Genomic DNA, 111,165 nt, shown 5'->3' with positions numbered 1-111,165 from the left:
TCTACGCGCGCCCGCTCGATTTCCGGCGTCGCCTTCCACATCGAACGAATCCGAACCTTCTCATCGCCCACCACGGGCGAAGGAGCCATCACCATGACGCAAGCAACGCAGCCAACGCCGAGCAGCGCCGCGCGCACGCCGTATCACGTTACGCTGAACCAGATTGAATGTTGCAACTGCAACCACGGCTGCAACTGCCAATTCGGTGGATTTCCCGACCACGGCAACTGCGAGTTCGTGCTCGGCTTCGAGATCACCGGGGGTCAGTTCGGCGCGGTGCCGCTCGCGGGCGTGCGGATGGCGGCGGTGTGCCTGTACCCGAAGGCGATCCACGAAGGCAACGGGCGGGTCGTCCTCTTCGTCGACGAGCGGGCGCGCCCCGAGCAGGTGGAGGCCGTCGCCAAGATCATGTCGGGCCAGCACGGGGGCATGCCGTGGGAGGCTCTCGCGGCGACGATAACTTCGTTCACCGGCCCCGTCGTCCGGCCGATCGAGATGAAGGTGGACGGCACCCGGTCGAGCTTCCGCGTGCCCGGCGCGGTCGAGGTGGTGCAGACGCCGATCCGGGACTCGGTGTCGGGCCAGGAAAAGGAGGTCCACATCGTGTACCCCAAGGGCGGCTTCATGTGGAATGACGGCAGTATCTGCACGACCAGCACGATGTCGGTCGACTACGACGGGATCCGGTTCCACCACGAGGGCCGCTACGCCTGCTTCGCGCCGACGAAGTGGGCCAACCAGTGACGTGGAGCGGACGGCAGGCAGCCTTGACGCGCTGATCCGCCGCGACCGGGCGCTCGCGCTCGGCGGGGTCGCGGCGCTGGCGGCGCTCGCGTGGCTCGCGCTCGCGCGCATGGCGGGCATGACATCCGGCGGCGCGACGGCAATGCCCGGCGCGATGGCGATGCCGAGCACGGCGCCGTGGGGCGGGGCGGAGCTCGCGAGCCTCATCGTCATGTGGGCGATCATGATGGTGGCGATGATGGCGCCCGCTGCGGCTCCGCTGGTGCTGCTCTACGCCGGCACGATGCGGCGGCGCGCCACCCGCGGCGAGCCCGCAGTGGCGGCGTGGGTCCTCCTCGCCGGCTATCTCCTCGTCTGGATCGGCTTCAGCGCGCTCGCCGGCACCGCCGAGTGGGCGCTGCACGGCGCGGCGCTCGTCTCGCCGGCCACGCTCCGTGCCGCGCCCGCGCTCGCGGGCGGGATTCTGATCGCGGCCGGTCTCTTCCAGTTCACGCCGCTAAAGTCGGCGTGCCTGACCCATTGCCGGTCTCCGCTGCACTTCCTCACGACCGAGTGGCGCGAGGGCGCCTTCGGCGCGCTCGCGATGGGCGCGCGGCACGGAGTCTGGTGCCTCGGCTGCTGCTGGCTCCTGATGGCGCTGCTCTTCGTGGCGGGGGTAATGAACCTCGCGTGGGTGGCGGCGATCGCGGCATTCGTGCTGCTCGAGCGGACGGTGCCGGGCGGGGCGGTCGCCGGGCGCGTGGTGGGGGCGCTGCTCGTCGGGTGGGGCGCGTGGCTCGTCGCAGGAGCCTGACATGGCGCGCGGAGGCGCTATTGCCGGCGGAGCCGGATGGCGCCTTTGAAGGTGCGCACAGTCACGTGCCCTCCATTCCCTCCGAGCTCGAGATGGAGCGAACGGGCCGGGCCCGTCCCCTGAATCGCGGGCCGGACCGAGGCGTAGTCGTTCACGATCTCTCCGGTGATGGTTGAGAGATTAAAATCCCCACCGGCGCCGCGTGGCAGGAGCAGATCGACGGCGCCGCTGTGATCGGAAAACTCGAAGACCCCGCCGGTCCGTGGCGCGCCGGCGTAATGGATGTCGCCGGTCACCGACGCGAACCGGCCGCGGAAGATGGCCGCACTGGCGATCTCCAGCACCCCCGCGATCGTCGCGGCGTCGGCATCCTCGGGGGCTCCGCGCAGCAGGAGAGGGCCATCGCCGGTCCGCGCACGCACCCACGGCGCGACGACGTCCAGATCGATGCTACCACCCATCGTCTCTGCTTCGATCGAACTGGCGGATCCCGATAGATGCACGGCCCCCGAAACCGAGTAGAACCAGCCCGAAACGTCGCTGCCCGTGATGGCGGCGCTCGCGGTCTTCACTGAGACATGGCTACGGCGCGGCAAATAAATCACCAGGGCGCACGGCGGCGAGTCCTGCACGCCGGCGCGGTCCTCAAGTCCGAGCTTGACGCCTTCGGCGGACCCTCCGAAGAAGAACCGCTGGCCGGGCGGGACGCGGCCCCGGACCACGATCGAGTCGCGGTCCCAGCCCACGATGCGGACCGATCCCGCAGGATCGAAAACCTTGACCGACGCCGTTGGGTTGAGCGCGCGGGCGCGCAGCACCGGCTCTTGCGCGCCCGCGAGCGCGGCCGCCGACAGCGCGAGTATGGTGAGGCTGGCGGTGTCTCGGCATACCGCCGCTATGCATCTGTCATGACGCATTGTCCACCCGCCGGAGCAAGTCACGTTTCTGCCGGTACGACGCTGCCAGCAGTTGATGCAACGCAGGGTTGTCCGGGTCGTGCGCGAGCGCTTCGTGCAGTTCGGCGATGGCGCCGTCGACCACCCGCAGGTCATGATCAAGGGCAGCGGCCGTGGCCGGGCGAAGCGTCGATCGGCGCAACTCGAGCTCCTCCAGTAACGCCGTAACCTGCTGCTCGTATGTGCGCGCCGAGTCCAGGACCTCCCTCACGGCAGGGTCGCCCGCTCGCGCGATCGTCGCGGGAGCCAGCGGAGGCCGTACGCCGGGACGCGAGAGCGCAACGGCGAGCCATGCCGCCGCTGCGGCCGCGCCCACCCACCACCAACGCCGGTCGATCGCCCATCGCGCCCGCGGCCCCGGTTCGGAGGTCGGCACAGAATTGCCGCGCTCGATGCGGGCGCGGATGGCGGGCCAGAGGGCGTCGAGTGCCGCTGCCGGCGCCTGCCGGTCCCGATCGATCCGGGCCATGAATGCTGTCAATCGCGCGACGTCATCCGCGCACGCGTCGCATCCCGAGAGATGGGCGGTGACAGCCGCTCGGTTGCGCTCCGGGAGCGAGTCGTCGGCGATGCCGTGGCGCTCTGCCTCGGTGAGATGGCGCCGAGTCGCCGGGACAGAATCGATCATGGTTCGAGGAGCCTCATGAGGTGCCGGCGCGCCCGCCACAGCTGGGCGCGCGCGGTGCCCGGCGCGCACCCTGTGATGCGCGCGATCTCGTCATGCGAGTAGCCCTCGAGATCGTGAAGGACGAACGCGGTCCGGGCTCCCGGCGGCAATCGCGCCAGCGCGGCTTCGAGGTCCATCCGCGCATCGAGCTTCCCGGCGGCGGACGCGGGGTTCGGGAAGTCATCGACCGCGACGAAGCGGCCGGCGTCGCGACTCGAGGACCGACACCGTTCCAGGATGAGGTTGACCGCAAGGCGGTGCAGCCACGTTCCGATCGCGCTTTGGCCGCGAAACGACGCCAGGCGTTCCCACGCCCGCACGAAGACATCCTGGACCATGTCCCGGGCGTCGCGCTCGTCGCCGAGCATCCGGCGCGCCAGCATGTGGATCGCGCCGGCGTGCGCTCGATAGAGCGACTCGAACGCATCGACGTCGCCCTGCTGCGCGCGGCGAACGACGTCGTCGAGCGGCGCGACGTCGTTCACCGTTACGGTCGAACCAGGCAGGTCGTAGATCGGGGCGGTCACGCCGGGCGCGCTGCCGTCATTGCGTTCGCGCGACTATGGCCAGCGCCGAGTCGATCTCCGCCGCGGCCACCGCTCGCGGCAACACCACTCCGGTGCTCCGGCGCGTCGGCACCCGCGCTGCTACCACGTCGCCCGACGGTCCCAGCGTGACGAGCGCCGTGGTGTGGCCCAGCAGCGTGATGCGAAGCAGCCAGGTTCCGTCTAACGGCCACTGGCGCCGCACGGCGTACACGCCTGAGTGCGCCGTCGTGTCGAACCGCAGCGGTACGCTCCGGCGGGTGCCGCCCACGAGTCCCTCGGCGCTCCCCGAGAGGTCGGCGACCGTCGTGTGACCGTCGCGGACCGTCGTATGCACCAGCAGCACCGCATCGCGCGTGGCGGGATCGTACGGATTGACTGGTGATTCGATCGACAGCCAGGGGGGCCACCTGAGCGCGCTGGGGCCCGCGAACGCCGAACCCGAGAGGATCAGGACCAGAATGGCGGCTGGAGCGAGGACGCGGCGGAGCATGGTGGCCTCCAGTGCAGGGGGATGAAGGCCCGGCTGCGGCGCGAGGGCCGCGAGCTCGGGTGCACTGATTGGACGGACCAACGCTCCACAACGCTTACCCGCACGGCCCTCGACCTCGGCCGGCCATCCGCCGCGGGTGCCCAGCCGCTACGCCAGCGTCCGCTCCTTGAGCCGCCCCGCCACCACCGTCACGTTGTCGCTCCCGCCGCGGGCAAGCGCCAGTTCGATCAGGTTGCGGCAGATCTGCTCGGCCGAGCGGGTTTCCCTGAGCTGCGTCGCGATCTCGTCATCGGCCACGTGCTTGGTGAGGCCGTCGGTGCAGAGCATCACGACATCCTCCCAGCGGCAATCGAAGCTGGTAATGGCCGGCCGCATCTCCTGGGCGCCGAGCGCGCTCGAGAGTACGTTGGCCCAGCGCGATTCGCTCACCTGGTCGGGCGGCAGGACGCCCGCGTCGACCAGCGCCTGCGCCATCGTCTGATCCTTCGTCATCTGCTCGAGCTTTCCCTCGCGGAGCCGGTAGCACCGGCTGTCGCCCACGTGGACCAGATAGGCGCGGGGCCACCGGACCAGGATCATGGTGAGCGTCGTCGCCGTGCCGGCTGCCTCGGCCAGCACGGCGGCGTGGCCCTCGGATACGGCGGCCTCGAGGTCCGAGAGAAAGGGGCCTTCGGGGGCGGGATCGTGCTGGTAGTAGAGCCGGAGCGTGTTGGTTGCGTAGGCGGCGATCGCCTGGAGCGCGGTGCCGCTCGCGTGCTCGCCGCCCGGACGGCCGCCCACGCCGTCGGCCACCACGAAGAGATGCCCGCGCGATTCACTGGTGAGCCCGCTCAGCCGGTCGACGGGAACACTCGTCGAATGAACCCGCATCGTCTTGTGCAGGCTCGCGATGAGGAATTGATCCTCGTTGTTCGGCCGGACGAGCCCCGGGTGGGTGAGGCCGAACACGTCGATGTCGGCATTCAGGGGTCGCACCCCGGGCGGCGTGCCGCCGGCCACCGACGTCATGGGTCGCCTCGATTCGTGCGGAATTGCTGAGGTACTAAGATGCGAGCGGCGGCGAGGGGCGCAAGGCGGCCGGCCCCGCGCGAACACATGGCCGCCTAGGCATGGGGCCGGCGCACGGTTCGGGCGGCCGGCTCGTGCGGGGCAGCAAAGTCTTCCGGGCTCGGAGGGCGACAGAGGATGTCGAACGCCAGGAAGAGGGTATGGGAAAACGGGTAGATCAGGAAGGGGGAAGTGCCCATCGCCACGAGTGAGGCGATCTGGAGCCCTTGCCAGGGCGGCGTGGGCCAGGTGACCAGGAGGACGCCCACGAAGAGCACGGCGAAGACCGTCTCCACTGCCATCAAATTCACGAAATAGGCGCCGAGCCAGTAGCCCCGCTCGCCGCGGGTAAAACGAAAACCGCAGCTCGGACAGCTGGGGAGTATGCGGAGCCAGCGGACGAACACCGGGCCGCCGCCGCACGCGGGGCAGCGGAGCCGGAGCGCATGCACAAACGGCAGCGCGACGGCGCGGATGCCGTGCGGCGCGGCGCGCCGCGAAGCCGCCGGATCGCTCATGCCCTATGCATATCGTCCGGTGCGCGAAATGTCCACGGTGCGGATCACAGGCGCGACCGCCGCTGCGGCGCCGATCATTCGTGGGCGCGCATCCAGCGCTCGATGTCGCCGAACACCCGCGCGCGGTCCTGGTCGGCGAGCAGCGCGTGGTACCCCTCGGGATATTCGAGGTACTCGGCGGCCGCGGGTGCCAGGCTCGCGGCGAGCGCGCGGGTGCCTTCGGGCAGCACCATGCGGTCCGCGGCGCCGTGCACGAGCAGGAGGGGCACGGCAAACCGCGGCGCGCCCGCGTGCACCCGCGCGGCCGCCGCCGCGATTTCGGTCGAGAGCCGTGCACTTGCCCGGCGGTGAAAGAGCGGATCGGAAACGACCGCCGCCACGACGTCCGGATCGTGCGCGAGGGCCGAGATGTTCATGCCGGTGTTGAGGCTGAACGACGGCCACACGCGCGAGACGAGCCGGCCGAGCGCGAGCAGGGCGCGGGGGACGCCGACGCGCCCGAGCGGCGGCGCCACCGCGACCACGCCGGCGAGCCCGTCGCGACCGGCCAGCGCGTAGTCCAGCACGATGAGCCCGCCCAGGCTGTTGCCAAGCAGGTGGAGCGGGCTGTCGGGCTCCTCGCCCCGCACGAGGGCGACGAACCGCCCGAGGTCGCCGCGGTAGTCGGACCATCGGTGCACATGGCCGCGGCGTCCGGGCGAGCGTCCGTTGCCGCGCAGATCGAATGCATGCACCGCCCGGCCGTGGCTGACGAGAGACTCGACCAGCGGCTCATAGAGCCCGCTGTGGTCGCCCAGACCGTGGACGAGGATGACGCCGCCGCGCACGGGACCAGGCGAGGGCGCGCCCGCGGCGCCGCCCGGCGTGTCCGGCTGCCAGCTCTGGCGATACAGCTCCAGGTCTCCGGCGCCGAGAAAGCTCGATTCGCGGTGGATCATGGGGCCGCAAGCTCCGCCGGCTCGCGCGGAGTGACCAGCACCGGGCGGCCTTCGACGAGCCACGTATCGGGATGGGCGCGCACCTGCGCGGCCGACATGACGACGGGACCGGCCGGCGTGGTGGTGGTGGGCGCGGTGCCGAAGCGAAGCTGATACAGCGTGGGCCCCGCGTTTCGTGCGTGCTCCACGACGAACGCCGCGAGCGCGGCGCGGTGTGCCCGGAGTGTCCGCGCCCCGCCGCGCCGGTGCGGCTCGAGCGCCGCGATCACCTGGTCGCGCGAGAGCCCCGCCCGAAACCATCGCGCCCTGAGCTCGCGCTCGTCGGAGCGGGTTTCGGATTGGCGCGCGCGCACGAGATCGCACGAGCAGCCGCCCGCGAACAGCCGGACCACGGTCTGCGCTGCGGGATGCAGCCGGCGCAGATCGGCGTGCTCGGCGGGAGAGGCGAGGTCGGCGGTGACGTCAGGCGGGAGCATCGAGCGCACCTCGCTCAGCGTGAGCGGGGTCGCCATGTAGAGGATGTAACAGGCCGGGGTCTGCACGCCGGCACCCGCCCGCGCTAGGGCTCCTCGGCGCGGCCCTCGAGCAGCATGGCGGCGGCGGCACCCGCGGCACCGCCGCGCGCCGCGATCTCCCGGAGGCGCGAACTGTCCTGCTTGGCCAGCTCGGCCGTGAGCAGAACGACCATTTGATGCCATGCGGCGTGCTCGCGGGCGGCCAGCGCCTGGCGCTGGCCGCGGAAGCCGAACCAGCCGGCGAGCACGATGCAGACGAGAAAGACCGCGATGGCGAAGAGCCCGATCGGCCAAGGCAGCTGCCCGCGCGCGCCGGCGACCGCTCCGGCCAGGGCGAGCGCACCGAATGCCGCCGAGCCCCACATGAGGGCGCGGTACTCGCGGGGGGCTGCATGCTCGGGCGCGGGCACGATGTGGGCCGCTCGGTCTCGGTGGCTAGATCTCGATGTCCTGCCGCACCAGCACCAGGATGGCCGCCTGCGGCACGACCAGATACCGCTTGTCCTCGAACGTGATCTCCACCGCGGCTTTGCGGAAGAAGATCGCGTGATCGCCGACCCTGGCCTGCATGGTGCGCGAGCGGCGCTCGCCGCCGCCGATCTTCCACGGCTCGTCGTCGAGGCTCGACACGTCGGCGATGGGATCGCCGGGGCCGGTGGCGACAATGAGTCCGCTCTGCACCTGCTGGCTATCGACCGCGGTGGGCGGCAGGTACAATCCCACCCGCGTCCGCTGCTCCTCGCCCTCTTCGGGTGTCAGCAGCACGCGGTCGCCGACGACGAGCAGTTGCTTGGGCGGGAAGTCCGTCACCGCTTGCCGTTGACCTCCTCGACCTGGTGCACGGTCACCAGCTCGGTGATCCGGAGCATGCGGGTTGTGGTCGGGAGGCGGAGGCTGATCTCGTCGCCTACGCGCCCATCCTTGAGGGCGCGGCCCAGGGGCGAGGCGAGCGAGATGTGCCCGGCGTCGATGTCCATCATCTCGGCGAGCACCACCATGTACGTATCGGTTTCCCGGGTCTCGAGATCGAGCACGGTGACCCGCGAGCCCAGGCCGACCCGGTCGGATGGCGCCTCCTGGTTCGCGAGCTGGCTCAACTGATTCAGGCGATGGTGCAACTGACCGAGGCGGGCCTGCACGAACTGCTGGCGCTCGAGCGCAGACTTGTACTCCGAGTTTTCCCGCAGGTCGCCGAGCTCGACGGCCTGCGCGATCGCCTGGGGAAGCAGGACGTTGAGCTCGTGGCTGAGCTGGTCGATTTCGCGGCTCAGCTTCTCCCGCATTTCACGTATCATGATTTCGAACCAAGTCGTAATGAACATCACGCCCGGAAAGGGGGACTCTCCGGGTCGGGCAGTCACGACCCAAGATACCACAACCCCTTGCCATCCCGATAGATGCTTTCGATAACTCTTGCGCGAGCATGGGCTTATCAGGAAGCACGCCGGCTGCTGCCCCAGCGGCGGCCTCGACGGGCCAATCGCTCCCAGTTGCTTGACCGCACAGGATTTAGTGGGTAAAGTCTGCGCTGATTGAATAATTGTGCGGTTTGGCGCGCTTCCTAGCCCACAGGTCTTCAACGACATGCACTCAGGCTTTCGGCCCTCTCGGCGTCTGAGCCGGCTCCTGCTCGTCCTGGCATCGGTCCCGCTGCTCGGCGTGGCGGCATGCTCGCAGGCCGACTACCCGCAGAGCGCGATCCATCCGCTCGGCGAATTCGCCCGGCTCACGGACCACCTGTTCAGGACGACGGTCGAGTGGTCGGCGCTCGTGTTCGTGCTGGTGGAAGGGGCGCTGCTCTACGCGATGTTCCGCTTCCGCGGCAGGCCGAACGACGCCGAGCCGCCGCAGATCCACGGCAACACGACGGTCGAGATCCTGTGGACCGTCATCCCGGCGCTCATCCTCGCCACGATCGCGGTGCCGACGGTGCAGGCCATCTTCACGACCAATGCCACCCCGGGCAAGGGCGCGCTCACGGTCGAGGTAGTGGGCCATCAGTGGTGGTGGGAGTTCCGCTACCCCGAGTATCACATTACGACCGCCAACGAGTTGCACGTACCGCTCAACCGCACGGTTTCGCTCCGGATGGGCTCGGGCGACGTGGTGCACAGCTTCTGGATTCCGCAATTTGCCGGCAAGCGCGACGTGTTCCCGAACCGGGAAACCCGGCTCTGGTTCATCGCCGAGCAGGCGGGCGAGTATCCGGGGCAGTGCGCGGAGTTCTGCGGCATCGAGCACGCGCGGATGGCTTATCGGGTGGTGGCGTCGCCGCCGGCCGAGTTCGAGAAATGGATCGCTCATATGGAGACGCTGAAGCAGCAACCGGCGCCCGCCCCGGCGCCCGCCGCCGCGCCCGCCGACTCGGCCACGCGGACGACGAGCGCCGGGGCCACGGCGGCGCAGCTTGCGTCGGCGCACGGGAGTGCCGCGGGCTCGGGCGCCGCGGGCCCGGGTGTCGCCGCAGCGGGCGCGGCGCAGGACAGCAGCGCGGCGCAGGGCGATCCGCTCGTGGCGCAGGGCCAGAAGCTGTTCCTGCAGAAGGGCTGCGTCGGCTGCCACTCGCTCGTGGCCGTGAACGCGCCGAAGGGGCTCATCGGGCCGAACCTCGCGAACGTCGGCGCCCGGAGCTGGATCGGGGCCGGGACGCTGCAGAACACCGATGAGAATCTCGCGCGCTGGATCATGAATCCGCAGGCGATCAAGCCGGGGGTGCTGATGCCGATCCTCGGCATCAAGCCCGATGAGGCGAAGGCGTTGGTCGCGTTCCTCCGCACCCACCGGTAACCACTCTCAGGATACGTATGGCAACCACGGTTGTTGGCCAGGAGACCCACGCGGCGGGCGCCGCCTACGGTGAAAAGACCGGGCTCTGGAGCTGGCTCACGACGGTCGATCACAAACGGATCGGCATCCTCTACGGCACCACCGCGTTCTGCTTCTTCCTGCTGGGGGGGCTCGAGGCGCTGCTCATCCGCTTCCAGCTGGTGAAGGCCAACAACACGCTGGTCTCGCCCGACTTCTACAACCAGTTGTTCACGATGCATGGCACGACCATGATCTTCCTCGCGATCATGCCGCTCAGCGCCATGTTCTTCAATTTCATGATCCCGCTCATGATCGGCGCGCGGGACGTGGCCTTTCCCCGGTTGAACGCGTTCAGCTACTGGGTCTTCCTTCTGGGCGGCCTTTTCCTCAACGTGAGCTTCCTGTTCGGCGCCGCCCCGAACCAGGGCTGGTTCGGCTACGCCAACCTCACGTCGCGGCAGTACTCGCCGGGGCCCAATGTGGACTTCTGGCTCATGGGTCTCCAGATCCTGGGTGTGGCGTCGCTCGCGGCGGCGGTCAACTTCTTCGTCACGATCATGAACCTCAGGGCGCCCGGCATGAAGCTCATGCGGATGCCGATGTTCTGCTGGATGAGCTTCATCACGCAGGTGCTGTTGCTGCTCGCCTTCCCGGTGATCACGGTCGCGCTCATCATGCTCATGTTCGACCGCTTCTTCGGCACCCACTTCTTCGTGCCGTCGGGCGGCGGCGATCCGATCCTGTGGCAGCACCTCTTCTGGATCTTCGGGCACCCGGAGGTGTACATCCTGATCATGCCGGCCTTCGGCATCATCTCGGAGATCCTGCCGGTCTTCTCGCGGAAGCCGCTCTTCGGCTACGCGGCGATGGTGTTCTCCGGGGTGTTCATCGCGTTCATCGGTTTCGGCGTGTGGAGCCACCACATGTTCTCGACCGGCATGGGGCCGATCGCGGACACGTTCTTCGCGCTGGCCACGATGCTCATCGCGATCCCGACGGGGGTGAAGATCTTCAACTGGATCGGGACGATCTGGGGCGGCTCGATCCAGTACAAGACGCCGATGTACTTCGCGCTCGCCTTCATCGCGATGTTCATCATGGGCGGGCTCTCCGGCGTGATGCACGCGGTGGCGCCGCACGACCTGCAGCAGACCGACACCTACTTCGTCGTGGCGCACTTCCACTACGTGATGTTCGGCGGCAGCATCTTCGCGCTCACGGCGGGCGCCTATTACTGGTGGCCCAAAATGTTCGGGCGGATGCTGGACGAGCGGCTGGGCAAGATCCACTTCTGGCTCATGTTCATCGGGTTTAACGTCACGTTCTTCCCGATGCACTTCCTGGGACTCCTGGGCCAGCCTCGGCGCACCTACACCTATCAGGCGGGGCTCGGGTTCGACTGGCTCAACCAGCTCGAGACGGTGGGCGCGGTGATTCTCTTTTTCGCGTTCCTCACGTTCCTGATCAACGTCATCAAGACGTGGCGGCGTCCGGCCACCGCGCCGGCCGATCCGTGGAACGGCGCCACGCTGGAGTGGTCGCTCCCCTCGCCGCCGCAGGAGTGGAACTTCGCCGAGGTGCCGGTGGTGCACAGCCGCGATCCGCTCTGGGAGAGGAAGCGGGAGCGGGGCGGCCCGCTGCCCGAGCCGCTGCGAGTGAGCGGCCAGGGCATCCACCTGCCGGCGCCGTCGTTCTGGCCCGCCGTGGCCGCGGTGGGCGTGATGGGTCTCTTCCTCGGGATCATGCTCTCGCCCAAGGTGGGGCCGTGGGCGATCTTCGTCGGCGTGTCGGTCCTCTTCTTCGGGGTCTTCAACTGGATCTTCGAGCCGAGCTATACCTCGATCCCGGGCGTCGGCGGACGTCCGCGGGCCGGGCATCACTAACCAACTCACGCAACCAAGTCACGCGCGCCGGGAGATCACGTTGTCCGATCACGCTCACGCCCTCGAGACGTCCACCGGGCTCGACAGCCGCAAGCTCGCGATCTGGACCTTCATCGGGTCGGAGTGCATGTTCTTCGCCTCGCTCATCTCGACCTACGTCGTGTACCGGAACAAGAGCCTGGTGGGGCCGTTCCCGCACGAAGCGTGGGTGAGCCCGGCGGGCCAGCACTTCGAGCCCATCATCGAGATCCCGCTCGTCACCGCCGGCACCGCGGTGCTCCTCTTCAGCTCGTTCTTCGTCGTGCTCGCGCTCTACGGCGCCCAGAGGGGCAACCGCAAGATGATGATCGGCTGGCTGGGTGCCACGATCCTCTGCGGGTTCTTCTTCATCGGGATGCAGGTGTACGAGTTCACCCACTTCGTGCACAAGGGGCTCACGCTCCAGACCAACCTGTTCGGGGCGAGCTTCTTCACGCTGACGGGCTTCCACGGGACCCACGTCACGATCGGGGTCATCTGGCTCATCACGATGTTCATCCTGGCGCTCCGGGGCCAGTTACCACCGGAAAATTCGATCAACCTCGAGATGGCGGCCCTCTACTGGCACTTCGTGGACGTCGTCTGGGTGGTGATCTTCCCCGTCGTCTATCTCATGAAGTGAGACCCACTCCATGACCGCACACGCCACGACCCCCGAGCACCTCGCGCACCCGGAAGAGCATGCGCACCCGACGCCCGGCATGTACGTCCGGGTGGCGATCGTGCTATTTATCCTGACCGCGCTCGAGGTTGCGCTCTACGAGATCACCTACGGCGAACACGCCGGCGCGTTCGGAAACATCCAGCCGGTGTTCGTGCCGGTGCTGCTCATGCTCTCGGCCGGCAAGTTTGCCCTGGTGGCGATGTTCTACATGCATCTGAAGCAGGACAGCAAGCTGTTTACGGGGGTGTTCGTCTTTCCGCTGATCATTGCGGCGGTGGTGATCGTGGCGCTCTCGGTGCTGATCGCGTATCACCACGCCTTTGCCGGGGGAGTAATTACGTAGCCCTTACCGTCTTTCTCTGCGCCTCGCGCTCTCGATCCAGGCATGGACCTGCGCCAGCGTCGGCGTGGGTGCGACGAAGCGCTGCTTGGCGTTCATGGTAATCATACGCGCATGCAGGTTCAGCGTGTTGCGACGGGCGAGATCGGCCACGGTGCCGACGCCCGCTGCCTCGAGCAGATCCGCCACTCCACCCGCTATACCGGCGTCGCCGATACCTTCGATCTCGGCAAATTCGTTCATATGGCACTCCGAAAGAACCGCCGCAGAGGGCCGGGCGGCCTTCGGTACGAACTAAGACGCTTGCACGGCGGGGTCAATGCCCGGTCCGGCAATCGGAAGGTGGTACGACGCACCCGGCTACGCGCCGCGCGCCGCGGCAAGTGCGAGACAGAGCCAGCCCGCCAGAAACGCGAGCCCCCCGAGCGGCGTGACGGCGCCGAGCCAGCGGGTGCCGGTGAGCGCTAGGAGATAGAGGCTTCCGGAGAAGAGCACCGTCCCCGTCACGAAGAGCCACCCGGCCCACAGCACGAGCGATCCCGGCCACCGCGTGGCGGCCCAGGAGACGGCGAGGAGCGCCAGGGCGTGGTACATCTGGTAGCGGGCGCCGGTTTCGAAGACGGCAAGGAGGTCGGCGGAAAGCCTGCCCCTGAGGCCGTGCGCACCGAAGGCGCCGGCAGCAACGGAAATGAATGCGGAAAGGGCGCCGAGGACGAAGAAGGTGGGCATGGCGGATGGACGGTAGGGGGAGACAGGGCGCCTAGTAGTACGAAAACGCCGGCGGCGGCATGCCGTGCTTCCGGAAATTCGCCACCACCTGCCCCAACGTCCACAGCGTGTGCTGATTCAGCTCGTCCCATACGAGCCAGCGCGGGATCTTCTGACCGAAGTACCAGATCAATTTCGACCGGTCGGCGTCGGACTGGTCCTTGAGAGCGCGGGTGCTGTAGTCGTACGCCGCGTTGATGAAGCGCTCGAGGCCGGAGCGGCTGTTGAATGTGGCCGCGGTGTCCTGGATGAACGGCGTCTCCTCGGATTTCACGTAGTGGGAGACGATGTAGAGGTCGGCGGCGGCAGCGTGGTGGACCTGCTGGGCAAAGTCGCGTTGGCCCTCGGCCGCTGCGTCGCGATACCAGCGCTCGGGCATCGAGTCGGCCATGGCGAGGAGGAGCGTCCGCTGGGTTTCCTGCGCGCGAAGCTGAACCTCGCGATAACCGGGCGGCATGGTCCAGTCATAGCGGGCGGCGATCTGCTGGGCCCGCGTGGGCGCGGGGGTAATGCTGACGCCGGCGGCCGAGCTCGCGAGCGCGGCAAGAAACCGGACGCGGGCGCGGCGCCGGCAATTCTCAATCAAGGGGCAGCCTGTGCCGGCGCGGCCATGCCCATCGCGTGATAGCCGTTGTCCACGTACACCACGCTGCCCGTGATGCCACGCGCGAGCGGGCTCAGAAGAAATGCGGCGGTGTGCCCCACGTCGCTCGCATCGATGGGGCGGGGGAGCGGCGAATTGGCCGACGTGTAGGCGATCATCGTGTCGATGAACCCGATCGCGGTCGCGGCGCGCGACGCCCAGGGCCCGGCGGAGATCGCGTTCACCCGCACGCCCCAGCGGCGCCCCGCCTCGTAGGCGAGCGTGCGGGTGTCGGCCTCGAGCGCGGCCTTGGCGCTCGACATCCCGCCACCGTAGCCGGGAATAACGCGCTCGCCCGCCATGTAGGTGAGCGAGAGGAACGCGCCGCCGGGCCGCATGAGCGGCGCCAGGCGGCGCACGAGCGACACGTTGCTGTACGCGCTCACGCTCACCGCGGCGAGGTAGCCGGCCCGGCTCGTCTCGAGCAGCGGGTTCTTCACCTCGGGGCCGTTGGCGAGGCTGTGGACCACGAGGTCGAGCCCCTGGTCTCCGAAATCTTCGCGCACGCGCGCCGCCATGCCCTCGATGCTGAAGTCCCCTTCGTCCCGGTAGCGCTTGTTCTCGCGCACGTCGGCGGCCGCGTCGGCCAGGCTGTCGTAGGCGGCGTCGAGCGGATAGATCCGCTCGAACTCGAGCGTGCGGCCGCCGGAGAGCGCGAGCGAGTCGGCCATCTTGCCGCGCTCGAGCAGCTTGCGGAAAATGCCGAGGGCCGGGGGCCAGCTTCCGACGAGGATCGACGCGCCGGCCTCGGCCAGCGCCCTGGCGATGGCGAAGCCGAACCCGCCGTCGTCCGACACCCCGGCGACGAGCGCGCGCTTTCCGGCGAGATCGATGGCGAGCATGCGGGTCCTCGTGGGGAGTCGATTCGCAGCGTTGGACGGGCGAAAAGTATACGGCGGGCCGGAGGGCGGGGGAAGCGCGGCGCGGCAGCGCTACCCGTCGCCCGCCTCGAGCACGGCGCGCGCCTCCTCGGCATCCTCGGCGCGCACGGCGAGGCGAATCTCGGAGATGATCTGCAGTGACGGCAACATTCCGCCGGCGTTGTCGCGCAGGAGATAGGCGCCGATCCCGTTGGCCTCGAGGATGGCGCGGGCCAGCTCGGCGTCGGCCTCGATCATGAAGCTGCGGATGACGGCGAGCGCGTCAGGCATCGGAACGGCCACCCGGTACCGGAAGCTGCGCCGCGCGCATGGCCGCGACCGCCGCCTCCCAGGCGCCCTCGCAGCAGAGGCCGCTCATCGCGGCGCGCTCGTAGCCGTCGAGCGCCGCCCGAATGAGTGCCGAGCGAATCGCCTCGGGCTCGGCCCGATCGGGTCTGGCCGAGGCGTCCCCGTGCGAATCGTCCGCTCCGCTCCCCGGCGCGCTCACCCCGCGGCCTTCTCGGCGTCCTCGCCGTGCTCCACGATGTCGCCGCTCTTGAAGAGGATCTTCTTGAGCTCGGCGCGCCACGTCGGGTGCTTGCGCAGCAGGAACTCCAGGTCCATGCCGAAGTGCTTGAACTCCTCTTTCTGCGCGTCGCGCATGATGGCGCGCGCCTCGGCGTCGGGCTCGACCGCGAGCCGCTGCTGGTACCAGCCGATGGCGTCGGCCTCTTCGGTGAGCGATGCCAGCATGCGGGCGAACGTGCGGGTTTCTGCCGGCAGCTCGTCCGGCGGCTCGTGATATTGATCGAACGACATCGAAGCAATCTCCCGGGTCCTTCACGTGCCGGGCGCCCCATGCGGCCGGCTGTCCCCGGTAAGTGATACCGGCCCGGCCTCCGCGGCAAGGCGGACTGCTGCGGTGAAGGGTGGCCCGGATGCGGTTATCTTCCAGCGCTTCACGAACCAGGGCCCGAGTGGCGGGTGGGGCGCGCGCGGCGGAGGTGCGCCGACGCCAGTCAGTGATCGAGAATGGGATCAATACTTGTGGTGGACGACGAGCGGACCGTCCGGCGGCTGGCGGCGCGGATGCTGGAGGCCGAGGGGTTTGCGACGGTCGAGGCGTGCGACGGCGCCCAGGCTTGGGAGATCATCCGTCATGGCACGCCCGCGATCGAGCTCGTGCTCTCGGACATCGTGATGCCGCGCGTGAACGGCATCGAGCTCATGGAGCGACTCTCGGACGCGCATCCCGAGCTGCCGGTCATCCTGATGTCGGGCTACGCGGCGGCGGAGTTGGCGGCGCGGGGCATCGCGGCGCCGTGCAGCCTGCTCGCGAAGCCGTTCACGCCGGAGCGGCTGCTGGACGAAGTCCGGCGGTGTCTCACGGCGCGGCGGTGAGCGCTCCGCGCCGCGGCCGTAGCGCACGGGGCGATTTGGGCGCGCCCTGACCATGTCGGACATACCGCCCGCCTCCGCTCCATCCTCAACGCAAAGCCTGGCCCAACTCCGCACCGCGCTCGCCGGCATCAACTGGCGCGCCGCCGTCGTGCTGGTCGCCGTGCTGGTTGCGGCAGCCATCCTGGTGTGGGCCCTTCGGCTCCTCGCGCGGCCGCTCGCGCTGCTCCTGTTAGCGATCACGCTGGCGCAGGCGCTCGCGCCCGTCGTGACATGGCTCGAGCGGTGGATGTCGAGGGCGGCCGCGGCGGCGCTCGTCTATGTCGCGCTTCTCGTCATCGCTGGGCTCATCGGCTGGCTGCTGATTCCGCGTCTCGTGAACCAGGGGCAGCAGCTCGTGCACGACGTGCCCTCGTGGTTCGATCAGGCACGCGCCTGGCTCGAGCGATGGCAGGCCGGAGCGGGGGAGCAGGTGAGGACGACGCTCCGGTCCGAGGGCGGCAAGCTCGCCGGGCTCATCCTGAGCGTGCCGCAACGCGTGCTGTCGGGCCTCGCCGAGCTGCTGCTGCTCGCGTTTCTTTCGTTCTACTGGTTGGTGTCGCAGCCCTCGCTCACCGAGTTCGCGCTCTCGCTGGTGCCGGCGGAGCGCCGGCCGGGCACCGGGCGCGTGCTCCGCGACATGGGCCGGGCGATGGGCGGCTACGTGCGCGGCGTGGTGATCGACGCCGCGATCATGGGCACGCTCGCGGGCGTGGGGCTGCTCATCATCAACTTCGAGTATCCGATCGTGGCCGCGCTGCTCACGATGCTGGGCGAGCTGCTCCCGGTGATCGGCCCGGTGGTGGCGGGGGCGATCGTCGTCGTGCTCGCGCTCTTCCACGGGATCCACCAGGCACTGCTGGCGCTCGCGATCTACGTCGGACTGGAGCTGCTGGAGGGTCACCTGCTGACGCCGAACATCATGCGGAGTCAGACGCAGGTGCCGCAGGTGCTGGTGCTCTTTGCGCTCTTCGCGGGGGCGTCGCTCGGGGGGATCGTGGGCGCGCTGGCCGCGATTCCGCTGGCGGCCGCGCTGCACGTGCTGGCGAACGAGGCCGCGGCGCCGGCGGTGCGGCGGAGGACGGGGGCGGCGGGGTGATCGAGCAGGCAGCCCGTCCGCGCCGGTGGCTTCCCACTCGCTCCGATCCTCAGCCGCAGCGCCGGCCCCGGCGCGACCCTCTACCGCTTTGGCCGGCTCCGCGACCCGCCGCTCGACTTGCGCCGCGACGACGACCCGGACCGCGATTTCGATCCGCTCTTCCTCCCGCCGGACCGCGACCCGCCGGACCGCGACCGGCTCGACGAGCCACCCGACTTGGACCGGCTGGCCGCGCGCCGCGTGGGTGAGCTCTTCCGCGAGGTGTGTCCGGAGGACTGGCTGGACGAGCGCCGCGACGCGTGCCGCGACGCGTGCGACTTGCCCGCCGCCCGTTTCTTTGCCGTCTCCCGCCCGATCAGCTTGTTGAAGTTGCTCTGCTCGCCCTCGGCCGTCGTGTCCTGATACACGAGCGCCAGGTTGTTGTCGTCGAACTGCTCGAACCACTCATCCCAGGAAATGTGGTCGAGCTCGTCGCGGCCGGTGTACCCCGGGAAATCGAGCCGGATCATACCGGGATCGCCGCCGCCCGTCCCCTTCACGCAGGCGGGCTGCGCATCGCGCTGCTCGGCCCAGCGCCTGATCTCCTGGTGGTCCGTGGTCGTCTTGCTGCTGTGCTTCGACATTGTTCCTCCATTCGGGTCGTCGGGTCGGTTCCGTCACATGCCAGTATGGGTCCGGTCCCGGTAACGGCTGTGAGCCACCGCACGAGCGCGGCTCCGGACGAGCCTCGTTCCCGCTCCCGCGTGAGGCGCGCCGGCTGTGACAACTGTCACTGGGAGACCACGGCCCGGCGGATACACTCGGCGGAAGTAGCCATCCGGCATTCGCCCGTACCGACCGATCCGACGGGGCGAAGCAGGAGGGTCAATGTGTCAGCAGCAGGAGCGGCGGTATGCGAACGAGAATCGAGTCGCCCTCGATTGGACCGACGTCATCCCGATCGAATCTGATCGCGGGGGCCGCCCTGGGCGCGGCGGCGATGTACATGCTGGACCCCGAGCGCGGGAGGAGGCGGCGCTCGCTCTTCCGCGACAAGGCCGTGCGCTCCTTCAACAAGGCCGGCGATGCCGCCGGCGCGACCGGACGCGACCTGCGCAACCGGACGCGCGGGCTCGTGGCCGAAGCACGGTCGAAATTACGGAGCGACGAGCCGACCGATGCGCAACTGGCCGAGCGCGTGAGAGCCGAGCTCGGGCGCGCGGCCTCCCATCCCGGCGCAATCGCCGTATCCGCTGTCGACGGCCGCGTGACGCTGAGCGGCGAGGTGCTGGCGAGCGAAGCGGAGCGGGTGGAGACCGCCGTGCGGAAGGTGCGGGGCGTCACCGAGGTGAATGACGAGCTGCAGGTCTACGACCGCGCCGGCGACGTCCCGAGCCTGCAAGGCAGCGTCCCGACGCGAGGCGACCGCCCGGACTTTCTCCGGACCAACTGGTCCCCGACGACGCGCCTCGTCGCCGGCCTCGCCGGGGCCGCAATGGCAATCTCGGGCCTCCGCCGGCGCGGCGTGCTGGCGCCAGTGTTCGAAGCGGGCGGCCTGGCGCTACTGGCGCGCGCATTCTCGAACACCGGATTGAAGCGCCTCGTGGGCGCGGGCGGCAACGGCGACCGCACGGCGCGCCCCGAATGACGATCTGGCGCGGGTGAAGGCCGCGGGGGCTACTTCTCCAGGTCCGACGCCCGCTCGATGATCCGCCCCACCAGGCCGTACTTGATCGCCGCCTCGGCGCCGAGCCAGAAGTTGCGGTGGGTGTCCTCCTCGATCCGCTCGAGCGGCTGGCCCGTCTCCCGCGCAAAGATGCGGTTGAGCCGGTCGCGCATGCGGATGATCTCGCGCGCCTCGATGTCGATATCGCTGGCACTGCCGCCGGCCCCGCCCGCGGGCTGGTGCAGGAGGAAGCGGGTGTTGGGCAGACAGTAGCGCTGCTCCCGCGGCACGGAGACGTAGATGAGCGCGCCCGCGCTCGCCACCCAGCCGGTGCCGATAATGCGGATGTGCGGACGCACGAACCTGATCAGGTCGTGGATGGTGTCGCCCGCCTCGACATGGCCGCCCTGCGAGTTGAGGAACACGGTGATGTCGGCATCCGACTCGGCCGAGAGCGCCAGCAGGTGGCTCGAAACGGTCGCCGCCACCTTCTGATTGATCTCACCGCTGATGATGATCGTCCGCGCGCGCAGCAGGCGCTCGCCCACCAGATCGTACGCGACGACGGGAGGACTCTCGGCGGGCTCGGAGTCGTACAGCATGAAAGCTCCAGGTTGAATTCGCTAGGTGAAGAGTAACGGGAGCTAGCTCTCGTCGCGTAGTGCCGCGAGCGGCGTCTGCCGGAGCGCGCTCCGGCTGCTCCAGAGTCCCATCGCGACGGTGAGCGCCACGATGGCCGCGACCAGCCCGGCGAGCGCCGGCAGCGGCAACCGGAACCCGCCGTCGAAGAACCAGCGGGCGAGCCCCCACGCCGCGCCTGCCGAAAGCGCGACCGCGGTGACTGAGGCGAGCAGCCCGAGCGCCAGGTACTCGGCGAGCGCGATGCGCAGCACCTGCCGGCGGGTGGCGCCCAGGGTGCGGAGGAGCACCGCCTCGCGCACGCGGTGCAGGCGCCCGGTCGCGATGGCACCTGCGAGCACCAGGGCGCCGGTCGCGAGGCTGAAAAGCGCCATAAAGCGGATGGCGAGGGTCACGCGGTTCACCAGCCGCTCGATCGTCTGCTGCACGAGCGAAAGGTCGATGACCGTGACGTTGGCGAACCGCTCCGCCACGGCGCGCTGCACCCGGCCGCGCGCAACGGCGTCGGCGGCGCGGGTGAGCAGGACGAAGCTCTGCGGGGCCGCCTCCAGCGCGCCCGGCGCGAACACGACGAAGAAGTTGGGCTCGAAGCGCGCCCAGTTCACCTCGCGCAGGCTCGCCACGCGGGAGCGGATCGGCACGCCCTGGACGTCCCACACGATCTCGTCCCCCACGCCGACACCGAGCTCGCCGGCAAGCTCGCGCTCGACGGAAATGGCGACGGCGGTGTCGGGGAGTGCAGCGGATACCGGGGCCGCCGCCGGAAGGGCCGCGGTGCTCCCGGCATTCGACCACCAATGGCCCGCCACGATCCGCTCGGAAGCGACCAGCGTGTCGCGGTAGGTCGAGCGGTACTCGCGGCGGCGCGCCCAGCCGTCGTCACGCGGCGCCTCGCCCCGGGCATCGCGCGTGTCGCCTCGCGGACGCCGGGTCCGGGCGGCGTCACCCGTTTCGCTGCCCCTCACCGAAAGGATGCGCATCGGCACGATCGGCACCGGCGGCGCCGCGTCGAGCCCCCGCGCGCGGAGCTCCTGCTTGACGGCGGGGAGTTGGTCGCGCTGGATATCGATGAGGACGAGGTTGGGGCGCGCCGGACCGCCGGTGAGCGCGAGCCCCCGCAGCAGGTTGTGCTGCACCAGGAAAAGCGTGCTCAGGAGAAACGCGCCGAAGCCGAGTGCCAGCACCACCGCCACCGTCTGATTGGCGGGGCGGTGGAGGTTGGCGAGCCCCTGGCGCCAGACATACGGCCAGCTCGCCGGAAACCAGCGGCGGACGGCGCGGGTCAAGAGCCACGCCGCAAGCCAGAGCACGCCGAGCGCCACGCCCACCGCCGCGGCAAAGATGGCTCCCGTGCGCCAGCTCCCGACCTCGAGTGCTGCGAGGGCCACGACACTGGCGGCGAGCGCCAGCGCTGCGGGCCAGCGCCAGAGGTCGGGCGGCACCGGCGCGCCGTCGTATGGACGGCGGAGTGCTGCGAGCGGCGAAACGAGCCGCACCGGAAGCAGCGGAAGCAGCGCGAACACCACCGCGGTCCACACCCCCGCACCCACGCCGAGCAGCATCGCGCCGGGCACCGGTTCGGCGCGCACGTCGACCGGGAGGAGCCCGCGGAGCACGCCGGGGAGGGCCTGCTGCGCGGCGACACCGAGCAGTGCGCCCACAAGGCTTCCCACGAGGCCGAGCACGACGGCCTGCGTGAGATAGGCGGCAAACACCTGACGCGAGGTGGCGCCGAGGCAGCGGAGCACCGCGATGGCTTCGAGCTTTCGCCGCACGAATGCGACTACCGCGCTCGCGACACCCACGCCGCCCAGCAGGAGCGCGATCACGGCGACGAGACCCAGGTATCGCGCGAGGCGCGTGAGCGTGTCGTTGAGGTCGGCGCGGTCGTCGGCCACGGTGCGGACGCGCGCGCGGTCGGGCCGGAGCACGGGACGCCAGCGGGCCGCCACCGCCTGCGCCGGAAGCCCCGGTGACAGCTTCACGAAAATCGAGTGCTCGGCACGCGAGCCGGTGCCGAGCACGCGCATCCGGTCCAGGTAGCGAGCGGGAATGAACACGCGGGGCCCGAACGCCGCGCTCACGCCGACGTCGCCCGCGAGATTCACGACCGTGCCGGTCACGATGAAGCGCCCGTCGCCCAGGGCGAGGGTATCGCCCACGCGCGCGCCGAGCGAGGTGAGCAGCGCCGGGTCCACCACCGCGTGCTGGCCATCTTGCAGCGTGCGCCATGCCGACGCAGGTTCGGTCTTGATCTCGCCGTAGAATGGATATGCGCCCTCGATCGCCGAGACCTGCACCAGGCGGCTGCCGGTGGTGCGCGGCACGTATCCCATGGCGGGGAAGTCGGTGACGCGCGCGGTGGCGCCACAGGGCGAAGCGATCGAGCAGCCGGTGCGTCGCGCGGCGACGGAATCGATCAGCGCCTCGACCCTGGGCGAGAAGGGCGTGCGGCTCGTCACGACGAGATCGGCGCCGAGCAGCGCCCGCGCCTGGCGGGCGACCGAGTCCTGCAGGTTCACGGTGAACGAGTTGATGGCGACGAGCGCCGCGACGCCGGCCGTGACCGACGCCGTGAGCAGCGCGAGCTTGCGCGGCTCGGCCCGGAGCTCGCGGCCCACGAGCCGGGCGACAAATGCGAGGGCACTCACGCGACCGTGCTCACGCGATTGGGTAATGCGGCGACCTTCACGCAACTGCATCCACGCGGTCCTCTGCCACCAGCCGTCCATCGGCCAGGCGCAGCACATGCCCCGCGCGCGCCGCCAGCTCCTGGTCGTGGGTCACGAGGACGAGCGTGGTGCCGAGGTCGCGATTCAACTCCACCATGAGCTCGATGATCGCGGCCCCGGTGCCGGCGTCGAGATTGCCCGTGGGCTCGTCGGCAAAGAGGATGCGCGGCCGGTTGGCGAAGGCGCGCGCGAGCGCCACGCGCTGCTGCTCGCCGCCGGAGAGCTGCGCCGGATAGTGGTGCCCCCGGTCGGCAAGGCCCACGCGGCCGAGCAGCTCGTCCGCGCGGGCCCGCGCGCCGGCGCCGCCATCGCCTCGGAGCTCGAGCGGCACCTGCACGTTCTCGCGCGCGGTAAGCGTGGGGATGAGCTGGAAGGACTGGAACACGAACCCGACCCGCTCGCCGCGGAGCCGGGCCCGCGCGTCCTCGTCGAGCGCGCCGAGCTCGATGCCGTCGAGCCAGGCGGCACCGGCCGCCGGGCGGTCGAGCCCGGCGAGGAGGCCGAGTAGCGTCGTCTTGCCGCTACCCGAGGGTCCCACGATGGCGACGAACGCGCCCGGCTCGACCGTGAAGCTGATATCCTTCAGGACCGTGAGCTCCCGGCCCCCGGACCGATACGTCTGGGTCAGCGATTCGCATTTGAGCATGCCGAATGATAGCCAGGTACTTCCTTCCGATTTCCGCGCTGCTCCTCGCGGCCTGCGGCTCGGGCGCGGCCGGCGCCGCCGCTGATCGCGCTGCGGACGAGCGGGTGACCGAGCACGATACGTCGCCGCCGCCCGACACCAGCGCCTCGCGACCCACGGTGCTCTTCGTGGGCACGAGCCTCACGGCGGGGCTCGGGCTCGATCCGTCACAGGCATACCCCGCGATCATCCAGGAGAAGATCGACTCCGCCGGCCTCGACTACCGTGTGGTCAACGCCGGCGTGAGCGGCGAGACGTCGGCCGGCGCGCGGCGGCGTGTGGAGTGGCTCTTCCGAAATCCGCCCGCCGTGCTGGTGATCGAGACCGGCGCCAACGACGGGCTCCGCGGGCTCACCCCCGATTCGCTCGCCGCCAACATCCAGGCGATCATCGATCGGGCGCGCGCGCTCGACCCCGCGCCCCGCATGGTGCTGATCGGCATGGAGGCGCTCCCCAACATGGGGGCGGCGTACGTGCGCCGCTTCCGGGCCGTGTACCCCGCACTCGCGCGGAAGAACGGGATTCCGCTCGTGCCGTTCCTGCTCGCGGGTGTGGCCGGCGTGGACTCGCTCAACCAAGCCGACGGCCTGCATCCTACGGCGGCCGGCCAGCGGCGCGTGGCCGCGACGGTATGGAAGGTGCTGGAACCCGTGCTGCGCGAGCGCCAACGGGCCGCCGCGTAGCCGCTGGAAGTCACTGCCGTCCGACTTCGTCCCGGAGAAGAGATGCCGCTCACGACTTCCGCGCCTCGCGCGGGCGCCCTCACCGTCGCGATCGTGGCCCTCCTGTTCGCTCCATCGCCGCTCGCGCCGCGCCTCGCCGCGCAGAATGAGGCCGCGCTCCGCTCCTACTTCGAGGGGCACGCCGTGGCGCTCCGGATCGACCTCCCGGCCACCGACGACGGCGTCGACGTCTATCCCGGCACTGCCCAGCCGCTCGATTACCCCGAGTACGCCAAGCGCATCAAGAAACATGGCACCGCGATCCGCGCGGGCGAGCTGGCCACGGTCACCAAGCTCAAGGTGAAGGGAAAGCTGATCGAGTTTCAGCTTGGCGGCGGCGGGTACGGCACCTTCGGCGACCCGACCGACCCGAGCGTCTCGGTGTCGGCCATGCCCAAGAGCCAGCGCGAGAAGGACCTCGAGCGCGACATCCCGAAGCAGACCGATCCGGTGCTCCGCCGCCGAGCGCAGGAAGAGCTGGACGCACTTCGCGCCGAACGGGAGCGGCAGGATCGGCGGAACCAGGCGCTCACCGCGGGCGCAACCGAACGAAAACGCGAGTTCCTGGAGCAGAAGCGGCTCGCCGCGGGCTCGCGCTTCAACCTGCGCTATCGCGACGGCGTGCCGGCGGAGGCGCTGACGTCGGAGGCAGTGATGGCGGCGCTCGCCGCGTACGTGGACTTCGATCCTTCGATGGCGTCCGCGCCGCCGCCCCCGGACCCGGCCGCAGGATTGGCCGCCATCTGGAAAGGCATGAGCGTCGAGCAGGCGGACTCGCTGCTCGGCGCCCCGACCGGCCGCGCCGAGCGGATGGAAGGCACGCTCCGGGTGAACACGCGGACTTACGAACGAAGCGACGGCCGGGTCGTCGCCGATTTCGTGGAGGGCGTGCTGGTCCGCTACGCGATCAGCTCGCCTTGAGCTTCGGCGCGTCGTCGGCGGCGCGGCGGATGAGTGCCACGACCGCGGTCTCGGTGACCGAGAGCCGGCCGGTGCCCGTCGCTGCCTTGAGCTCCTCAGGCAGCCGCCCGGCGAGGAACAGCTCCATCACCGCGGGGTGGATGTAGTACTTCCGGCAGACCGCACGGGTGTTGTTGAGCCGCTCGGCTACGTGGTCGACGGTCTCGAGCAGCCTGGTCTTCGCGTCTTTCTCCGACTCGAATGCTCCGGCCGCGCTCAGCTCCTCCGCCGCGAGCATCGTCCCCGTCCAGGTGCGAAAGTCCTTCGCGGTGAAATCCTGCCCGGAGATCTGCCGGATGTAGTCGTTCACGTCGCCCGAGTCCACCGTCTGGCGCTTGCCGTCTTCATCGAGGTACTGGAACAACTCGGCGCCGGGGATCGCCTGACAGCGCGCCACGATGCGGGCGAGCCGGCGGTCGGTGAGGTCCACCGTCTGCGTCTTGCCGCTCTTGCCGCGGAACTCGAACCGGAGCCGAGAGCCCGAGATCTCGACGTGGCGGTCGCGCAGGGTGGTGAGGCCGAAGGAGCGGTTGGCGCGGGCGTACTCGTCGTTGCCGACCCGGATGGCGGTGCATTCGAGCAGCTGCACGATCGCGGCGAGCACCTTCTCGCGGGGGAGGTCGGGCAGCGCCAGATCCTCCTTCACCCGTTCACGGATGCCTGGCAGCGCTTCGCTGAACGCGACCATCCGCTCGAACTTGGTTTCGTCCCGCACCTCGCGCCATTTCGGGTGATAGCGGTACTGCTTGCGGCCGCGGGCATCGCGGCCCGTGGCCTGGAGGTGGCCCCGCGGCGTGGGGCAGATCCAGACGTCGGTGTAGGCCGGGGGAATGGCGAGATGCCTGATGCGCTCGAGCGTGGCGCGGTCGCGCACCCGGTGGCCGGCGGCGTCGACGTAGGCGAAGCCCTTGCCGTTCCGCTCGCGACGGATGCCCGGCATCGTATCGCTCACGTACCGGAGTCCCGCCGCTTCGGCCGATTCCGCCGGGTCCGCGACGGGTTCGGGCTCGGTGTGCCGCTCAGACGATCGCTTTGCCACGCCGGCAGAATATCCGACGCTGAAACGCGGTGAGGTGAGGCGGGTCACGCGCGTTCGGGGCGTGTTATGCTTGGGCATGAAACTCCTCGCCTTTGCCGCCTCGCTTCGGCGCGATTCGCTCAACAAGCGGCTGATCGCGTGCGCCGTGCAGCTCGCGTGCGCCGGCGGGGTCCAGGTGGACCTCGCCGACTTCGCCGACTTCGACATGCCGCTCTACAATGGAGATGTGCAGAAGGAATCGGGATTTCCACCGGGAGCGCAGGCGATGGCGCAGCGGGTGGCGGCGGCGGACGGCATGATGATCTCGTCGCCGGAATACAACTTCTCGCTGCCGGGGACGCTCAAGAACGCGATCGACTGGGTGTCGCGCATGCAGCCGATGCCGTTCCGTGGGAAGCACGGATTTCTGCTTTCCGCCTCGACCAGCCTCGTGGGCGGGATACGCGGGCTCTGGCAGCTGCGGATCCCGCTCGAGGGTCTCGGTGTCACGCTCCTGCCCGACATGTTCGCGCTGGCCCAGGCGCAGAACGCATTTGACGACTCGGGCGCGCTCAAGGATCCGGCCGCGCAGCAGCGGCTCGAAAAGAACGTGTCGGCCTATCTCACGATGGGGCGCAAGCTCTCGGGCTGAGCCGCGCCACACGGGCCGCGCCAAGCGAGCCGCGCTACTCCAGCCGGGCGTCGAGCTGGAACTCGACGTTCCCTTTGAGCGCTTGCGACACCGGACAGCCGTCCTTGGCCGCCTCGGCCGCCTTCTGGAACGCCTTCTGATCGATGCCGGGCACCTGCCCGCGCACCTCGAGCTGCATGCTTTTGATCCGGAAGCCGCCCGGCACCGAATCGATGGTGCATGCCGCCGTCGTCGCGATCCGGGTGGCGGGCGTGCCCGCCTGCTCCAGCACCAACGAAAGCGCCATGCTGAGACATGCGGCGTGCGCCGCCGCGATCAACTCTTCGGGGTTGGTGCCCTTGGCGCCCTCGAACCGCGTCGGAAACGAGTAGTCGCCCTGGAAGGCACCGGACTTCGCCTCGAAGTGACCCTTGCCCCCCTTCAACGTGCCCATCCAGACCGCGCTTGCCCTGCTCGTCGTTGCCATCGTCGGTGTCTCCCGTTGAGGTGTTCGTCCCGAATCTAAACCGCCCTCGCGGCGAATCCGGGCGGCAGTTAGGTTCTACCGCCATGCGCACACCTCCCCTTCGCGGCGCACTCGCCGCCCTGCTGCTCGCCGTTCGGTTCGCGCCGTCGCCGGCGATTGCTCAAGTCACCGCACCCGCACCCGCGCCGCCCAAGGTTGAGGCGCCGCCCCCGGTTCCCGCCGGCTACGTGAAAGAGTTCGGCACCATGTGGACCTTCGACGCGCCGCCGCTCGAGTACTGGAAGGCGCGCTACGGGTTCACGCCCGACCAGGCGTGGCTCGATCACGTCAGGCTCGCATCGGTGCGGCTGCCCAACTGCTCGGCGTCGTTCATCTCGTCGGACGGCCTCGTGATGACGAACCACCACTGCGGCCGGAGCTGCATCACCGCCGTCTCGCCGCCGGACACCGACTACCAGAGCACAGGCTACGTGGCGCGCACGGCGTCCGAAGAGAAGAAGTGCCCGGGGCTCTACGTGGATCAGCTGCAATCGATCGAGGACGTGACCTCACAGGTGCGCGGCGCGGCAACGGCCTCGACGCCGGGCAAGCAGGTGGCCCAGCGTGACGCGGCCATCGCCCGCATCGAAAAGGAGTGCCAGGCCGCGGGCACCGATAACTGCCAGGTGGTGACTTTCTACCAGGGCGGCAAGTATTCGCTCTACCGCTACAAGCGCTTCTCCGACCTCCGGCTCGTCATGGCGCCCGAGGCGGAGATCAGCTTCTTCGGCGGCGACCCGGACAACTTCACCTACCCGCGCTTCGATCTCGACCTCTGCCTGCTCCGGGTGTACGACGGCGATCAGCCGTACCACCCGAAGGATTTCCTCAAGTGGAGCGCGGGCGGTGCGAAGGAGGGCGAGCTGGTGCTCGTGACCGGCAACCCCGGTTCGACCGGCCGGCTGCTCACGGTGGCGCAGCTCGACTGGCTGCGCGACGTGCAGTACCCGGCGCAGCTCGCGGCCTATCGCCGGAACATCGAGATCCTGAAGGGACTCTCGGGCGAGAGCGAAGAAGCGCGCCGGGCGCACGAGAACCAGATTTTCGGGCTGGAGAACTCGTTCAAGGCGGTGACCGGTTACCGCGCCGGCCTGCTCGACTCGACGATCATGGCCAGGAAGCGGGCGTTCGAGCGCGACTTCCGCGCCCGGGTCAACGCAAACCCCAAGCTCAGGGCGCGCTACGGCGGCGCATGGGACGCCATTGCGGCGGCGCTCAAGCAGGAGCGGACGTTCGCGCCGCAGCTTCACTGGTACGGTTTTGCCGGCTCGCAGCTCCTCGGGCTCGCCGGTGCGATCGTGCGGTTGCCGGAGCAGGCGGCGCTCCCCGACTCGCTTCGCCTCCCGCAATACCAGGGCGACGGGCTCGAGCAGATCAGGAGCATCGTGCTGAGCGATCTGCCGATCGACAAAGAGACCGAGAAGCTCACCCTCGCGGCCCAGCTCGACGCAGCGCGGAGGGAGCTGCCCGCGAACGATCCGTTCCTCTCGGCCGTCCTGCAGGGCCGGAGCCCCGAGGTGGCGGCCGAGGCGCTGGTGGAAGGGACGAAGCTGGGCGACTTGAGCGTTCGGCACTCGCTGCTCGAGGGCGGCAACGCCACGGTGCGCGCGTCGGACGATCCGATGATCGCGCTGGCGCGGCGAGTGGCACCGCTCTCGCGCGCGGTGGCCACGCGCGCCGCCAAGCTCGAGGCGGTGATCTCGGCCAACGCCGAGCGGATCGGGCAGGCGATCTTCGCGGCGTACGGCACCACGCTGCCGCCGGATGCGACTTTCACGCTCCGGATCACCGACGGCGTGGCGCTGGGATTTCCGTACAACGGCACCAAGGCGCCGTACAAGACGAGCTTCTACGGGCTCTATGGACGGAGCGCCGCGTTCGACGACTCGGTGCCGTACCACATCCCCGACCGGTGGGTGCGGATGCGGGACAGCCTCGATCTCACCACCGCGCTCGATCTCGTCACGACGAACGACATCATCGGCGGCAACTCCGGCAGTCCGATGATCAACCGCAACGCCGAGGTCATCGGGCTCATTTTCGACGGCAACATCGAGTCGCTGCCGAACCGCTTCATCTTTACCGACGATGTGGCGCGCGCGGTGGGGGTGGACAGCCGGGCGCTCACCGAGGCGCTCAGGAAGGTGTACGGGGCGGGGCGGATTGCGGATGAGATGGAGGGGAAGGCGGGCCCGAGCTAGCGCGCGGCAGCGCAGTTGGCGTCGTGCGGCGGGTCGGGCGCACCATAATGTGCGTACACCAGGTGCGCCGGCCCGCCGTCCTGGCGCTCCAGCAGGTACAGGTTCGAAAACTCCATGTCACATATTGCCGGCACGGCGGGGCCGCCCAGCGCCCGCATGATGAGCGGCAGGGTGTTCGAGTGATCGACGACGAGCACTACGCCGCCGGCCCCGAGCACGGCCGCCGCGACCGAGGCGGCATGCTGCTCGGCACCCGCGCCGCCGCGCACAACGATGGGCGTGAGATGGCGCCGCTCGGCGAGTGGCGCGGCTGTCTCTTGCGTTCGCGGGCGGTCCGACGTGACGATCGCGGTGATGCCCGCGTCGCGGACCGCATCGGCGAGCGCTGCGGCGCGGGCGCGTCCAGCGGAGGAGAGTGGGGGATCGTCCGGGGGCGTCGTGGCCTTTTCGGCGTGGCGGACCAGGATGACCAGCGCGGGGCCGGGCGCGGGCGCTCGCGGCGCGGGCGTCGGGCCCGCGCTTGCGGTGAGCGTGGCGGCAAGCGCCACTGACAAGGTCCGCGCGGTTCGCCTCGAGTGCATGCGCCGGTTAGGCGTCAGCTTGCTCGGAATCCGACCGGTCTTGCCAATGCTTCGGGGACTGCCGGGCGTGAACGCACGCGATCACCCGCGTTGTCGTTGGTGTGGTCACGTAGAACCGGGGGTACGGGAACTTCCGCAAGAGCGCGCGTCGCGTCTCGCGATATACTACCGGAAACATCAGAGGTGAGCGGCGGATCAGGGCCAGACCGGCCTCGACGGCGTTCAAGAACTCCGAGCCGAGTCCCTCGCGCTGGAGCTCGTACCACTCGAAGGCCGTCGCGATCTCCAGCTCCGCAGCCGACCGCACGATGAAGCGCGGCACGGCAATTAGGAGTCGCGCCTTACGATGCGCGCTTTAACCTCTTCCCAGCTTGAGCCCGCGTCTGGATTCCGCTCGAGGTCGGCCAGCCGCTCATCTAAGAGCGCGTTCTCCTCGTCGGTAAGCGGCTAGGGTCTCGGCGTTCGCGTCTTGAGCGATGCTATCCCAGAGATCCTCTACGAGCTGGTGGCGCTCGGCGATGCTCAAGTGCTTAAACTCGAAGTAAGGGGTGCTTGCCATATCCCGAAAAGTCCGCCCCGCTACACGCGCCCGCAAGGGGTAGTCGGGCTGGGGCCTGACCATCGTTCCGGAGCTGACACATCGTTCGCCTCGACCGCCGTGCTCGCCAACGCGCCCGCCGACCTCTTGCGGATGTTAGGCCGCAGTCCGTTCCAGCTCGATGACCAAGCGCTCCAATTCGGCCAGCAAGGGTCCCTTGAACCCGGCGCTCTTGTACGCGTCCAATGCACCGCGGTAATACCACAGCTGCTCCGGCTTAGGAGCATTGAATCGGGTCCAGAGTGCGTCCCCAAGGCGCGTCAGGTCGGCGAGCAGAGCGCGGACGTTGTCTACCTTATCGGCAACTGTGACGCGGAGGAGGTCCGGGGAGGAGTGCCGAACGTGCTCCAGGTACTTCGCCTTGCGTTCCTTCCAGGGCGCCTTGCGGCCACCGCGGTACTCTTCCGGGGTATCCGACGAGATCTGAACGATCTGGCGTACGCGCGAACCGAACCGGCGCTCGATCTCCTCGGCCGTCGCGATCTCGGGCTCATCCTCGAGCGCGTCGTGCAACAGGCCCGCGATGGCCTCCTCCTCGGCACCGCCATCGAGTTGCACCAGGGCGCAGACCGCGAGAAGATGCGCCAGCACGGGCACAGGGCTTTGTTTACGAGCGTCCCTTCCGTGCAGTTCGATGGCCCAATCAAGGGCCTCTTGGAGGCGAGGAGAGATCGTATCAGGCATGGTCTCCGTCTTCGGTCAGGCGGCGGTCTTAGCGATCGGTTGTCGAGCCGGCGACACAGATTCAGGAACGCCGACGGATGCCGCGGCGGTGGTGCTCGATCGTTACTTCTTGGCACCGAGGCGCCCCGTGCCGGTGTGCGCGGGACACAGCGTTCCACACGCGAGTGCCTCGAGGAGAGCACGTGTGCGGTCATTCTTAACCACGATATACTGATAAGTGGCCGGACGGAGGGCGGCCGGGTTACCACCGTAATACGCCTGGGCGAAACTCAACTTCCCGCGAAGATGGGCGGTCAGACGCCCCGCAAGACCGTGTGCGTTGCGCGTGGTGCGACCGACATGGAGCACGCGGCCGTGCGCGCTGCGAATGATATAGACGCCTTGCTCCGTCGGGGTTTTCACAGGCCCTTCCGGCCTGATAGGTCGGCCCATCGGCCGCGCAGCTGGGCAGCTCCGGCGCCTCGGCGATGACCGCCTGATCCTCGGCACTCCAGTAAAGGGCAATCTCGTAACGGTGCTTACTCGACTGCGTCGCCATTACCGCTGCCCCCGAGTTTGTACTTGAGGACGGCCGGAATCTAGCTCCCACACGGCAGCCCGCACGCCCCTGGATCGCCGGCCCGCGGTCGCGTTAATTGACGGATGCGCAGGTTGCGGCAACGATGGGCGGTGCGGATCCGGGCAGTCGGGCCGGGCGCGCTTGCCGCGCTGGCGCTCGCCGGCTCCGCCGCCGCGCAGTTCCCGAACCAGCAGATCCCGAACCAGCCGCTCCCCAACCAGTCGTTCGAAATCGTCCCCGCCGTCACCCACGCCACCGTCGGCGACCTGGTCACGCTCCGCTTTCGCGTGCGACTCTCCCCGGGCGATCTCCTCTACGACACCATCCCCCAACCGGTCGGCGATCTGCCGAACGGGGTGCGCATCCTCTCGATCCAGAAGCTGCACCGCGATCCCGACCGGATCTATCGCGGCGAGGGCCGGGTGACGTTCTACCGCACCGGGCGCCAGGCGGTGCCGGTGTTCGGGCTTCCGTTCATGCGAAGCGTGAAGGGCCTCACGCGCGGGATGCTGCTCAGCGACTCGGCGTTCGTGCAGATCGACCCCGTCGCACCGGCCGGCAACCCGCCACTCAAGGACGTGAAGGACATCGCGCGCGTGTCGGGGCGCAACTGGAGGTTGATCGGAGCGGGTGTCGCCGCGCTGCTGGCGGCGTTGGTGGTGCTCATCATCCGGTGGCGCGGTCGGCGAAGGCATCGCGCCGAGCCGCACGCGCCGGGAGAGATACCGGTGCCGCAAACGCCGGCTCTGGCCCCCTACGACGCCGCGCTCGCCCGCCTCGAAGAGATCGACCGCGACGGCTGGGCCGCCCGCGGCGACGCCGCCCGCCACTACGCCATGGTCACCGACGCGCTCCGGCAATACCTCGCGGACGCGCATGGCGTGCCCGCGCTCGAGCGCACCACGCGCGAGTTGCTCGCGACCCTGCCGCACGAGGTCGCTCGGCCGCTGCTCGCGGAGCGCTGCGCTGCGCTACTCACCGAAGCCGATCTGGTGAAGTTCGGACGCGCGGGCCGCAGGCTCGAGAACGCGGAGGAGTTCTCCCGCGACGCCCGCGTCCTGCTCGACGCGTGGCACCACGCCGCCCGCAGCGATAACGGCCGGCCCGCTACAACTTCCCCACCACCGTGCTGATCCCCGCCACCAGCCGGAACGGGCTGGTCCCGTTCACGAAGGTCCAGCGGAACTCGGCGAACGGCTTGCTGCGCGCCGTGGGCCGCGCGAACTCGAGCCCGAAGAAGAGATTGTATCCCGTCTTCACCTTGTCGATCGGCCGCACCCGGGTGAACGCCGCGCCGCCGCCGCCATACACGGTGCCGCCCGGCCCGAACCGGAAAATGCCGTCCGCGTTGAGCTGCCAGCGGAACGGCGTCGCGTCGCCGAAGTAGTAGTCGCCGCTCGGGCGGAGCTCGATCCGGTTGACGAGTGGCAGCGAGAGCTGGCCGCCCGCGCTCCATGCGTGGTTCTCGAAATCGCGGCCGCCGCGCACGCCAACCGTGATGTTGCCCGGCGCGCGCCGCCCGCGGAACTTCCCGAACTGCGCCAGCGCGGACGCGGGCCGCGCAACCGACGCGGCGACGAGGCAGACGAGGAGAACGAGCGTCGGGCGGGGGCGCATGAGCGGCCTTTCGGGCGGTGCGGGTGTGATGGGGGCAGGCGCCCGGATGTTATCGTGGGAGCCCGGACGCGACAAGTTGTCCCGCAGCGCGCGCTGATTCGGGCACTCGCGGGCCATATTTGCGCATCCCAACACCAGTCAGCACGGCTACGGAACCGTTCAGGCACATGGCGCGACTTGTGCCAATGCCGCGGGCCATCGTCCAAACCCTTCTCGGAGGTCCGCATGTCCCGCAAGTTCTCGCTCGCAATGGTTGCCCTCTGCACGATGCTCGTCGCCGCGCCGGTCATGGCGCAGCAGCCGGAGCAGGGCACCGCCGACTCGGCCAAGTCCACGATGACGACGAAGAAGCATCACGGCCGCCATCACATGGCGCACAAGTCCAGCAAGAAAGCGCACAAGGGCACGACCAAGGGCGCCACGTCGCAGGATACGACGAGCTCGCACTAGGACTCGGCGCGACTAGACGTTTCGTTCCAGCCAGTACGCCGCCACCTGGCGCAGCGCCGCGCGCAGGTCCTCGAACGCGATGGGCTTGCGCACGACGCTGTTGACCCCGAGTCGGTAGGCTTCCGCCACCAGCTCGGGGTCGGGCGACGGTGTGAGGAGTACCACGGGGACCGCGCGGAGCGCCGCGCTCGCACGGATTCGCCCCAGCAGATCCAGTCCGCCGGGGCCGGGCAACCGGTCCGCGGTGACCACGAGCCGCGGTGGATCGGCGCCGAGTGCGGCGAGCGCCTCCGGCCCATCGCGCGCGATTCGCACGCCCGGCCCCAATACCCGCGACAAGAGCTCCGCTTCGGCGGGATCGCCTTCGACCAGGAGGATGGCGCCGCCGGAGCGGCCGTCACCCATCGCGCCAGCCGGTGCCGAGGGTGACGTAAAAGCTTGACCCGCGCCCGGGCTCGCTCTCGGCCCAGGCGCGGCCGCCGTGCTTCTCCGCTATGCGCCGCACCAACGCGAGCCCCAAGCCCGATCCCTCGAATTCGTCCGGCCGATGCAGCCGGGCGAACATGTCGAACAGCCGCTCGGCGCCGCCCGGCTCGAAGCCGACGCCGTTGTCGCGCACCACGATGCCGGCCTCGCCGCCGTTGTTTTCGAGCGCGACCCGCTCGATCCGGATGCGCGGCTCGGATCGCGTGCGGGTGAACTTGACTGCGTTCGACGCCAGCTCGGCGAGCGCCGTCTTGACCAGCGCCGGGTCGCAGTCGGCGGCACCGAGGCGGCCGATCTCCCACGCGATCCGACGTCCCCCCTCATCGCCGCCCAATGAGGCGACGACCTCCTGCGCGATGGCACCGACGTCGGCGCGCTGGCGCAGCACCTCCTCGCGGCCGATCCGCGCGAGCGCGATCAGATCCTCCACCAGCGCGCCCAGTCTGAGCGATGCCTGCCGAATGCGCTCGGCCGTGTGGCGCCCGCCCTCGCTCAGACGATGGGCCGCCTCCTCCGCGAGGAGCGAGGTGAATCCGTGGATCTGGCGGATCGGCGCCTGCACCTCGTGCGCGAGGCCGCCGATCACGCGGTCCAGCTCGCCGCCCAGCTCGCGCGCGGCGGCGCTCCGCTCGGCCAGTTGGCGGTCGTGCTCGGCGGTGCGGCGGATCAGCTCGTCGCGAAGGTTGGCGTGCTGGATGGCCATCGCGAGCGGCGCCGCGACCTCGCGCACGATCTCGCGATGCTCCGCGTCGAATGCACCCGGCTCCGCGGCACCCACAGCGATCTCGCCGAGCACTTCGCCCTGGGCGAGGAGCGGTGCGGCGAGAAGGCTCCGGATGCCGCGTTCCAGGAGCTGCCGCTGGCGGGGCGGCGGATCCTCCACGGCGGCGAGCTCGGCCACGCACTGGACCACACCGCGCCGGCGCAGCTCCGCCGGGCCGAAGTCGGCGAGGGAAATGCGCGCGGCCGGCACCGAGCGGTCCTGCTCGTATCCGGCGAGAATCTGGGCCTGGTCGCGCGCGTGGTCGAACAGCACGACGGACGCCCAGTGCCCGGGCACGATGCGCCGGAGCCGGCCCAGTGCCGCGCGGGCAATCTCGACGGGCGACCGGGCCGCGAGCACCGCGTGGTCGATGTCGTGCAGCATGGCCAGCCGGTCGGCGGAGCGCCGGAGCCGCTCCTCGGCGAGGCGGCGCTCGGTCACATCGGTCACCAGCATCACGGTTCCGACCGCCGTCCCGTCCTTCCGCTCGATGGGGCTCGCCGCAACCATGGCCCAGATGTCGCCGCCGTCGGCGCGGCGGAAGCGCACGTCGAGCCGCGCCACCGAGCCCGGCGAGCGGCGGGCCAGCGCCGCGCGCGCGCCGGCCCGCGCGCCGGCATCCATGAACTCGTAGAGCGAGCGGCCGAGGACCTCGCCGATCGGGTGGTCGAGCAGCTCCGCCATCCGCTGGTTGAGGTAGGTCGTCACGTCGCGCTCGTCGAGCACGCAGATGCCTTCCTGCGCGGCGTCCACCAGGTGCTTGAAGCGCTGCTCGCTCTCCTGCAACGCGTTGGTGCGCTCCTCCAGCCGCGCCTGGCGCGATTCGAGAAACGCCGCATGCTCGAGCGCCGCGCCCATGAGCCCGGCCATCATGCGAAGCGCGCGTACGTCCCGCTCGCTGAATGCGTGCGGCTTACCCGAAATCACCTTCAGCACGCCGAGCACGCGCCCCTCGGCCGTGAGCGGCACCGCAAGCAGCGAGCGGATGCCGAGCCGGGCGGCGGCCTCCGGATCCACGCGGCGGTCGTCGCTGGTGTCGTCCGAGCGCTGGACTTCGCCGGTGCGGACGCAGACGCTCGAGAGGGTGGTGTCCGCGCGCGGCGCGCCGGCGGGGGCGCCGGTGTCGACCCTGGTGGCGAGCCCCTCGCCCTCGACCAGCTCGATGAGCGCCGCGTCGGCGTGGGTGAAGCGGTGCGCGCGGTCGGCGATGGCGCTCATGACGGCGCGCGAATCGAGCCCGACCGCCACCACCGACTGCTGCACCTCCATCACCGTCTGGAACAGCTCCAGGTCTCTTCGCAGCTCGTGCTCGGTCTGCTTCCGCTCGGTGATGTCGAGCTCGGTGCCGAAGTAGCCGACGATCTCCTCCCGGTCGTCGAGGAGCGGCCGCCACGAGCTGGAGGCCCACTTTACCTGGCCGGCCCTGGTGACGATCCGGTACTCCTGTGCGTCGATCGTTTCGCCGCGGTCGAGCCGGTCCCACTCGGCGGCGAGCAGCGGGCGGTCCTCGGGGTGGAGGTGCTCCAGGAACTGCCGGTCGCGCAGCTCTGCCATGGAGTAGCCGGTGAGCGCTTCGAACGCGCGATTGGCGAAGGTGATCTGGCGATCGCGAGCGTAGGCCACGACGGCTTCGTGGAGGAAACCGGAGAGGGCACGGATCCGGGCTTCCGCCTCGAGGCGCTGGTGCTCGGCGCGCCGAAGCCGGCGGGCGGCGCGGGCCGCCCAGAAGGCGGCGGCCGCGAACACCACGGCGGCGACACCGATGGCGAGATACGGCACGAGGCCGGGTTGGACCAGGACGGGCACGCGTGGCTCTATCGTAAGGCCGCCGCCCCGGAGGGCGCGGCGCGAACTTCGGGAACGGCTTACCCGGAGAAGCTAAGAGCGGGCGAGGGGGGCGTCCAGAACCTGCCGCACCTTGCGGACAAGCTGGTCGCGGGCGAACGGCTTCTGGAGGAACTCGATTCCGGGCGCCAGGACCCGGTCGCGGCCGATCGCGTCGTCGGCGGTGCCGGAGATGTAGAGCACCTTGACGGCGGGGCGGTGGATGGCGAGCTGGGCGGCAAGTTCCCGGCCGCTCAGGCCCGGCAGCATCATGTCCACTATGAGAAGGTGAATGGTGCCGGGGTGCCGGTTGGCGAGCGCCACGGCGGACTGGGCGTCGGCCGCGGCCGCCACCGTGTAGCCGGCGCGCTCGAGCACCCGCCGGGTGAGGCCGCGCACCTGCTCGTCATCCTCCACCAGCAGCACCGATTCGCCGCCCGGCGCCTCGGCGGAGGCGCCGTCCACCGCAAGCTCCTCGCGCGAGGGGCGCCGGCGCACGGCCGGCAGATAGATCGTGAAGGTGGCGCCCTGGCCCGGTTCGCTCTGCGCTTCGGCGTGGCCGCCGCTCTGCTTCACGATGCCGTAGAGCGAGGCGAGGCCCAGGCCTGTCTCGGCCCGGGCCGCCTCGCCGCGGGTGGCGCCGACCGCGAACGGCTCGAAAATGCGGTCGAGGGCCGCGCGGTCGATGGCCGCCCCCGAGTCGCGCACCGAGAGCACCACGTGGCGACCCGGCGAAAGCCCCGGCCGGCTCTCGGCGAACCCTGCGTCCACCGTCACGTTCTCCGTCGCGATCACGATCCGGCCGCCCTGCGGCATCGCGTCGCGCGCGCGGAGCACGAGGTCGGCCAGGACCTGCTCGAGCTGCGCGCGGTCGGCCAGCACCGGGTCGAGCGACGGCGCGAGGTCGGTGAGCAGCTCCACCGACTCGCCGATCAGCCGCCGGAGCAACCGGTGCACGTCGTCCACCAGCGCGTTGAGGTCGAGGACGACGGGCCGGAGCACCTGGCGGCGGCCGAAAGCCAGGAGCTGCTGGGTGAGCTGGGCCGCGCGGTTGGCGGCGAGTCGGATCTGGTCGGCGTCATCGCGCGCGTCGGCGTCGAGATCCGGGTGGTCGAGCAGCAGCTCGGCGGCGCCGATGATGGTGGTGAGCAGATTGTTGAAGTCGTGGGCGATGCCGCCGGCAAGTTGCACCACCGAGTCGATCCGCTGCGCCTGGCGGACCCGGCGCTCGAGCGCCTTGCGCCCGGTGAGATCGAGCACGAAGGCCACGGCGCGGAGCGGCTCTCCGCTCAAGGCGGAGGCGACGAGGAGCACCGGGACCCGCGTGCCGTCCTGCCGGAGGTACTCCTTTTCGTATGGGGTGCAGCCGCCCAGACGCGTGAGCTCCTCGAGTGCATGCTCGTCGGCGCCGAAGTGCTCGGGCGGCGTGATGTCGGGCCAGCGGAGGCGCCCGGCCTCGAGGTCGGCCCGGGCGTAGCCCACCATGGCGAGAAAGGTGTCGTTGGCCTCGACGATGCGGCCGTCCTGCGCCACCAGGATGCCGATGATCTCGAGTTGAAGCAGGCGCCGCACCCAGTCCTGCTCGACGCCGAGCGCCGCGATGAGCGGCAGGCGCGCAGCGTCGGGCGCCGCAGGGGCTTCGCGGGCGGGCGCGCGCTCGGGTGGGCGCGGGGCCGAACGATCGTGAGGAGGCGGGGCCATGAGAGGACAAATGTAGCGCGGGCGGTGCTGGCGGCGCAGTCCCCGCCCGAATACACTTGCGCGATGCCTTTCCTCGACACGAAACAGCAGCGCGCCGCGTTCCTCATCCTGCTGCTCGGCGTCGGGCTCGCGATGGCGCTCTGGCCGTTCCTGACGGGGCTCATCGGCGCGCCGGTGCTGTACGTCGTCTTCGCGCCGCTCCATCGGTGGCTCTCGGCCCGGATGAACCCGCGGCTCGCGGCGGGGCTCGTCGTGGCGCTTTCTGTCGTGCTCATCGTGGGGCCGGGCGCATCGCTCATCGGGCTCGTCGCGTCGCAGGCGCAGGACATGGCGAACGGCGTCATCCAGAGCCCGCTCCTCGCGCGGCTCCGCGAGCTCAGAATCGGGCCCTACGACATCGGCGCGCAGCTCGAGGCGGTGAGCGCGCGGATCGTCTCGCTTCTGGGCGAGGTGCTGCTCAGCTTCGTCGGCACCGCCACCCGGCTCGCGCTGCAGCTCACCATCGCCTTCTTCGGCCTCTTTTTCCTGCTCATCGCGCCGGGCTCGACATGGAACTCGCTGTTGCCGTTCATCCCGTTCTCGACCAAGAACGCCGAGGCGCTGCGCACCCGGTTTCGCGACGTCACCACGTCGACGCTCATCGGCACCGGGCTCACCGCATTTCTCCAAGGATCGTTCGTCTACATCGGGTTTCTGGTGACCGGCCTCCCCAACGCGCTCTTCTGGGGCGTCATCACGATGGCGCTCTCGATCCTGCCGGTCGTGGGGAGCGGCCTCGTCTGGGTGCCCGGCGTTGCCGCGCTCGCGCTGGAGCACCGCTACGGGTGGGCGCTGGCGCTCACGCTGTGGGGGCTCGTGGTGGTGGGCAACGTCGACAACCTGGTGCGGCCGATCGTCTACCGGCGGTGGGCGCAGATCCATCCGTTCGTCACCCTGATCGGAGCGTTTGCCGGCCTCCGCTGGTTCGGGCTGCTGGGGCTCCTCATCGGGCCGCTCGCCATCTCCTACTTCTTCGAGCTGATCCGGATGTACCGGCAGGAGTATCTCGAGGGGCGGCAGGTCCCGCCCTGAGGTGGTGAGCGGCGTGCCGTCCGGGGGTTCATCGCAGCGCGCGTGGCGGGTGGCCGCCGCGTTCGCCGCGATCTACGCCATCTGGGGCTCGACTTATCTCGCGATCCGGGTGGCCATCGAGACGCTGCCGCCGTTTCTCATGGCGGGCGTCCGGTTCCTGATCGCGGGTACGGTGCTCCACCTCCTCGGCCGGCTCCGGGGCGACGCGGCGCCCAAGGCGGCGCACATCGCGCCGTCGATTCTGCTCGGCGCGCTCTTTTTCCTCGTCGGCAACGGCGGCGTGGTGTGGGCGGAGCAGCGGGTGCCGTCAGGGCTCGCGGCGCTGATGGTGGCGGTGACTCCGCTCTGGACCACGCTCTTCGAGTGGCGCGGCGGTGGGCGGGCGCCATCGCCCTGGACGGGCGTGGGACTCGTGGCGGGGCTGGCGGGCGTCGGAATGCTGGTGGCGCCGGGCGAGCTGGCACCGGGGCGCGCGGCACTCGGTGGCGCGGTGGACGTGGCGGGCGCCGCGGCATGCATGCTCTCCTCACTGGGCTGGTCGTTCGCGTCGGTGCTCTCGGGAGGGTTGAGGCTGCCGCGCTCGCCCGCCATCGCGTCGAGCCTCCAGATGCTCGCGGGCGGCGTGCTGCTCGTCGCCGCGGGGCTCGCGACGGGCGAAGGCGCGCACGTGGCGGCGCACGGCTTCTCGCTCCGCTCCGGGTTGGCGCTCGGCTACCTCGTCGTGTTCGGCTCGCTCGTCGCATTCACCGCGTTCACCTGGCTGCTCCGGGTCACCTCGCCATCGCGCGTGGCCACCTGCGCCTACGTGAACCCGGTGGTTGCGGTGTTCCTGGGCTGGGCGCTCGCGGGCGAGCGGCTGACGCCGCGGGTGCTCGTGGCCGCGGCGGTGATCATCGGCGCGGTGGTGCTGATCATCTCGACCCGCCGCCGCGGAGACGAAAAAGGACGAGGCGGTGAGCCTGAGCCCACCGCCTCGCCCCTTCCTTCCGGTCGGCCGGCCGCCTAGTTGAGCCGGTTGAGCTCCACCCGGCGGTTCTGCGCTCGACCGTCGGCCGTCTTGTTGGGGGCGATCGGCTTGCTCTCGCCATAGCCCTTCGACGTGAGCTGCGATGCCGGGACGCCGTTGGCGACGAGGAAGTCGCGCACCGCCTTGGCGCGGGCCCGCGAGAGGCGCAGGTTGTACGCCGCGGTGCCCACGTTGTCGGTGTGGCCCGCCACTTCGACCTTCACGTCCGGGTTCTCCTGCAGCGACTTGGCCACATCCTGCAGCACGCCCTTCGAGTCCTCGGTCAGGTCCGACTTGTTGGTCTCGAAGTTGACGCCCTTCAGGACGACCTGCTTGGCGCCCTGCTGGAACAGGATCGGGCACCCCTTCTCGTCCACCGCCTGACCCTGCGGAGTGTTGGGGCACTGATCCACGCCGTCGGCGACGCCATCGCCGTCGGTGTCCTGCGGGCAGCCGTTGGCGTCGACCGGAGTGCCCTTCGGGGTGTTGGCGCACTGGTCGGACGCATCGGGCACGCCGTCGCCGTCCGCATCGAGCTGGCTCTGCGAGCAGCCGTTGGCGTCCACCTTCTCGCCCGCCGGCGTGTTGGGGCACTTGTCGGCATTGTCCATCACGCCGTCGCCGTCGGCGTCGCGCTGACTTGCGGCGCAGCCGTCGGCATCGACCTGTTCGCCGGACGGCGTGTTGGGGCACTTGTCGACGGTGTTGAGCACGCCGTCACCGTCGGCGTCCTTCTGGCTGTCGGCGCAGCCGTCCGCATCGACCTTTTCGCCCGCGGGCGTGTTGGGGCACTTGTCGACGTTGTCCTTCACCCCGTCGGTGTCGCTGTCCCGCTGGCTGTCGGAGCAGCCGCTCGCGTCGACCTGCTCGCCGCGCGGCGTGTTGGGGCAGCGATCGACGTCGTTCTTCACGCCGTCGTGGTCGCTGTCGTAACTGTTGCCGAACAGCAGACTCAACCCGGCCTGGATCCCGAGGTTGGTGTACTTGTCGGCGCGGTTGGCCTCGGGCGACGGGACGTAATCGAGGGTGCCGTCCACCCTGAGTGCCCAGTGCTCGGTGAGGCCGTAGCGGAAGCCGGCGAGCGCCGTGAACCCGTTGTCGTTGAAGTGCACGTCCTGCCGGTAGAGATCGCGGACGTAGCCGGCGCCAAGCTGCAGCGCGCTGCCGAAGCCGCCGAGCGGGACGTTGTACGTGAGCCGCGCGCGGAGCGGGATGTTCGAGACGGAGTTGTTGAACGCATCGCGCGACTTGGTGTAGCCGCCCTCGGCCTCGAGCGCGAGGTTGCGCAGGAGGTAGAACCCGAGGGAGCCGCCGCCGCCGAATTTGTTGTCCAGACCCAGCTTGTCGTCGAAGAAGGTGTTCTTGCCGAAAGCGCCGATCTCGAAAGTTCCGGCTGACTGCGCGGATACGGCGGGCGCGATCGCGAGCAGCAGCGCAGCGGTGACCACACGTACTCTCATGCGTGAGCCTCCTCAGCATCAGCTTTGCGGTCCATCCGGCCGCAGTGGCGGCGGCCGGTTGTTGCTCTCAACGGGGAAATGCCGCGGCGCGGAATGCGGGGCGCCGCCAGCCCACAGTATAGCGGCTGGTGGGCAGGATTGTACAGCCGGCGCGTCGAGCACGCAGCGCATGGCTACCTCCAAGCTGGCTGGCGGCCGAATCGATGGACGAGTACCCTCAAGCAGCCGTCAGTTACCGCATCCTCGAACGACCGGTCAGCCCATGACGCTTCCCACCCGCCCGCTCGGCACCAGCGGCATGCGGCTCACCACCGTGGGGTTCGGCGCCTGGGCCGTGGGCGGCGGCGACTGGGCCTTCGGTTGGGGGCCGCAGGACGACGCCGACTCGATCGCCGCCATCCGTCACGCGCTATCGCGCGGCATCAACTGGATCGACACGGCGGCGGTGTACGGGCTCGGCCACTCGGAGGAAGTCGTGCGCCGGGCGCTCGAGGGGATTCCGGCGACAGAGCGGCCGTTCGTCTTCACCAAGTGCGGCATGGTGTGGAACCCGCGCGACCGGAGCGCGCAACCCGAGCAATCGCTCCGGCCGGAGTCGATCCGCCGCGAGTGCGAAGCATCGCTCCGGCGGCTCGGCGTGGATCGCATCGACCTGTATCAATTCCACTGGCCCGACGCGGTGGGCACGCCGATCGAAGACTCGTGGGCCGAGATGGCGCGGCTCATCGACGAGGGAAAGGTGCGTGCAGGCGGCGTCTCCAACTTCGGCGTCGCGCTGCTCGAGCGCTGCGAGGCGATCCGGCACGTCGATTCGCTCCAGCCGCCGTTCTCTCTTCTCCGCCGGAACGTCGCCGTCGAGGAGCTGCCCTGGTGCAAGAGCCACGGCACCGGCGTCATCGCCTACAGCCCCATGCAGTCGGGCATCCTCACCGACAGCTTCTCGGCCGAGCGCGTGGCGCGACTCGATGCAGGAGACTGGCGCCGGCGCTCGCCGGAGTTCCAGGAGCCGCGCCTCGCGCGCAACCTGGCGCTCCGCGACGCGCTCCGCCCGATCGCGGCGCGCCATGGGGCAACGGTGGCGGCAACGGCCGTCGCATGGACGCTGGCATGGCCCGCGGTCACCGGCGCCATCGTCGGCGCGCGTACCCCCGCCCAGGTGGATGGGTGGATCGGCGCCGCGTCGCTTACGCTCACGGCGGAAGATCTGCGCGAAGTCGCCGATGCGCTGGAGCGCACCGGCGCCGGCCGCGGACCCACGGCACCGCTCCTGGAGGAGCCGCCTCCTGCCGGCCTCTGATCTCGGCTTCGTCCACCGCTTCGTCCCCGCGTCCGATCCGGCGTCGCGGGTGGTGGTGCTCCTGCTGCATGGCACCGGCGGGGGCGAGGCGGATCTGCTCCCGCTGGGCCACGCGGTGGCGCCGGGTGCGGCGCTGCTGAGTCCGCGCGGCAAGGTGCTGGAGCACGGCATGCCGCGCTTTTTCCGGCGGATCGCCGAAGGGGTCTTCGACCTCGACGATCTCAGGTTCCGCACCGACGAGCTGGCGGGGTTCGTCCGCGCCGCGCGCGAGCTCTATCGGCTCGACGGCCGCCCGCTCGTGGCGCTCGGATTTTCCAACGGGGCCAACATCGCGGCCAGCCTGCTGCTCTTGAAACCCGATGTGCTCCAGGGCGCGATCCTGCTCCGTCCCATGGTGCCGCTCGAGCCCGACGAGCCGCCCGCGCTCCGCGGAGTGGAAGTGTTCATCGGCGCCGGCCGCGCCGATACGATTGTGCCGCCGCGCGAGGCCGAGCGGCTGGCCGATCTGCTGGCCCGCGCGGGCGCGGACGTGCAGTTGCACTGGAGCGAGGCAGGGCACGGGCTCGTGCCGGCGGACGTGGATGCGGCGCGCGAGTGGCTCGCGGAGGCGGGGTGATGTGGCGGGGCGCTGCACTCTCTTGACAGCCCACCCGTCCGCGAGCAACTATCCCAAGAGCCTTTCGGACCCTGCGAGCGGCACCGCGGGCTCCCTCGGACCCGCTGGCCCCGTGCCGGAGTCGGCCAGCGCCACGCCATGAGGATATATGTGATGATTCCCGCAGCCCTTGAGCAGGAGCGGCTCCTGCTGGCCGAGCGGCTCCTCACCGAGATCCAGCGCCGTCACGGATTGCCCGACACCCATCAGCTACAGCTCCACGCCAACATTGCCGACCGTTTTCTGGCGGCCTATCTCCCCGAAGCCCGCGAAGGCGAACCCGCCCCGCGCGCGCTCGAGTACGCCTTCACGCCGACGCTCTCCGAGGCCATGGATCTGCTGCACGGCGTGATCACCGAGTCTCCCCACGGGCGAGGGGCCGCCATCTACGTGCACGATCTCGATACCGGCCTGCCGTACGAGGAAGAGGAAGCGGCGTAGTGGCGCCGCGCAGCATTCCGCGTTCGCTTACCGTTGCTCTAGGACTCTTTCTCGCCGCGCCTTCCGCGCGCGCGCAGACGCCCGTCGCCGCGCTCGCCGCCCGGCTCGCCGCCATGACGGCGGTAACCGGCTACGAGCGCGCGATGGGCGACACCCTTTTCACCCTCCTTCCCGGCGCCGAGCGCGACCGCGCCGGTGACGTCGTCCTCGCGCGCGGGAGCGGCACGCCGCGCCGGCTCGCCGTCTGCCCGATGGACGAGATCGGGTTCGTCGTGGGCGAGGTGCGGCCGGACGGATATCTGACACTCCGCCGCTCGCCCGCGCCGGGGAGTGCCGTGCCGCTACTCTTCGACCAGCAGCTCGAGGGACAGCGGGTGACGCTCCTGGGCGATCGGGGGCCGGTGCCCGGCGTCGTCGCGGTGCGCTCGACCCATCTCACCCGCGGGCGCGCCGACCTGAACGGCGCGCCGTTCAAGCTCGACGACGCCTACGTCGACGTGGGCGCCGCGACCGACGCCGACGTGGCGCCGCTCGGCGTGCACCTGCTCACACCGCTCGCGCTCACCAAGCGCCCGCACCGCTACGGCGCCGACCGGATCGCCGCCCTCGCGGCGGGGCGCCGGGCCGCGTGCGCCGCGCTGCTCGCCGCCGCCGTCGACGCGAAGCCGTCGCGCAAGGCACCCAGGGGAACGACCGTGGTCGCGTTTGTCGTCGAACAGAACTTGTCGGTGCGCGGCATGCTCACCATCGCCACGTCGCGGGGGCCGTTCGCCGAGACCTGGATCGCCGACGGCGCCGGCGGCTATTCGGCGCTCGACGCGCGCTTCGTCCCCGCCGGGCCCGTCGCCGCGCTCGGCACCGTCAATCGCTGGGATCTGCCGGTGCGCTACCCGGGCACGCCGGTCGAGTCGGTGTCGCTCGCTGATGTGGAGCGGATGCGCGCGACGATTTCCGCATGGCTTCGCGGCGAGTCTGCGCAATGAGGCGGCGAGTCTTCACCACAGGGCGGCGCGCGGCGCTCGCCCTGCTGGCCGGGGCGTCGTTCACCGCGCCGCTCGCCGCGCAGAACCTCCCGCCGATCGACGCCGCCCGCATCGCCGAGACCGAGTCGGTGCTCGGGCCTTTGGTCGAGAGCTACGGCCCCTCCGGCGCCGAAGGCCCGGTGCGCGCCACAGTGCAGCGCATGCTTCCCTCATGGGCACATGCGGAGACCGACACGGCGGGCAACCTGTGGGTGCGGGTGGGCAAGGGCGATCCGCTCGTTGTCTTCGTCGCCCACATGGACGAGATCGGCTTCAGCGTGAGCGCCATCGGCGACGACGGCTCGCTCGAGGTGAAGCCGATCGGCGGTTTCATTCACTCACTCTTCGAGTCGCGGCCCGCACTCATCCACACGCCGGGTGGCGACGTGCCGGCCGTGTTCGAGCCAAGAAGCGCGCTGCTTCCGGGCGCCGATTCCGCCGCGCGCGCGTCGCTCACGCATCAACCCACCGCGCTCGTGGTCGACGTCGGCACGGAGAACCGCGCCGCCACCGAGCGGCTCGGGGTCAAGGTCGGGCAGACGATCACCATGCCGAAGGAGTACGTGCGCCTGGCCGGCACCCGCGCCACGGGCCGTTCCTTCGACGACCGGGTGGGCTGCACCGCGCTCATCCTGGCGCTCCGCCGGCTCGATCCGTCGCGGCTCAAGCATCAGGTGATCTTCATCTGGAGCGTGCGGGAGGAGATCGGGCTCGAGGGCGCCGCGGCTGCCGCGGCATCGCTCGGCGGGCATGTGGCGCGGGTACACGGCATCGATACGTTTGTCTCCGCCGACTCGCCGCTCGAGATCAAGACCTTCGCGGACGCGCTGGTGGGTGACGGCCCCGTGTCGCGCGCGGTGGACAACAGCGCGGTGACGCCGCCGCCGCTCGTCGACACGCTCGTGGCGCTCGCGCGCACGCGCGGCATCCCGTTGCAGGTGGGGACCACCAACGGCGGCAACGACGGTTCGGCATTCGCGGCGTGGGGTGTCCCCGACGTGGCGATCGGCTGGCCGCTCCGCTACAGCCACTCGCCGGCCGAGGTGGTAGACCTCAGGGACGTGGCGGGGCTCGCGGACATCGTACAGGCGGTGGCGGAGGGGTGGTAGCGGCTCACGCAATCGTCGCTGTGTGCGCCCGCGACCTTCGCGACGTTACCAGCTCCTCCACCCGCCGCACCAGCTCCCCCGGCGCAAACGGCTTCTGCAGGAACGGCTGGCCGGCATCGAGCCAGCCGCGCTCGGCCATGTCGGCGTCGGCGTAGCCCGACATGAAGAGCACCGGCACGGCCGGCGCGATGCTGCTCGCCCGGCCCGCCAGCTCGCGCCCGCTCATGCCCGGCATCGCCACGTCGGTCACCACGACGTGCACTCCATCGCCGCGCTTCCGGAGCAGCTCGAGCGCCGCCTCGCCGTCCGCGGCTTCGAGCACCGCATAGCCCCGCTCGGCAAGCGCCCTGCGCACGATCTGCCGCACCAGGGGATCGTCCTCCACCACGAGCGCCACGTCGCCCCGGTGGTCCGGCCCGGCCGGAGCGGTGGCCGGCACCGGCGCCGCCGCCTCCGCCGTGAGCGGCAGGTAGATCGCGAACGTCGTTCCCCGGCCCGGCTCGCTGCACACCGAGACGTACCCGCCGCTCTGTTTCACGATCCCGTACACGGTGGCGAGGCCGAGCCCGCTGCCGTGGCCGACGCCCTTGGTCGTGAAGAACGGCTCGAACGCGTGGCTCAGCGTCTCCGGCTCCATACCCGCACCGGTGTCGGTCACGACGAGCGCCGCGTACGGGCCCGGTGGCGCCCTCATTCCCTGCATCCGGGCCACGTCCGCAGCCGACAGCTCGACCGCCCCGGCCACGATGGTGAGCCGGTGCCGCCGCCCCTCAGCCGGCGACTCGGCCATCGCGTCGCGCGCGTTGAGCGTGAGGTTCAGCAGCACCTGCTCGAGCCGGCCCGGATCGGCCTTGATGGCGACCGGCGCGCCACCCAGCTCGAGCACGAGCGCCGCGTGCTCGCCAAGCGTCCGCTGCAGGATCGGCGCGAGCCCCTTCACCAGTGCGACAAGGTCGAGTGTCTGCGGCTGGAGCACCTGGCGGCGGCTGAAGGCGAGGAGCTGCGCCGTGACGCCCGCCGTCCGCTCGGCTGCCTTGCGCATGTGCTCCACCTCCTCCCGCACCGGCTCCGGCAGGTCGTCACGGCTGAGCAGAAACTCGGCGCAGCCGAGCACGACGCTCATCTGGTTGTTGGCTTCGTGCGCGATCCCGCCGGCGAGCTGGCCCACCGCCTCCATCCGATCGGCCTGCCGCAGCCGCTCCTCGGTGTGCCGGCGGTGGGTGATGTCTTCGACCGTACCGACGAAGCCCGCGAGCGCGCCGCCGCTCAGGATCGGCGCCGCGTTGACCCGCGTCCACACGGTTTCGCCGCCCGCGGGACAGAAGCGGTGCTCGCTTTCGAACGGCTGCCCGCGTCCGGCCGTCTCGTACCACGTCCCAAAGACCCGCTCGCGGTCGTCCGGGTGGATGGCGCCGCTCCAGCCTTTCCCGCGTGCCTCGTCCATCGTGAGTCCGGAAATGCGCTGATACGTCGCATTGACGTAGGTGCAATCGCCTGAAGCGTCCATCACGAAGATGCCGAGCGGCGACGATTCGGCCATGGCGCGGAGGCGGGCCTCGCTTTCGGCGAGGGCGGCCTCGCGCTGCACCCGCTCGAGCTCCGCCTCGGCGTGCCCCGCAAAGAGCTGGAGCAGGGCCTCGGGACGGCCGGTCTCGTCGATGGCGCGGTCGTGCATCGCGATCAGGAGCCCCAATACCCGGCCGTCGGATGCGCACAGGCGCGTGCCCATGTAGGCGGTGATGCCGCGCTCGGCGATCCAGCGCGAGCCCGGAAAGCGCTCGTTCACGCCGCTCCGCACGAACTGCATGCCGTGCGCGATCACGTCCTGGCACACGGTTCCGACCACGTCGTACTCGAACGGCTCGGCCGGCGCGCCGGCGTCCCAGAGGGCGAGGACGCGTTCCCTGAGCGGCGTGCCGCTCACCGCCTCTGCGACCAGCGCCGCGCGCACGCCCAGGGTCTCGGCGAGCGCGCACACGAGACTCGGGAAGAAACGCGAGCGTTCCCCCCGGCTGCACTCGAGCAGTCGCCGCTGCGCGAGCTCGAGCCGCTTCTGCGCCGTGACATTGACCTTGACTCCGACTAGGCGCGGTGCCTTGCCGGCCGCCTCCACCACCCGCGCGCGCGCGTGGATCCAGTGGAGGTTCCCGTCGGGGCGGAAGATGCGGTACTCCGATTCGCATTCGCCCCGCCCCGCGAAGGCAGCCTCCACACCCCCCGTCATCTGCTCGCGATCGTCGGGGTGGACCATGCCGACGATCAGATCGAGCGAGACCGCCGCGTCCGCCGCGAGCCCGAATTGCGCCCTGCAGGTGTCGGAGAAGATGAGTGCGCCGGTGGCCGGCTCGTAGTCGAACGAGCCGAGCCGGCCGATCTCGAGCGCCAGGCCAAGCCGCTCCGCGCTCTCCCGGAGCGCCAGCTCGGCGCGCTCCCGCTCGATCGCGATGGCGGCGGTACGGATCGCGAATGCGATGAGCCGTTCGTCCTCCGCGGCCAGGTCGCGGGCCTCACGGTAGTACAGCGCAAAGGTGCCCAGCACCTCGCCCTTCCGCGAGAGGATCGGGATGGACCAGCAGGCCCGAAGCCCGTGCTCGGCCGCGAGCGCCCGGAAGTCGGACCACCGCGGGTCGGTGGCGATGTGGGTGACGTAGACCGGCTGCTTGAGGAATGCGGCCGTGCCGCAGGATGCGGCCGAGGGCCCGACCGTCAGGCCATCGATCGCCTCGTTGTATGCCTGCGGCAGGCTCGGCGCCGCACCGTGGCGCAGGTGCCGGCCGTCCGGATCGAGCAGCAGAATGGAGGTGAGCAGGCCGGAGCCGGACTGGCGTTCGACCAGCTCCAGCAACGCGGTCAGCACATCCGCCAGTTCGGCGTCCTGTACCATGAGCTCGAGCACACGGGTCTGGCCGGAAGGCCACACCTCGGCGTGAGCGGGCCGTGTCGGGTCCATATGATCGCTCTCCCCGCGGTCTCGCGCGGCATGGGCGCGCGGGGCGGAGATATGAAGGCGTTGGTCGGCTCCGCCTTCCGGCGGACACGGGTTGCAACATTGCGGAGGGGGACGGCACATGCAAGCACCCGGCTCGTGTGGGCCGGGCCGGGGCCGCGCGCGTCCGCGGCGTGTCTTGCGCACCCGGCAAAGGCGTTGCATGATTATGCACTATGCAATCCGCCCGCGGCGCCATCGCCCTCGCCTTCTCCGGCGGCCTCGACACCAGCTTCTGCGTCCCCCGCCTCGCCGAAGACGGCTGGACCGTGCACACCGTCTACGTGCACACCGGCGGCGCCACCCCGGCGGAGCGCGCCGCCATCGCGGCGCAGGCCCACGCCGTCGGCGCCGCGCGGCACCACGAGGTGGATGCGCGCGTCGAGGTGTTCGACCGCTTCGTCCGCTTCCTCGTCCAGGGCAACGTGCTGCGGGGCGAGGTTTACCCCTTGAGCGTGGCGGCGGAGCGAACCCAGCAGGCGCTCTCCGTGGCCGAGGTGGCGCGGAGCATCGGCGCGCGTGCCGTGGCCCACGGTTCGACCGGCGCGGGCAACGACCAGGTGCGCTTCGACGTGGCGCTCCGCGTGCTGGCGCCCGAGCTCGAGATCGTCACCCCCATCCGCGACCTCGGTCTCACCCGCGACCGCGCCATCGCGTATCTCGAGGCGCGCGGGCTCCCCGTCCCCGAGAAAGCGGGCGCCTATTCCATCAATCGCGGGCTCTGGGGCACCACCTGGGGCGGTGGCTGGACCCACGACACCTGGGCCGGCCCACCCGACGAATTGCTCGAGCCGCCCGCTGACGCGCCGCCCGCGCGCGAGATCGTCCTCACCTGGAGCGCCGGGCTTCCGTGCGCGCTCGGCGGCGAGCCGCTGGCCGGCGCCGCGCTGGTCGAGCGGCTCGGCGAGCTCACCCACGCCTACGGCATCGGCCGCGGCATCCACGTGGGCGAAACGGCGCTCGGCATCAAGGGACGCATCGGGTTCGAGGCGGGCGCGGCGCTCGTGCTGATCGGCGCGCACCGCGAGCTCGAGAAGCTCGTGCTCACCCGCTGGCAGAGCTTCTGGAAGGACCACCTCGCCCGCTTCTACGGCGACCGGCTGCACGAGGGCCAGTACTTCGACCCGGCGCTGCGCGACATCGAAGCACTGATCACGAGCTCGCAGTCGCGCGTGGCCGGCGAAACCCGCGTGCGGCTCGCGCCCGGCCGCTTCCACGTCGTGGGCGCCCGCAGCCCTCACTCGATGCTGGACCGCTCGGTCGCCACCTACGGCGAGGAGCACCGGCTCTGGACCGGCGACGAGGCCCGCGCCTTCGCGCGCGTCGCCGCCATCCCCTCGCTGCTCGCCGCGCGCGCGAACGCGCACGCAGACGCGCAAAGGAGCTGACATGGTCGTCACCACGCGGGTGCGGCTCACCCGCATCGCGTCCTCCACCCGCAACGCGCACCTGGCGCCGGAAGTGATCGTGGGCGACCAGATCATCGCGGCCGAGGGCTATGTGCTCGCTGCGCGGATCCTGGAGGACAAGTCGACGTACAACACCGTCGAGGACGTGACCGGCCGCATGCTTTCGCTCCGCGCCGGCGACGTCCTGGCCGGCACGCTCGGCACCCGCCGAGCGCTGCGCGGATACGCCGGGGTCGTTCCTTCTACCATCGCCGTGGGCGACACGATCGACGTGCTGAACCTGGGCGGCATCCTCGGCCGCTGTACCTCGGTGAACCCGGAGATCGGCCCGCCGTTCCGCGCCGAAGTGCTGGGCGCGGTGCTCACCTTTCCCGCCCTGGGCGACCGGGTGGGCCGGCCGGCGCACATCCGCGACCTCGCGGTGCCGCCCGCCGATCGGCTCGAGTGCAACGTGCCCGTCGTGTACGTCGCGGGCACCTGCATGAACGCCGGCAAGACGGTGGCGGCGACGGAGCTGGTGCGCGGGCTCACGCGCGCGGGGCTCCGCGTCGCCGCCGCCAAGCTCACCGGCGTCTCGCTCATGCGCGATGCGCTCTCGATGCAGGATGCCGGCGCCGTCGCGGCGCTCACCTTCAACGACATCGGCATCGCGAGCACGCACGCGGGCGTCACCGTGACGACGGCCAAGGGCATCTTCAACCGGCTCGCCACCCATCACCCCGACCTGATCGTGGCCGAGCTGGGCGACGGCATCCTGGGCGAGTACGGAGTGCAGGACATTCTGAGCGACCGGGAGCTGACCGCTGTCGGCGCGGCGTACGTCATGGCGGCACCGGATCCGGTGGCGTGTTGGGGAGCGGTGGAGTTGATGAGCAGGGAGTACGGTCTCCAGGTGACAGCGATTACGGGGCCCGCGACGGACAACGAAGTCGGTAAGGTGTACGTGACGGCCGAGCTGGGAGTCGCCGCGCACAACGCGCGGCGCGAGGCGGACGCGCTGGTGGCGACGGTGAGACAAGCGGTGAGCAAGTGGACGGCAGGGGAGGACGTGACCGCCTCTCCCGCCCTAACCGCCTCTGGCGCGCCTGCGGCGCGATGAAAGTCGCGGTGATCGGTGCGGCCGGCTACGTCGGCGGAGAGCTGCTGCGCCTGATCCTCGACCATCCTGCCGTGACGGAGTGTCTCGCCACCAGTCGGAGCCAGGCCGGACGACCCATCGCGGATGCGCATCCGGCGCTTGCGACGCGCACCGACGCGCGGTTCGCGGGGCTCGAGGCCGCCGAGGCGGCGAGTCAACGCGACGTCGTCTTCCTTTGCCTCGAGCACGGCGAGTCGTCGCGCATCGCGGGCGAGGTGCTCGATGCCGGGCCCGGCCTGGTGGTGGATCTCGCGGCCGATTTCCGCGTGGCGGACATGAAGCTCTACGAGCGGTTCTATGGGCGGCACGCGGCGCCCGGGTTGGCACCCTGCTTCACCTACGGCTTGGCGGACGTGCTGGGCGAGCGGCTCCGCGGTGCGCGCGCGATCGCGGCGCCCGGTTGCTTTGCGACGGCCGCGGCGCTGGCGCTCTTTCCGCTTGCGGGCGTGCCGCTCGCGGCGCCGCCCGCGCTCTTTGCTGTCACCGGCTCGAGCGGCGCGGGCGTGCAGCCCAAGGCCACGACGCATCATCCGATGCGGGCGCACAATCTCTTCGCCTACTCGGTGCTGGGACACCGGCACGAGGCCGAGGTGCTGCTCCGCTGGCGCGAGTGGACCGGCCGCGCTGACGCCGACGCGCGCCTCATGACCCACTCGGGCCCGTTCGTGCGCGGCATCTATCTCACGCTGCACGCCTGGCGCGATCTCGGCGACGCCGCACGGACCGCCGCAGCCGGCGCCGCCGACGCCGGGCACGCCGACGCCGGGCACGCCGACGCGAGCGCCGCCGAGCTATTCGCCCGGGCCTACGCCGGCCGCCCCTTCGTGCGCCTGCTCGACCAGCCACCCGAGCTCACCCACGCGGTGGGCACCAACTACGCGCTGATCCACGTCGCCGAGTCACCCGACCGCCGGGAGATTCAGGTGATGGTCGCGATCGACAACCTGGTGAAGGGCGCCGGCGGCCAGGCGCTGCAGGCGATGAATCTGGCACTGGCATTGCCGGAGACGGCCGGACTGCTCGGCGGAGGAATCTTTCCGTGCTGAGCGCCCTGCTCCCCGGCTACGCGCCGATGCCGCTCCAGCCGGTCTCCGGCCGCGGCTCCTGGCTCGTCGACGCCGACGGCAACGAGTGGCTCGACGCCTACGGCGGCCACGCCGTCGCCGCGACCGGCCACTCGCACCCGCACGTGGTGCGCGCCATTGCCGAGCAGGCCGCGACGCTTCTCTTCTATTCGACCGCGCTCCCGTATCCCAACCGCGAGCGCCTGGCGGCCGCGCTCGCCGCGCGCGTGCCGCTGAATGATGCGCGCCTCTTCTTCTGCAACTCCGGCGCGGAAGCCAACGAGAACGCCCTCGGCATCGCCCGGCGCCACACCGGCCGGCAGGCCGTCGTCTCGGTGCGCGGCGGCTGGCACGGCCGCACCGCGGCGTTGCTCGCGGTGACCGACGGCGCCCGCTACGAGGACGGCGCGCGCCGCGCCGGCGTGCCGCTCTCGCGCAAGGTGCCGTTCGACGACGTGGCGGCGCTCGAGCCTTCGGTGGACGAGACCGTCGCCGCGCTGATCGTGGAGCCGGTGCAGGGCATGGCCGGCGCGCGCGACTGCTCGCTCGAGTTTCTCGAAGCCGCGCGCGCCGCGTGCGACGCGCACGGCGCGCTCCTCATCTTCGACGAAATTCAATGCGGCGTCGGCCGCTCGGGCGCATTCACCGCGGCGGAAGCCTACGGCGTTACCCCCGACCTGCTCACACTCGCCAAGGGCCTGGGCTCTGGGCTTCCGATCGGCGCCGTGCTCGTGAGCGGCGCCGTCGGCGAGCGGGTGGCGCCCGGCGATTTGGGCAGCACGTTCGGCGGCGGCCCGGTGCCGTGCGCCGCCGCGCTCGCGACACTCGAGGTGATCGATCGCGAGCGGCTCATCGAAAACGCGCTGGACGTGGGCGAGGAGATCCGCCGCGGCGCGCTGGCGCTCGGCGTTCCCGCGGTGACGGGGCGCGGGCTGCTCCTGGGCTTGAGGCTCGGCCGGCCGGCGCAGCCGGTGCAGCGCGCACTGTTCGCGCACCGGGTCCTCACCGGCACGGCGACCGACCCCGAAGTCCTGCGCCTCATGCCGCCGCTTTCGTTCACGCGCGACGAGGCCGCGCTGCTGCTCGCCGCGCTGGGAGACGTGCTCAGCACAAGCGCCGACTCGATCTCGGCACCGGGCGCCGCCCCCGCCACCCCCGCGCCCGCACCGACCTCCTCGTGACCAAGCGCGACTTCCTCGCCATGGAGGACTGGAGCCCCGAGGCGATCGACGCGCTTCTCGCCCTCGCCGCACGCGTGAAGCGCGGCGAGATCACGGGCGGGCTCGAGCGCAAGCTCCTGGCGATGATCTTCCTCGACCCGAGCCTCCGTACCCGCGCCAGCTTCGAGGCCGCGATGTTCCTGCACGGCGGCCATGCCATGGTGCTCGAGCCGGGGAAGGGGAGCTGGAGCCTCGAGACGGAGCCGGGCGCCGTGATGGACGGCGCCACCGTCGAGCACATCGCCGAGGCGGCGCGCGTGCTGAGCCGCTACGCCGACGCGCTCGCCGTCCGCTCCTTTCCCCGCGGCGGCGACTGGTCGGTCGCCCGGCGGGATGCCGTGATCCGGGACTTCGCCCGCTACGCCGATGTGCCCGTCATCAACCTCGAGTCAAGCCGCCGCCATCCCTGTCAGGGCGTGGCCGACGCACTCACGCTGCGCGAGCGCCTCGGCACCACCGAGGGCAAGCGCTTCGTGCTCACCTGGGCCTGGCACCCGAAGGCGCTTCCCACCGCCGTGCCCGCCAGCGCCGCCATCGCCGCCGCGTGGCTCGGCATGGAGGTCGTGATAGCGCGGCCCGACGGTTACGAGCTGGACCCGGAGGACACCGCGCTCGTTCGCCGCATCGCGCAGGAACGCGGCGGCGAGTTCGTGCACATCATCAATGACCCGGACGAGGCACTGGTCGGCGCCGACGCGGTGTACGCCAAGTCGTGGGGCTCGGTGAAGCTGTTCGGCCATCCCGCCGAAGAGCAGGCACTCCGCGCGTCGCTCCGCGACTGGCGAGTCACCGAGAGCCGCCTGCGCTCCACCCGCGGCGGCCGCGGGATCGTGATGCACTGCCTGCCGGTCCGCCGCAACGTGGAGATCGACGACGCCGTCCTCGACGGCCCCAACTCCGCGGTGATCGACGAGGCGGAGAACCGCCTGCACGTACAGCGGGCGTTGTTGCTGGAGCTGATAGGGGACGGACCGGCGGTCGGGCGGTCCGGCAGTCGGTGATCCACCGCATCGGAGTCAGCGACCGCCCGACCGCCCGACCGCCTGTCCGCCCCATCACGGAGCCCGAATGACCATCGATACCACGAAGGGCATCGCCGGCCTCAAGGGCGCCCTCAACTATGTCCGCGCGTACCGCGACCAGGTGTTCGTCGTGAAGCTGGGCGGCGACGTGCTGGGCGATCCCGGCGTGCGCGACCAGGTCTCGGCGCAGCTCGCCCTGCTCTCGTCGCTCAGCATCCGGATCGTCGTGGTGCACGGCGGGGGCCCGCAGGCCACCGCGCTGAGCCGGAGGCTCGGCCACGAGCCCGTGATGGTGGCCGGACGCCGCGTCACCGACGACGCGGCGCTCGAGGTGGCCAAGATGGTGTACGCGGGCTCGCTCAACGTCGATCTCCTCGCCGCGCTCCGCGCGCACCGGGTGCAGGCGGTCGGGCTCTCGGGCGTCGACGCCGATCTCATCACCGCGCACCGCCGGCCGCGCGTCGCGGCGGTGGACGACGATGGCCGCTCGCGCGAGGTGGACTACGGCCACGTGGGCGACATCGATCGGGTGGACCCGCGCATCCTCACGACGCTCATGGGCGCGCGGTTCGTCCCCGTGGTCGCCTGCCTTGCGGGAGACGAGGACGGCGCGGTGTACAACGTGAACGGCGACACCGTGGCCGAGGCGCTCGCCGTGGCGCTCGGCGCGCAGAAGCTCATCTTTCTCACCGGCGCCCCCGGCGTGCTGCGCGACCGGAACGATCCCTCCACCCTCGTCACCTTCGCCGATCCCGACGATCTCGCCGGGCTCATGGCGAGCGGCGCGCTCGCGGGCGGCATGCGGCCCAAGGTGGAGGCGTGCATCCGCGCCGCGACGAGCGGCGTCGAGCGCACCCACATCGTGAACGGCCGCGCGCCCGACGCGCTCCTGCTCGAGGTATTTACCGGCGCCGGCTGCGGCACGATGATCGTGGGCCGCAAGGAGAAGGCGACGTACATCGGGGTGGACCTTGCGGGATGAGATCGCCCTGCTCGCGGAGCTGGTGGCGATTCCCTCGGTGAGCGGCACCGAGGAGGCGATAGCCGGCTTCATCGAGCGCACCGCGTGCGGCTGGGGACTGGACGCGGTGCGCGACGAGACGTCGGTGCGCATCGACGTGCGCGGCCGCGCGCCCGGGCCGACCCTCGCGTTCGTCTCCCACCTCGATACCGTACCGCCCGGCGCCAGCTGGACCCGCGATCCGTTCGTCCCGACCGTCGAGGGCGAGCGTCTCTACGGCCGCGGCTCGGGCGACGCCAAGGCGTCGGTGGCCGCCATGCTCTTTGCCGCGCGCGATCTCGCCGCGGGGCCCGCTCCAGCGGCCGGCCGGCTGCTCGTGATTCTGGGCTACGGCGAGGAGACCAGGCACACGTCGATGGAGCAGGCCGTCGGGCGCACCGGCAGCATCGACGCGGCAATCGTGGGCGAGCCCACCAACCTCGACATCGCCGTGGCGCAGCGCGGGCTCATGATGGTGGATCTCGTCGCGCGTGGCGACCAGCGCCACGCGGGGTACGCGGGCGACGATGGAGCCGGCGGCGCGTTCACCAACGCCGCGCTTGCCCTCGCGCGCGACCTCATCCGGCTCGACCGGCTCTTCGACGATCGCGCGCATGCCACCCTCGGTGTCGCTAGCGCCACGCCCACGATGCTCGAGGCCGGTGTGAGCCGGAACGTCACTCCGCCCACCGCGCGCGCGGTGCTCGACGTGCGGAGCACGCCCGCCTGGACCCATGCCGAGCTGGCCGAGCGGATGCGGGGCGCGCTCGAATCGGAGGTGGTGGTGACCTCGGAGCGGCTGGTGCCGTGCGAAACGCCGGCGGGCTCGCGCCTCCTCGCGGCGGCCGAGCGGGTGCGGCCCCAGGGCCGGCGGTTCGGCAGTCCGACCTGCTCCGACTGGGTCTTCGTCCGTCACGCCGACGCCGTCAAGTGCGGCCCCGGCACGAGTCGCCGCTCGCACACGCCCGACGAGTACGTGGACCTGCCCGAGGTGACCGAGGCGCGCGCGTTCTACGCCGCGGTGGCGCGGGCATATCTGGAGGGCACCGGCTGATGCGGCGCGCGCGGGCCGCGCGGCGCGCGCCAGCAACGCGAAGGCGGGCGCGGACGCTCTGGGGTGGCGACGGCGCCGGCTCCGGGCTCGCAGTCCGCGTGCTCTCCTACACCGCGGACGAAGACCGCGTCTGGGATGCGCGCCTGCTTCGCTGGGACCTCCTCGGCAGCCTCGGTCACGTCGAGGGACTCCGCGCCTCGCGCATCATCTCCGACGCGGACGCGCGCCGCCTCCGCGCAGGGCTCCGCGCCGCACTCACCGCGGCGGAGCGCGGCAGGCTCGCAGTTGGCCCCGCGCACGAGGATGTCCACACGGCGGTCGAAGACTGGCTCACCCGCCGCGCGCCCGGCGCGGGCGAGCGGCTCCACACCGGCCGCTCGCGCAACGACCAGATCGCCTGCGACCTCCGGCTTTATCTCAAGGACCGCCTGCTCACGCTGCACTCGGCGGCGCTCGACCTTGCTCAGGCGCTGGTCGACTTTGCCGCACGGCACCGCGCCGTGCTCTGGCCGGGCTACACCCATCAGCGCCGCGCGATGCCGTCGTCCGTGGGCGCGTGGGCGCTGGGCTACGCCGAGGGTCTTCTCGACACGGCCGAAGCGCTGCCCGCGCTCTGGACCGCGGTGGACCGCTCGCCGCTCGGCAGTGCGGCGGGTTACGGCGTGCCGCTTCCGCTCCGGCGCGAAGCCACCGCACGCGCGCTGGGCTTCGGCAGCGTGGACCACGCCGTCACCGCGACGCAGAACGGCCGCGGCAAACTCGAGGCCGCCGCGCTCTTCTGGTGCAGCCAGCTCGGCCACGAGCTGAGCAAGCTGGCGCAGGACCTCGTGCTCTCGAGCGCGGAGGAGTTCGGGTATCTGGTGCTGCCGGCGGAATTGGCGACCGGCTCGAGCATCATGCCGCACAAACGGAACCCCGATCTCTTCGAGCTCACCCGCGGCCGCGCCGCCGCGCTCGATGCCGATCTCGTCGCCGTGCTCCAGCTCAAGGCCCGCCTCCCCGGTGGCTATCACCGCGACTTCCAGCTCCTGAAGGAGCCGCTCATGCGCGGCCTCGACCGCGCGGAGGCGATGCTCGACATGATGGCGCTGGCGCTGCCGCGCGTCGGCGTCGACCGGGCGCGCGCGGCGGCGGCGCTCGACGGCGGCGCGCTCGCCACCGACGAGGTGATGCGCCGGGTCGAGGCGGGGCGCCCGTTTCGCGCGGCCTATCGCGAGGTGAAGGCGGCGCTCGCGCGCGGCGAAGAATTTGCCGCGCCGCCCGCGCGGCGCCTCATCGCGCGGCGGCGCTCGAGCGGCGGGCTCGGCAACCTGGCGCTGCCGGCCGTGCGCGCGCGGCTCCGGCGTGCGCGGGCGTGGGGCGCGCGCGAGCGGCGCAAGTTCGATGCGGCCATGGCGCGGCTCGCGGGCCGCGTGCGGCCGCGCGGGCGTCCTGCTCGCGCGGGCGCCGCGCTTGCGCGCCGCGCCCGGAGGGCTTGATGACCGTCGAGCGACGGAAGCGCCACCTGCGCATCCTCGAGATCATCAGCACCCGCGCCGTGCCGACGCAGGAGGAGCTGGCCGATATCCTGAACGCGGAGGGCTGGGACGTCACCCAGTCGTCCGTGAGCCGGGACATCGCGTCGCTCCGGCTGGTGAAGGTGGACGGCGCCTACCGCCGCGCGGCGCGGGCCGCGGCGACGGCAACTGACCCGGACGAGCAACGCATCGCCGAGGGCGCGCTTGCCGTGGATCCGGTGGGGGAAAATCTGCTGGTGGTGCACACCGCGCCGGGCGAGGCCAACCGGGTCGCGGTGGCGATGGACCGGCTCGCGTGGCCGGAGGTGGTGGGGACCATCGCGGGCGACGACACGATCTTTGTCGCGGTGGGGGATGCCAAGGCGCAGCGGCGCGTGGCCTCGAACGTTCGGCGGCTCGCCGGCCGCTGACGCCCGCCGCGGCCGCAGAGCGCCCGAACCCGGAACGACGAAGGGCGGCCCAGTTGGCCGCCCTTCGCGTTTCGCCCTTCGCCGCAGCCACCGGCGGCGCGCGTCGGTCAGGGGAACTGGAGGTTGAACAGGTCCGACGTGGCCGTTACCGGCGGATAATTCCGAATGCTTCCCGCGTTGACGATGCCGGTGGTGGTGCCCGTGAGCGTGTAGCCGCCGGGCTTGTCGATCTGCAGCGTGATCGAGGCCACGCCGTCCGTGCCCGTCGTTCCGCTGGGCGTGGCGGGCATCACCGTGAAGCTCCCCTTGTTTCCCGCCACTGATACCGTGACGACTACGCCCTCGATCGGCGCGCCGGTGTTCGACGCTGTGGCCTTGAGCTTGATCGTAAAGTTGGTGCTCGTCGTGCCATCCACCGGCTCCTGGGTGTAGGCGAGCTGCAGGTTGCCCGCGTCCACCACCTCGAATGTGCTGAAACCCTTGCCCAGTCCGCCGGTGCCGCCCGGGTTGAGCACGGCGGCGTACGCCGGCTCGGGGGCGAGCATGCGTCCCAGGAAGGCGAGCGGCGACGAGAAGCCGTCCGCGGCCCCGAGCGTCGTCCCGCAGAGCTTCCGCCCGTTCTGGTCGGGGGTCGTCTCGAGAAAGCCCGCATCTTCGAACTGCACGATAGCCGCGTCTTCCTGCAACAGCGACTTCGAGCTTTCCTGGCAGATGCCGAGGACCAGCGTGCGGCTGGCCAGCGTGGTGACGAGGGGGGCGGTGGCCCAATCGAACGCCGAGCCGATGATGCCGTTCACCACCGCCGAGTTCGGCTGGGCGTAGATCACCGCCTGCGATACGCCGAGCGCCGCGGACCACGAGCTGTTGGAACCGGGCTTGATGCCGATCGCCGAGCCGCCCTGCCGTGTTACGACCGGCACCGCCGTGGCTCCGCGCACCTCGAACGCGCCATCCTTGGTCGGGTCGAGCGGCGTGCGGAAGTCGATCGCCTGGGTGATCGAGACGTCCATGCACGAAAGCGTCTGGTTGGCGAGGTCCGAGCCGAGGTCGGTGCCGCCTGCCTGGTGGCCCGCGTCCACCGTGTTCGCGAGGAGTGTCAGCAGCTCGAACCCGGGGCCCGTCGCCCCCGCCTTGCCGCTTGCCGCGAACCCGGCCTGCATCCGCTTGATTATGTCTCCCGCCGTCTGCTGCTCGGGCGTCACGAACTCCTTGCCCGCCAAGCTCTTGATCGATCTGAACGTGGCATCGCAGGTGAGCGTCGTGCCGGCGGCGATGAGGAGGTTGGGCGAGCCGGGCGCGGTGGGCGCTGGCCGATCGCCTTCACTGCATGCGGCGAGGCCGAGCACCAGGAGACCCGGGGCGAACCAGAGGCGGCGGAGCATCGAGAATTCCATCGTTTGAGGTGCCCGAAAATGGCCGCGGAGCGCGGTTTGCGCCAGTGCGCGGCCCGGGACCTCCCTCAGCTTCCGCCCGCGAGCGCCTTGTACCTGGGGTCGTTCACCAGGTTGCGGAAGTACCAGGACTGGTCCTTGGCGATCGATTCCTGCCGCTGGGGGTTGGTGGCCACCCAGGTCTGGAGCAGGCGGATCGTGTCGTCCCGGTCGCCCAGGATGTTGCGGGCGATCGCCTCGATGTAGAGGAGGTCGCGGGTCTGATCGACCGTGGCGTCGCCACGGGAATGGATGGCCACGGCCCGCGCGCTGTCGGCGAGGCCCGCGCGCGCGAGCGCGATGGCCACCAGCATCCCTCCCTCGAGCTTCCGGTAGGGCTTGAGATCGGCGGGGCTCAACTGCACGTATTCGTCCGCCAGCTTCCACGCCTTCGGAATGTCGGGGCGGGTGTCCTTGAGCGCAAACAGCCAGAGCTGGCACGCGGCGAACCGGGCGTCGCCCGGGAAGCGCCGCTGCCCTTCCTGGCACCAGCGGTTTGCCTCGGGGCCGTCCTCGAGGTCGAGCGATGCCTGGAACAGCCGCCACACCGTCGCGTTCGCATTCGTGAGATACGGGTCCGCCTCGTACGCGCGGAGCGCCGCGAGCTTGCCTTCGGCCGTCTCCGACTTGGCCATGAGGAGATGGCTGAGCGCGTTCCAGGCGCCGGCCTGCGCGGGATTCGCCGCCACTGAGGCGCGGAAGTCCGCCTCCGCGTCGGAAAACAGCTTGGCCGCCTCCGCGCCGGGGGCGAGGTTCAGGATCCAGCGCCAATAGCGCAGCGTGCCGCGGAGCTCGAGCGCGTCCGCGTCTTTCGGCTGCATCGTGAGGGCGCGCTGAGCGAAATCCAGCCCGCGGGTGAACCAGGTGTCGTAGTACGTCCGCTCGATCGCGCCGGAGAGCCGGGTATGTTTGTACGCAAGCCAACCGCGCGCCACGACCGGCGTGATCCAGCTTTCGTCGGCGCTTTGCGCGCGAGCGAGCAGCGAATCGGCGCGGCGCAACCGGTCTTCGGTCGCCGCCGAGTCGCCTGCGCCCGCCAGGGAATCGGCCGCGTCGGTGAGGTGCTGCGCCTGCTGCACCAGCTCCCACGCGGCCACGTCACGCGTGCCGGCCCGGCTCTCGAGCGCGGCGACTTCGCGGCCCAGCCGCTGCCTCAGGAATTGCGAGACATCGCGCGACAGCTCGTCCTGCAGCGCGAACAGCTCCGCCCGCGGCCGCTCGATCGTCTTGCTTCCGATTTCTTCGCCCGTCGCCGGATTCACCAGCGCCACGTTCACCCGGAGCCGTCCGGCCGACTGCGCCACCGTTCCCGAGACGATCGTCCCCACTTTGAGCGCCCGCGCGATGCTGTCCGGCGCCACGTCGGCCTTTCGGTAGGGCGCAACGCCGTTCCGCGAGATGACCCGGAGCACTTTCACCTGACTCAGCTCGTGGATGAGCGCGTCCGTGAGGCCGTCGGCCAGGTACTGGAGCGAGTCGGTGCCGCTCTGGTCGTGGAAGTAGAGCACCGCAATGCGATTGGGATCGAGCGCCGGCGCCGCCGGTGCGGCCGCCGCGGCGTGACGCGCGCGCAAGGCCGCGTATCCGCCGCCAGCCAGGAGTGCCACCACCAGCGCGGCGAGCGCGATGCGGAGCGGCGTGACCCGGCGTCGCTCCGGCGGCTTCGTGACGGGCAGCTCGACGGTCGGGATCATCCGCGCCGTCGTGCGCCGGGTGACCCGGGAGTAGTCCGCGTCGCGCAGCGACTCGGAGAACTCCTGCATGCTGCGGAATCGGTCCGCCGGCGTCTTCTCCAGCGCCTTCACGATGATCGCCTCGACCTCGTCCGGCACCGTCTGCCGCACGATCTGCAGGCTCGGCACCGCCTCGAGCGAATGGCGGGCGAGCACCGCCATCGGGTTCGGGCCCGTGAACGGCGGCTGGCCCGCGAGCAGCTCATAGAGCACGCAGCCCAGGCTGTACACGTCGCTCCGGGCGTCCACCTGGTCGGTGCCCATCCCCTGCTCAGGGCTCATGTAGTACGGCGTGCCCACCGCCATCCCCGTCTCGGTGAGCTTCTGGCCGCCCGCGGCGGTCACCGCGCGTGCGATGCCGAAGTCGGCCACCAGCGCGTGGCCGTCGGAGAGCAGGATGTTTTCGGGCTTGATGTCGCGATGGATGATGTCGTGGGCGTGGGCGTAGCCCAGCGCGTCGGCCGCCTCGCGGATGAGCCGGATGGCGTCCTCGAGCGGGAGCTGCTTCTCCCGGTCCACCCGGTCTCGGAGCGACTCGCCCTCGACGAACGGCATGACGTAGTAGAGCAGGCCGTCCGCATCGCCCGAGTCGTAGAGCGCCAGGACGTTCGGATGCTGCAAGCGGGCGGCGATCTCGATCTCGCGGTGGAACCGCCCGGCCCCGAGGGACGCGGAAAGCTCGGGACGCAGGACCTTGATCGCCACCCGGCGGTCGTGGCGGAGATCGTGGGCGAGGAAGACCGTGGCCATGCCGCCGCGGCCGACCTCCCGGTCGACCGCGTATCGGTCAGCCAGCGTCAGACGGAGTCGCTCGATGGTATCGCTGACGAGCGCGTCGCTCACTACGGCCTCGGATGCGGGAACGTTCTATAATAGCATGGCGATAGCCCATCGGCCGCAGGTCGCGGCGGCCGAGTTCTCCTGTGGCGGAAACTCGACACCGGGCCGTCTGGCGCGGACCGTATTCGGGATGTAGGATGAACTTTCAACTCCCACGGTTGCGTGAGACGGAGGCGGTCCGGTATGGCGGTCGGCGAGCGATTCGTCCCCGAGATCGAGCGGTATGCGCGCGGCCCGCAAACGTGGCGCGTCCGCCGCCTCGTGGCGGTGCTTGGCGCGGTGAGTGCCACCGTGCTCGTCGCCTGCGGCGGCGAGCCGCGCTCGCTCGATGCCGGCTGGTTTGGCGGGCCGCCCTCGGCTGCCGCACGGGACCTGGCCCCGCCGGCGGCGGACTCGACCCAGCTGGCGATGGCCGCCGTGGACCCCTCGGTGTGGAACGATGCGTCGGCCCACTCCAGCACCGATGCGGCGCCCCATTTTGCCCTTCGCGCGGCGAGCCATCGCTCGTCACGCACTTCGGCCGATCCGGCCGATCCGCCGCCGCCGTCCTCGCGCGCCGCGCGCTCGCGGCGCGGCCGCGGACTTCAGACGCTGCCACCGGCCGACCTCCACTCGACGCTGCTGCACCTTCGCTCGCTCGAGGCGGGGCTCTTTGCCATTGGGCGCACCTACACCGCCGACCCGGAGAGCCTGGGCTACGCGCCCGAACCCGGCGCGAGCGTGAACATGATCTGGGCCTCGAAGTGGGGCTGGGCCGCCGTCGCGCGCGACACCGCGCAGCCCGATCGGGTCTGCACGATGTACATGGGCGCGGTGCCGCATTCGGGCGCCGCCGCCGGCCGCGTGGATGACGGCAAGGCCGGCGTGGCCAACTGCAGCCCGGCCACCGGCAGCCCCGGCCACTGGGTCGCCTATCCCGAGCTGCTCCTGCGCGACTCGGCCCGGGCGAGTCTCGCGCGCGGCGCGGCGACGCTCATGCGGCACGACCTCGTGAAGCTCGTGCTGTCACAGCGCGCCCACCACGCCATGCAGGGCATCTACGCCATCCGCATCGACCCGATGTCGCTCCACTACGCCTGGCATCCCGGGGTCATGCTCCGCATCCTCTCGGCCGACGCACAGGGCTGGTCGGCCGAGGCCACCTACGATGAGTGGCCGGGGCACAGCTGCGTGATCTGGGCCGGCGAGGTAAAGGAAAAGCCGGCGAGCGCGGCCGATAGCCGGACTGCGAACAAGGAAGCCGTCCCGGTCTGCGACGAGTAGGCGGACAGACGGTCAGGCGGTCAGGCGGTCGGAACGGCTGACGAGTTCGCGGAGGGGGCCGGACCGCTCCCGCGTTGCCTACTGACCGCCGGTCCGCCTGACCGCCTGTCCGCCATACCTCACCGCCGTCATCTCAGCCAGAATTGCGAGCGCCGTCTCCGCCGGTTGCCGTCCGCCCAGGTCCAGACCGATCGGCCCGTGCAGACGTGCGAGCTGCTGGTTGGTGATGCCCGCGGCGGCGAGCCGCTCGCGCCGGGCCTTTTGCGTCTTGGCCGATCCGATGGCGCCGACGTACGCGGCGTCCGAGCGGAGCGCCGTTTCGAGGGCCGGCTCGTCGAACTTGGGGTCGTGCGAGAGGACGCACACGTAGGTGGCGCGGTCGAGCCCGATCCGCGCGAACGCCTCCGCGGGCCACGCGAGCACCAGCTCGTCGGCGTCGGGGAATCGATCTCGGCCGAGGAACGCCTCGCGGCCATCGGCCACCACGGTGGAGTAACCGAGCGCCTTGGCGAGCGGCACCAGCGCCGCGGCGATGTGCACCCCGCCGAAGATCACGAGCTTGGGGCTTCGGGGAAAAACTTCCAGAAAAATCCGTGCGGTGCCGCCCGGCGCCGGCAGCTCGATCGTGGCGCTCGCTTCGCGCGCGAGCGCGTCCTGCGCGGCGAGGCGCACGGCCTCGCGGTCGATGCCGTCGGTCAGGTTGCCCTCGAGTCTGCCGTCGTCGCGCACGACGAGCGACGTCCCCGTCCCCGCGCCCTCGACCACCGTGGCGATCACGACCCCGCCCGCACCTTGCGCTGCCGCTGCCACCTCGGGGCGCACGCTCGGCTCCACCAGCACGCTGATCGTGCCGCCGCACGCGAGTCCCACTTCCCACGCGCGCTCGTCGCTCACGCCGTAGGTCACGAGCTTGGGTGTGCCGCGCTCGATGGCGGCCGCCACCTCGAGCGCGGTGGCGGATTCGACGCAGCCACCGGAGACCGATCCCGCGATCTGTCCGTCGGCCGAGGCGAGCAGGCAGGCGCCCGCGGCGCGCGGCGCCGAGCCCCAGACACGGGTCACCACCGCGCGGCCGAACGGGCGGCCGGCGGCGGCGAAGCGATCGTAGTCGGTGAGGAGGTCACGCATGGTGAATCAGCTCACGATGGGTGTCATGTGTGCCGATCAAACGACTTGAACATCGGCTGCAGGCAATCGTGTTGGCGTCTGGCACCTCGGGACAGTAGGCGATCACCCATACGTTCTCGCGCTCGTAGACGGCGGTGAACTCGTGGCGCACAGCGTGGTCCGGGTGCAAGGATGCTTGAAAAGCTACCGACCCCGGCGGGCGTATTCCACCCGACCTCGCCGGTGATGCTGGTCACCGAGCGTCAACCTGCGATTGCGGTACGTAGCCGTCGGGCGCGTGAGCGCTTCGCTCTTGCTCGCTTCCGTCAGTCAGGACCACTGAGGTCAGAATGAGTTCCCCCTCGATCGAAACGAGCAGCTCGGACATTTGGCGTCGCGAAGCCTGACCGATGTCCGTTCGGGATGGCGCTTCCTCATCTACGAGACGAACCTCCCGCTCCAGCCCGCCGCGCCGAGCCTTGCAGGTGCTGGGTCTTGGGCTCATTACCGGGGCCGCGGACGACGACCCATCGGCAATCGGGACCTACGCTACGGTCGGGGCCAAGCTGGGCCCGACGTTCTTATGGATCGCGCCCGCGATCTTTCCCATGATGTTCGCGGTGGTCTATCTCTCGGCGAAGCTGGGGCAGGTTGCCGGTGAAGGGCTGTTCGCGGTGATCCGCCGCCACTACCCACGCTGGGTCCTCTATACGGCTTTGATCGGGGCGGTGATTGGGAATACCATCGAAGCCGGCGCTGATCTCGGAGGGATGGCCGCAGCATTTAACCTGCTCGTTCCGGCTTCCGACCCCATGGATCGTATTTGCCATTGCACTGGTCATTCTGGTCTTGCAGCTGTGGGGATCGTACGTCCTGATCCGGAACATCTTCCGGTGGCTCGCCCTCGCGCTCTTGGCGTACATCGGCTCGGCCATCCTCGCCAAACCCGATCTCGCGAGCACGCTGCGAGGAACGCTGGTGCCAACGCTGCGGTTCGACCGGGAGTCGCTGTCGTTGGTGGTGGCCGTTATCGCATCGTCCAGGGATTCTCGACGCCCCCGCTGATGTTGCTGATCATGCGGATGACGAACAGCCGTGCCATAATGGGCCGGCACGTGAACGGAAGGGCGATGAACGTCCTTGGCTGGCTCACCACGCTCGCGATCTTCGGAGCCACCATAGGCCTGGTGATTGCCTGGTTCAGGTAATCGCCCTCGGTCTGACGCTCATTGAATCGCCCGCAGCCGCTCCGCCAGCATTTCCAGCGATGCCACCGACGCGCACGGCACCAGCGCGTCGACGTGCGGCAGCGCGGCGCGCAGCCCCGCCGTCGCCGGCTCGAACCCCGGACGGCTCGCCAGCGGATCGAGCCAAAGCAATCGGTGACATGATCGACGGAGCGTCGCCATCTCGCGCGCGAGCAGGTCCACGTCGCCGCGCTCCCAGCCGTCCGACACGATGAGCACCACGGCGCCGCTCCGGATCGTCCGCCGCACCCACGCGCGATTGAGCGTCCGCAGACTCTCGCCGATCCGGGTGCCGCCGCTCCAATCGATCACGCGGTCGGCCACGCGGCGGAGGGCCAGGTCGGGACTCCGCACCCGGAGCTGCCGGGTAATGCGCGTGAGCCGGGTGCCTAAGACGAACACCTCGACCGGCGCGCCGGTGCGCTGCAACGCGTGCGCGAACCGCAGCACGAACCGGCTGTAGCGCTCCATCGATCCGCTGACGTCGCAGATGAGCACGATCGGCCGCGGGCGGGTGCGGCGGCGGAGCCAGCGCCACGCGAGCGCTTCGCCGCCGGCGGCGAGGCTTCGCCGGAGCATGAGGCGCGCGGCCGGCCGGTGTCCACGTGCCGCGACCCGGCTCCGCCTCGCGCGCCGGCGTGGGAGCCGCGGACGGAGCGCCGCGACCATCGCCATCGCATCCCGCGCCTCGTCCGCCGTGAGGCTCGCGAAGTCGGCGCCGCGGAGCTGCTCGCGCGCGCTCGGCGCGCGTACCGAGGCGGGCGCCACGAGCTCGACCGTGTCACTCTCCTCGCCACCCGCGAGGTCGATGCCGGTCTCCCGCGCCTCTCCCTGGCGGATCTTCGGCAGCGCACTGCCGGCCCCGCCTGGGTCCGTCATGCGGCGCCAGAACAGCTCGAACGCCGTGTCGTACGTGGCACGCTCCTCGCTGCGGCGCGCGAACACCGCGCGCCCAGCCGCCTTGATGTCCCGTTTTCGATCCAGGCCGACGAGCAACATGGCCCGGACGAATTGGCGACTCTGGTCGGGATCCACAGCGAGGCCGGCGCGGCGGAGCAGCCGGCCGAAGAAGGCGGCGTTGTCGGCGAGATCGCGAGGCATACCGAAAGCTATGCGAATCGAATGTTCGGCGGTGCTCTTCGACCTCGATGGGGTGCTGGTGGATTCCACCGCGTACATCGAGCGCCAGTGGCGCGAGTGGGCCGCTGGGCGCGGGCTCGATCCGGCGCCGTTCCTCCGCGTCTGCCACGGCCGGCGCGCGCTCGAGACGATCCGCCTCGCGGCACCCCGGCTCAACGCCGAGGCCGAGGTCGCGCGCTTCCGCGAGCAGGTGGTCGAGAGCGATCCGGTGCTCGACGCGGTGCCCGGCGCCGCCGCGCTCGTCAGATCGCTTCCGCCCGGCACCTGGGCCGTGGTGACCTCGGGCTCCGCCACGAGCGCGCGGCGCAGACTCTGCGCCGCGGGGCTGCCGCTGCCCGCCGTGCTCGTGAGCGCGGACGACGTGCGCCACGGCAAGCCGAGCCCCGAAGGCTACCTCCGCGCGGCCGAGCGGCTCGGGGTGCCGGCTTCCGCCTGCGTCGTGATCGAGGACGCGCCGCCCGGCGTCGAAGCTGCGCGCGCGGGCGGCATGGTGGTGATTGCGCTCGTCGGCACGTACAGTCCGGACCAGCTTGCCGCGGCCGACTACCGCATCGACTCCCTCGAGGCGCTCGGCGTGCTCACCTGCGTCTCCGCCAGCATCGTCCGCGCGGCACCGCCCCGCATCGCACTCACGTCCTCCTGATACTTGAGCAGGACGCCGAGGGTCTGCTCGACCTCGGCCGGCTCGAGCCGCCGGGCATCGAGCGCGGTGAGCGCGGCCGCCCAGTCGAGCGTCTCCGCGATGCCGGGCACCTTCGTGAGATCGGCGGTGCGGAGCCGCTGCACGAAGGCGACGACCTCCGCCGCGAGCTGCTCCGGCACCCGCGGCAGGCGCGCGTGCAGAATGGCCCGCTCGCGCTCGGCGGTGGGATAATCGATCCAGTGATAGAGACAGCGCCGCTTCAGTGCGTCGTGCACCTCGCGTGTGCGGTTGCTCGTGAGGATGACGCGCGGCGGGCGTGAGGCCGCGATGGTGCCGATTTCGGGAATCGTCACCGCGAAGTCGCTCAAGAGCTCCAGCAGAAACGCCTCGAACTCCTCGTCCGCGCGGTCGACCTCGTCGATGAGCAGCACCGGCGGCACCGCGTGCGGCTCGAGCGCGCGGAGCAGGGGGCGGCGGATGAGGAACTCCTCGCTGAAAATGTTGCGCGTCCCCGCCGACTTGGCCTCGCCCCGCGCCTCGAGCAGGCGGATCTCGAGCATCTGCCGCGGGTAGTCCCACTCGTACACCGCGGTGCCGATGTCGATCCCCTCGTAGCATTGCAGCCGGATCAGCTCGGCGCCGAGCGCCAGGGCCAGCGTCTGCGCCACGGCGGTCTTGCCGACGCCCGCTTCGCCTTCGAGCAGGAGCGGGCGCTCGAGCGCGAGTGCCAGGAAGATCGCGGTGGCGAGGTCGCGGTCGGCGACGTAGCCGTGCGCGGCGAAGGCGGCCTGCAACTGGTCGATGGTCATCGGCCCCTTGGCGCCGTCGCTCGCGGCGTCACGGCCATCCGTATTGCGGCGCTCACCCATCTCGGCTCTCCATTGTCACGCCTCTCCCGAGGGCGACGCGAGATCGCGGGCGTACGCCGGAAAGCGGAAGCGCATGTCGCGCGAGAGCAGGCCGCCGTGGCCCAGATCGGCCAGACTCTCGGCCGTGAGGATTTCGCCGGTGAGAAGCCGCGGCAGCACGAGATCGGCCGCGGTGGCCATGGTAAACATGCCGCATTGGGGGAGGCCGAGGATCTGCGTGTCGTTCAATCGCGCGAGCCAGATCATCGATCCGGGGTGCGCCGGCACGCCGCGCCGCACCATCGCGCCGCCGAGTGAAGCGAGCGCCGCGATGAACGGAGACAACGGGTCGCCGGCCGACACGCCGCCCACGAGTACCACGGGCAGCCGCCGCTCCAGCGTGAGCATGATGAGCGCCGCCCGTGCGCCCGCCCGTGCGCGGGCCGGGTCGCCGTCGGGCACGGCAATGGTGCCGCTGAACGTGGACCCGAGCGCCTCGACCTTGGCTCGCGCCCCCGCCTCGAACCGCTCGATCGCATCGGGTGTGATCGCCTCCTCGGCGGCGATGGCGCCGACCTCCATCGGGCGAAACGGCCGCACCTCGACCAGCGGGCCTTCCTCGCGCGCGATCGCTACGCCCGCGTCGACCGCGCGCCCCGGCACCAGGTGCGGCGCCACCTTGACCGAGCAGACCACCTGCCCGCGCGCGACCGACTGGCCCTGGTAGAGAGTGAACACCTCGAGCGGATCGATCGCGTTCACCCGATGGAGCGCGCCGGCGCGCACGCGCACTACGCCATCCCACGCCGCCGCGAGGTCGAGCCGGCTCTGACGCGGCGGTTTGAGCTCGATGCCCCCGCCGCCCGCCGCGAGCGCCAGCCGCTCGGCCGCTTCGTCTTCGTGCAGATCGTCCGGATCGGGCCACGCGAGGCGTACGGCGCGCGCGATACCCCCGGCACGTGCCGCGTCGATGAGCGCGGCGGCGCCGGCCGCGTCGAGGCGGCGCCCCTTGGGCAGCGTGCCCGCCGGGACCCGCACCGGGGCCAGCAACACGGCGCCGTCGAGCTCGAGCGGCTGCATGGCGCCAAGCTCGACGGCGGTGAGACGTGCTGCCCGCAACGTTATGCCGCGGGGGATTCCGCCTGGACCCGACGGGCAAAGTCGGTCCAGAACTGCTCGGTCAGCTTGCGTGCCGTACCCTCGAGCAACCGCGCGCCGACGCTCGCGATGGTGCCGCTCACGTCGCTGTCCGCGGTCCACTCGAGCTGCATGCGATTGGGGCCGAGCTCGCGGATGGCCATCCCCGCCACCACGTCCACGTTGGACCCCGGCGCCTTGCCGCGCGCGCGCATCTTGGCGCTCTCCTTCTCGACGACGTCGAACAGCTCCACGTCGAGCCGGAAGCGGACCTTGATCGCGCCCACGCCGAACGCGGAGACGACCTTGAAGTGTGTCGGATCTATCGTCTCGACCGATTCGACCCCGGGCGCGGAGGCCGCCACGAACTGCGGGTCCATCATGCGCTGCCAGAGGTGCTGGCGAGTGGTCGCGATCTCCGGAGCGCCCGAGAACTGCAGCTTCATGATCCAGGATCCTCGAGGTTGAGCAGGTCCGCCGGGGTGTCGATGTCCGGGTTCCGGCCGGCGACGTCCACCACCTTTACCAGTATCCCCCGCGCGGCGAGCAATGGGCCGAGTCCCGCGTCACCCGCGAGCGCATAGGCAAGCGGCCAGAGCGAGCGGTCGACCAGCATCGGGTGGCCCGGCTCGTCTGGCGCATCGGCATAGCGCGGCCGCACCGCGAGTGTGCGGCCCTGACCCCACGCATCGACCAGCGGCGCCACCACGTCCGCGCGCACCGACGGCTGGTCACCGAGAAAAACGACGGCCGCCGCGGGCCCGGCGGGCTCGATGGTGCGCGCGAGCCATGCGAGCCCCACGCGGAGCGAGCTGCCGAGCCCCGCGGACGGATCGGGGTTCTCGACCGGCGCGAGGCCTGCTGCGCGGGCGAGCTCGGCGCGCTTGGCATGGGCGCGCTCGGCGCCGCCGCCACGCGTATCGGCCGCGCCGAGCGCGGGAACGACCACGCACCCGCCGGCGAGCGCGCCCGCCTCGCGGGCACGGCGCACGCCGTCGAGCGCGTGGGCCAGGAGAGGCCGCCCGCGGAGCGGCGCCGCGAGTTTGTCGTCCGGCGCGTGCTGCGCGCCGGCGGCGGGCGCTGCGCCGGCGAATCGCTCGCCCCGCCCCGCGGCGAGCACGACCGCGTAAACGCCCGCGTTCGTTAGCGCGCCCGCTCGAGCGCCTTGGTGACCGCGTCGCGCACCGCCACCGTAACCAAGTGCCGCCGATACTCGGCCGGTGCGTGGATGTCGCCGTTGATCTCGACGCCCTCGGGCGCGGCGGCCGCCACCTTGCGGATCGCGTCGGGCTCGCCCTTGGTGCCGACGAGCTGGTCCGCTGCGCTCACCATCCGGGCAACGTCGGCCAGGCCGGTGAGCGCCACGGCCGCCTGCTTCACCGTCTTGCGCGAGAGCGCCACCACGGCCGCCGCCGCCGCGATCGCGTACCCCGACGCGGCCTGGTCGAAGCTCACGTATGCGGTGCCGGCGCCTTTCGGCAGCGGCGGAAGCACGATGTCGATGAGCAGCTCGTTCTCCTTCAGGTCCGTCGAGAACGGCCCCTTGAAGAATTCGCGCGCCTTGACCGAGCGCCGGCCGCTCTTCGACCGGAGCGTGAACGTGGCGTCGAGCGCCAGCATCACCGCCGGCATGTCCGACGCCGGATCGGCGTGCGCCAGGCTCCCGCCAACGGTGCCGCGGTTCCGCACCTGCACGTCACCGATCGACTTCGTGGCCTCGGCGATGATCGGAAACCGCTCGCGCAGCAGGTCGGAGTCGAGCAGATCCCGGTATGTCGTAGCAGCGCCGATTCGCGCTCCCCGCCGGTGCTCCGTGACGCCGCGCAGCTCGCCGAGATGCGCGATATCGACCAGCCGCCCCGGCTGGGCCAGCCGGAACTTCATCATCGGCAGCAGACTGTGCCCGCCCGCCAGCACCTTTGTCCCGTCCTCCGCCGCCAGCGCGGTCAGCGCATCGCGCAGCGACGCCGCCCGTACGTACTCGAACGCCGCCGGAATCATCGCCCCACCTCCTTACCGCCGTTGCCGCCCCTGCCGCCGTTCCCGCCCTTCGCCGCCTGAATCGCAGCCCATACGCGAGCGGGAGTGAGCGGCTTGTCGATATGTCGAATGCCGAGCGGCGCCAGCGCATCGCACACCGCACCCACCACCGCGGCCGCCGAGGCGATCGTACCCGCCTCGCCGACGCCCTTCACACCCAGCGGATTCACCGGCGATGGCGTCACGGTGTGGTCGGTCTCGATGTGCGGCATCTGGCTCGCGCGCGGGACGGCGTAGTCCATCATGGTGCCGCTCGCGAGCTGGCCGTCCTCGTCGTAAATGACGATCTCCTGCATCGCTTCGCCGATGCCCTGGACGACCCCACCGTGCACCTGGCCGTCGACGATCGTCGGGTTGATCCGCGGCCCGCAGTCGTCCACCGCGATGTAGCGCAGGATGCGCACTTCACCGGTGTCGGGGTTCACGTCCACCGTGCAGACGTGCGTGCCGAATGGATAGACGAAGTTGCTCGGATCGAAGAACGCGCTCGCCTCGAGCCCGGGCTCGACACCCGGCGGCATGTTCCACGCGACGTTGGCCATGAGCGCCACCTCGGCGAACGTCTTGCCCTGATCGGGCGAGCCCTTCACCGAGAACTTGCCGTCCTTCCACTCGACGTCGGCCTCGTTGGCCTCCATGAGGTGCGCCGCGATCTTCCTGGCCTTCTCGCGCACCTTGCCCGCCGCCACCTTCACCGCCGAGCCGCAGACCGCGGTGCTGCGGCTGCCGTACGTGCCCCAGCCCTGGGCCGTGTTGTCGGTGTCGCCGTGAAGGATCTCGACGTTCTCGACCGGATAGCCGAACTCGTCCGCCACGATCTGGGCGAACGTGGTTTCCTCGCCTTGGCCGTGCGGCGACGCGCCGATGTACACCCGGACGACGCCGGTGGGATACACGCGCACGATGGCCGAGTCGTAGAGTCCGCCGCCAAAGCCGACCGCGCCGGCCACCTGCGACGGCCCGAGGCCGCAGATCTCGATGTAGCTCACGACCCCGATGCCGAGATAGCGATCCCGCTTCCGGGCCTCGGCCTGGTCGGCGCGGAACTGCTTGTAGTCGATCATGCCGAGCGCCTTGTCGAGCGCCGGCTCGTAGTTGCCCGAGTCGTAGGTGAGACCCGTGGCCGTGGTGTAGGGGAACTTCTCGTGCCCGATGAAATTCCTGCGCCGCACCTCGACCGGATCCATCCCGATCTCGCGCGCGAAGAGGTCGACCAGGCGCTCGACGAGATACGCCGCCTCCGGCCGCCCCGCGCCGCGATAGGCATCCACCGGCACGCCGTTGGTGTACACGCCGTACACCGTGCCGTGGATGTTGGGGATGGTGTACGCCCCCGAGTAGACCAGGCCGTGCAGGATCGTCGGGATGCCCGGGCCGCCGGTCGACGCGTAGGCGCCGAGGCCGGCGTACACCCGCGTGCGGAGGCCGGTGATCTTGCCGTCCCGCGTGCCGCACATCTCGACGTGCTCGACGTGGTCGCGGCCGTGAATGGTGACCTTGTAGTTCTCCGACCGATCCTCCGTCCACTTGACCGGCCGGCCCAGGTCCATCGAGGCCACACAGGCGAGCGCCTCGTCGGCGTACGCCGGGATCTTGCTGCCGAAAGCGCCGCCCACCTCCGGCGCGATCACCCGGATGCGGTGCTCGGGGATCTGCAGCATGACCGAGCAGAGGAAGCGGTGGATGTGCGGGTTCTGGCTCGTGACCCAGAGTGTGAGCTGGCCCGAGCCCTTGTTGTAGCTCGCCACGGCCGCGCGGCATTCGATCGCGGTCGGCGCGAGCCGCTGCTGGACGATGCGCTGGCTCACCTTGACCGGCGCCTCGTTGAACGCCTTGGCCGCGTCGCCGCCCGACACCACCCACGTGAAGCCGATGTTGTTGGGGACCTCGGCGTGGAGCTGCGGTGCGCCGCGCTGCGCCATCTTCTCCGGGTCCACGCCGGCGGGGAGCGGGTCGTAGTCCGCCTCGATCAGATCGAGCGCATCCCGCGCCGCGGCGCGCGACTCGGCCACGACGAGCGCCACGCCGTCGCCCACGTAGCGCACCTTGTCCCAGGCGAGGAGCGGATGGGGCGGAGTCTTGAGGTCGCAGTTGGGCGGATTCCAGGCGCAGGGCACCGGGGCTACGCGGTCCTTGATGTCGGCGCCGGTGTACACCGCGACGACGCCGGGCGCCTTGCGCGCCGCCGACACGTCGAGCCGGGTGATTTTCGCGTGGGCGTAGGGACTGCGGAGGAGCGCCGCGTAGGTGAGCCCCGGGAGCTTCACGTCGTCGGTGTACGTCGCTGCGCCGGTGATGAGCCGGGGATCCTCGCGCCGCTTGATGCCGGAGCCGAAGAGCGTTGCCATGGGTATCTCCTCAGACGCCGGCGCCGGCGGGCTGGCCGGCGGGCCTCGGGGCGGGAGCGGCGGCGAGCTGCGCGCCGCGAGGATAAGCCGCGGCGGCGGACTCGCGCAGCGCGGCCGCGGCCGATTTGATGGCCGCCACGATGTTCTGGTAGCCGGTGCACCGGCAGAAATTGCCCTCGATGCCGTGGCGGATCTGTTCGTCGGTCGGGTCGGGGATCGCGTTCAGCAGATCGACCGCAGTCATGATCATGCCCGGGGTGCAGAAGCCGCACTGGAGGCCGTGCTTCTCCCAGAACGCGGTCTGCAGCGGATGCAGGTGATCGCCGGTCCCGAGACCCTCGATGGTGGTGATCTGCTGCCCTTCGGCCTGGACGGCGAGCACCGTGCAGCTCTTCACGGCGCGGCCGTCGATCAGCACGGTGCAGGCGCCGCACTGGCTGGTGTCGCAGCCGATGTGGGTGCCGGTGAGGTTGAGCTCGTCCCGCAGCGCGTAGACGAGCAGCGTGCGCGGCTCGACGTCGACGGCGCGCGCGGCGCCGTTGACGTTCAAGGTGACGGATTGCTTCATGCGGCGGGTCTCCTTCCGCTCAGACGCCCGAGCGCGAGGGCCACGGAAACTTCGGAATGGCGGAGTACAGGCTAGCAGAGCCTAGGCTAGTGGTCTCCGACGACACGGTCAAGCCGAGAACGAGCGCGCTGCGCTCGGCGTGCCGCGCGCTCTTGACCGGGGCTGCGGCCACTGATAACCTGCCTGACCGTTTATGCGTGGGTCTGACATTTCATGCCGATTTCCCTGGGGTGTAGCTCAATCGGCAGAGCGCCCGGCTGTTAACCGGGAGGTTGCTGGTTCGACCCCAGCCGCCCCAGCTTTCCTCGTCTATCATTCGCCGCCCCACCTCGTTCCAACCGGTCCACGCCGCCCACGCCGCGGCCCCGCTCAGTAACTATCGCATCGGATCTTGCACCAGCCGCACCAGGTCGCGTGGCGTTTCCAGCCAGAAATCGGGTTCCGCCGCCTCGAGGTGCTCCCGGCCGAACGGCCCCCAGAGCGCGGCCGCCGTCCGCACCCCTGCCGCACGCCCCGAGCGCATGTCGTGGATGCTGTCGCCCACGTACACGGTTTCGGCGGGCGCGGCTCCGAGCAACGCGACGGCGCGCTCGACCGGTTCGGGGTGCGGCTTCGGGTTCACCACCTCGTCGCAGCACACCAGCACGTCCATCAGCGCTTCCAGTCCCACGAGACGGAGGCCCCGGAGCGCGCCCGCGCGCGCCTTGCTGGTGACGAGACCGGTCTGGCATCCGCTCGCCTTGATTTCGCGCACCGCGTCCACCACGCCCGGATACACCCGCACCATGCGATCGTGGTTCGCGAGGTTGTACGCCCGGTAGGTGGCGATGAGCGCCTCGAGCCGGCCGGCATCGTCCTTCCACTCGGCGAACTGCGACGAGAGCGGCGTCCCCACGAGCTTGAGCCACTCCCTGTCGTCGCGCGGGGGGAGGCCGTGCTCGGCGAGGGTGTGGTGATAGCTGTCGAGGATGAGCCGGATCGAATCGATGAGGGTGCCATCCAGGTCGAACAGCACGGTGCGGATGCTCGGCATGGGCGGAACGTAGCGGCGCCCGGACGCGGGCTCCAGCGCGGCGGCCTCCCGGTCCGTGCGTCGCGTCACCGCAGTCTCCCCGCCGCGCGCGCTATCGATGCGGGCCGCTCCTCTGGGAGCAAATGGCAGGCCGGCACATGGGGGAACCGATGACGACGGACGGCGACGGCGCCTGGCGCCCGGTTCGGGACACGTAGATGCCGCGGCCGCTCGCGCAGCAGACTGTGGTGATCACCGGTGCGTCCAGCGGCATCGGACGCTGCACGGCACAGCACCTCGCGGCGCGCGGGGCGCGCGTCGTGTTGACCGCGCGCCGAGCCGAGGCGCTCGCGGGCCTCGCGCGCCAGATCGAGGTGGACGGCGGCAAGGCGCTGCCCGTGCCGGGCGACGTGACGCGCGAGGCCGACCTCCGCGCGGTGGCGCGCGCCGCCGTCGAGCGCTTCGGCGCGATCGACACCTGGGTGAACAACGCGGCGGTCTTCATCCAGGGCCGCGTGCAGGACCTGACGCTGGACGAGTACCGGCGGCTCTTCGACGTGAATCTGGTCGGCTACATCAACGGCACGCAGTGCGCCCTCGAGCCGATGCTCCGGCAGGGCTCGGGCAACATCATCCAGATTTCTTCGATCGTAGCCAAACGCGGCGCGGCCTGGTTCAGCGCGTACGCGGCGTCCAAGGCGGCGCTCGACGGGTTCAGTCAGACGCTGCGCGCCGAGCTCTGGGGCACCGACGTCCATGTCTCGACGCTCTATCTCCCCCAACTCGACACGCCCATCTACCGGCATTCCCGCGGCAAGTTCGGCACGGTGCCCAAGCCGCCGCCGCCGGTTACAGATCCCTTGATCGCCGCCCGCGCTATCGCGCGGCTCGCCGAGAAACCCGCCGCCGAGCGGTTTCTCGGCGCGTTCGGCTATTTCTATCGCGGCGTGGCCAAGCTCCCCGCGCGCGCCGGCGACTGGTTTCTCCACCACACCGCCGGGTTCACATTGAGCGACATTCCCGACCGCGGCGACAATCTCGACCGGCCGATGGACGACGTGCCGCGGGTGCGCGATGGCTGGGCGGAACGCGGATGGCGCGGCATCACGCTGAGGGAGATCGCGCGGGTGCTTCCCTGGGAGTCGGCAGTGGGCGCGGCTGCGCTCGGTCTTGCGGCGGGGGCCGCGGCGAAGCGGATGGCCGGTCGCAACGGACGGGCTCGGCCGCCTGGCCGAGGACCAGGTCCACGTCCCGGCCGGCGAGCGTTAGGAACGGCGCGCCGAGCCCGAGGGGGCTGAGCGGACTCGTGGCGGGGATGTTGACGGCGGCGCGGGTCCATCCGATGCGGCCGCGGAGCTCGCTGGCATGGGCAACGACGAGCGCATCCGGGGCGAGCGCGGCGGCGCCGGGGCCCTCGGTGCTGAGCGTGGCGGACAATGGCGCGCTCGAAGCTGGAGCACCCGGACCATCCCGCACATCCCGGTGGAGCGCCGCTATCCGTATCCGCTGGTGCCAGAGCCAGTGCGGGCGGTCGTACTCGATCCCACAGATCGGATCCTCCTGCGTGCCTACGGTGACGCCTTGCCGCGCTCCGGCGGTGCGGGTAAAGGGCGCGAAGTACTTGGGCGCACCCAATAATTCCCGTCCACCGATCACCGACGCCGGCTGGTCCACGAGCAGCGCAGCGACCCACGCCGCGGGCCGCGCGCGGTAGAGCACCGTTGCCGCGCTCGCGATGAGCTCACTGTACTCGAGGTCGGAGCCGGGGCCGTAATTCGCCAGGAACAGCGCGCCCACGGTCCGCCCCGGCCGCAGCGAAAGAATCCGCATGCCGGGAGGGACAAAGGCCCGCGCCCGCCGAGTCTCGACCCAGTGAAACGTCACCAGCACGACCCCGCGCGACCGGAGCCGCCACGGCATCGGCGGGAGGATCACGCCGGGGTTGCCCGCGAGGTCCGCGCGAATCGATCCGCGCTCCCCGGCCTACCGGGCTCGGCTGCCGCTGCGGCGCCGATCCGGCCAGCGGCGATTCAGGCGATCCGCCCGCGCCGCGCCAGAGCGCCCGTTGCTGGCCGCTGCACCGATGAGCAGCAGCGCCGCGAGCCCGGCGGTGACGACGGCCCCGGGGCGCCGCCTGGCGAAGTCGGCGACACCGCTCTCGACCACGTCGACCCGATCCGCCACGAGGAGTAGCAGCCAGTGTGGCGCGCGGTGCTCGGGGATCTTGTACGCGGCCTTCCTGAGCACGCCGCTCAGCCCGTGCGGCGGTTGCATCGTGCCGAACACCGGCGTCAGGTGCGTGAGGCCGACGCGCTTCTGGATCGGTACCGTCGGCGTCTGCTGCGCCGGCTCGGTCCAGTGCGCGCCCTCGGCCGGGCTCGGCGGCTGGCGCTCCTTCGGAATACCGGGGCGCTTGCTGGCGTCGAGGTCCGCGCCGAGTCCGGGATTCTCCCGCGAGATCGTGGATTGTGCGGTCATGATCGCGCCTCCGGCATGAGGACGGCCTTCACGCAGCCGTCGAGTTTGCTGGCAAAAATATGGTACGCATCCGCCACTCCTTCGAGCGGAAAACGGTGCGTGATGATGCTCTTGGCGTCCACGCGGCCGGACCGGATGTGCTCCAGAAGATGGGGCATGTACCGCTTGACGTTCGCCTGGTTCATCCGGAGCGTGAGCCCCTTGTTCATCGCGGTGCCGATTGGGATCAGGTCCCAGGGCGGCCCGTACACGCCCATGATTACCACGTTCCCGCCCTTCCGTACCGCGTCGATTGCCCACACGATGGCGGTCGCCGCGCCTGCCTGCAGCTTGAGCTTGACGCCGAGCAGCGTCTGATAACGCGAGCCGTCCGCCTCGAGCCCCACGGCGTCGATACAGACGTCCGGCCCCCGGCCGTCGGTCATCCGCTTGAGCGTGAGGATGATGTCGTCCACTTCCTTGAAATTGATCGTCTCCGCGCCGGTGAACTGCCGCATGAACTCGAGCCGGTAGTTGACATGATCCACCGCGATCACCCGCCCGGCGCCCATGAGCCACGCACTCTTGGCCGCGAAGAGACCCACCGGGCCGCAACCGAAGACGACCACAGTGTCTCCCTCGCCGATCTCGCCCATTTCCGCCGCCTGATAGCCGGTGGGGAAGATGTCGCTCAGGAAGAGCACGTCCTCCTCGGTCATGTCGTCGGGGATCTTCATCGGGCCGACGTCGGCAAAGGGGACCCGGACGTACTCGGCCTGGCCGCCGTCGTAGCCCCCCGTGGTGTGCGAGTAGCCGAACACTCCCGAGGCGATGCCCGCATTCGGATTGGTGTTCTCGCAGTTGCCGTAGAGCCCGCGCTCGCAGAAGAAGCAGGTGCCGCAGGAGATGTTGAAGGGGACGACGACGCGATCTCCCCGCTTGAGCCGCTCGACCGACGGTCCAACCTCCTCGACCACTCCGGTAATCTCGTGCCCGAACGTGGTGCCGACCCGGGTGTCGGGGATGAATCCGTGGAAGAGATGCAGGTCGGAGCCGCAGATCGCCGCGCGGGTGACGCGAAGCACGGCGTCGTTGGGGTGCTCGATCCGCGGCTCCGGCTTCCGGTCGACGCGGACCTTATTGGGTCCTCGGTAGGTCATCGCCAGCATTAACTGCCTCGCTTTCCCATTGCTCAGCTCGGGCCCGCTGCGATGCCGATGCGCCCCGCCGCGCCGCCGGGCGAAAGGGGCAATCTCCCCCCCGTGCAGGCTCGCTTCGGTGCGCCCGGTCACGCTGGAGCCGCGGCCGCGGGGCTGATTGACGGGGCCGAGCGCACTGTGCGGGGTGCACGTCACGGCGGGCGGAAGAACACCAGTCCGGTGAGCGTGGGCCGCAGGGCGTCCCCGCGCCCGGCCGGCAGGGGCAGGCGGCCGAGCCCGGCGAGCAACTCGGCGTCCGTGGCGCGGGCAATCTGCTCGATCATCATTGCCTCGCCTGCGGTGTGCCCGCCGGCGGCGAAGTCCAGCGCGCGCTCGAGCCGCGCGAGCGTTCCGGCATCGCGCCGCCGCGCCGCCGCCCGGGTGAGCGCGTGCAATCGCGCCACCAGCCGGCGGGCGCACGGCGTGGGCGTCGGCGCGTCCCAGTACGCGGTGCGGACGGCGCGGATGCGGTCGCGGATTGGCGGGCCGAGCGCGTCGAGCGCGCGAGTCACGGCTGCGCGATCGGGCGCGGGCGCGTCGGGCAGGGTCGCCGCGGCGTCGAGGCGCGCCGCGATGAGATCCGGATCCTGTGTGACGCGCCCGCGGGCGTCGCGCCAGAGGAGCCAGGTGCCGACCAGCGCCGGCTCTTCCCCGGACCCCGGCACGATGGACAGCGCGAATCCGGCGAGGACGCCCGCCGCGTCGCTCCGCACCGCAGCCACACCGGCCGAAGCGGGTCCGCCGGCGAATCGATCCGCGATGTCGGCCCGCCACTGCCAGGCGCGCCGGCCGGCGGAGCCGAGCCCCACCTGGGCGGGAAGCGCATCCTTGGCCGCGAGGACCGCGAGCTGCCTGAGCCGCGATTCGACCGCCGGCGCTGGGTGGAACCGGACCAGCTCGACCTCGGCGTGCGCCGACGCCGCGCGGCGGGCCCGGCCTTCGCGCTGCGCCAGCCGCGCCGGCGTCCATGCCAGGTCGTAGTGCACCACCCGCGCGGCGCGGCGCAGGTCGAGCCCTTCCGCGAGTACGTCGGTGGCGACGAGATGCAGCGGCGCAAGCTCGAGCGGAATGTGCGACCGGTTTCGATCCGTCTCCTGTCGCCGCGCGAACCACCCAAGCACCGCGTCCCGCGGCGCGTGCAGCCGGCCGATACCGGCGGCCGCGCCGGTGCACCAGGCGATCGGCCGGGCGGCAAGGTGGTCGCGCAGGTGGCGCACCGTGCCGCGCGCGGCGGCGAAGACGAGCGTGGGGCGGTCGTCATCGAGGAGCTCGGCGAGCTTGGCCACCTTGCCGTCCGGCGCGTCGGCCGCCGCTGCCGCGCGCGACAGCAGCACCTCGAGCGGTGCGAGATCGTCGAGCGCGATCTCGCCGGGCGCGAGTCCGCCGGTGGCGCTGCCGTCAGTCGAACCCAGCATCTCCCAGAGCAGCAGTTGCTCGCCGAGGCCGCCCGTCATGCGCAGCAGCTCGGCACGCGCGGGCTTGAGGCCGGCGCGCTCGGCGTCGCGCGCGTGGAGCAGCAGGCGCCGATAGCGGCGGAGTGCCGCGAGCAGCGCGGCCGGGCTCGACGCGCCGGCGTGCCAGAACACGCCGCGTAGGAGCCCGGCGACGGCGGGGTTTGCGGCCAGTTGCAGTCGATCCAGCTCGCTGAGCAGTGGGAGGACAGCGGTCATGTCCCCATCATCGAGCGGAACGGCGCGCTCCAGAGCGGCAGGGCGCGGGTGTCCTTCCTCGCGTGTGAGCGTGCGGGTGAAGATGACGTGGCCGAGTGCCGCGTGCGCCGGCGAAGTCGTGCCGGATGTGCCGCGGCCGCCCGATGCCCCGGCGTGAGCGCGGACGCGGTGCCCGCGCGGGCCCTGATCGAGCATCGCCGTGAGTGACGGTACGCCGTGCACAGCCAGCGCGTCATCTCGCACGACCAGGCGAAGCTGGTGCGTGACGTCGCTCAGCCGGTTCACCGTCGGCGTCGCCGTGAGCAACAGCGCGCGGCGCCGCACGAGCCAGGGCGCGAGCGCGCGGTAGCGCCGCGTGTCGGGGTTGCGGTAGTGGTGCGACTCATCGATCACGACGAGTCCCATGGCGCCGCAAGGTAGCCCCCCGCGGCTCACCCGCTCGTGCGACCAGACGACGGCGGGCACGCCCAGCCGCCGGGCCGTCCTGCACCACTGGGTCACGAGCGCGGCGGGCACGATGCAACACGCCGGACGCCCGCCGCCGAGCGCCGCGGCCGCGGCGAGCGCCACGTACGTCTTGCCGCTCCCGACCGGGTCCGCCAGCATGCAGCCGTGATGGCGACGGACGGCAGCGACTACGCGCCGCAATGTCCGGTGGTGCTCGGGCCAGAGCCATGCGGGTGCCCCGACGTCCGCTTCGGCGGGTGCCAGGCTCCGCGCAAGCGCCGAGACCACCTCGCGCGCCGGGGCCGCCGGCCCGGCCTCGAGTGCGGTGGCGAGCGGCTCCGGCACCGCGGCCAGCGACTCAGCGACGATCGTCGGCGCCGACGCCATCCACCAGGGCAAGCGCGCGGCGGAGGGCGGGCGTGAGATCGAGATGGCGGGCGGTGATGTCATCGATGTCGCCCTGAATGCGCCGGCCGGTGCACGCGTCACGGGCGAGCGCGGCGAGGTCGGCGTCGGGGAGCACGGCGTCGGGCAGCGGCAACGCGGCCACCACCCCCGCGCTGAAGCGCGCGAATCCGCCGGATGCGGCACTCGCGCCGAGCCGTGCGACCGCGCGAACCCAGGTGCAGTTGAGCCATGCGGCCACGGCGAGCGTGGCGAGCGGATCGGGCGCGGGCGCCACGTAGCAGGTGTTGAGCGGGATCTGATCTTCGGTGTCTGGAGCAAGCAGCGGCGCTGCCGTGAGCCGGCGCGCGAGGTCGGCCCAGACGATCCGGCACCGCGCGGTGGCCGGCGCCGTGCGGAAGAGCGTCCAGGCGGGGCCGCCGGCGTAGTCCGTGCGCGCGCGGAGCCGTTTCTCATGGGCGGACAGGTACGCGTGTGCGAGGCAGGGGAGGGCGCCGAGCGCGCCGCCCGCTTGGTCGCAGGGCCAGAGCAGGCGCGCGTGCCGCCCCGCGCGAAACGGTGCCAGGTCGCGCCCTCGAACGGCCCAGCGAAGCAGCTCGGGCTCGATCGGTGCCCGCGGGTTGAGGAATACCGCGTTGGCGCCGGTCTTGACTCCAAGATGGCAGCCGAGCCGATCGCCGAGGCGAGGATGCGCGGCGCGGATGGCTTGCAACGCGGCTTGGTCCGGCCCGCGGGCCAACACCCACGGCGCGCCGCCCGCAAGCGTCGCCTGCGGCGCCTCCGGCGCCTCGTGCGCAGCGAGCACCGCGCGCACGCAGTGGCCGGGCGGCGGCGCCGACTTGGTCGCGACCAACGCCATCGGATACACCGTGGCCTCGAATGCCGCTTCGGCCCGGCCGGTAAAATCGGCCACCGCGTGCAGCGTGGCCGAGGTGGCGAGCGCATGGCGGGCCCGCGTGCCGTATGCCGCCGTCGCGAGCTTGGCCGGCACCAGCAACGCGAGCGCGCCGCCCGGCCGGGCCAGCTCCCAACTCCGCTCGACAAACGCAAGCGAGAGGTCCGGCCGGTTTGCGAACCCGCGCGACACGCCCGAGCGCCACCAGCGATAGCGCGCCGCAAGCCGGGCCCGCTGCTCCGGCGCGATGCGCTCGGCCCGGACCCACGGCGGATTGCCGACCACGACGTCGAAGCCGCCCGCAGCAAAGACGTCGGCGAAGTGGCTCTCGTAGTGGAACCAGGGGAGCTCGCCCTCGCGCTCGAAGCGGCGCCGCACGAGCCGGAGCGCGCGCCGCTCGGATCTGAGCCCGTCAAGCTCGCTGCGGAGCGCGGTATCGAGCCCCCGCCGCTCACCAAAGAGCGTGCAGCCCCGGCCCTCCTCGATGCACCGGCGGATGCGAGCCGCGAGCCGCGCCTCCGCCGCCGTGAGCGAATCCGCGAACGCGCGTGACTCAGCCCGCCGATGCTCGCGCGCGAGCTCGCGCTTTTCGCGACCGCTCGCCGCGACGAGCCGATGGCGCAGCCGCGCGAGCGCGGCCGAGGCCTCCCGCGTGACCGCGCCGCCGGCGCCGGCGCCGAGTGGATCGATCAAGCTGTCGCCCTGACGCACGAGACAATCGAGATTGGGAAGTGGCTCGATGCGCTCGGGAGCGTCCGCAGGATCGTCGGCGATGACCGCGAGCCAGAGCCTGAGCTCGGTGAGCCGCACCGCTGCGGGATTGAGGTCGACGCCGTAGAGCGAGCGGCGCAGCACCCGGCGCCGCGCCCGCCAGACGGAACGGTCTCCAGCAGCGAGCGTCGCCAGGAGATCGAGCGCGCCGAGGAGAAAGGCGCCGGACCCTACCGCGGGGTCGAGCAGCGTGACGTGGTGCAGGGCCTGCCGCGCCGCCGAGCTTCGTTCATCGAGATGCCGTTCCGCCCGCGGCGCCGCGCAGCGAAGCCGCTCGGCCAGCAACGCCACGAGCCCGGCACGCACCAAGCTTCGCACCAGCGCGGCGGGAGTGTAGAACGTGCCGCTCCGGCTCCGCGCCGCCGGCTCCATCACGCCCTCGAACACCCGCCCCAGCATGTCGGGCGCGATCACGCCCGGACGGCCGGTTTCGCCCGCCGCAAACCGGAACCGCTCGAACAGGTCGTCGAACGCATCGCGCCAGATGGCGCTCGGCAGCGCGACCGGCCAGTGCCGCTCGAGGGGGTGCGGCTCGAAGAGTCCGCCGTTGAGGAAGGGCACGCGGCCGAACCCGCGCGGAAGGCGGGACCGCTCCGCCATCGGGCGATTGAGCGTGCCGAAGAAGAGCGGCCTCAGGAGATCGCGCTCGATCCGCCGCCCGCGGCTCAGGCAGCGGTCCACCTGCCGAGCGAGAAAGTCCGGCTGCCCGTCGAGCCACCCTTTGCTCTGCACGAGATAGAGGAAGAGCACGCGGGTGAGCTGCAGCAGCGCCAGGTTGTGGCGGTCTTCGGCAGGGCAGGGAGCGGGCAGTGCCGCGGCCATCCGCTCGAGCGTGGCGCGGAACGCACGGAAGAACCGCCGCCCCACCGCCTCGCCCGCTAGCGCCTCGGCGGCGTGCGCGGCGGCGGCCAGCGCCCCGCGCACACCGCCGTCATCGGGCCCACGCCGAAGCCGCTCGAGGCACGCGAGGCCGAGGCCCTCGGGCGCATCGAGGCTGCACGCGACGTGGGGGATGTCCCCGAACGCCACGGCCGCGGCGAGCTCTCGCGCCGCGGGCGCGATGGCCAGCACGCCGCCCGTGCGGCCCCAACCCGCGAGCCGCCGCGCCACCGCACGCGCGGCGCGCGGCGCATCGCGCGCCTCGATGCCATACCACGGCAGCTCGCCCGCGCGCCCGACGAGCGCGGCGCGGATCACCAGCCTTTCGGGCCAGGCTCCTTCCTGCCACGCGCCCTCGGGCGCGGGCTCCCACCGCGCTTCGTGGCCCAGCGCCGAGATGAGGCGGGGCAAGTCGTCCAGCCGCTTGAGCGAGGTGAGGACCGACTCGAGACCCACGCGACGGCGGCTCCGCTCCGGGGAGCCCCACGATCGCGGTTGCACCGGGCGGCGTCGGCACCAATCGCGCGCGGGCCGTGGCCGAATAAGTAGAGCCGTCCGGGTTGCGACCGGCCCCGCAACCGCGCTACCATCCCAGTCCTATGACACGCACACTCTTCGCCTGCCTGCTCGCGGCCGGCCTGCCCGTCGCGGCGCGCGCCCAGGCCCCGGCGCCCGACCCCGAGACCGCCACCTTCGTCATCCGCCACGGCGCCGACACGGTGGCCACCGAGCAGGTCTCCCGCACCGCCACCGAAATTCACGGCGAGCTGAGCCTCGCCCACTCCAAGACCGGCACCTCGGAGCGATACCGCGCCGTGGTCGCGCCCGACGCCACCCTGCCGCTGGTCGAGGTGACGGTGGGCGCGAAGGCGCCGAGCCCGCGGGAGCGCGCCCCCATCGAGCAGCGCACCCGCGTCATCTTCAAGGGTGACAGCGTCGCCGTGGACGATGCGAGCCCGGGCGGCCTGCAGACCCGCATCATCGGCACCGAGGCGGGCGCGATGCCGTACCTCAACCTGTCGTTCGGATTGCTGGAGCAGACGCTGCGGCGGAGCGCCACGCTCGGGACTGGCACCGTGAAGGTGCCGCTCTTCAACCTGAGCCGAAGCCACGAGCAGTACGGGGGCCAGACCGTCCCCGCCACGATCACCCGGCTCGGTGCCGACTCGGTAAGCCTCGCGATCGGCTCGGTGGACTATCGGCTCAAGGTGGACTCGACCGGACGCCTCATGGGCGGCGGGATTCCATCTCAGCAGCTCTCGTTCGAGCGAGTCCGCGGGCGCTAGGCCGCGCCCGAATCCGCGTCGGTCCGGTAGACGCGGCCCTTCCACTCCACGTGGCGCGCGCCGCGCCAGGTGGAGCGGGCCGCGATGTAGAGCACCATCGCCGCACCCAGCGGATACGCGAGTCCGTAGATCGGCGGGATTCCCATCCCGAACGACATGAGTGCCCAGAACCCGGCGGTGAGCGCGGCCGCCGCGAGCGCGGCCGGTCCGAGCCCACCCACCGATCCCCCGAGCGCCCAACAGAGGGCGACCACCACCGGCGCCAGCCAGAACCCCATCACGCCGGCCAGCAGCCACGGCATGAGCGCGCGCAGCACCGGCTCCTCGGGAAAGCTGCGCCGGCCGCCCAGGTAGAAGTTCTTCGACCAGCCTTCGATCAGGTGCGCGAGCCCGCGATACATGCGGGTCTCGATGAGCCGCCCCGCATAGGCAAGATGCAGCTTGCGGCCGTGCCGGAGGAACTCCTGCGCCAGCGCCACGTCTTCGGCCACCTCGCCGCGCACCGACTGGTGGGTGCCGGCGGCCTCGTAGCCCGCGCGGGTCACCAGCAGGAACTGCCCGTTGGCGATCACGTCGCGCGCGCGCGTGGCCCGGTTCACCCGCTCCGGATTGTATCGGAGGCCGAGCAGCAGCCAGATTTGAGGCATCACGACCCGCTCCCAGAACGTGTCGCACCGCTGGTGTGCGGCCACGGTGACGAGATCGGCCCGCTCGGCCTCGAGCGCGCCCACGGCGTGCCCCAGGAAATCGGGCTCGTGCCGGGTGTCCGCGTCGGTGAAGGCGACCAGCTCGCCGGCGGCCGCGCGATAGCCCTGCACGCACGCCCACGGCTTGCCGAACCATCCCGCCGGCAGCTCCGCGCCCCGCACGAGGCGGACGCGAGGATCGCCGCCGGCGATCCGCTCCGCAATCGCGGCGGTGTCGTCACTCGATCGGTCGTCCACCACGATGATCTCGAGCTTGGGGTACTCGCTCGCGAGCAGCGAGCGGAGAACCGTCTCGAGCGTGGCGGACTCGTCGCGCGCCGGTATGACGATGCTCACCGTGCGCCCCGAACCGGGCGGCGCATTCGAGAGATCGGGCGTGCCGCGGGCCAGCCGGGGCAGCGTGAAGTAGGGGACCAGCCATGGCAGGGCCGGCCAGAGCTGCGGAAACGTCATGCGGGCCGGAGAGCCTTATTCCGAACGGCGGGGTCAGCGCCGCCGGTGCTGCGAGACGGCGGCCAGCTCGTGCTCGAGCGCGCGGAGCTGACGGCTCACTTCGGCGGCGTCGTACTCGGCGTTGGGTCCCGGCACGCCGTTCTGGGCGAAGAGGGTGGCGATGAGGGCGTCGGTGTAGCCCACCACCGCGACGGCGATGCCCCTATCGATCACGCGGTTGAGCCGCAGCATGATCGCCATCGACTGACGCCCGCGCATGAGCGCGAAAGTGGCGCCGAGGTGGCGGATCAGAAGCTCGCGCAGATACTGCAACTCCTCCACCACTTCGCCGGCGGCAAGGCCGCGGGCCGACGCCACCCGGCCGTAGTGCTCGCACACGTGAATCCAGACGGCCTTGACCTCCCGCCGGAGGGGGCCGACCATTTCGTTCATCGTATTTATGATGAGGCGGAATTCCTGCTCGACTGTCGCACGCGGGATCGCGGTGGTTGCGGTAAGTCGGTCGCCGAGCCAATCGGCCCACTGCGAGACCATGACCTCCCGCGCCTCCGCAATCACGCGACCGGCGGCGAGCATCGCGGGCTGCGAAGCGCGCACTGCCGCTCTCCCTGTTGAGGCGCCGGCAAAGTTAACCTCGGAGTGAGGATGGGGTCAAAAGCCGTCATCCGTCCGCCGCGCCTCGCCGCGGGGTGCCGCGTCGCGCTCATCGCACCCTCGGGGCCGCTCCCCGAGCGCGACGATCACGCTCGCGCAGCCGAGCTCTGCCGCGCATTGGGCTACGAGCCGGTGCCAGGGCCCAACGCTGCCCGCCGGCACGGTTACCTCGCGGGCACCGACGCCGAGCGGCTGGCCGATCTCAACGCCGCGCTCGGCGACGGTTCGATCGACGCCGTCTGGTGCCTTCGCGGCGGCTATGGACTCACCCGCATTCTGGACGGCGTCGATTTCGCAGCGCTCGCGCGGCGGCCCAAGCCGGTCGTCGGGTTTTCCGACGTGAGCGTGTTGCTCAATGCCATCACCGGCGAGACCCGCGTCGTCGCCTTTCACGGCCCCACCGCGCGCCAGCCGCTCGGCGCGTTCACCCGCCGCCACTTCGAGCGCGTGCTCGGCTCGGCGGAGCCGGCCGGCCGGCTGGAGCGCGTCCCGCCCCCGCCCGACGTGCTGGCGCCCCGCGCGCCGCGCATCGCCACGCTTCGCGGGGGCCGCGCCGAGGGCCCGCTCGCGGGCGGCAATCTTTCGCTGCTCCAGTGTCTCGTCGGCACCCGCTGGTTTCCCGATCTCGCCGGCGCGCTCCTGTTCCTGGAGGACGTGGGCGAGGAGCTGTACCGCATCGACCGCATGCTCTCGCATCTGCGGCTTGCGGGCGTGCTCGCCGGCGTGGCAGGTGTGGTCGTGGGACAGTTCACCGAAATGCCTCGCGCTTCCGATGGCGGCCTCGATCTCGACGATGTGCTCGAGCACTATCTGGCGCCGCTCGGGGTGCCCGTCGCACGCGGATTTCCCATCGGACACATGGACGAGCAGTGGACCCTCCCGCTCGGCGTGCGCGCGCGGCTCGATGCCGATGCCGGCGAGCTCGCGCTGCTCGACCCCGCGGTGGCCTGAGCCCGCACCGCACCGGTACATTCGATGCATGGCCACGCCCACGCTCACCCGGCACACGCTTCCCGGCGCCCTCGGCGAGATCCTGATCGACGTGCGCGCCGGCGGGCGCGCATCGCCCCGTGCGGCGGTGGTCGTGATCCCCGGGTTCAAGGGCTTCAAGGATTGGGGCATGTTCCCGCCGCTCGGCGAGCGCCTCGCCGCCGCGGGATTCACCGCGGTGTCGCTCAATCCGAGCGGCAGCGGCGTCGACGATAGCGGCGAGTTCGTCTGGCCCGAGCGCTTCGGCCACAACACCTTCTCCGCCGAGCAGGCCGATGTAGCCGCGGTGCTCGGCGGGCTCGCGGCCGGCGCCTTCGACATCGCGCCGCCCACGCGCATCGGGCTCGTGGGCCACTCCCGCGGGGGCGGCGCGGCCATTCTCACCGCCGCGCGCGACGCACGGGTGCGCGCGCTCGTCACCTGGGCCGCGATCTCGACCGTGGAGCGGTGGACCGATCGCGCGGAACTCGACCAGTGGCGCGCGGCCGGGCGACTCGACGTCATCAACAGCCGCACCGGCCAGGTGCTGCCGCTCTATCTCGACGTGCTGGACGATGTCGAGCGCCATGCGCACGGCGCGCTCGACATTGTCGCCGCCGCCGCGCAAATCACGGCGCCCTGGCTCCTCATCCACGGCACCGACGATCCATCGGTCCCATTTATCGAGGCCGAGCGCCTCGCACGCGCGCAACCTGCCGCCCGCTTCGTCCCCGTCGAGGGCGCCGCGCACACCTTCGGCGCCGCGCACCCCTGGCGCGGCTCGACGCCGGCGCTCGATCTCGTGATGACGGAGACGGTCTCCTGGCTCAGCCGCCACCTGCTCTAGCCGCCCGCGTCGGAAGCATCTGTCCGCCCGTCCGCCTGTCCGCCCGTCTATTATTTCCCCATGCCCATCTACGATTTCCGCTGCGCCGCCTGCGGCGCCGAGTTCGAGCGACTGGTTCGCACCGACACCAACGTCGCCTGCCCGAGCTGTGACGGCCGCAAGGTCGAGCGCCTCATGTCGCTCCCTGCACCGCCCGCATCGGCCGGCAAAGCGGCCGATTTCAGCAAGCTCGGTCCGCCGCCCGGCGGCGGCTGCTGCGGCGGCGCGTGCCATTCACACAGCCACTGAGCGAGCCGTTCGCCGGGATCGCTGATCGTCTCGCGCAGCACGCGCCGCACGAGGCCACCGATTCCGGTGCGCTGTGGGCGGCGGTGGCACTCGTGCTCGTACCCGGGCCGGTCTCGCTGCTGCTCATCCGCCGCGCGGAGCGCGAGGGCGATCCCTGGTCCGGTCAGGTGGGTCTGCCCGGAGGTCGGCGGAGCGCCGCCGACGCCGACCTGCTCCGCACGGCAATGCGCGAGACGAGGGAAGAGGTGGGTCTCGCGCTCGACTCCGCCCGCCCGCTCGGCCGGCTGGACGACATCGCGCCCATGACGCCTACGCTCCCGCCCATTGCCGTTCGCCCATTCGTCTTCGCGCTCGACCGCCGCCTGCCCCTCACACCGAACGGCGAGGTCGCCTCGGCCCACTGGATTGAGCTCGGCCGGCTCTTCGCACCGGATGCGATGCGCGAGACCGAAGTTGCCATCCGCGGCACCCGCCGCGTGGTCCCGGCCTATCTGGTCGATGACCTCGTCGTCTGGGGCATGACCCACCGGATACTGGGACTCCTCTCCCGCACGCTCGCCGAGTAGTCGTCCCCGGCGTGACCCTTGCCGTCACGTTGACCTAAGCACGCGCACATTCTATTATTAGGCTGGCCTAATTATTGGATTCGCATGAACGCACTCGCCGGCTCCGATACCCTGACCCGATCGGTCGAGGACTACCTCAAGGCCATCTACCGGCTCTCGCCCGAGGGGCAGCCCGCGTCTACCAGCGATATCGCGCACCTCCTCGAGCTCTCCGCACCTTCCGTGAGCGGGATGGTGAAGCGCCTCTCGGAGCAGGGGCTGCTCGAGCACCTGCCTTACAAGGGCGTCCAGCTCACCCCCGAAGGCCGCCGCGCCGCGCTCCGCATGGTGCGCCGCCATCGGCTCATCGAGGCCTACCTCGTCGGCTTTCTCGGATACTCCTGGGACACGGTGCACGACGAGGCCGAGCGCCTCGAGCATTCGGTGTCCGACACGCTCGTCGAGCGCATGGCCGCCGCGCTCGGCAACCCCGGCGCGGATCCCCACGGCGACCCGATCCCGGCACCCGACGGCTCGGTCGACGAGCTGGTCGGCATTCCGCTCGCCGACGTGCCGGCGGGAGACACGGTCGAGCTTCGCCGCGTCGACGTCCGCTGGCCCGACCGGCTCCGCTATCTCGCTTCCATCGGTCTCCAGCCCGGCGCGTCGGTGACCGTTGTGGATCGGCAGCCGTTCGACGGCCCCATCACGCTCAACGTGGACGGCATCGAGCGCGTGATCGGCCACGAGCTGGGGCGCGCGCTCTACTGCTCGCCTGTCGAACCGACGCGGGAATCGGCACCCGACTCCCGATGACCGCGACCACGGCCCGCCCGCCCGACGCGGCAGGCTGGCGCTATCCGCGCCACACCAAGAGCCTGCCCGAATCGCACGGCACCGTGGAGGTGCCCAAGGGCATCGCGTTCTGGCGCAAGGCGCTCGCCTTTGCCGGCCCGGGCTACATGGTGGCGGTGGGCTACATGGACCCGGGCAACTGGGCCACCGATCTCGCCGGCGGCGCCGGGTTCGGCTACACGCTTCTCAGCGTGATCCTGCTCTCCAATCTGATGGCGATCCTGCTCCAGGCGCTCGCCTTGAAGCTCGGGTTAGTGACCGGGCGCGATCTGGCGCAGGCCTGTCGCGACGACTACTCCCGCCCCGTGAGCTTCATGCTCTGGGTGCTCTGCGAGATTGCAATCGCCGCCTGCGACCTGGCCGAGGTGATCGGCTCCGCGATCGCGCTCAACCTGCTCTTCGGGATTCCGCTCATATGGGGCGTGTGCCTCACCGCGCTCGACGTGCTGCTCATCCTTCTCTTGCAGCACCGCGGCTTCCGCTGGCTCGAGGCGTTCGTCATCGCGCTGGTGGCCACGATCGGGCTCTGCTTTGCCGTCGAGCTGGCGCTCGCGCGCCCCGCGCTCGCGGCGGTTGCCGCCGGCCTCGTGCCGACCACGCGGATCGTCACCGATCCGGCGATGCTCTACATCGCGATCGGCATCCTGGGTGCCACCGTGATGCCCCACAACCTTTACCTGCACTCGTCGATCGTGCAGACCCGCGCCGTGGCGCCCGAGCCCGCCGCGCGGCGCGAGGCCATCCGCTTTGCGACGCTGGATTCGACGCTGGCGCTGCTCTTCGCCTTCTGCATCAACGCGGCGATCCTCATTCTCGCCGCGGCGACGTTCCATCTGACCGGCCACCAGGACGTGGCCGACATCGGCAACGCCTATCATCTACTCACGCCGCTGCTGGGTACCACGCTTGCGAGCGGGCTCTTTGCCATCGCACTTCTCGCCTCGGGGCAGAACTCCACGATCACGGGCACGCTCGCGGGGCAGATCGTGATGGAAGGTTTCCTCGACATCCGGCTGCCGCCCTGGCTCCGCCGGCTCATCACCCGGCTCATCGCCATCGTGCCGGCGGTGATCGTGACCGCGCTCTACGGCGAGCGCGGCACCGGTGCGCTGCTCATCCTGAGCCAGGTGATTCTGAGCTTGCAGCTCTCGTTCGCGGTGATTCCCCTGGTGAAGTTCACCAGCGACAAGCGTAAGATGGGCGGCTTTGCCAACGGGCCGTTGCTCCGCGCCTCGGCCTGGGCGGTCGCGGTGGCGATCGCGGCGCTCAACGGCTGGCTGATTCTCCAGACGTTGCGGTCCTGGCTGGGCTGAGCGGTCCGTGATCCGCCGCACGTGACGCGCATCACCGCTCCGCTGTGCCGCGACCGGTAACCTCGCGCCCATGGACCTCAACGGACCCAAGATCAAGATCGCGCGCCGGCTCGGCATCACGCTCACGCCCAAGTCGGCCAAGTACCTCGACCGGCGACCCTACCCCCCGGGCCAGCACGGCCAGAGTCGCCGGCCCGGCAAGCAGTCGAACTACAAGCGCCAGCTCCTGGAGAAGCAGCGGCTCCGCGCCCAGTACAACATCGGCGAGCGCCAGCTTCGGAACTATTTCATCCGTGCCGCGGCCATTCCGGGCAACACGGCCGGCACGCTGGTGCAGCTGCTCGAGACCCGGCTCGATGCGGTGGTGCTCCGCGCCGGCTTTGCCCGCACCGTCTTCGCCGCGCGCCAGTACGTGCGCCATGGACACATTCTGGTGAATGGCCGGCGGACGAGCGTGCCAGCCTACGAGGTGCGGCCGGGCGACGTGGTCTCGGTGGCGGAGCGGAGTCGCGGCATTCCGCAGATCGTGGATGCCACTCGCGCCGGGGGCAAGCCGCCCGGCTATCTCGAGGTCGAGCCCGAGGCCTTCCGCGTCCGTTTGAGAGAGCTGCCGTCGGCCGATCAGGTGCCCATCGTCTGCGCGTTGCCGCTCGTCATCGAGTACTACTCGCGGTGACGCTCTCGTCACGGTGACTATCTCGGCCCGGTGACGCTCTCGCCACGCGGGCTCCTGCTCGCGCGCGAATGATCCGCCGGGCGCCGGCCGATCCGTTACGTTTCGGCATGGCGTCACCCCAATCTCGCATTTGCGCCGATCCGCTCACTCGGGCGCTCTCCGAGCAATTCGGCCTCGCCAGCTTCCGCCCCGGCCAGCGTGAGGCCGCCGAGGCGGTGCTCGAAGGGCGCGATCTCGTCGCGGTGATGCCCACCGGGGCCGGCAAGTCGCTCTGCTTCCAGCTTCCCGCGCTACTGCTCGACGGCACCACGGTGGTCATCTCGCCGCTCATCGCCCTGATGAAGGACCAGGTGGATCGCCTCCGTGTGCACGGCATCGGCGCGGCCGCGGTGCATTCCGGCCTGGCACCCGCCGAGCGCGACGCGGCCGAGCAGGCGCTGGCCGGCGGTCGCCTCCGGCTCGTGTACGTCGCCCCCGAGCGGCTCGGCAGCCCGTCGTTCAGGGCGGCGCTCGCGCGCGCTCGTCCCGCGCGGCTCGTCGTCGACGAGGCGCACTGCATCAGCCAGTGGGGTCACGATTTTCGTCCGGACTACCGCCGCCTCGCCGGCCTCAAGTCCGAGCTCGGCGTCGCGGCGGCGGCGTTCACTGCCACGGCGACGCCGGCCGTCCGCGCGGATATCGCAGAGCAGCTTGGACTCGAGCGGCCGGTCGAGCTGGTCACCGGCTTCGAGCGGCCCAACCTCACGCTCGCCGTCGAGAGCTGCCGCACCTGGGCGGACAAATCGGCCGCCATCCGCCGGCTCCTCGATGCGGTCGGCACGCCGGGTCTCCTCTATGCCGCCACCCGCAAGAACGTGGAGCGGTGGGCCGAATTTCTCGAAAGCCTCGGCCTCCGCGCCGGCCGATACCACGCGGGTCTGCCGGACGAAGAGCGGACCCGCGTGCAGGAGGATTTCCGCCACGGCCGGCTCGACGTCGTGGCGGCGAGCAATGCATTCGGCATGGGCATCGACAAGGCGGACCTCCGCTTCGTGGTCCACGCCGATGTGCCCGGCAGCATCGAGGCCTATTACCAGGAGGCCGGGCGCGCGGGCCGCGACGGTCTTCCCTCGCGCTGCACGCTGCTCTTCTCGCCGGCCGACGTGCGCACCCAGGAGTTCTTTCTTGCGGGGGCCAATCCGTCGCCCGCGGTGCTGCGCGAGGTGTGGAGCTGGCTCGCCGCCGACACCACCGACGAGGAGATCGAGCGCCGCACCGGTGGCGACGCGCTCGCTCGTATGGCCGCGGCCGGAGCCGCGCGGTTGCTCCGGCGCCTCGCCGATGCGCGCGGGCGCCGGCCGGGCGAGGGCGACTTGCCGGTGGATCTGGCACAGCAGCACGCCAAGGCGGAGCGCGACCGCGAGCGGCTCGATACCATGCTCCGCTACGCGTTCGGCCGAGTCTGCCGTACGCGCTTCATCTACGACTACTTCGCGGGCGCCGCGCGAGGTGGCGCGGCGCCTCGCTGCGGCACCTGCGACATCTGCCTGGGCTGGCATCGCGCGGCCGGCCGGCCGCTCACCGACCTGGAGTACGAGCGGGTGCGCATCGCGCTCTCGGGCGTGGGCCGTCTCTCGGGCCGCTTCGGGGTGGAGCGGATCGCGCAGATGCTCATCGGGAGCCGCACGCGCGAGGTCGTGAGCCGCGGGCTCGACCGAATCCCGACTTATGGCCGGCTCGACTCGATGCGGCTCGACGAGGTGAAGGAGCTGCTGAGCATGTTGGCCGACGTGGGTTTGCTCGAGCGGCGGGGACTCGAAGGCGGCCGGCCGGGAATGAGCGTGCTCGCGCTCACGCCGGAGGGGCGCGAAGTGGCGCTCGGCGCCGTGCGGCCGGAGCTGCCGTTGCCGTCGCGCACAGCGGCGAAAACATCCCGTGCCACGTCCGGCAGATCGTCGGCCGGCTTCGCTACAGCGCCTGCCAGCTCCGATCCGCCTTCCGCCGCACCCGACCCTGATCTGGTCGCGCGGCTCAAGGCCTGGCGTACGGCTGAGGCGCGGGCGCGCGGCGTGCCGCCGTACGTCGTCTTCGCCGACCGGGCGCTGGAGGCCATCGCGTCCGCGCGTCCGGAAACGAGACCAGCGCTGCTGGCGGTGAAGGGGGTTGGTCCGATGAAACTCGAGGCCTACGGAGACGCGGTGCTCGGAATCGTCAGCGCACCGGCTCCGAGTCCGCCAACGGAGGAAACTCCTCTGCTTCGAGCGGAGCCGCCGCGCCCTGCGAGCGCTCCATCGCGTCCAGCAGGCGCGCGATGAACCGGTCGCGCTGCTGGCGCATCTCCGCCGGCTCGCCGGCATAGGTCCGCTCGACCATCTTGATGAGCCGCTGCCGATCTTCGGTCGAGAGGTGGCGCCAGCTCGCGAGCTTGCCCCACAGCTCCTCGTGCACCTGGAGCATCTCGTTCATGAAGATCCCCGGCCCGCGCGATCCCGCGTTCATCACCTGCGAGAGGTACGGGCCGCCCACGGCCCACGCGAGCGCCGGCCCGAGCGAAACCAGCCGATCCACGTCTTCCAGCTCCATCACGCCGTCGAGCACGAGCCCAATGCACTCGCGCCAGACCGCGGCCGCGATCCGCATCGTCGCCGTGCCCGGCACCTCGCGCTTGAGCAACACCGTCCGGCGGTCGAGCGAGTCGAGCCAGCGTTGAACCTTGACCGTGCAGAACGGATCGGTGAGCGGGCCGGGGATGACCTCGACCAGCGGGATCAACTCGACGGGATCCATCGAATAGGCCACCAGGAAGTGCCCCGGCCGCCGGAGCCGGCCGCAGAGCGCGCTGGCGGACATGGTGCTCGTGTGGCTCACCGTGATCGCCGACTGCGGCGCCACCTGCTCGATCTGCTCCAGGAGTCGCTGCTTGGCCGGCAGGTCAAGGGGCATCACGTCGAGCACCCAGTCGGCGTCGCCCACGGCGTGGAGCAGACTCCGGCCCACCCGCATCGTGGCCACCGCGCCGGCGGCCACCAGCGGGTCCGCCCGGCCGAGATCGGTGAGCCGGCGGATGCGGTCGCCCACCTCGTTCCACGCCTTTTGCAGCAGCGCGGACTCGGGGTCGTAGAGCGACACCGGCCACCCGCGGCTCAGCGCCAGCGCGGCCCAGCCGCGCCCGCGGTGGCCCGCGCCGATCACAGCGACGCGCGGTGGCTCTTCTCCTGCCATGCCGCCCCCATGCAGAGGGTGGATAACGCGTGACGTTGTAGGACGTTACAGACCAGCTCCCGTGCTCCGAACAGCCCGCCGCCGCCCCCAGTCCCGCCGCGCCAACCCTCCGCGTGAGCGCCGGCCGCCCTTTCTCATCGTTGCGGCGATTCTTTTCGCGTGGATGGCGCCCGTGACGGCGGCGGCCCAGCTTCCAGGTGTGGCGGTCGAGCGGTCGCTCGCGCAAGACTTGGGCCTTCGGGTGGGTGATACGCTGCGCCTGGGCCCCACGCCTGATTCGCTCCGGATGCATGCGGTGGTCGCCGCCGTGTACGAGCCCGCCGCGGACCCGTCCACCATCACCCGCCGCGAGCGCCATCTGCGCCTGCACCTGCCCGCCCTCGCCCGGCTCCTGGGCGCGCCGGATCGGGTGGACCGGTTCGGCGTCGCGCTCGACTCGGGTGTGACGCCCGCGCGCGCCGCCGCGTTGCTCAACCGCGCCGCGTTCGGATTCCGCGCCTATCCGTCCGCCCAAATCGCGAGCGAGAGCTCCGAGACCTTTCTCGTCGTGAGCCGGTTCCACCGCGCCATCGCCGTCATCACGACAGCCGCGGGCGCGGTCTTCCTGCTCTGCATCATGCTGCTCAAAGTCGAGGAGCGCCGGCTCGACGCGGCGGTCATGCGGTTCGTGGGCGTCCGGCGGCGCACGATCTTCGCGGCGCTCCTCATCGAGGCCGCCGCCATCGCGGTGCTGGGCTCGCTCGTGGGCGTGGCCTTCGCGTACGTGGCCGGCGCCGCGACCAACGCCTACTACCGCCGCTTCTTCGATACGACGCTCACGTTCTCGCTCGTGACACCGGGCATCGTAGCCTTCGGCGTGGCGCTCTCGCTGGCGCTCGGCCTCGGGGCGGGCGCCATCGCGGCATGGCGCCTCGTGCGCACGCGGCCGCTCGTGCTGTGGGGGCGCGGGTGACCGGCCTCGGCGCCGGGTGGCGCAACCTGCGGCGGCACCCGCTGCGTTCCGCGCTCTCCATCGCCGGCATCGCCGTCGCGTCGGCAATGCTGCTCGACATGGTGCTGTTGAGCGGCGGGATCGAGCGCTCCTTCGAGCGGCTCCTGCTCGGGCGCGGTTTCCAGATCCGCATCAGCCCCAAGGGCACGCTCCCGTTCGACACCGAAGCGACGCTCTCGAATGCCGATCGCGTCGTCGCGGCACTCCGCGCCGATCCCGACGTCGCGCAGGCGGGCGGGATGCTCGGCGCGTCGCTCTACGCCCGGACTCGCGATTCGCTCGCCACCCTCTTCGGCTACGGCGTGGACCCGGCCGCGCAGTCGCTCTACACACTGCTCCGGGGCCGCGATCTCACGGCAGGTGATACGACGGGTATCCTCCTGAGCGAGCCCGCGGCCCGTGCCATCCACGCGGCGTTGGGCGACACGGTGCGCATCGCCGGCCGCCTCGACCCGCAGATGGCGCACGCCGGAGTGAATCGCCCGCTCGCCGTGCGCGGCATCGTGCGCTGGCTCTATGACTATCGTGGGCAGCGCTCGGTGGGCTTGACGCTGCTGCTGATGCAGCGGATAACCGATCCTGCGGGCGGCGCCGCGGGCGGCGCGGCCGAGGCGCGGGCGTCGGCGATCGTCGTCCGGGTGCGCGACGGCGCGAGCGTGCCCGCCGTTGCGGCGCGGCTCCGTGCCCGGTTTCCGCGGCTCGAGGTGAACAGCGTGGCCCAGCTGGTCGAGGAGTTTCGCGGGCGTCTCACCTACTTCCGCCAGCTTGCCTACATCCTCGGCGCCATCAGTCTGCTGGTCGCGGTGCTGCTCATCGGGACGCTGCTCACCATCACGGTGAACGAACGCCTGGGCGAGATCGCCACCCTCCGCGCCATCGGCGTGAGCCGGGCCCACGTGGTGCGCCAGGTGCTCGGCGAAGGCGCCACGCTCACGCTTCTGGGCGGCGCGCTGGGCGTGCTCCTCGGCGTAGTCACCGCGCATTATCTGGACGGAATCCTCACCAGCTTCCCGGGCCTCCCGGCGGCGATCTCGTTCTTCGTACCCGAACCGCACGCGCTCGCGCGCGCGGGTATCGCGCTGGTCCTTGCCGGCTCGCTCGCGGGCCTCTACCCCGCCTGGCTCGCCGCCGCCGCGCCCATCGCGGCGACGCTCCGCGCGGAGGCCCCATGACCCTGCTCGTCGGTTGCGAGCTGCGAAAGGACTACCCGATGAACGGGCAGACGGTGCACGCGCTCCGCGGCGTGAGCCTCGCGGTCGAACCCGGCGAATACGTGGCGATCGCCGGCCCGTCAGGCAGCGGGAAGTCCACGCTGTTGCAGCTCCTGGGCGGCATCGACGCCGCGTCGTCCGGCTGGGTCGAGCTTCGCGGCACCCGGTTCGATACGCTCTCCGACCGCGAGCTCACGCGCCTCCGGCTGCACCAGCTCGGGTTCGTGTTCCAGCGCTTCCACTTGCTGCCGGTGCTCACCGCGCGCGAAAACGTCGAGCTGCCCATGGCCGAGGCGGGCGTCGCACGGGCGGAGCGGCGGCGGCGCGCGCTCGAGCTGCTGGAGTACGTGGGGCTCGCCGAGCGGGCAGACCATCGCGCCACCCAGCTCTCGGGCGGGGAAATGCAGCGGGTCGCCGTGGCGCGCGCGCTCGCCAACCGGCCCGCACTCATCCTGGCGGACGAGCCCACCGGCGAGCTGGACGCCGCCACCGGCCAGGAACTGCTCGCCCTCTTCCGCCGCCTCAACGCCGACGGCGCCACGCTCGTGGTCGTGACCCACGACGAGCGGCTCGCGGCCGAGGCCGGGCGAGTGGTTCACATGCTCGACGGGCGAATCGTGAAATGATCCTGACGCTCGCCTTGCGCCATCTCCGTGTGCGCAAGCTCCGCTCCCTCTTCCTCCTCGCGGGCTTCTCGCTCGGCGTCGGCGTGATGATCGTGCTGCTGTCGGTGGGCGAGGCGATGCTCGAGCAGTCGCGTGACGTGGCGCTCGTCGGCGGCGGCGAGGTCACTGTGCTCCCCCAGGGGATCGACGTCGAGGCGATGCGGACCGGCGGCGTCGGCGGGATGTTCTTCGGCATCGACCGCGCGCGGTTCCTCACCCGGCAATTTCTTGGCGGACCGCGGCATGCGGGCATTGTTCGCGCGGTCTCTCCCGCCATCGAGAACAAGCTGCTCTACGTGGCGCGAGCCGGGGTGGGCGCCGTGCATCCGGACTTGCCGCGCGTGCTTGCGGTACGCGCGGGCGGCGAGATCCCCAGCCGCGCCCGCGCCGTGGGCACCCGGCTCGATCTTCTCGCCGGCACCTGGACCGATTCGCCCGCGGACTCGGAGTACGTCGCGCCCACCGCGCAACAGCTCTATGACGAGCTGGACCGGTTTCATCTGCCGGCGATGCCCGATTCCACTTGGGCCGAGTGGGATTACTTCAACGTCGTCGCCGGCCCGCGCGAGTGGTGGTACGTCACGTTTCTCGTCGGCGGTGAAGTGCCGGCGGGGCCCTGGGGCGGGCAGTTGCTCATCACCCATCACACGCCCGCCGGCGAGTATCAGCGCTTCACCGCTCGCATTCCTCCTGCGGCGATCGCCCTGGACACGGCCGCGGCCGACCTCCGCCTGGGCACGAGCAGCGTGCGGCAGCGGGATGGCGTCTATCACATCGAGGCGAACGCCGCCGGACAAGCCGGCAGGGTGCTGCTCGAGCTCGAGATCCATCCGGTCGCCCGCCGCTACTTCCCACCGGTCGAGCTCCGATCCGACGAATTCCTCTCCGGCTACGTGGTGCCGGCGCTCGCGGCCACCGCGGCGGGTCGGGTCTGCGTGGCCACGCGCTGCACCGCGGTTGCAGGCGCGCCAGCGTACCACGACCACAACTGGGGCGTCTGGCGCGATGTGACCTGGGAGTGGGGTGCCGCCACGGGTCGATGGGCCAGCATTCTCTATGGCGGGGTGCGTGCGCCCGGCAGCGCCGAATCCGGCGCGCCCTTCTTTCTGACCCTGGTGGATTCGCTCGGCGTGCGGCAGGTGCTGCGGTTCCGGCGGATACTGTACGAGGGCGCCGAGCCCGCTTCGGGGCTCGCAGGCGTCGCGGCGCCCAAGCGGTTCGAGCTGCTCGCCGCGCGTGAAGCCGACACCGTGATGGTCAAGGTGGACGTCGAGAGCGCGCTGGCGTCGCCCATGCGCGCGGAGGGCATAGGGCGCGCCTTCGTGCAGATGCGCGGCCGGTTCACCCTTTCCGGAACGGTGGCCGGCCGGGCAGTTGCAGACTCGGGCAGCGGCTTCTTCGAGACCTACACGCGGGCACGCTGAACGGGGCGGCTGTAAGTTTCGGCCATGCCCACGTCAGCCGAAGCTTCCGACGCGACCCGCTCGCTCGGCCGCGCCCTGGTCGACACCTTCGGGCGGGGGTGGAGCAGCGGCGACACCGAACTTCTGATGTCGGTCTTCGCCTCCCAGGCCGTGTTCATCGAAACCCCATTCTCGTCACCACTTAACGGATCGGAGGCCATTCGGTCGTACTGGCAGGACGTACCGCTGCACCAGTCGGAAATCAGCTTCTCGTCGGGCGAAATCTTCAGCGTAGGCCCCTGGTTCTCGGCGGAGTTCAGGTGCGTGTTCCGCCGCCGCAGGACCGGCGAATGGGTCGACGCCCGCGGGGCGATGTTCTGTGAGACGAACGGCGAAAAGGTGAGCGAGATGCGGATGTACTGGCACCGTTCCCCGGCGGGCCAGGGGTCATGAAATCCAATTGCCCTTGCGGGCGGCCCCCGGTCCGGATAAATCGCGATATGGTAGAGATTTCCCGGAGGTACCCATGATCTCCGCCCTGTTGGTCCCACTCGCCTTGCTGGCCGGTCCGGCCGCTGCGCCGGCCTCTCCGGCCGCGCGCGCCGACGATCCGGCCATCCGCCTCTGGCTCAGCGATGACGCCAGGTACGTGCGTGGCGATGAGGTGAAAGTTCAGGTCCGCACCCGCGACGACGGATACGTCGTCGTGCTGCGGGTGGATACCGACGGGCGGCTCCGGGTGCTCTTTCCGCTCGATCCGGGCGACGACAACTTCGTCCGCGGCGGCGACAAGTTCGAGGTCAAGGGCCGCGGCGACCGCCAGGCGTTCCGGGTGGATGCCGGCTCGGGGCAGGGCGCGGTGTACGCGGCGGTCTCGCCCGATCCGTTCCAGTTCACCGAATTCGTGGCGGGCGACCATTGGGACTTCCGGGCGCTCAACGACGTACGGATCGGCAATGATGTCGAGGCGGACATCAACGACTTCGTCCGCCGCATCGCCACGCGCGACTATGACTACGACCTCATGCGTTACGACGTCTACGACCGCGTGGCGTACGACCAGATGTACGGCGACAACTACTACGGGTCCACCTACCTGTACCCGTCGTACGGGCTGGGCTGCTTCGGCTACTGGAACTGCGGGTACGCGCCGTTCGGCACGAGCATCGCGGTCGCGATCAACTTCGGGCACCCGCACCGCCGGTTCTTCTACGATCCGTTCTTCTTCGATCCGTTCTTCAACCCGTTCTTCCCCGGCTTCTTTTCGCCGTCGCCCTTCTTCTTCCATCCGCATTTCCGCAACCCGCACGTGTTCCGGCCGCCGTACGTTTTCGGCGGGCCGCGGGGCGGCTTCTTCAATCCGCCCTGGCGCCGGCGTGATCCGGGCGTCTCGCTCGCAAGCTCGAGCTATCTCTTCGGCCACGATTACGGGCCGGGGCGGCTCATCGGCTCGAGCTATTCCGGCGGGTCGACGTTCCTCGGCGGTCGGACCACGGCGCGACGCTCGAACGAGCCGCGCTCGCTCGACATGACACCGACGCGCGCCGGCGGGCGCCGCCGGAACGCCACCGGGCCAGCGCCTGTGCGGGCACCTGATGGACAGCGGGTCCAAAGCGGACGGGTGCCGGCGCCGGCTCCCGCGCCCACGTCCGCCGGGTCGGCGCCGCTGCCGGTTCGCGTCGGTTCGCCGGCGCGTGCGCGGGGTCCCGTCGGCGAGCCGCGCCGGCTCAATGATGATGGCGACGGCTCCAGCGGGTTCTCGATACCCCACGAGCAGCAAGAGATGGGTCTGGCCCCGCGCGGCCGCCGCGCCAACGCCGACATCGGCGATGACGGCGACGTGCGTGACGACGGGAGCGCGGACGGATACGAGCTGCCGCGCGTCTACCAGCCGCACACGCCGGAGCGCCGCCCCGTCGAGGCACGCCCGGCCGAACCCCGAGCCCGCGAGCCGCGCTCGGCGGAGCCTCGGCCCATCGAGCGGCCCGCGCCTTCGGCGCCGCGGATGGAGTCGCCCCGCCGGATGGAGCCGCGCCCCGAGGCTCGGCCGCAGATGGATCCTGGGCGCCGCGCAGGGCCGGAGATACACATGTCCGCGCCTCGCGGCCCTGCCGGCGGTGGCGGAGGCCGCCGGGCATCACCGAGGCGCTAAAGCGCCAGCCGCCGTTTTGCCCAGGTCATGGCGCCGGCGCCGTCATCAGTTGACGGCGCCGGCGCTCTGTCTACCAGACCTGCGCCCGCACGCTGTCCGGCCGCACCATCGGGTCCCCCGCCTTGCAGCCGAACGCCTTCGCGAACTCCGGCATGTTCGAGAGTGGACCGTTCGCACGGTACTTGGGCGGGGCGTGCGGATCGGTGCGGGCGAGGAGCTGCGCATATTCCGGACGATACTTGCCGCGCCAGATCTGCGCCCACGCGAGGAAGAACCGCTGGGGCCCGGTGAAGCCATCGATGGGCGCGGGCTCCTTCCCATGCAGTGAGCGCTGGTACGCGGCATACGCGATCGTGAGCCCGCCCAGGTCGGCGAGGTTCTCGCCCAGAGTGAGCTGGCCGTTTACATGGATGGTGTCCACGGCGACGTAGCCGTCGAACTGCCGGCGCACCACCTGGGCGCGCGCGTTGAATGCGTCGTTGTCGGCGTCCGACCACCAGCCGCTCAGATTGCCCTGCGCGTCGTACTGCCGGCCCTCGTCGTCGAAGCCGTGGGTCAGCTCGTGGCCGATGACGGACCCCATCCCGCCGTAGTTCACCGCGTCGTCCGCATTGGGATCGAAGAACGGCGGCTGCATGATGCCCGCCGGGAAGACCACCTCGTTGATCGGCGGGTAGTAGTACGCGTTCACCGTCGGCGGCGTCATGCCCCACTCGGTGCGGTCCACCGGCTTGCCGATCTTGGCGAGCTCGCGCCGGAACTCGAACGCATCGGCGCGGTCGAGGTTGCCGGCGTAGGAGTCGGTCCCGACGGCGAGCGTGGAGTAATCCCGCCAGTGGTCGGGGTAGCCGATCTTGTTGATGATCGCGTCGAGCTTGGCGTAGGCCTTGGCCTTCGTGGCGTCGGTCATCCAGGTGAGCTGGTCCAGCCGGTTGCGGAACTCCGCCTGGATGTTGCGCACCATCTCGAGCGCACGCGCCTTGGCCTCGGGCGTGAAGTACTTCTTGACGTAGGCCTGGCCCAGGATCTCGCCCAGCTTGCCGTCGGTGGCGGCGATGCAGCGCTTCCAGCGGGGCCGCATCTCGGTGATGCCGCGGAGCACCGTCGACCGGAAGTGAAAGTCTTCGGCCACGAAGGGCGAGCTGAGCGCGGCGGCGCGGCTGCTCAGCAGGTGCCAGCGGAGATAGCTCCGCCACTGGTCGAGGGGCGCGTGTGCGATCAACGAATCGAGCGTGCCGAGAAACACGGGCTGCCCCACGTTGATCTCCGCCGGCGCGGCGCCGAGGCCGACCTGGCTGAAGTAGGCCGGCCAGGCGATGTGCGGCGTCATGCGCGCGAGGTCGGATGCCGTCGTGAGGTGGTAGATGGCGTTCGGGTCGCGGCGCTCCACCCTGGTCATGGAGGCGCGGGCGAGCGGAGTTTCGATCGCGAGCACCGCCCGGGCGCCCCGCGCCGCCGTGGCTTCGTCGTCGCCCAGGAGGCGGAACATCCGGGTGATGTGCTCCTGGTACTGCGCCACCAGCGCGCGCGACGCCGAGTCTTCGCCGGTGTAGTAGTCGCGGTCCGGGAGGCCGAGGCCGCCTTGATAGGCCTGCGCGATGACGCGGTCGCTGTTCTTGGCGTCCTGCCCCGAGCTGAAGCTGAATGCGACGCGCACCCCGATGCGCTGGAGCCGCGCGATCTCGCGCTCAAGCCCGCGCCGGTCGTGCACCGCGGCGATGCGCCGGAAACCCGCCGCGAGCGGCCGAGCACCCGCGGCCTCGATGGCCGTCGAGTCCATGCAGGCGCCGTAGAAGCTCCCCAACTTGCGGAGGCCGGGGTCGCGCGTGGTGCGCGCGTTGGCGGCGGCATCGGTCAACACGCCTTTGAGCGCCGCGTAGTTGTTCTCCTGCAGCTCATTGAAGCTGCCCCAGGCCGGCTGGTCGCCCGGAATTTCCGTCCGCTTGAGCCACCCGCCGTCGGCGTAGGTGAAGAAGTCGGTGCACGCGGCGCAGGTGGTGTCCATGTTGGCGGGGTCGAGCGGCTTGGTCTGCTGGGCGCTTACGGCGGTGGGTGCGGCGGCGAGTGCGGCCGCGAGCGCCAGGGCAGGGGTGAGAAGCGGACGGCGCATCAGGTCTCCCGGGGTGCTCCAGTCATGGGTTTCGCTGCCGGCGGATGTAGTCGAGCGCCCAGTCTCTGAGCTCCGGGCTGCGGAGGCCGACCCGGACAGCCGTGCTTACGGCGTCCTCTTCGGGGATGCCTTGATCCAGCACGAGATGCGGAATCAGTGCGGCGCCGACCCGGTTTCCGCTGGCGCAATGAAAGAACGCGGTGCGGCCCTCGGCCGTACGGAGAACATCCCGAATTCGTTCCAGCGTGGCGTCGGACAGGGTGGCGGCACTCACCGGCACCGCTACGTACTCGAGCCCAAGCTCCCGCGCCGTCGCGGGCTCATCCATGGGGCGCGGCTCGGCGGGGTCGCGGATGTCCAGCACCAGGGCGCCACCGGCCGCCTTGAACGCGGCGAGCTGCTCGGCCCGCGGTTGGCCGCCTGTGATGACGCCGGGCAGTGCTTGGCAGGCGTTGGGAACGGCGGCGAGCGCGCTCAGGGGATCGGTTGACACGGTGGCTGCATCCTACACCGGTCCGGCGGTGACGGGCAGGGGTCGCGATTATCTTCTTCGGCAGATGCTCTCTCTCGCCATCGCACAGCTCCGGCCGCGCAAAGGCGCATACGAGGAAAACCTCGAGGCGCTCGGCCGCGTGCTGCGCGACGCTGCGGCGGGACCCGTTCCGCCCGACCTCTTGGTGGCGCCCGAGGCGGCGCTCACCGGCTATTTCCTCGAGGGCGGCGTGCGCGAGCTGGCGGTCCCGGCCGAGCGCCTGTACGAGGATCTCACGCGGGTGCATCGCGCATCGGGAGCGGCGCCGGTCGACATCGCGATCGGCTTCTACGAAGTGCACGAGAGCCGCCTGCACAACTCCGCCCTCTATGCCACGCTCGGCGGCGCCGCGGCGGGCATCCGGCACGTGCACCGCAAAGTGTTTCTTCCGGCCTACGGCGTGTTCGACGAGGAGCGGTTCGTCGAGCCGGGGCGCACGATCGAGGCGTTCGACACCCGGTGGGGACGCGCGGCCATGCTCGTGTGCGAGGATGCGTGGCACTCGATCTCCGGCACGCTCGCGGCGCTCGACGGTGCCCAGCTCATCCTCGTGCCGAGTGCGAGCCCCGCGCGCGGCATCCACCCGGTAGAGGGCGAGAGCCGTCCCACGAGCGTGCTTCGCTGGGAGCGCATCATGCAGGACATGGCCGGCGAGCATGGGGTGTACGTGGCGCTGGCACAGTTGGTCGGGTTCGAGGGCGGCAAGGCGTTCGCCGGCGGTTCGCTCGTGGCGGGCCCGCGCGGCGATCTCCTGGCCGAGGGTCCGATCTTCGAGGCCGCGCTGGTGCCGGCGGTGCTCGATTTCGACGAGATCACCCGCGCCCGCGCGGAGATGCCGCTGCTCTCGGATCTGGAGATGCGGTGGCCGCACTTGGTGGGCGGACAGGCGGACGGGCGGACAGGCGGACGAGCGGACAAGAGGACGGGCGCTCCGGTGGACGGACAGGCGGACCGGCGGACGGTCGCTCCAACGGGTTCCGCGGTACTTGACCGCCTGACCTCCCGACCGCCCGACCGCCCGCTCGCCATCGATCCCTTTCTCACCCAGCGCTGGCTCGTCGAGTTCATCCGCGACGAAGTGCAGCGGCGGCGGGGGTTCGAGAAAGTGGTGATCGGACTCTCGGGTGGGGTGGACAGCTCGCTCGTGGCTTATCTCGCGGCGGAGGCGCTTGGAGCGGAGAATGTGCTCGGCGTAAGAATGCCGTATCGGACGTCGAGCCCCGAGAGTCTGGCGCACGCGCAGCTCGTGATTGACGCGCTCGGCATTGCGCACGAGACCGTCGACATCACGGCGGCGGTGGACGGGATGGTGGCCGCGGTCGGGTGTGCCGAGGGCGCGAGCGGCGGCGACGTCGATCCGGCGCGCAAGGGAAACATCATGGCCCGGGCGCGGATGATCGCGCTCTTCGATCTCTCGGCCGCGCACCGCGCGCTGCCGCTCGGGACGGGGAACAAGACCGAGCGGCTCTTCGGATATTTCACCTGGCACGCCGACGATTCACCGCCGGTAAACCCGATCGGCGATCTCTTCAAGACGCAGGTCTGGGCGCTCGCGCGCCACATGGGCGTGCCGGATGTGATCGTCTCGAAGCCGGCGAGCGCGGACCTGATCCGCGGCCAGACCGACGAGGGCGACTTCGGCATCTCGTATCTCAAGGCCGACGGGATTCTCCATTGGCTGCTGTTCGGCTATCGCCCGGCGGAAGTCGTGGCACTCGGCTATTCGGCGGAGGAAGTGGAGCTGGTGCGCCGGAGGCTCGAGTCGACGCATTGGAAGCGGCGCTTGCCGACGGTGGCAATGTTGACCCAGACGGCCATCGGGGAGTTTTACCTGAGGCCGGTCGACTACTAGCGGAAATGGCCTATCCACCTTCCCGCCCGATGTCCTACTCCCGCGGCGAAATCACTACGTTCGTCATGCCCAACATGCAGAACGCCCTGGGCGACCTTTTCGGCGGCGACCTGATGTCGCTTGTGGACCAGGCGGCCGCGGTGGCGGCGATCAGGCACGCCGCGGGGCCGGCGGTGACGGCGAGCATCGATCGGGTCGACTTCCGCGAACGGATTCCGGTGGGAGCGCTCGTCACCTGCATCGCGACGGTGGACTTCGTCGGCAACTCATCGATGGACATTTCGGTCGAGGTGTATTCCGAAGAGGTGAGCACCGGCGAGCGGCGGCATACCCACTCGGCGCACGTGGTGTTCGTCGCCATCGATCCGCTCGGAAAGCCGAGGCGCGTGCCGCGGCTCATTCCGGAGACCGAGGAGGAATGCGCGCGGTACGCGCGCGCCGAGGCGCATCGCGCGCGGATGAAGAAGGAGTGACGCCGGACGGCCCGCGGGTGCTGCTGCTCCTGAGCGGCGGCGGCGCCAAGGCGGCGGCGCACGTGGGCGCGCTGCGCGCGCTCGCCGAGCTGGGGCTCGAGCCGGCGCACCTCGTGGGCACGTCGATGGGCGGCGTGATGGGCGCCTGCTACGCTGCGGGAATGTCGCCCGATGCCATCCTCGCCCGCATCGGCGAAGTGGGTGCGATGGGCATCGTGCGCGCGCCGCTCGCGCCGTGGGCCGGGCTCCGGCTGCGCTCGCTGCTTCAGGGCGCACCGCTTCGCCGCGCGATCGAAGCGCTCGTGCCGGCACGCTCGTTCGACCAGCTCACGCTGCCGCTTGCGGTGACCGCGGTCGATCTCGATTCGGGCGCGCTGGTGACGTTCGGCGCGGGCGGGCGCGCGATGCCGCTCGTCGACGCGCTCTGGGCGTCGTGCGCGCTGCCGGTCTACTATCCGCCCGTCACCCTCGGCGGCCGGCGCTACGCCGACGGCGGCCTGCGCGGTGTGGTGCCGTTCGCGGCGGCCGAAGGGATCGCGGCCGACGTCGCGGTCGCGGTCGACATCGGGCCTGGGTTCGATGAGGCGGACTCGGGCGGCGCGCGGCCTCGTCCCCCGCTCATCGCGCAGCACGACGCGGCCACCGGCATTCTGATGGCGCAGGTGACGCGGTGCGAGCTGGCGCTCTGGCGCGCGACGCCGGGGCGGCCGCCGCTGGTCTACGTGCGCCCGTGCGTCGAGCGGGAGGCGACGTTTCGCGTGGAGCGCGCAGCCGCGTACGCCGAAGAAGGCTACCGCGCGACGGCGGCGGCGCTCGCCGGATGCGACGCGCTCCGCGCGCGGCGCTCTTGACCGACCCCCGGGCATGCGCTAATTCCCAATTCACACTTGCCCTGGAGCCGGCGTGCGCGCCCGCGAAGTCATGGTTTCCGATCCGCAGGTCGCCGTCGCCGGCGCGATGGCCAGCGAAGTCGCCATCATGTTCAAGACCCGCAACATCTCGGTGGTGCCGGTGGTCGACGATCACCGCACGCGCCGGCTGCTCGGGGTCCTGAGCGATCGCGACCTCGTCACGCGCTGCCTCGCCGAGGGCAAGCATCCCTGGCACACCCGCGCCGATTCGCTGATGCGCACCAACTCGCCCGTGGTCGGGCCGGACCAGGAGCTGGAGGGATTCGAGGTGCGCATGGATCTCGACCCCAACGAGTCCCACCTCCGCCCCACCATCACCGTGGTCGACGGCCAGCACTGCGTGATCGGCTTCATCAGCCATCCCGAGCAGGTGGCGGGCGTCAACATCATCTACAAGTGAAGCGCCGCCCGTGAAGCTCTTTACGCTGGCCGAGGCCGAGCGCACCCTGCCGCTGGTGCGACGGATCGTGGAAGACCTGCAGGCCGAGTATCCGCTTTGGCGGCGGGCGGTGAGCCGCTACGAGCTGCTCACCGGCGGCGCGCGCGCGGATTGGGGCGAGACCGGCGAGCTGGCCGCCGCGCGCGACGACGTGACCACGCACGCCGGACGGATCAACGGCTACCTGCAGGAGCTGGAACGGGTGGGCTGCGTGTTCAAGGGGTTCGACGCGGGGCTGGTGGACTTTCATTCGCTGCGCGACGACCGCCCGATCTTTCTCTGCTGGCGGCTGGGCGAGGAGCGCATCAGCCACTGGCACGAGTTGGGCGCCGGGTTCGACGGGCGCCAGCCGATCGACGGCGCCATTCTCTCGGAGCGTCCGGGGTGACGCGCCTCTGGCTCTTCCTGCACCTGCTCGGTTTCACCCTCTGGATCGGTGGCGGGTTCGGCGTGATGGTGAGCTCGATCGCCGCGCGAAACGAAGACCGCGCCCGGCTCGCCGCGGTGGTGCGGGCGCATTCGGCGGTGTATCGGCTGGTGATCGGGCCGGCGGCGATCGTCACCGTGGTCGCGGGCCTTGTGCTCACGCTCGGTGTGGGCGGCGGCGGGCTGGGCGGCGCGGACCTGGGCGGCGCGCCGATCGGCGCGCAGGCCGGGCTCAACGCGTGGCTGCTCGTGATGCAGGTGGCCGGCATTCTCGCGGCCGTGCTCACGCTCTTCGTCTCCGTGCCGACCGCCGCACGGCTCGCCCGGCTCGACGCCGAAGCATCGGCCGACTACTTCGATGAGCTGCGCGGCCGCCAGCGAGTGGCCGGTGCGATCTGGGGTGCGCTGGGGCTGCTCGCATTGGTGGCGGGGGCGATCTGGAGGTAGGCGGACGGGCGGGCAGCTAC

At 70.9% G+C, this 111,165-nt stretch carries 110 protein-coding genes and 1 tRNA gene; 57 read left to right on the top strand and 54 right to left on the bottom strand.

What is annotated here, in order from left to right; translation table 11 throughout:
* Together VFW66_12395 and VFW66_12390 are read left to right on the top strand one after the other, a co-directional pair.
* A partial coding sequence (locus VFW66_12395; protein ID HEX5387498.1) for a DUF1326 domain-containing protein occupies nucleotides 1-744 on the top strand: 744 nt, incomplete at its 5' end.
* Between the two features lies 1 nt (nucleotide 745).
* Nucleotides 746-1,537, top strand: a complete 792-nt coding sequence (locus VFW66_12390; GenBank protein HEX5387497.1) for a DUF2182 domain-containing protein — start codon at nucleotides 746-748, stop codon at nucleotides 1,535-1,537.
* Nucleotides 1,538-1,554: 17 nt separating this feature from the next.
* Here VFW66_12390 and VFW66_12385 read toward each other — a convergent pair whose 3' ends face one another.
* The 11 genes from VFW66_12385 to VFW66_12335 all read right to left on the bottom strand — a co-directional run bounded on the left by VFW66_12385 (nucleotide 1,555) and on the right by VFW66_12335 (nucleotide 8,499).
* Nucleotides 1,555-2,355, bottom strand: coding sequence for a hypothetical protein (locus tag VFW66_12385; protein HEX5387496.1), 801 nt, complete (start codon nucleotides 2,353-2,355; stop codon nucleotides 1,555-1,557).
* An 88-nt stretch (nucleotides 2,356-2,443) separates the two neighbouring features.
* Complete coding sequence (locus tag VFW66_12380; GenBank protein ID HEX5387495.1) at nucleotides 2,444-3,121, bottom strand: hypothetical protein; 678 nt, start codon at nucleotides 3,119-3,121, stop codon at nucleotides 2,444-2,446.
* On the bottom strand, nucleotides 3,118-3,687 hold the full coding sequence (locus VFW66_12375; protein HEX5387494.1) for an RNA polymerase sigma factor: 570 nt from the start codon (nucleotides 3,685-3,687) through the stop codon (nucleotides 3,118-3,120). The genes VFW66_12380 and VFW66_12375 overlap by 4 nt, the downstream gene beginning before the upstream one ends.
* Before the next feature lie 16 nt (nucleotides 3,688-3,703).
* Nucleotides 3,704-4,198, bottom strand: a complete 495-nt coding sequence (locus VFW66_12370; GenBank protein HEX5387493.1) for a hypothetical protein — start codon at nucleotides 4,196-4,198, stop codon at nucleotides 3,704-3,706.
* A 147-nt stretch (nucleotides 4,199-4,345) separates the two neighbouring features.
* Entirely contained in the window at nucleotides 4,346-5,206 is an 861-nt protein-coding gene (locus tag VFW66_12365; GenBank protein ID HEX5387492.1) for a protein phosphatase 2C domain-containing protein, read from the bottom strand.
* Between the two features lie 95 nt (nucleotides 5,207-5,301).
* Nucleotides 5,302-5,763 (bottom strand): DUF983 domain-containing protein, encoded by a 462-nt coding sequence (locus VFW66_12360; protein ID HEX5387491.1) that lies wholly within the window; start codon nucleotides 5,761-5,763, stop codon nucleotides 5,302-5,304.
* Between the two features lie 74 nt (nucleotides 5,764-5,837).
* The gene (locus tag VFW66_12355) at nucleotides 5,838-6,701 is read right to left on the bottom strand and encodes an alpha/beta hydrolase (GenBank protein HEX5387490.1); all 864 of its coding nucleotides are present in this window, start codon (nucleotides 6,699-6,701) and stop codon (nucleotides 5,838-5,840) included.
* Nucleotides 6,698-7,243: a hypothetical protein gene (locus tag VFW66_12350; GenBank protein ID HEX5387489.1), complete on the bottom strand. Its 546-nt coding sequence runs from the start codon at nucleotides 7,241-7,243 to the stop codon at nucleotides 6,698-6,700. The genes VFW66_12355 and VFW66_12350 overlap by 4 nt, the downstream gene beginning before the upstream one ends.
* Nucleotides 7,244-7,260: 17 nt before the next feature.
* On the bottom strand, nucleotides 7,261-7,626 hold the full coding sequence (locus VFW66_12345) for a hypothetical protein (GenBank protein ID HEX5387488.1): 366 nt from the start codon (nucleotides 7,624-7,626) through the stop codon (nucleotides 7,261-7,263).
* 25 nt (nucleotides 7,627-7,651) lie between these two features.
* A complete protein-coding gene (locus VFW66_12340) occupies nucleotides 7,652-8,026 on the bottom strand; it encodes a co-chaperone GroES family protein (GenBank protein HEX5387487.1) in 375 nt (124 codons plus the stop codon).
* Complete coding sequence (locus VFW66_12335) at nucleotides 8,023-8,499, bottom strand: GreA/GreB family elongation factor (protein ID HEX5387486.1); 477 nt, start codon at nucleotides 8,497-8,499, stop codon at nucleotides 8,023-8,025. Before VFW66_12335 ends, VFW66_12340 begins: the two co-directional genes overlap by 4 nt.
* A 301-nt stretch (nucleotides 8,500-8,800) precedes the next feature.
* Here VFW66_12335 and coxB point away from each other — a divergent pair, with 301 nt between their 5' ends.
* Genes coxB through VFW66_12315 form a run of 4 tightly spaced genes read left to right on the top strand, consistent with a single transcriptional unit; the run spans nucleotide 8,801 to nucleotide 12,953 of the window.
* On the top strand, nucleotides 8,801-10,003 hold the full coding sequence (coxB, locus tag VFW66_12330; protein HEX5387485.1) for a cytochrome c oxidase subunit II: 1,203 nt from the start codon (nucleotides 8,801-8,803) through the stop codon (nucleotides 10,001-10,003).
* Between the two features lie 17 nt (nucleotides 10,004-10,020).
* Nucleotides 10,021-11,907, top strand: coding sequence for a cytochrome c oxidase subunit I (ctaD, locus tag VFW66_12325; protein HEX5387484.1), 1,887 nt, complete (start codon nucleotides 10,021-10,023; stop codon nucleotides 11,905-11,907).
* 40 nt (nucleotides 11,908-11,947) lie between these two features.
* On the top strand, nucleotides 11,948-12,568 hold the full coding sequence (locus VFW66_12320) for a cytochrome c oxidase subunit 3 (GenBank protein HEX5387483.1): 621 nt from the start codon (nucleotides 11,948-11,950) through the stop codon (nucleotides 12,566-12,568).
* 10 nt (nucleotides 12,569-12,578) lie between these two features.
* Nucleotides 12,579-12,953, top strand: coding sequence for a cytochrome C oxidase subunit IV family protein (locus tag VFW66_12315; protein HEX5387482.1), 375 nt, complete (start codon nucleotides 12,579-12,581; stop codon nucleotides 12,951-12,953).
* 3 nt (nucleotides 12,954-12,956) lie between these two features.
* Here VFW66_12315 and VFW66_12310 read toward each other — a convergent pair whose 3' ends face one another.
* The 7 genes from VFW66_12310 to VFW66_12280 all read right to left on the bottom strand — a co-directional run bounded on the left by VFW66_12310 (nucleotide 12,957) and on the right by VFW66_12280 (nucleotide 16,040).
* Complete coding sequence (locus VFW66_12310) at nucleotides 12,957-13,193, bottom strand: DUF4332 domain-containing protein (GenBank protein ID HEX5387481.1); 237 nt, start codon at nucleotides 13,191-13,193, stop codon at nucleotides 12,957-12,959.
* 117 nt (nucleotides 13,194-13,310) lie between these two features.
* Nucleotides 13,311-13,679, bottom strand: coding sequence for a DUF423 domain-containing protein (locus VFW66_12305; GenBank protein HEX5387480.1), 369 nt, complete (start codon nucleotides 13,677-13,679; stop codon nucleotides 13,311-13,313).
* A gap of 31 nt (nucleotides 13,680-13,710) precedes the next feature.
* Nucleotides 13,711-14,304 (bottom strand): hypothetical protein, encoded by a 594-nt coding sequence (locus VFW66_12300; protein ID HEX5387479.1) that lies wholly within the window; start codon nucleotides 14,302-14,304, stop codon nucleotides 13,711-13,713.
* The gene (locus tag VFW66_12295) at nucleotides 14,301-15,203 is read right to left on the bottom strand and encodes an enoyl-[acyl-carrier-protein] reductase (GenBank protein ID HEX5387478.1); all 903 of its coding nucleotides are present in this window, start codon (nucleotides 15,201-15,203) and stop codon (nucleotides 14,301-14,303) included. The genes VFW66_12300 and VFW66_12295 overlap by 4 nt, the downstream gene beginning before the upstream one ends.
* Nucleotides 15,204-15,293: 90 nt before the next feature.
* Entirely contained in the window at nucleotides 15,294-15,512 is a 219-nt protein-coding gene (locus VFW66_12290; GenBank protein HEX5387477.1) for a DUF2007 domain-containing protein, read from the bottom strand.
* The gene (locus tag VFW66_12285) at nucleotides 15,505-15,729 is read right to left on the bottom strand and encodes a hypothetical protein (protein ID HEX5387476.1); all 225 of its coding nucleotides are present in this window, start codon (nucleotides 15,727-15,729) and stop codon (nucleotides 15,505-15,507) included. Before VFW66_12285 ends, VFW66_12290 begins: the two co-directional genes overlap by 8 nt.
* A complete protein-coding gene (locus VFW66_12280) occupies nucleotides 15,726-16,040 on the bottom strand; it encodes a hypothetical protein (GenBank protein ID HEX5387475.1) in 315 nt (104 codons plus the stop codon). Before VFW66_12280 ends, VFW66_12285 begins: the two co-directional genes overlap by 4 nt.
* Before the next feature lie 213 nt (nucleotides 16,041-16,253).
* Between VFW66_12280 and VFW66_12275 the strand changes: the two genes are divergently transcribed.
* A complete protein-coding gene (locus VFW66_12275) occupies nucleotides 16,254-16,622 on the top strand; it encodes a response regulator (protein HEX5387474.1) in 369 nt (122 codons plus the stop codon).
* Between the two features lie 52 nt (nucleotides 16,623-16,674).
* On the top strand, nucleotides 16,675-17,757 hold the full coding sequence (locus VFW66_12270) for an AI-2E family transporter (GenBank protein ID HEX5387473.1): 1,083 nt from the start codon (nucleotides 16,675-16,677) through the stop codon (nucleotides 17,755-17,757).
* 80 nt (nucleotides 17,758-17,837) lie between these two features.
* Here VFW66_12270 and VFW66_12265 read toward each other — a convergent pair whose 3' ends face one another.
* Complete coding sequence (locus tag VFW66_12265) at nucleotides 17,838-18,380, bottom strand: hypothetical protein (protein HEX5387472.1); 543 nt, start codon at nucleotides 18,378-18,380, stop codon at nucleotides 17,838-17,840.
* Nucleotides 18,381-18,649: 269 nt separating this feature from the next.
* Between VFW66_12265 and VFW66_12260 the strand changes: the two genes are divergently transcribed.
* Complete coding sequence (locus tag VFW66_12260) at nucleotides 18,650-19,384, top strand: BON domain-containing protein (protein HEX5387471.1); 735 nt, start codon at nucleotides 18,650-18,652, stop codon at nucleotides 19,382-19,384.
* 29 nt (nucleotides 19,385-19,413) lie between these two features.
* Here the strand turns inward: VFW66_12260 and VFW66_12255 are convergent, their stop codons facing one another.
* Genes VFW66_12255 through VFW66_12245 form a run of 3 tightly spaced genes read right to left on the bottom strand, consistent with a single transcriptional unit; the run spans nucleotide 19,414 to nucleotide 23,419 of the window.
* Entirely contained in the window at nucleotides 19,414-20,004 is a 591-nt protein-coding gene (locus VFW66_12255) for an ATP-dependent Clp protease proteolytic subunit (protein ID HEX5387470.1), read from the bottom strand.
* Nucleotides 20,005-20,046: 42 nt separating this feature from the next.
* Entirely contained in the window at nucleotides 20,047-22,692 is a 2,646-nt protein-coding gene (locus VFW66_12250) for an FtsX-like permease family protein (GenBank protein HEX5387469.1), read from the bottom strand.
* A 37-nt stretch (nucleotides 22,693-22,729) separates the two neighbouring features.
* On the bottom strand, nucleotides 22,730-23,419 hold the full coding sequence (locus VFW66_12245) for an ABC transporter ATP-binding protein (protein HEX5387468.1): 690 nt from the start codon (nucleotides 23,417-23,419) through the stop codon (nucleotides 22,730-22,732).
* Between the two features lie 5 nt (nucleotides 23,420-23,424).
* On the opposite strand from VFW66_12245, the gene VFW66_12240 reads away from it, so the two are divergent.
* On the top strand, nucleotides 23,425-24,141 hold the full coding sequence (locus VFW66_12240; protein HEX5387467.1) for an arylesterase: 717 nt from the start codon (nucleotides 23,425-23,427) through the stop codon (nucleotides 24,139-24,141).
* Between the two features lie 42 nt (nucleotides 24,142-24,183).
* On the top strand, nucleotides 24,184-25,101 hold the full coding sequence (locus VFW66_12235; GenBank protein HEX5387466.1) for a hypothetical protein: 918 nt from the start codon (nucleotides 24,184-24,186) through the stop codon (nucleotides 25,099-25,101).
* On the opposite strand, the gene VFW66_12230 is transcribed toward VFW66_12235, so the two are convergent.
* Nucleotides 25,088-26,179, bottom strand: a complete 1,092-nt coding sequence (locus VFW66_12230; GenBank protein HEX5387465.1) for a hypothetical protein — start codon at nucleotides 26,177-26,179, stop codon at nucleotides 25,088-25,090. The genes VFW66_12235 and VFW66_12230 overlap by 14 nt on opposite strands.
* A gap of 76 nt (nucleotides 26,180-26,255) precedes the next feature.
* On the opposite strand from VFW66_12230, the gene VFW66_12225 reads away from it, so the two are divergent.
* Nucleotides 26,256-26,810, top strand: a complete 555-nt coding sequence (locus VFW66_12225; GenBank protein ID HEX5387464.1) for an NAD(P)H-dependent oxidoreductase — start codon at nucleotides 26,256-26,258, stop codon at nucleotides 26,808-26,810.
* 34 nt (nucleotides 26,811-26,844) lie between these two features.
* Here the strand turns inward: VFW66_12225 and VFW66_12220 are convergent, their stop codons facing one another.
* The gene (locus VFW66_12220) at nucleotides 26,845-27,276 is read right to left on the bottom strand and encodes an OsmC family protein (protein ID HEX5387463.1); all 432 of its coding nucleotides are present in this window, start codon (nucleotides 27,274-27,276) and stop codon (nucleotides 26,845-26,847) included.
* An 83-nt stretch (nucleotides 27,277-27,359) separates the two neighbouring features.
* Between VFW66_12220 and VFW66_12215 the strand changes: the two genes are divergently transcribed.
* A complete protein-coding gene (locus VFW66_12215; GenBank protein ID HEX5387462.1) occupies nucleotides 27,360-29,516 on the top strand; it encodes a S46 family peptidase in 2,157 nt (718 codons plus the stop codon).
* On the opposite strand, the gene VFW66_12210 is transcribed toward VFW66_12215, so the two are convergent.
* The 3 genes from VFW66_12210 to VFW66_12200 all read right to left on the bottom strand — a co-directional run bounded on the left by VFW66_12210 (nucleotide 29,513) and on the right by VFW66_12200 (nucleotide 31,379).
* Nucleotides 29,513-30,064 carry a phosphoglycerate mutase family protein gene (locus VFW66_12210; GenBank protein ID HEX5387461.1) on the bottom strand — a complete coding sequence of 184 codons (552 nt, stop codon included), beginning with the start codon at nucleotides 30,062-30,064 and terminating at the stop codon, nucleotides 29,513-29,515. The genes VFW66_12215 and VFW66_12210 overlap by 4 nt on opposite strands.
* Nucleotides 30,065-30,104: 40 nt before the next feature.
* Nucleotides 30,105-30,419 carry a hypothetical protein gene (locus VFW66_12205; GenBank protein ID HEX5387460.1) on the bottom strand — a complete coding sequence of 105 codons (315 nt, stop codon included), beginning with the start codon at nucleotides 30,417-30,419 and terminating at the stop codon, nucleotides 30,105-30,107.
* Nucleotides 30,420-30,791: 372 nt separating this feature from the next.
* A complete protein-coding gene (locus tag VFW66_12200) occupies nucleotides 30,792-31,379 on the bottom strand; it encodes an HD domain-containing protein (protein ID HEX5387459.1) in 588 nt (195 codons plus the stop codon).
* Nucleotides 31,380-32,048: 669 nt separating this feature from the next.
* On the opposite strand from VFW66_12200, the gene VFW66_12195 reads away from it, so the two are divergent.
* A complete protein-coding gene (locus VFW66_12195) occupies nucleotides 32,049-33,071 on the top strand; it encodes a hypothetical protein (GenBank protein HEX5387458.1) in 1,023 nt (340 codons plus the stop codon).
* On the opposite strand, the gene VFW66_12190 is transcribed toward VFW66_12195, so the two are convergent.
* The gene (locus VFW66_12190) at nucleotides 33,046-33,555 is read right to left on the bottom strand and encodes a hypothetical protein (protein ID HEX5387457.1); all 510 of its coding nucleotides are present in this window, start codon (nucleotides 33,553-33,555) and stop codon (nucleotides 33,046-33,048) included. The two genes, VFW66_12195 and VFW66_12190, sit on opposite strands and share 26 nt — an antisense overlap.
* Before the next feature lie 225 nt (nucleotides 33,556-33,780).
* Here VFW66_12190 and VFW66_12185 point away from each other — a divergent pair, with 225 nt between their 5' ends.
* Nucleotides 33,781-34,005, top strand: coding sequence for a hypothetical protein (locus tag VFW66_12185; GenBank protein HEX5387456.1), 225 nt, complete (start codon nucleotides 33,781-33,783; stop codon nucleotides 34,003-34,005).
* 12 nt (nucleotides 34,006-34,017) lie between these two features.
* Here VFW66_12185 and VFW66_12180 read toward each other — a convergent pair whose 3' ends face one another.
* The 3 genes from VFW66_12180 to VFW66_12170 all read right to left on the bottom strand — a co-directional run bounded on the left by VFW66_12180 (nucleotide 34,018) and on the right by VFW66_12170 (nucleotide 38,779).
* Nucleotides 34,018-34,410: a response regulator gene (locus tag VFW66_12180; protein ID HEX5387455.1), complete on the bottom strand. Its 393-nt coding sequence runs from the start codon at nucleotides 34,408-34,410 to the stop codon at nucleotides 34,018-34,020.
* Nucleotides 34,403-37,060 carry a PAS domain S-box protein gene (locus VFW66_12175; GenBank protein ID HEX5387454.1) on the bottom strand — a complete coding sequence of 886 codons (2,658 nt, stop codon included), beginning with the start codon at nucleotides 37,058-37,060 and terminating at the stop codon, nucleotides 34,403-34,405. Before VFW66_12175 ends, VFW66_12180 begins: the two co-directional genes overlap by 8 nt.
* 72 nt (nucleotides 37,061-37,132) lie before the next feature.
* Nucleotides 37,133-38,779, bottom strand: a complete 1,647-nt coding sequence (locus VFW66_12170; GenBank protein ID HEX5387453.1) for a response regulator — start codon at nucleotides 38,777-38,779, stop codon at nucleotides 37,133-37,135.
* 63 nt (nucleotides 38,780-38,842) lie between these two features.
* Between VFW66_12170 and VFW66_12165 the strand changes: the two genes are divergently transcribed.
* Both VFW66_12165 and VFW66_12160 read left to right on the top strand, forming a co-directional pair.
* Nucleotides 38,843-39,850: an AI-2E family transporter gene (locus VFW66_12165; GenBank protein HEX5387452.1), complete on the top strand. Its 1,008-nt coding sequence runs from the start codon at nucleotides 38,843-38,845 to the stop codon at nucleotides 39,848-39,850.
* Between the two features lie 13 nt (nucleotides 39,851-39,863).
* The gene (locus VFW66_12160) at nucleotides 39,864-40,856 is read left to right on the top strand and encodes an EamA family transporter (protein HEX5387451.1); all 993 of its coding nucleotides are present in this window, start codon (nucleotides 39,864-39,866) and stop codon (nucleotides 40,854-40,856) included.
* On the opposite strand, the gene VFW66_12155 is transcribed toward VFW66_12160, so the two are convergent.
* On the bottom strand, nucleotides 40,853-42,316 hold the full coding sequence (locus VFW66_12155) for an OmpA family protein (protein HEX5387450.1): 1,464 nt from the start codon (nucleotides 42,314-42,316) through the stop codon (nucleotides 40,853-40,855). The two genes, VFW66_12160 and VFW66_12155, sit on opposite strands and share 4 nt — an antisense overlap.
* A 262-nt stretch (nucleotides 42,317-42,578) precedes the next feature.
* On the opposite strand from VFW66_12155, the gene VFW66_12150 reads away from it, so the two are divergent.
* The 5 genes from VFW66_12150 to VFW66_12130 all read left to right on the top strand — a co-directional run bounded on the left by VFW66_12150 (nucleotide 42,579) and on the right by VFW66_12130 (nucleotide 46,840).
* The gene (locus VFW66_12150) at nucleotides 42,579-43,613 is read left to right on the top strand and encodes an aldo/keto reductase (GenBank protein ID HEX5387449.1); all 1,035 of its coding nucleotides are present in this window, start codon (nucleotides 42,579-42,581) and stop codon (nucleotides 43,611-43,613) included.
* Complete coding sequence (locus VFW66_12145) at nucleotides 43,537-44,229, top strand: alpha/beta hydrolase (protein HEX5387448.1); 693 nt, start codon at nucleotides 43,537-43,539, stop codon at nucleotides 44,227-44,229. Before VFW66_12150 ends, VFW66_12145 begins: the two co-directional genes overlap by 77 nt.
* 153 nt (nucleotides 44,230-44,382) lie before the next feature.
* Complete coding sequence (locus tag VFW66_12140) at nucleotides 44,383-44,709, top strand: hypothetical protein (protein ID HEX5387447.1); 327 nt, start codon at nucleotides 44,383-44,385, stop codon at nucleotides 44,707-44,709.
* Nucleotides 44,709-45,692, top strand: coding sequence for a hypothetical protein (locus VFW66_12135; GenBank protein ID HEX5387446.1), 984 nt, complete (start codon nucleotides 44,709-44,711; stop codon nucleotides 45,690-45,692). The genes VFW66_12140 and VFW66_12135 overlap by 1 nt, the downstream gene beginning before the upstream one ends.
* Nucleotides 45,689-46,840 carry a M20/M25/M40 family metallo-hydrolase gene (locus VFW66_12130; protein HEX5387445.1) on the top strand — a complete coding sequence of 384 codons (1,152 nt, stop codon included), beginning with the start codon at nucleotides 45,689-45,691 and terminating at the stop codon, nucleotides 46,838-46,840. The genes VFW66_12135 and VFW66_12130 overlap by 4 nt, the downstream gene beginning before the upstream one ends.
* 4 nt (nucleotides 46,841-46,844) lie before the next feature.
* On the opposite strand, the gene VFW66_12125 is transcribed toward VFW66_12130, so the two are convergent.
* The gene (locus VFW66_12125; protein ID HEX5387444.1) at nucleotides 46,845-49,790 is read right to left on the bottom strand and encodes a PAS domain S-box protein; all 2,946 of its coding nucleotides are present in this window, start codon (nucleotides 49,788-49,790) and stop codon (nucleotides 46,845-46,847) included.
* A 212-nt stretch (nucleotides 49,791-50,002) separates the two neighbouring features.
* Between VFW66_12125 and VFW66_12120 the strand changes: the two genes are divergently transcribed.
* The 9 genes from VFW66_12120 to VFW66_12080 all read left to right on the top strand — a co-directional run bounded on the left by VFW66_12120 (nucleotide 50,003) and on the right by VFW66_12080 (nucleotide 59,660).
* Nucleotides 50,003-51,214, top strand: coding sequence for an argininosuccinate synthase domain-containing protein (locus VFW66_12120; protein HEX5387443.1), 1,212 nt, complete (start codon nucleotides 50,003-50,005; stop codon nucleotides 51,212-51,214).
* A gap of 1 nt (nucleotide 51,215) precedes the next feature.
* Nucleotides 51,216-52,334 carry a hypothetical protein gene (locus VFW66_12115; protein ID HEX5387442.1) on the top strand — a complete coding sequence of 373 codons (1,119 nt, stop codon included), beginning with the start codon at nucleotides 51,216-51,218 and terminating at the stop codon, nucleotides 52,332-52,334.
* Nucleotides 52,331-53,419, top strand: coding sequence for an N-acetyl-gamma-glutamyl-phosphate reductase (gene argC / locus VFW66_12110; GenBank protein HEX5387441.1), 1,089 nt, complete (start codon nucleotides 52,331-52,333; stop codon nucleotides 53,417-53,419). The genes VFW66_12115 and argC overlap by 4 nt, the downstream gene beginning before the upstream one ends.
* Nucleotides 53,413-54,618: an aminotransferase class III-fold pyridoxal phosphate-dependent enzyme gene (locus VFW66_12105; protein HEX5387440.1), complete on the top strand. Its 1,206-nt coding sequence runs from the start codon at nucleotides 53,413-53,415 to the stop codon at nucleotides 54,616-54,618. Before argC ends, VFW66_12105 begins: the two co-directional genes overlap by 7 nt.
* Nucleotides 54,615-55,658 carry an N-acetylornithine carbamoyltransferase gene (locus tag VFW66_12100; GenBank protein ID HEX5387439.1) on the top strand — a complete coding sequence of 348 codons (1,044 nt, stop codon included), beginning with the start codon at nucleotides 54,615-54,617 and terminating at the stop codon, nucleotides 55,656-55,658. Before VFW66_12105 ends, VFW66_12100 begins: the two co-directional genes overlap by 4 nt.
* 67 nt (nucleotides 55,659-55,725) lie before the next feature.
* Nucleotides 55,726-56,661 (top strand): acetylglutamate kinase, encoded by a 936-nt coding sequence (argB, locus tag VFW66_12095; protein HEX5387438.1) that lies wholly within the window; start codon nucleotides 55,726-55,728, stop codon nucleotides 56,659-56,661.
* Nucleotides 56,651-57,733: a M20/M25/M40 family metallo-hydrolase gene (locus VFW66_12090; protein ID HEX5387437.1), complete on the top strand. Its 1,083-nt coding sequence runs from the start codon at nucleotides 56,651-56,653 to the stop codon at nucleotides 57,731-57,733. Before argB ends, VFW66_12090 begins: the two co-directional genes overlap by 11 nt.
* A complete protein-coding gene (locus VFW66_12085; protein ID HEX5387436.1) occupies nucleotides 57,733-59,211 on the top strand; it encodes a lyase family protein in 1,479 nt (492 codons plus the stop codon). Before VFW66_12090 ends, VFW66_12085 begins: the two co-directional genes overlap by 1 nt.
* Entirely contained in the window at nucleotides 59,211-59,660 is a 450-nt protein-coding gene (locus tag VFW66_12080) for a hypothetical protein (protein HEX5387435.1), read from the top strand. The genes VFW66_12085 and VFW66_12080 overlap by 1 nt, the downstream gene beginning before the upstream one ends.
* 107 nt (nucleotides 59,661-59,767) lie before the next feature.
* Here the strand turns inward: VFW66_12080 and VFW66_12075 are convergent, their stop codons facing one another.
* The gene (locus VFW66_12075; protein HEX5387434.1) at nucleotides 59,768-61,054 is read right to left on the bottom strand and encodes a hypothetical protein; all 1,287 of its coding nucleotides are present in this window, start codon (nucleotides 61,052-61,054) and stop codon (nucleotides 59,768-59,770) included.
* A gap of 65 nt (nucleotides 61,055-61,119) precedes the next feature.
* A complete protein-coding gene (locus VFW66_12070) occupies nucleotides 61,120-63,666 on the bottom strand; it encodes a serine/threonine-protein kinase (protein ID HEX5387433.1) in 2,547 nt (848 codons plus the stop codon).
* A 180-nt stretch (nucleotides 63,667-63,846) separates the two neighbouring features.
* Between VFW66_12070 and VFW66_12065 the strand changes: the two genes are divergently transcribed.
* Nucleotides 63,847-64,926: a hypothetical protein gene (locus VFW66_12065; protein HEX5387432.1), complete on the top strand. Its 1,080-nt coding sequence runs from the start codon at nucleotides 63,847-63,849 to the stop codon at nucleotides 64,924-64,926.
* A 78-nt stretch (nucleotides 64,927-65,004) separates the two neighbouring features.
* Here the strand turns inward: VFW66_12065 and VFW66_12060 are convergent, their stop codons facing one another.
* Complete coding sequence (locus tag VFW66_12060; GenBank protein ID HEX5387431.1) at nucleotides 65,005-66,054, bottom strand: XdhC/CoxI family protein; 1,050 nt, start codon at nucleotides 66,052-66,054, stop codon at nucleotides 65,005-65,007.
* 389 nt (nucleotides 66,055-66,443) lie between these two features.
* Between VFW66_12060 and VFW66_12055 the strand changes: the two genes are divergently transcribed.
* Nucleotides 66,444-67,241 carry a divalent metal cation transporter gene (locus tag VFW66_12055; protein HEX5387430.1) on the top strand — a complete coding sequence of 266 codons (798 nt, stop codon included), beginning with the start codon at nucleotides 66,444-66,446 and terminating at the stop codon, nucleotides 67,239-67,241.
* A gap of 18 nt (nucleotides 67,242-67,259) precedes the next feature.
* On the opposite strand, the gene VFW66_12050 is transcribed toward VFW66_12055, so the two are convergent.
* The gene (locus VFW66_12050; GenBank protein HEX5387429.1) at nucleotides 67,260-68,381 is read right to left on the bottom strand and encodes a VWA domain-containing protein; all 1,122 of its coding nucleotides are present in this window, start codon (nucleotides 68,379-68,381) and stop codon (nucleotides 67,260-67,262) included.
* Between the two features lie 10 nt (nucleotides 68,382-68,391).
* Here VFW66_12050 and VFW66_12045 point away from each other — a divergent pair, with 10 nt between their 5' ends.
* Entirely contained in the window at nucleotides 68,392-69,063 is a 672-nt protein-coding gene (locus VFW66_12045) for an HAD-IA family hydrolase (protein ID HEX5387428.1), read from the top strand.
* Here the strand turns inward: VFW66_12045 and VFW66_12040 are convergent.
* From VFW66_12040 to VFW66_12010, 7 genes are read right to left on the bottom strand one after another with little or no spacing between them, the layout of a single operon-like run.
* The gene (locus tag VFW66_12040; GenBank protein HEX5387427.1) at nucleotides 68,964-69,932 is read right to left on the bottom strand and encodes a MoxR family ATPase; all 969 of its coding nucleotides are present in this window, start codon (nucleotides 69,930-69,932) and stop codon (nucleotides 68,964-68,966) included. The genes VFW66_12045 and VFW66_12040 overlap by 100 nt on opposite strands.
* Nucleotides 69,933-69,947: 15 nt before the next feature.
* Nucleotides 69,948-70,991 carry a hypothetical protein gene (locus tag VFW66_12035; protein ID HEX5387426.1) on the bottom strand — a complete coding sequence of 348 codons (1,044 nt, stop codon included), beginning with the start codon at nucleotides 70,989-70,991 and terminating at the stop codon, nucleotides 69,948-69,950.
* A gap of 41 nt (nucleotides 70,992-71,032) precedes the next feature.
* Nucleotides 71,033-71,494 carry a carbon monoxide dehydrogenase subunit G gene (locus tag VFW66_12030; protein ID HEX5387425.1) on the bottom strand — a complete coding sequence of 154 codons (462 nt, stop codon included), beginning with the start codon at nucleotides 71,492-71,494 and terminating at the stop codon, nucleotides 71,033-71,035.
* A complete protein-coding gene (locus tag VFW66_12025) occupies nucleotides 71,491-72,168 on the bottom strand; it encodes an NTP transferase domain-containing protein (protein HEX5387424.1) in 678 nt (225 codons plus the stop codon). The genes VFW66_12030 and VFW66_12025 overlap by 4 nt, the downstream gene beginning before the upstream one ends.
* 23 nt (nucleotides 72,169-72,191) lie before the next feature.
* Nucleotides 72,192-73,049 (bottom strand): xanthine dehydrogenase family protein subunit M, encoded by an 858-nt coding sequence (locus VFW66_12020; GenBank protein HEX5387423.1) that lies wholly within the window; start codon nucleotides 73,047-73,049, stop codon nucleotides 72,192-72,194.
* Nucleotides 73,046-75,436: a molybdopterin cofactor-binding domain-containing protein gene (locus tag VFW66_12015; GenBank protein ID HEX5387422.1), complete on the bottom strand. Its 2,391-nt coding sequence runs from the start codon at nucleotides 75,434-75,436 to the stop codon at nucleotides 73,046-73,048. The genes VFW66_12020 and VFW66_12015 overlap by 4 nt, the downstream gene beginning before the upstream one ends.
* Before the next feature lie 10 nt (nucleotides 75,437-75,446).
* Nucleotides 75,447-76,004, bottom strand: coding sequence for a (2Fe-2S)-binding protein (locus VFW66_12010; GenBank protein ID HEX5387421.1), 558 nt, complete (start codon nucleotides 76,002-76,004; stop codon nucleotides 75,447-75,449).
* A 226-nt stretch (nucleotides 76,005-76,230) separates the two neighbouring features.
* Here VFW66_12010 and VFW66_12005 point away from each other — a divergent pair.
* Nucleotides 76,231-76,303, top strand: a tRNA-Asn gene (locus VFW66_12005).
* Between the two features lie 77 nt (nucleotides 76,304-76,380).
* Here VFW66_12005 and VFW66_12000 read toward each other — a convergent pair.
* The gene (locus tag VFW66_12000; protein ID HEX5387420.1) at nucleotides 76,381-77,106 is read right to left on the bottom strand and encodes an HAD-IA family hydrolase; all 726 of its coding nucleotides are present in this window, start codon (nucleotides 77,104-77,106) and stop codon (nucleotides 76,381-76,383) included.
* Nucleotides 77,107-77,234: 128 nt separating this feature from the next.
* Here VFW66_12000 and VFW66_11995 point away from each other — a divergent pair, with 128 nt between their 5' ends.
* A complete protein-coding gene (locus tag VFW66_11995; GenBank protein ID HEX5387419.1) occupies nucleotides 77,235-78,314 on the top strand; it encodes an SDR family oxidoreductase in 1,080 nt (359 codons plus the stop codon).
* Nucleotides 78,315-78,999: 685 nt separating this feature from the next.
* On the opposite strand, the gene VFW66_11990 is transcribed toward VFW66_11995, so the two are convergent.
* The 4 genes from VFW66_11990 to VFW66_11975 all read right to left on the bottom strand — a co-directional run bounded on the left by VFW66_11990 (nucleotide 79,000) and on the right by VFW66_11975 (nucleotide 86,195).
* Nucleotides 79,000-79,494 carry a hypothetical protein gene (locus VFW66_11990; GenBank protein ID HEX5387418.1) on the bottom strand — a complete coding sequence of 165 codons (495 nt, stop codon included), beginning with the start codon at nucleotides 79,492-79,494 and terminating at the stop codon, nucleotides 79,000-79,002.
* Nucleotides 79,491-80,633, bottom strand: a complete 1,143-nt coding sequence (locus tag VFW66_11985) for a zinc-dependent alcohol dehydrogenase (protein HEX5387417.1) — start codon at nucleotides 80,631-80,633, stop codon at nucleotides 79,491-79,493. Before VFW66_11985 ends, VFW66_11990 begins: the two co-directional genes overlap by 4 nt.
* A gap of 191 nt (nucleotides 80,634-80,824) precedes the next feature.
* On the bottom strand, nucleotides 80,825-83,239 hold the full coding sequence (locus tag VFW66_11980; protein ID HEX5387416.1) for a helicase-related protein: 2,415 nt from the start codon (nucleotides 83,237-83,239) through the stop codon (nucleotides 80,825-80,827).
* Entirely contained in the window at nucleotides 83,148-86,195 is a 3,048-nt protein-coding gene (locus VFW66_11975) for an N-6 DNA methylase (protein ID HEX5387415.1), read from the bottom strand. The genes VFW66_11980 and VFW66_11975 overlap by 92 nt, the downstream gene beginning before the upstream one ends.
* Nucleotides 86,196-86,338: 143 nt before the next feature.
* On the opposite strand from VFW66_11975, the gene VFW66_11970 reads away from it, so the two are divergent.
* Nucleotides 86,339-87,025 (top strand): hypothetical protein, encoded by a 687-nt coding sequence (locus tag VFW66_11970; protein HEX5387414.1) that lies wholly within the window; start codon nucleotides 86,339-86,341, stop codon nucleotides 87,023-87,025.
* Here the strand turns inward: VFW66_11970 and VFW66_11965 are convergent.
* Together VFW66_11965 and VFW66_11960 are read right to left on the bottom strand one after the other, a co-directional pair.
* Entirely contained in the window at nucleotides 87,022-88,185 is a 1,164-nt protein-coding gene (locus VFW66_11965; GenBank protein HEX5387413.1) for a glycosyltransferase family 2 protein, read from the bottom strand. The genes VFW66_11970 and VFW66_11965 overlap by 4 nt on opposite strands.
* Nucleotides 88,186-88,218: 33 nt before the next feature.
* Nucleotides 88,219-88,782, bottom strand: coding sequence for a hypothetical protein (locus tag VFW66_11960; GenBank protein ID HEX5387412.1), 564 nt, complete (start codon nucleotides 88,780-88,782; stop codon nucleotides 88,219-88,221).
* 48 nt (nucleotides 88,783-88,830) lie between these two features.
* Between VFW66_11960 and VFW66_11955 the strand changes: the two genes are divergently transcribed.
* The 8 genes from VFW66_11955 (at nucleotide 88,831) to VFW66_11920 (ending at nucleotide 96,626) form a co-directional block, all read left to right on the top strand.
* Complete coding sequence (locus VFW66_11955; GenBank protein ID HEX5387411.1) at nucleotides 88,831-89,790, top strand: LD-carboxypeptidase; 960 nt, start codon at nucleotides 88,831-88,833, stop codon at nucleotides 89,788-89,790.
* Nucleotides 89,791-89,818: 28 nt separating this feature from the next.
* Nucleotides 89,819-90,655, top strand: a complete 837-nt coding sequence (locus VFW66_11950; GenBank protein HEX5387410.1) for an alpha/beta fold hydrolase — start codon at nucleotides 89,819-89,821, stop codon at nucleotides 90,653-90,655.
* A gap of 60 nt (nucleotides 90,656-90,715) precedes the next feature.
* Nucleotides 90,716-90,943: a zinc ribbon domain-containing protein gene (locus VFW66_11945; protein ID HEX5387409.1), complete on the top strand. Its 228-nt coding sequence runs from the start codon at nucleotides 90,716-90,718 to the stop codon at nucleotides 90,941-90,943.
* Complete coding sequence (locus tag VFW66_11940) at nucleotides 90,922-91,509, top strand: CoA pyrophosphatase (GenBank protein ID HEX5387408.1); 588 nt, start codon at nucleotides 90,922-90,924, stop codon at nucleotides 91,507-91,509. The genes VFW66_11945 and VFW66_11940 overlap by 22 nt, the downstream gene beginning before the upstream one ends.
* 84 nt (nucleotides 91,510-91,593) lie before the next feature.
* On the top strand, nucleotides 91,594-92,304 hold the full coding sequence (locus VFW66_11935; GenBank protein HEX5387407.1) for a metal-dependent transcriptional regulator: 711 nt from the start codon (nucleotides 91,594-91,596) through the stop codon (nucleotides 92,302-92,304).
* A complete protein-coding gene (locus VFW66_11930; GenBank protein HEX5387406.1) occupies nucleotides 92,301-93,656 on the top strand; it encodes an Nramp family divalent metal transporter in 1,356 nt (451 codons plus the stop codon). The genes VFW66_11935 and VFW66_11930 overlap by 4 nt, the downstream gene beginning before the upstream one ends.
* A 70-nt stretch (nucleotides 93,657-93,726) precedes the next feature.
* Nucleotides 93,727-94,332 carry a 30S ribosomal protein S4 gene (gene rpsD, locus VFW66_11925; GenBank protein HEX5387405.1) on the top strand — a complete coding sequence of 202 codons (606 nt, stop codon included), beginning with the start codon at nucleotides 93,727-93,729 and terminating at the stop codon, nucleotides 94,330-94,332.
* Between the two features lie 68 nt (nucleotides 94,333-94,400).
* The gene (locus VFW66_11920) at nucleotides 94,401-96,626 is read left to right on the top strand and encodes an ATP-dependent DNA helicase RecQ (protein HEX5387404.1); all 2,226 of its coding nucleotides are present in this window, start codon (nucleotides 94,401-94,403) and stop codon (nucleotides 96,624-96,626) included.
* Here VFW66_11920 and VFW66_11915 read toward each other — a convergent pair.
* Nucleotides 96,523-97,503: a 3-hydroxyacyl-CoA dehydrogenase NAD-binding domain-containing protein gene (locus tag VFW66_11915; GenBank protein HEX5387403.1), complete on the bottom strand. Its 981-nt coding sequence runs from the start codon at nucleotides 97,501-97,503 to the stop codon at nucleotides 96,523-96,525. The two genes, VFW66_11920 and VFW66_11915, sit on opposite strands and share 104 nt — an antisense overlap.
* Before the next feature lie 202 nt (nucleotides 97,504-97,705).
* Here VFW66_11915 and VFW66_11910 point away from each other — a divergent pair, with 202 nt between their 5' ends.
* The 6 genes from VFW66_11910 to VFW66_11885 all read left to right on the top strand — a co-directional run bounded on the left by VFW66_11910 (nucleotide 97,706) and on the right by VFW66_11885 (nucleotide 103,955).
* The gene (locus VFW66_11910) at nucleotides 97,706-98,485 is read left to right on the top strand and encodes an ABC transporter permease (GenBank protein ID HEX5387402.1); all 780 of its coding nucleotides are present in this window, start codon (nucleotides 97,706-97,708) and stop codon (nucleotides 98,483-98,485) included.
* Nucleotides 98,482-99,696, top strand: coding sequence for an ABC transporter permease (locus tag VFW66_11905; protein ID HEX5387401.1), 1,215 nt, complete (start codon nucleotides 98,482-98,484; stop codon nucleotides 99,694-99,696). The genes VFW66_11910 and VFW66_11905 overlap by 4 nt, the downstream gene beginning before the upstream one ends.
* On the top strand, nucleotides 99,693-100,361 hold the full coding sequence (locus tag VFW66_11900) for an ABC transporter ATP-binding protein (protein ID HEX5387400.1): 669 nt from the start codon (nucleotides 99,693-99,695) through the stop codon (nucleotides 100,359-100,361). Before VFW66_11905 ends, VFW66_11900 begins: the two co-directional genes overlap by 4 nt.
* A complete protein-coding gene (locus tag VFW66_11895) occupies nucleotides 100,358-101,824 on the top strand; it encodes a hypothetical protein (protein HEX5387399.1) in 1,467 nt (488 codons plus the stop codon). The genes VFW66_11900 and VFW66_11895 overlap by 4 nt, the downstream gene beginning before the upstream one ends.
* Before the next feature lie 24 nt (nucleotides 101,825-101,848).
* Complete coding sequence (locus VFW66_11890; GenBank protein ID HEX5387398.1) at nucleotides 101,849-102,256, top strand: nuclear transport factor 2 family protein; 408 nt, start codon at nucleotides 101,849-101,851, stop codon at nucleotides 102,254-102,256.
* Nucleotides 102,257-102,329: 73 nt separating this feature from the next.
* A complete protein-coding gene (locus tag VFW66_11885) occupies nucleotides 102,330-103,955 on the top strand; it encodes a DUF4384 domain-containing protein (GenBank protein ID HEX5387397.1) in 1,626 nt (541 codons plus the stop codon).
* 70 nt (nucleotides 103,956-104,025) lie between these two features.
* Here VFW66_11885 and VFW66_11880 read toward each other — a convergent pair whose 3' ends face one another.
* Both VFW66_11880 and VFW66_11875 read right to left on the bottom strand, forming a co-directional pair.
* Nucleotides 104,026-106,065, bottom strand: coding sequence for a M13 family metallopeptidase (locus VFW66_11880; protein ID HEX5387396.1), 2,040 nt, complete (start codon nucleotides 106,063-106,065; stop codon nucleotides 104,026-104,028).
* 22 nt (nucleotides 106,066-106,087) lie between these two features.
* Complete coding sequence (locus VFW66_11875; protein HEX5387395.1) at nucleotides 106,088-106,558, bottom strand: sulfur transferase domain-containing protein; 471 nt, start codon at nucleotides 106,556-106,558, stop codon at nucleotides 106,088-106,090.
* A 64-nt stretch (nucleotides 106,559-106,622) separates the two neighbouring features.
* Between VFW66_11875 and VFW66_11870 the strand changes: the two genes are divergently transcribed.
* The 6 genes from VFW66_11870 to VFW66_11845 are packed head-to-tail and all read left to right on the top strand — an operon-like array spanning nucleotide 106,623 to nucleotide 111,145.
* Nucleotides 106,623-108,449, top strand: coding sequence for an NAD+ synthase (locus VFW66_11870; GenBank protein ID HEX5387394.1), 1,827 nt, complete (start codon nucleotides 106,623-106,625; stop codon nucleotides 108,447-108,449).
* Between the two features lie 5 nt (nucleotides 108,450-108,454).
* Nucleotides 108,455-108,922 carry an acyl-CoA thioesterase gene (locus VFW66_11865; protein HEX5387393.1) on the top strand — a complete coding sequence of 156 codons (468 nt, stop codon included), beginning with the start codon at nucleotides 108,455-108,457 and terminating at the stop codon, nucleotides 108,920-108,922.
* Entirely contained in the window at nucleotides 108,919-109,773 is an 855-nt protein-coding gene (locus VFW66_11860) for a patatin-like phospholipase family protein (GenBank protein ID HEX5387392.1), read from the top strand. Before VFW66_11865 ends, VFW66_11860 begins: the two co-directional genes overlap by 4 nt.
* Nucleotides 109,774-109,825: 52 nt before the next feature.
* Nucleotides 109,826-110,233, top strand: coding sequence for a CBS domain-containing protein (locus tag VFW66_11855; protein ID HEX5387391.1), 408 nt, complete (start codon nucleotides 109,826-109,828; stop codon nucleotides 110,231-110,233).
* 10 nt (nucleotides 110,234-110,243) lie between these two features.
* Nucleotides 110,244-110,660: a DUF2203 domain-containing protein gene (locus VFW66_11850; GenBank protein ID HEX5387390.1), complete on the top strand. Its 417-nt coding sequence runs from the start codon at nucleotides 110,244-110,246 to the stop codon at nucleotides 110,658-110,660.
* The gene (locus VFW66_11845) at nucleotides 110,657-111,145 is read left to right on the top strand and encodes a hypothetical protein (GenBank protein ID HEX5387389.1); all 489 of its coding nucleotides are present in this window, start codon (nucleotides 110,657-110,659) and stop codon (nucleotides 111,143-111,145) included. Before VFW66_11850 ends, VFW66_11845 begins: the two co-directional genes overlap by 4 nt.
* The last annotated feature ends 20 nt before the right edge of the window (nucleotides 111,146-111,165 follow it).

The sequence above is a fragment of the Gemmatimonadales bacterium genome, assembly GCA_036279355.1.
GTDB lineage: Bacteria > Gemmatimonadota > Gemmatimonadetes > Gemmatimonadales > GWC2-71-9 > DASQPE01.
Note: the sequence above shows the minus strand (reverse complement) of the source record. Positions and strands in the feature narration are given on the sequence as shown.

Coding starts and splice junctions, on each gene's coding strand:
- VFW66_12380 (HEX5387495.1), bottom strand. CDS start 3,121: ATGATCGATTCTGTCCCGGCGACTCGGCGCCATCTCACCGAGGCAGAG.
- VFW66_12370 (HEX5387493.1), bottom strand. CDS start 4,198: ATGCTCCGCCGCGTCCTCGCTCCAGCCGCCATTCTGGTCCTGATCCTC.
- VFW66_12365 (HEX5387492.1), bottom strand. CDS start 5,206: ATGACGTCGGTGGCCGGCGGCACGCCGCCCGGGGTGCGACCCCTGAAT.
- VFW66_12360 (HEX5387491.1), bottom strand. CDS start 5,763: ATGAGCGATCCGGCGGCTTCGCGGCGCGCCGCGCCGCACGGCATCCGC.
- VFW66_12355 (HEX5387490.1), bottom strand. CDS start 6,701: ATGATCCACCGCGAATCGAGCTTTCTCGGCGCCGGAGACCTGGAGCTG.
- VFW66_12335 (HEX5387486.1), bottom strand. CDS start 8,499: ATGCGGGAGAAGCTGAGCCGCGAAATCGACCAGCTCAGCCACGAGCTC.
- coxB (HEX5387485.1), top strand. CDS start 8,801: ATGCACTCAGGCTTTCGGCCCTCTCGGCGTCTGAGCCGGCTCCTGCTC.
- ctaD (HEX5387484.1), top strand. CDS start 10,021: ATGGCAACCACGGTTGTTGGCCAGGAGACCCACGCGGCGGGCGCCGCC.
- VFW66_12315 (HEX5387482.1), top strand. CDS start 12,579: ATGACCGCACACGCCACGACCCCCGAGCACCTCGCGCACCCGGAAGAG.
- VFW66_12310 (HEX5387481.1), bottom strand. CDS start 13,193: ATGAACGAATTTGCCGAGATCGAAGGTATCGGCGACGCCGGTATAGCG.
- VFW66_12305 (HEX5387480.1), bottom strand. CDS start 13,679: ATGCCCACCTTCTTCGTCCTCGGCGCCCTTTCCGCATTCATTTCCGTT.
- VFW66_12295 (HEX5387478.1), bottom strand. CDS start 15,203: ATGCTCGCCATCGATCTCGCCGGAAAGCGCGCGCTCGTCGCCGGGGTG.
- VFW66_12290 (HEX5387477.1), bottom strand. CDS start 15,512: ATGCCTGACGCGCTCGCCGTCATCCGCAGCTTCATGATCGAGGCCGAC.
- VFW66_12280 (HEX5387475.1), bottom strand. CDS start 16,040: ATGTCGTTCGATCAATATCACGAGCCGCCGGACGAGCTGCCGGCAGAA.
- VFW66_12275 (HEX5387474.1), top strand. CDS start 16,254: ATGGGATCAATACTTGTGGTGGACGACGAGCGGACCGTCCGGCGGCTG.
- VFW66_12270 (HEX5387473.1), top strand. CDS start 16,675: ATGTCGGACATACCGCCCGCCTCCGCTCCATCCTCAACGCAAAGCCTG.
- VFW66_12265 (HEX5387472.1), bottom strand. CDS start 18,380: ATGTCGAAGCACAGCAGCAAGACGACCACGGACCACCAGGAGATCAGG.
- VFW66_12260 (HEX5387471.1), top strand. CDS start 18,650: ATGCGAACGAGAATCGAGTCGCCCTCGATTGGACCGACGTCATCCCGA.
- VFW66_12255 (HEX5387470.1), bottom strand. CDS start 20,004: ATGCTGTACGACTCCGAGCCCGCCGAGAGTCCTCCCGTCGTCGCGTAC.
- VFW66_12245 (HEX5387468.1), bottom strand. CDS start 23,419: ATGCTCAAATGCGAATCGCTGACCCAGACGTATCGGTCCGGGGGCCGG.
- VFW66_12240 (HEX5387467.1), top strand. CDS start 23,425: ATGATAGCCAGGTACTTCCTTCCGATTTCCGCGCTGCTCCTCGCGGCC.
- VFW66_12235 (HEX5387466.1), top strand. CDS start 24,184: ATGCCGCTCACGACTTCCGCGCCTCGCGCGGGCGCCCTCACCGTCGCG.
- VFW66_12225 (HEX5387464.1), top strand. CDS start 26,256: ATGAAACTCCTCGCCTTTGCCGCCTCGCTTCGGCGCGATTCGCTCAAC.
- VFW66_12220 (HEX5387463.1), bottom strand. CDS start 27,276: ATGGCAACGACGAGCAGGGCAAGCGCGGTCTGGATGGGCACGTTGAAG.
- VFW66_12215 (HEX5387462.1), top strand. CDS start 27,360: ATGCGCACACCTCCCCTTCGCGGCGCACTCGCCGCCCTGCTGCTCGCC.
- VFW66_12200 (HEX5387459.1), bottom strand. CDS start 31,379: ATGCCTGATACGATCTCTCCTCGCCTCCAAGAGGCCCTTGATTGGGCC.
- VFW66_12190 (HEX5387457.1), bottom strand. CDS start 33,555: ATGCGCCCCCGCCCGACGCTCGTTCTCCTCGTCTGCCTCGTCGCCGCG.
- VFW66_12185 (HEX5387456.1), top strand. CDS start 33,781: ATGTCCCGCAAGTTCTCGCTCGCAATGGTTGCCCTCTGCACGATGCTC.
- VFW66_12180 (HEX5387455.1), bottom strand. CDS start 34,410: ATGGGTGACGGCCGCTCCGGCGGCGCCATCCTCCTGGTCGAAGGCGAT.
- VFW66_12170 (HEX5387453.1), bottom strand. CDS start 38,779: ATGGCCCCGCCTCCTCACGATCGTTCGGCCCCGCGCCCACCCGAGCGC.
- VFW66_12165 (HEX5387452.1), top strand. CDS start 38,843: ATGCCTTTCCTCGACACGAAACAGCAGCGCGCCGCGTTCCTCATCCTG.
- VFW66_12155 (HEX5387450.1), bottom strand. CDS start 42,316: ATGAGAGTACGTGTGGTCACCGCTGCGCTGCTGCTCGCGATCGCGCCC.
- VFW66_12150 (HEX5387449.1), top strand. CDS start 42,579: ATGACGCTTCCCACCCGCCCGCTCGGCACCAGCGGCATGCGGCTCACC.
- VFW66_12145 (HEX5387448.1), top strand. CDS start 43,537: ATGCGCTGGAGCGCACCGGCGCCGGCCGCGGACCCACGGCACCGCTCC.
- VFW66_12140 (HEX5387447.1), top strand. CDS start 44,383: ATGATTCCCGCAGCCCTTGAGCAGGAGCGGCTCCTGCTGGCCGAGCGG.
- VFW66_12130 (HEX5387445.1), top strand. CDS start 45,689: ATGAGGCGGCGAGTCTTCACCACAGGGCGGCGCGCGGCGCTCGCCCTG.
- VFW66_12125 (HEX5387444.1), bottom strand. CDS start 49,790: ATGGACCCGACACGGCCCGCTCACGCCGAGGTGTGGCCTTCCGGCCAG.
- VFW66_12120 (HEX5387443.1), top strand. CDS start 50,003: ATGCAATCCGCCCGCGGCGCCATCGCCCTCGCCTTCTCCGGCGGCCTC.
- VFW66_12115 (HEX5387442.1), top strand. CDS start 51,216: ATGGTCGTCACCACGCGGGTGCGGCTCACCCGCATCGCGTCCTCCACC.
- argC (HEX5387441.1), top strand. CDS start 52,331: ATGAAAGTCGCGGTGATCGGTGCGGCCGGCTACGTCGGCGGAGAGCTG.
- argB (HEX5387438.1), top strand. CDS start 55,726: ATGACCATCGATACCACGAAGGGCATCGCCGGCCTCAAGGGCGCCCTC.
- VFW66_12085 (HEX5387436.1), top strand. CDS start 57,733: ATGCGGCGCGCGCGGGCCGCGCGGCGCGCGCCAGCAACGCGAAGGCGG.
- VFW66_12080 (HEX5387435.1), top strand. CDS start 59,211: ATGACCGTCGAGCGACGGAAGCGCCACCTGCGCATCCTCGAGATCATC.
- VFW66_12075 (HEX5387434.1), bottom strand. CDS start 61,054: ATGGAATTCTCGATGCTCCGCCGCCTCTGGTTCGCCCCGGGTCTCCTG.
- VFW66_12065 (HEX5387432.1), top strand. CDS start 63,847: ATGGCGGTCGGCGAGCGATTCGTCCCCGAGATCGAGCGGTATGCGCGC.
- VFW66_12060 (HEX5387431.1), bottom strand. CDS start 66,054: ATGCGTGACCTCCTCACCGACTACGATCGCTTCGCCGCCGCCGGCCGC.
- VFW66_12055 (HEX5387430.1), top strand. CDS start 66,444: ATGTCCGTTCGGGATGGCGCTTCCTCATCTACGAGACGAACCTCCCGC.
- VFW66_12050 (HEX5387429.1), bottom strand. CDS start 68,381: ATGCCTCGCGATCTCGCCGACAACGCCGCCTTCTTCGGCCGGCTGCTC.
- VFW66_12045 (HEX5387428.1), top strand. CDS start 68,392: ATGCGAATCGAATGTTCGGCGGTGCTCTTCGACCTCGATGGGGTGCTG.
- VFW66_12040 (HEX5387427.1), bottom strand. CDS start 69,932: ATGGGTGAGCGCCGCAATACGGATGGCCGTGACGCCGCGAGCGACGGC.
- VFW66_12035 (HEX5387426.1), bottom strand. CDS start 70,991: ATGCAGCCGCTCGAGCTCGACGGCGCCGTGTTGCTGGCCCCGGTGCGG.
- VFW66_12030 (HEX5387425.1), bottom strand. CDS start 71,494: ATGAAGCTGCAGTTCTCGGGCGCTCCGGAGATCGCGACCACTCGCCAG.
- VFW66_12020 (HEX5387423.1), bottom strand. CDS start 73,049: ATGATTCCGGCGGCGTTCGAGTACGTACGGGCGGCGTCGCTGCGCGAT.
- VFW66_12015 (HEX5387422.1), bottom strand. CDS start 75,436: ATGGCAACGCTCTTCGGCTCCGGCATCAAGCGGCGCGAGGATCCCCGG.
- VFW66_12010 (HEX5387421.1), bottom strand. CDS start 76,004: ATGAAGCAATCCGTCACCTTGAACGTCAACGGCGCCGCGCGCGCCGTC.
- VFW66_11995 (HEX5387419.1), top strand. CDS start 77,235: ATGCCGCGGCCGCTCGCGCAGCAGACTGTGGTGATCACCGGTGCGTCC.
- VFW66_11990 (HEX5387418.1), bottom strand. CDS start 79,494: ATGACCGCACAATCCACGATCTCGCGGGAGAATCCCGGACTCGGCGCG.
- VFW66_11985 (HEX5387417.1), bottom strand. CDS start 80,633: ATGACCTACCGAGGACCCAATAAGGTCCGCGTCGACCGGAAGCCGGAG.
- VFW66_11980 (HEX5387416.1), bottom strand. CDS start 83,239: ATGACATCACCGCCCGCCATCTCGATCTCACGCCCGCCCTCCGCCGCG.
- VFW66_11970 (HEX5387414.1), top strand. CDS start 86,339: ATGACACGCACACTCTTCGCCTGCCTGCTCGCGGCCGGCCTGCCCGTC.
- VFW66_11965 (HEX5387413.1), bottom strand. CDS start 88,185: ATGACGTTTCCGCAGCTCTGGCCGGCCCTGCCATGGCTGGTCCCCTAC.
- VFW66_11955 (HEX5387411.1), top strand. CDS start 88,831: ATGGGGTCAAAAGCCGTCATCCGTCCGCCGCGCCTCGCCGCGGGGTGC.
- VFW66_11950 (HEX5387410.1), top strand. CDS start 89,819: ATGGCCACGCCCACGCTCACCCGGCACACGCTTCCCGGCGCCCTCGGC.
- VFW66_11945 (HEX5387409.1), top strand. CDS start 90,716: ATGCCCATCTACGATTTCCGCTGCGCCGCCTGCGGCGCCGAGTTCGAG.
- VFW66_11935 (HEX5387407.1), top strand. CDS start 91,594: ATGAACGCACTCGCCGGCTCCGATACCCTGACCCGATCGGTCGAGGAC.
- VFW66_11930 (HEX5387406.1), top strand. CDS start 92,301: ATGACCGCGACCACGGCCCGCCCGCCCGACGCGGCAGGCTGGCGCTAT.
- rpsD (HEX5387405.1), top strand. CDS start 93,727: ATGGACCTCAACGGACCCAAGATCAAGATCGCGCGCCGGCTCGGCATC.
- VFW66_11920 (HEX5387404.1), top strand. CDS start 94,401: ATGATCCGCCGGGCGCCGGCCGATCCGTTACGTTTCGGCATGGCGTCA.
- VFW66_11900 (HEX5387400.1), top strand. CDS start 99,693: ATGACCCTGCTCGTCGGTTGCGAGCTGCGAAAGGACTACCCGATGAAC.
- VFW66_11895 (HEX5387399.1), top strand. CDS start 100,358: ATGATCCTGACGCTCGCCTTGCGCCATCTCCGTGTGCGCAAGCTCCGC.
- VFW66_11890 (HEX5387398.1), top strand. CDS start 101,849: ATGCCCACGTCAGCCGAAGCTTCCGACGCGACCCGCTCGCTCGGCCGC.
- VFW66_11885 (HEX5387397.1), top strand. CDS start 102,330: ATGATCTCCGCCCTGTTGGTCCCACTCGCCTTGCTGGCCGGTCCGGCC.
- VFW66_11880 (HEX5387396.1), bottom strand. CDS start 106,065: ATGCGCCGTCCGCTTCTCACCCCTGCCCTGGCGCTCGCGGCCGCACTC.
- VFW66_11870 (HEX5387394.1), top strand. CDS start 106,623: ATGCTCTCTCTCGCCATCGCACAGCTCCGGCCGCGCAAAGGCGCATAC.
- VFW66_11865 (HEX5387393.1), top strand. CDS start 108,455: ATGGCCTATCCACCTTCCCGCCCGATGTCCTACTCCCGCGGCGAAATC.